The sequence below is a fragment of the Cognatundibacterium aquatile genome, assembly GCF_014699135.1.
GTDB classification, from domain to species: Bacteria; Pseudomonadota; Gammaproteobacteria; order Burkholderiales; family Burkholderiaceae_D; genus Undibacterium; species Undibacterium aquatile.
Genome location: NZ_JACOFT010000002.1, coordinates 403,701 through 519,043 on the forward strand (window position 1 = coordinate 403,701; position 115,343 = coordinate 519,043).

The window sequence follows — 115,343 nt, forward strand, 5'->3', positions numbered from 1 at the left end:
GCACCGTATCCCATACAGTGCGCCGTTGCATGCGGGTTGCCGCTAAAGTGTGCCCGGTCAGATCAGAGTAATGCATGGTAACTCCGGCGGTTACCGCAGCCAGAATTCCTGATGTATTCAGATGTTCGGCTGTCAGGTAAGCAGCGAACGGGATCAGCAAGCTGATCATAATCTGTACGCCCGGTTCTTCTCCGGTTTGTCGTATCAGCCAACGATTTGCCAGATTAATGGTGTAGGTCAGCACAATTCCTATCAAAGCACCGCCACCAGCCACCAGCATGAAAGTCCAGGATGCTTTAGCGAGGGAGAAATTCCCGGTTAACGCTGCCAACACAGCAAAACGAAAACAGACAAGACCAGACGCATCATTTAACAGCGACTCGCCTTCAAGAATGTGCATCAGCCTCGGTGGAATCGGTGTTTTAGACGCTATTGCAGAAACAGCGACCGGATCAGTTGGCGATAAAATCGCTGCCAAGGCAAATGCTACCGGTAAGGGAATCGCAGGAATCAGCCAGTCGATCAGAAATCCCATCCCCACTACGGTGAAAATGACCAGGCCGATGGCAAGCATCAGAATAGGCTTCATGTCCAGAAAAAAAGCTTCTTTCGGTATGCGCCAGCCATCCAGAAATAACAAAGGAGGAATGAATAACAGAAAAAAGATGGACGGATCTAACGAGACATCAAATGGAGAAAAAGAGGCAATGATGGCGCCAGTTGCGATCTGGATCAGTGGCAATGGCAGTGCGACCGGAGACAATCTGACAATAAAGCTGCTCACAGTGACAGCAAGCAGCAGAATCAAAACCATTGTTATTATTTGCATCGTTCAACCGGAAAAATTGCTTTCCAGACCAAGAAAGCATCTCAATTATCATAGCAGAAGAGTTACAGCTATTTACCGCTTATCTCGGTAATTCCTATGATTCACGAGAAATCATCAATGTATTACCTTGTTATCGGGTCAGAACGCCGCTATGGCATCAGCGATTTGCATTGAGTTTATTTCTTTTGACGTAACAGACTATGCATGGCGTTTTCTTTGAATTGATCTGCATCCTCAATATAACCCTGAACAGTCCCGTCGAAACGCCAACCACCTTGGCGCTTGATATCCCGGAAGCTTGCACCGGCACGGTAAGCACTGGTAGCCATGCCGCGCCGCAAGCTATGACTGCTGAATTCCGGGACATAATCCAAACCCGCTGCAGTCGCGCATTCAGTCAGTATTTTATTCACGCTGTTCGCATGCAAAGCCTGTTCGCCGACATGCTTCCACTGATCTATCCGCCTGAAGATTGCGCCGCTATAAACACCAGAAATACTGAGCCATCGTTTCAACGCCGTCGCCGGACAACAACTGCTATCGCCATAAGGAATTGCTTTTACGATTCCCTCCCCCGCCTGATCAGTTTTTGATCGCGGCAGCAACAGGGTAATTCCCTCTGCTTCCCATTTCACATCCTCACATCGCAAACTCACCAATTCAGATCGACGAAAACCTCCGAAAAAGCCTATTTGCAGCAAAGCACTGTTCCTTATTGCTCTTATATCGCTCTGTTCAGAGAGATAAAGCACAATGCGCTCCAGCTCTTCGATAGCTAATGCCCTCGCCTTTTTTTTAGGTTTCGCATGGACTCGCGTAATGCCAGTCAGGATTTTTCGTACGTTAGGATGAATGCAAGGATCAGGAAAACCTTGGTGTTTATGCCATTGAGATAACGCCGTAATTCGTAAAGATAGCGTGCGAGGATTAAGTTTCCCGGCATGTTCTGCCATATAACGAACCAGGCTGGCCTCATCGGTGGGTAACAGTCCGCCCCACTCCAAAAAATGTCTGATGGCCGACCGATACGCTCGGCGGGTGTTCTCAGACGTTGCTGCCGCGAGAAATACAGCCAGTTGCTTTGCAGAGGTAGTCAAAGATCCATTTTGCGAACCAGGCAGCAACACTGCCCGCGTACTCCTGCCTGGCTCAGAAATGTTATCTGTTAGTTGGATTGACTCTGGCAGTGAATTCATATTTCGTAACAGGCAACAGGGAAAACTGGATTAAATTTAAATATAACATTCGATAATATACATTATCAATACTTATATTTCTAAGAAATAAAAAGAACTTTTTTAATTTTTATCTTAATATTACGTATTACGTAATTTAATATCTTATTGAGGTGAGTGATGGCAAGAGCAGGCATTCTTTATTCTGACGTTGCACGAGCCGCCACTGAACTTGCGGCAAAAGGAGAAGCCGCCACCGTAGATAATGTGCGAAAGATGATGGGTGACACAGGGAGCAAAAGCACCATTGCCCCCATGCTTAAACGCTGGAAAGAGGAACATCAGGACGAAGCTCAGGCAGCCAAATCTGGCCTGCCTGAATCCATTCTGAATGCAGTACGTGGAGTTTACGCGCAGCTGCAAAGCGACTGCGAGAACAAGATTATTGCGCTGACCGCAGAGCACGATGCATTGATTCAGGCCGCAAAGACCCAGCAGGCAACGCTTAGCGACCTCATAGAGTCTCTCACTACAAGCAAAATCACTCTTGAGGCACAACTGGCAGCAACACAGGAAAAGCTGGGGTCAATTGAAGAGAAATATTCAGCCCTTCAATTAAAATTCACTGGCATGCAAAGTGAAAAAGAAGGATTAACGCTGCGGCTTGACGACAGAAGTCAGGAAGTCAAAGAGTTAAAACAGAAAAATGAGGCAATGCGTCATCAGTTTGAGCATTTCCAGACCGCAACAGCGAATCAACGCGCCGACGACAGAAGAGCTTACGAAGCTCGCATGACACAAATAGAAAGCGAGCTGCAACTTGCCAGAAAAAATAATCAAACTTTAGAAAGCACTCAGACAAAGCAGGAAGCAGAGATTCAGCAGTTACTATTAATTAACGCTGAAATTGCCAACAATGCGCAAAAGCGTAAAGAAGATCTGGAAGCCCTTCAGATAAAGCATTATCAGACAGACTTTCTCTTGCAAGAAACGAAGCAAGAAAATCTCATTCTCAAAAGGGATCTGTCAGTAGCTCAACTGGAATCGCAACGTTTACAGACATCCGCTGCCGTCTCAGCAAAGTTGCAAGACGTGCTGACTGAGCAACTGAAGCAGTCTGAAATAAAAACAAGACAGGTTGAAGAGGAAAAACAGGCACTGATAATAGAGCTCATCAAAACCAGGGCAAATGATGTTACGTCTAACGAAAATCTTAATGACAACCCGGCACTTGAAAGCCAAAGCAAGCATCTCATACAAGACATCCCGACAACTAAGCCAGATCGCTGAAGCGGCTAATATTATCTGAAATATTTAATTCAATTTAACCAAGTAAAATCAATCGCTTCACTTTCAATAGCAGGAAGAACGCGGAAGAATGATTGAATAGACTGCGATATTGATATATATTCTCATTATCATTTAGAGTTACTTCACATCAATTACCGTCTGGTGCCATGAGCAGTTTGCCTGTATCCCCCTCCCCGATCACCCTGAATCATCTTCGCGTCGGCGATGCCGCCATCGTGACTGATCTGTTCCAGCCAGCCCAAAGCAATCTGATTCAGGCAACAGATATCATCCGACGCTTGAAGGAATTGGGATTTATTCATGGGGAGAAGATCAAAATATTGCACAAAGGTTACTTTGGCGGCGAACCCATTGCGGTCCGGGTCGGAGAGTCGACGTTTGCCCTCCGGAATTTTGAGGCAGCCTTGATAGGCGTCAGCAAAACGGAGGCAGCGTAATGACTGACCATCTTAAGCCACAGCGCATTGCATTAGTCGGCAACCCCAACTGCGGTAAAACTGCCTTATTTAACCGACTGACTGGCGCAAGACAAAAAGTCGCCAATTACGCCGGAGTAACAATAGAACGCAAGGAAGGACACTTCACGGCACCAAATGGCCGTCACTGGAGTGTGCTTGACCTTCCAGGCACATATAGTCTGAATGCGATCACACCCGACGAGAAAATCACAGAAGAAGTCGTCAAAGGTCAGCGCACTAACGAAGCTTTGCCTGATGCCATTCTTTGCGTCGTGGATGCAACCAATCTCAAGCGGGGTCTGCGACTTGCCTTTGAACTTAAAGACCTCGGTTTACCACTGATTCTCGCTGTCAACATGATGGATCTGGCAAAAAAACGCCAGATTAATATAGATATCAATGCATTGGCATCGGCACTGAGTATTCCTGTTGTTGAGACGATTGCCGTTGAAACTGAAGGTGTTGACGCCTTGCTTCGTCAATTGGAAATACTCGCGCAATCATTAGATGGTACTGATAATGTTCCGCCCGTAGCGGCTGCATTAACACGATCACCAGAAGAAATTCAACGTGCCGTGAATGCATTAATTGCCGCATGCGTACAGCAAGTAAAAGATGCAGGCAAAGAAGATGTCCCACTCAGTTACTGCATAGACCGATGGATATTGCATCCGGTATTCGGCCCGCTGATTTTTGCCAGTCTCATGTTTTTGGTATTTCAGGCTGTGTTTGCCTGGGCGCAGTTACCGATGGAATTGATTAAGTCATCCATTGAAGGTTTGGGCAGTCTGGTTGAATCAGCCCTGCCAGCAGGCATGTTGCAAGAATTGCTAGTCAAAGGTGTCATCGGCGGTGCCGGCAGCGTTCTGGTTTTCCTGCCACAGATTGTCATTCTGTTTTTCTTCATTCTCGTGATGGAAGACTCTGGCTATCTTCCCCGGGCAGCATTTTTGCTCGATAGAATTATGGGGAAAGTAGGCTTATCCGGTCGCGCGTTTATTCCTTTGTTGTCCAGTTTTGCTTGCGCCATTCCTGGCATCATGGCGACCCGCACAATTCAAAACCCGCGAGATCGTTTGGTTACCATCATGATCGCCCCTCTGATGACGTGTTCTGCACGACTGCCAGTCTACGCTCTGATTATTGCGGCTTTTATTCCTGAAAAAACAGTACTCGGCATTCTGAGTCTGCAAGGTTTAGTCTTGTTTGCCTTATATATTGCCGGCATTGTTTCTGCGATGCTGGTCGCTCTGTTTTTTAAATATCAATGGGGTAAAGCCGAGCTGCATTCACTCATGTTGGAGTTACCCGATTATCGCTTGCCGAACACGCGCAATTTATTATTAGGTTTGTGGGAACGGGTAAAAATCTTTACCACCCGCGTGGGCACCATCATTCTGGCGTTAATGATTCTGCTGTGGTTTCTCAGTAGCTTCCCTGGCGCACCTGAAAATGCAACGCAACCGCCGATTTATTACAGCATCGCCGGTCATCTCGGGCGCCTGCTTGAATTCGTTTTTGCCCCGATAGGATTTAACTGGCAGATTTGTATTGCACTGGTTCCAGGACTTGCCGCTCGTGAAGTCGCCGTTGCCGCACTTGGCACTGTCTATGCCCTGTCGCAATCCGGCGACGAGCTTAGCAGCATGCTGGAGCCGCTTATTGCGCAATCCTGGAGTCTGCCGACCGCCTTATCTTTATTGGCTTGGTATGTCTTCGCGCCGCAATGTATCGCAACCTTGAGTGTGGTAAAGCGTGAAACGAATACCCTGCGATATCCTGTATTGATGGCAGCGTATTTATTTGGCCTTGCCTATATTGCGTCTTTTATTACGTATCGATTGGCGCTATTCTTTACCGGGGCTTAATCATGTTACAAATGGCAATCACTTTTCTGATTTTATTCGCAGCGTTGATCTATCTCCTGCTGAAATGGATGCCAGCGTCTGTCAGAAAAAAAATACACGTCAAGCTGAGCGGTCGCCATCCCAAGCTCGCCAGTCACTTTGAAGGCGCAGCAAAAAGCTGCGCTAGTTCTTGCTCTTCATCGTGTCATAGTTGCGATGAAACATCGCGCCCCACACAATTGAGCCAACACTCTAAACCTGTCATTCCTATCCATAAAATCTGACATTGTCAGGTGTTTTATCCGTTACACCCTTCAATACCTGTAGCATCGACGGCAAGTGTGTTGTATTCTTTTGCTGAGTTCCAGATACTGATTCTGGTGTAACAATGATTTGGGGCCGATGCTCAATATGTTGAACAGCATTTACGATAAGACAGAAAAAGGGCGCGAGGAAATCGCTACCCGCAAACATCACTTGGCTAACCGTCTTCGCACATTGCTGGTGATGGTGGACGGAAAACAAAGCGCCACAGATTTATTGAAAAAAGTATCCGCATTAGGGTTTGATGAAAATAATGTACAGGAACTTTTAGATCAGGAATTTATCACCGTTGTCAGCAAAGCCGGGGAAGCGCCCGTCGCTGTTGCGCCTGAAATTAATCTCGTCAGCGACTTACCTCCACCCGTCGCTGTTGCGGTTGAAGATATGAGCGAATCTGAACAATTTCGCGAGGTGTATACCTTCTTCAACGAAACAATTAAAAGTGTTCTTGGATTACGCGGGTTCACCTTACAGATGAAGGTCGAGCGTGCAGGTACATTGGATGATTTCAAGAAGTTACGGCAGCCTTATCTGGAAGCGGTGCTGAAATCAAAAGGAAGGGAAATGGCGCGCAGCTTGCGGGACAGACTCGATTACCTGCTATACAAAGGTGAACAAGTGCAGCAGAGCGATACATTATTACGTGATAGTGCAATCAACTTTAGTAACAAGTAATCAGTACATAAAAAAGCCGGGATAGCCCGGCTTTTTTTATTGCACAACGTGCGCTGCCGCAGTAGTTTATTCAATCCCCTGACTGCTCAGATATTCCTCGTAGGTACCTTGGAAATCAATGATTTCATTTTCTTTGATCTCAAGTACGCGGGTTGCCAGCGACGACACAAATTCACGGTCATGCGAGACGAAAATCAGGGTTCCCGCATATTTTTCCAATGCGATATTCAATGACTCGATCGATTCCATATCCATGTGATTCGTCGGCTCATCCATTAACAACACATTGTGACGACCCAACATCAGCTTGCCGTACATCATTCGTCCTTTTTCACCACCGGACAGCACTTTCACTGATTTCTTCACATCGTCGCCGCCAAACAAAAGGCGTCCAAGGATAGAGCGCACGGCCTGATCATCATCGCCCTCTTGCGTCCATTGACCAATCCAGTCCGTCAGATTTTTATCTGATGCGAACTCTTCGGTAGGATCTTGCGGCATATAACCGACGTTCGCATTTTCGGCCCATTTAACAGTGCCGCGATCAGCGTGCAAACCAGCAATATCGTCGCCACCAATGCAGCGCAATAAAGTCGTTTTACCGATACCATTGGCACCGATAATCGCTACCCGCTCACCCGCCTCGATCATCAGATCGACATTCTTAAACAGCGTGCGATCGTAAGCCTTCGTCAGACCTTGCACTTCTACTGCCAGACGATGCAACTTCTTCTCGCCATCAAAACGCACGAAAGGATTCTGGCGGCTCGATGGTTTAAATTCTTCGATTTTAATTTTATCGATTTGCTTGGCGCGGGAAGTTGCCTGACGTGCCTTCGATTTATTGGCAGAGAAGCGACGCACGAAATCTTGCAACTCAGCGACTTTTTCCTTGGCCTTCGCATTGTTTGCCATTTGCTGCGCACGTGCCTGCGATGATGCAAGCATGTAGTCGTCGTAATTGCCAGGATAGATTTTCAGCGTTCCATAGTCCATATCCGCCATGTGGGTACAGACCTGATTCAGGAAATGGCGATCATGCGAAATAATGATCATGGTTGAATTGCGCTGATTCAGAATGTCTTCCAGCCAGCGGATGGTATTGATATCCAGATTATTGGTCGGTTCATCGAGCAACAAAATATCAGGGTTAGAAAACAAGGCTTGCGCGAGCAAAACACGCAACTTCCAGCCCGGTGCGATTGCGCTCATTAAGCCCTGATGCTGATCAGTCGGGATACCAACACCCAACAGCAACTCACCTGCACGTGCTTCCGCGGTGTAACCATCGTATTCGGCAAATTTGGCTTCCAGATCGGCCGCCTTCATGTAGTCTTCGTCGGTTGCTTCAGGGTTTGCATAGATCGCATCGCGCTCAGACATTGCGGCCCACATTTCTGTATGCCCCATCATCACGACATCCAGAACACGCATTTCTTCAAACGCAAACTGATCCTGACGTAATTTACCCAGACGTTCATTCTGATCCAGCATGACTGTGCCGGAAGACTGCTCCAGATCGCCACCGAGGATTTTCATGAACGTCGATTTGCCACAACCGTTGGCACCAATAAGACCGTAACGATTGCCCTCGCCAAATTTGACTGAGATATTTTCAAACAGCGGCTTAGGGCCAAACTGCATGGTGATATTTGCGGTAGATAGCACGGAAAAACCTTTTGCAAAATGATATGAATTAACCTTGCATTATAACATTGCTGAACAGAAGGATTTTCACTACGGCCTTGAAGTCTTTTTTCTTATTCAGGCTTTTGGGGGAGTATCCGCATAAAACCGCTTAATCTCCGCAGAAACAATGGGGGTTAAAACATACTGGGGGGAGTATATTTCGCCCTTTTTTGAGCATTTTTGTCTGCTAAAACAAAAAGCACGATCAACATCGTGCTTTTTGTTCAGGATTTCAAACTGAAATACTTCAGTTTGAAATCAACGGCGGCAGACTTAATTGAACGTCTTCCCTTCCTCTGCCAGTTTTGCCAGCAATGGCGCTGGTTTCCACGCATCACCGTGGCGACCTTTGGCATATTTTTCCATAGCCCGCACCACATTCGGCAAGCCGACTGTATCCGCGTAGAACATAGGGCCGCCGGTGTGTAATGGGAAACCATAACCGGTCAGATACACCATATCGATGTCAGAAGCCCGTGTTGCGATGCCTTCTTCAAGAATGTACGCCGCCTCATTCACCAGCGAATAAATCAGGCGCTCAACGATTTCCTGATCGGAAATTTTGCGACGCTCTATGCCCAGATCGGCAGAATGTTTGACGATCATGTCATTCACCACGGCAGATGGATAAGCCTTGCGATCGCCCGGTTTGTAGTCATACCAACCGGCGCCGGTTTTCTGACCGAAGCGGCCCAACTCACACAACAAATCTGCTGTTTTTGAATAGGTGATGTGTGGTTTTTCCACGTAACGACGCTTGCGGATATACCAGCCGATGTCGTTCCCCGCTAAGTCACCCATGCGGAAAGGTCCCATCGCAAAACCGAGTTTTTCAACGGCTTTATCGACTTGTTCCGGCGTGCAACCTTCTTCCAGTAAGAATCCTGCCTGACGGCTGTATTGCTCGATCATGCGATTACCGATGAAGCCGTCGCACACACCAGAAACCACGCCTGTTTTCTTGATTTTTTTAGAAATCGCCAGTACGGTTGCCAGCACATCTTTCGCCGTTTTTTTACCGCGCACGATTTCCAATAACTTCATGACATTGGCCGGGCTGAAGAAATGCGTGCCCACCACGTCTTGCGGACGTTTGGTGAAGTCAGCAATTTTATCGACATCAAGCGTTGATGTGTTGGACGCCAGAATCGCACCCGGCTTCATAACTTCATCGAGCTTTTTGAATACTTGCTCTTTAACGCCCATATCTTCAAAAACGGCCTCGATGACCATGTCCGCCTGAGCGATCGCTTCATAGGACAAAGTGCCAGTAATTAAAGCGACGCGTTGCTCAAATTTCTCTTGCGTCAGCTTGCCTTTTTTCAGCGTGTTTTCGTAATTTTTGCGTATCGTTGCCAAACCTTTGTCCAGCGCTTCCTGTTTCATTTCGAGAATCTGTACAGGAATGCCGGCATTGGCAAAGTTCATCGCAATACCGCCACCCATGGTGCCGGCACCGATCACTGCGACCGATTTCACCGGACGAGTCGGTGTGTCATCCGGCACATCCGGCAACTTGCTGGCTGCACGTTCACCGAAGAACGCGTGACGCAGCGCTTTAGATTCCGTTGTTTGTACCAGTTCCAGGAACAAATCGCGCTCAAATTTAATACCGTCATCGAACTTTTTCGTTACCGCAGCGGCCACGGCTTCGACGCATTTCAATGGCGCAGGGAATGGGCCTGACATTGCGCGTACGGTATTGCGGGAAAATTGCAGGAAGGCTTCGTAGTTTGGGTAATCGATTTTGATGTCGCGTACTTTAGGCAGCGGACGCACATCCGCCACTTTGTGCGCAAATGCGGTTGCTGCTGCCATCAGATCGCCTTCAGCAAGTTCATTGAACAGCGCTGTTTTCGCGAGTTTTTCTGAAGCGATCGGCGTTCCCGAAACAATCATATTCAACGCCAGTTCCAGCCCGACGACGCGTGGCAAACGTTGTGTACCGCCTGCGCCAGGTAAAATGCCCAGCTTCACTTCTGGCAACGCAATCTGTGCGCCAGGGCTGGCGACACGATAGTGGCAACCCAAAGCCAATTCCAAACCGCCGCCCATGGCGACGCTGTGTATTGCTGCGATCACTGGTTTATCAGACGATTCAATCACGCTGATCACCGTATGCAAGCTGGGCTCAGCAAATGCTTTGGGAGAATTAAATTCTTTGATGTCTGCGCCGCCGGAAAATGCTTTGCCTGCACCTGTGATGATGATGGCTTTGACCGCATCGTTATTCTGCGCCTGCTTCATGCCTTCGACGATCGCGTGGCGGGTCGCATGTCCCAGACCATTGACCGGTGGATTATTCAGGGTAATAACGGCAATGCTGCCGTCAACTTTGTATTCTGCGCTCATGTCTCTTCCTAAGGTTGAAATACGAATGGAATTGGTTTTTCTAAATGAATCAAATCTGGTGGGCGAATTCAAACGAAACACACACAAACTTGACTATAACTTAAAAATAGTACGGTCGTGTTATTTTTATTGATTTTCTTTTTTCGCCATTCAACAGACCGATTACACCTCCAGCCATTCTTGTCTGATTTTGTCGTTGGCAAGCAAATCTTCGGGCGTACCTTCAAACACGATACTGCCATGTCCCATGACATAGACCCGCTGCGAAATCTGTAGTGCAATCGCTAATTTTTGCTCGACCAGCAACACCGAAACTCCCCGGTTTTTCAGCTCTTTCAAATACTCAGCCACCAGTTCAACGATCTTCGGCGCCAGACCTTCAGTTGGTTCATCAATCATGATCAGATCAGGATCCCCCATCAGCGTCCGGCACAAGGTCAGCATTTGTTGTTCGCCACCAGACATCACACCAGCCAGGGTATTGCGCCTTTCGCGCAAGCGGGGAAACATCTGGTACATATCTTCCATTTCCCAGCGCGGTTTCGTCTTGGTGTTCGATTTTTCGCCTAGCAGTAAATTCTGCTCTACCGTCAGCGTCGGGAAAATATCGCGATTTTCCGGCACGTAGCCCAGGCCTTTGTGCGCGATCTGAAAGGCTTTCAGACCTATCATCTGCTCGCCTTTGAATAAGACAGATCCGGTTGCATGAACTTGTCCCATCGTTGCTTTGACCGTGGTTGACCGCCCTACTCCGTTACGTCCGAGCAAACTGACGATCTCGCTATCATTGACATGCAGATCGACGCCGTGCAGTACATGGCTTTTACCATAGAACGCATTTAAATCTTTAATTTCAAGCAGCGCACTCATGCGTGTTCCTCCGTCGGTGCGTGACCACCAAGATAAGCGTCTTTGACTTTTTGATTATTGCGTATATTTTGTGGCGTATCGCAGGCAATCACCTCGCCATAGACGACCACCGCAATTTTATCGGCCAGCCCGAAAACGACGCTCATATCATGCTCGACCATCAATAAAGTTTTACCCTCCGTGACCTTGCGTATCAGTTCAACCGCCGCATCAGATTCAGAGCGGCTCATGCCTGCAGTTGGCTCATCCAGCAAAATCACGTCTGCACCACCAGCAATCGTAATACCGATCTCCAGCGCCCGTTGTTCTGCATAAGTAAGCAAGCCAGCAGTGACATCACGCCGCCGTTTTAAGCCTATCTGTTCCAGCACATGTTCTGCACGTTCCTGAGCATCTTTCAGGCCGTTCAGCCTTTGCCAGAACGAATATTTATAGCCCAGCGACCACAAAACTGCACAGCGTAAATTTTCAAAGACAGTGAGTCGGTGGAAAATATTCGTAATCTGAAAACTACGCGACAAACCACTGCGATTAATCTCGTATGGCTTCAGATTCCGGATGCTGTTGCCGTTCAGGAGAATGTCACCCGAACTGATACCGAATCGTCCTGAAATCAGATTAAATAAGGTTGATTTTCCGGCACCGTTAGGGCCGATAATGGCAAATCGTTCCCCTTTCGGCACCTGCAGATTGGCACCACGGATAATCTCAGCGCTGCCGAAACTTTTCCGAACGTCTTTTAATTCCAGCGAAAAACCACTCATACCTGCGCCCTCCGCATAGCTTCTTCTATTTCGGTATTCACCTCGCCCCATACTTTTTGGAAAGGTGCTTTAAACAGGACAAACCCGGCAACACCTGTCGCCAGCGTCAGTAAAGCAATGGCCCACGAGCCGCCACCAACAGAATTGAATGTCATACCAAAAATGGAAATCACAGGATTTTGTGTTGATTCGAGAGAAAGTTGATACAGCATCTCTATGGCCAGCACCAGACCGACGATACCGATCAAGGATGAAACCAACAGTTTCCACAAGACTGGCCAGACGCGGCCAAATTTTGAAAACTTCACCAGACGCAAATTCATCATCAGGATGCTGGCAATACCACCGGGCGCGTACATCACGATCAATATGAAAAATACCCCCAGATACAATTGCCATGCTTTTGTGAAGTCCGACAGCATCACCGTTAAAAACACACCGAGAATAGCTCCGATCAATGGGCCGAAGAAAAAGCCTATGCCGCCGATGAAGGTGAACAGCAATACCGCACCGGAACGAATGGCACTGACGTTTTCAGCCGTCACAATTTCAAAATTGATCGCAGACAAACCACCAGAGATACCGGCAAAAAATGCTGACAGAATCAGGGTCAGATAGCGTACCCATTGTGTGTCGTAACCGACGAACTCAGCACGTTCAGGATTGTCGCGGACAGCATTAATCATGCGCCCCAGCGGGGTCTGCGTAAAAGCAAACATCGCTACTGCACTGACGAACAACCAGAATGCGATCAGATAATAGACCTGAATTTGCGGCCCGTAAGTGATGCCCATGAAGGCCTGTCCGATAACCCGGTTGGTCGATATTCCGCCCTCACCTCCGAAAAACTTAGGGAACATCAGCGAACATGCAAAGACCAGTTCCACCATCCCCAACGTGATCATGGAAAAAGTAGTGCCGGATTTTTTGGTCGTCACGTAGCCAAATAAAATTCCGAATCCCATTCCTGCAATCCCCCCTACCAGCGGAATCATGGAGACGGGAATCGGCAGACTGCCTTCTGCGATCATATTCATCGCATGGACTGCAAAAAATGCCCCCAGACCGGAATACACTGCATGACCAAATGACAGCATACCGCCCTGTCCCAACAGCATATTGAAAGACAATCCGAAAATCATCAGCGTCCCCATCTGCGACAGCAGAGATAAGGCAGCACCTTCATGAAAAATCAGCGGAGCGACGACCAGAATCAATGCAAAGCTACTCCAGGTCAGCCAGCGGCCCAGATTCAAGGGCTTATATTTTAAAGTTGTAGTCATTTTTATCCCTCACGTGTGCCAAGCAAACCGCGCGGCCTGAAGATCAGAATCAACACCAGTAACAGATACGGCATCACTGGAGCGATCTGCGCAATCGTCAGACTCAGCAAAGAATACAGAGGAGAACTTGCGCTGATCAGCACACCAAACTTAGCCAGTACGGTGGCAAACGAATGGTCAAGTGCAACAGCAAATGTCTGCAACACACCGATCAGTAAAGATGCGACAAACGCCCCCGCCAGCGATCCCATTCCGCCCACGACGACGACAACGAAAATAATGCTGCCGAGCGTCGCGGCCATGCCGGGTTCGGTAACGAATGCGTTACCACCGACAACGCCGGCCAGACCTGCGAGCGCACAACCACCACCAAATACCAGCATGAAAACGCGCGGCACATTATGTCCCAGCGCCTCTACCGCATCAGGATGTGTCAATGCCGCCTGAATCACGAGACCAATCCGGGTTCTGGTGAGTAGCAGATAAATAAACAGCAGCATGAGCAAGGCGACCAGCATCATGAAGCCGCGATAAATCGGGAAAGTTGTGGTGTAGAGAGTAAACAGCGGCCCATCCAGTGAGGCCGGAATCGCATAAGGAACAACGGATCGCCCCCAGATCAGTTGCACGACTTCCACGATCACATACGACAATCCGAACGTAAACAGCAGTTCCGGAATGTGCCCGTATTTATGGACAGAGCGCAAACCGTAACGCTCAACCAAGGCGCCGAGAACGCCGACCAGCAAAGGCGCGATAAAAAAAGCCGTCCAGAATCCAAATTTGGAGCTCAGCATGTAGGCAAAATAGGCACCCAGCATATAAAAACTGGCATGCGCAAAATTGAGCACACCCATCATGCTGAAAATCAGTGTCAGGCCAGATGACAGCATGAACAACAGCAGTCCATAACTGATCCCATTCAACAAAGTAATAAGGGTAAATTCCACAGCAACATCCCTTTCAGCGACATCTTATGAACGATCGTACTATTTTGTGACAAAAAAAGAGAGTCAATTGTGGCATGACTCTCTTTTCAGATTAAAAAATTAACCTGGTCGCTTCATTTGACAAGACGAAGGCTGGGAAGCTACAAACGCATCAATTTTCTGATTTGTTTTCCAGCCCAGTCCTGTATTTTCCTGATCGAACTTCACATCTTTACCATTGGTTTTTACCCAGGTCGCAATGTACAGAGGTTGCTGCAACTGATGGTCAACCTTACGCATCACCGCTTCACCATTGAGGCTCTTAAAGGTCGCACCTTCAAGTGCAGCAGCAATTTTCGCCGGCTCAGCACTCTTTGCTTGTTTTACCGCTTGCGACATTGCCTGAATGATGGAATACGTCGCCATGGAATAGTAGTCGTCTTTATATTTGGCTTTAAATCCCTCGACGATATCTTTACCGGCGTAGGTCTCATTATTCACATTCCAGTAGCCCACATATTTCACGTGATCGATACCGGCCGCCCCCATTGCAGTCGGCACGCCTGTGGTCGAACCGTAGTAGGTATAAAAGTTCGCTTTCAGATCGGCGTCTTTGGCTGCCTTAATCAGCAAGGCCAGATCGGCGCCCCAGTTTCCTGTGATGACGGTATCCGCGCCGGAAGCTTTGATTTTGGCAATGTAAGGGGAAAAATCTTTGACCTGTCCGATAGGATGAAGATCATCACCGACGATTTGTACGTCAGAGCGTTTGCGTGCGAGATACTCTTTCGCAGCCCGCGTTACCTGATGACCGAAAGAATAATTCTGACCGATGATATAGACCTTCTTCACAGTCTTATCTGCTGCCATATAAGTCGTCAGTGCTTCCATCTTCATGTCGGAATTGGCATCGAAACGGAAATGCCAATAGCTACATTTACTGTTCGTCATATCAGGATCGACGGCGGCATGATTCAGGTAAATGATTTCCTTACCCGGATTGCGCTCATTGTATTTATTGACTGCATCCAGTAATGCCAGACCGACGCCAGAACCATTACCTTGCGTGATATAACGGAAACCTTTATCGATCGCTGTTTTCAGTACATTCAGTGACTCTTGTGGGCTGCCTTTATTGTCAAAGCCAACGACTTCAAAAGTATTATTGCCTGCCCATTTTTCAGCGTTTGCCTTATCGGCGATATATTGGAAGGAATTCAGAATGTTCTGGCCAACCGGTGCAAATGGGCCGGATAAAGGATCGATGTAGGCTATTTTAATATTCTCTGCCATCGATACTGGTGAAGTTAAAGCGAATGCAATTGCGACGAAAGATGCGCGTAATGGGAATTTCATTTGTCTCTCTCCGTTTTTTAGGAATGGAAATTTTTTACCCTGCTGACTTGTCTTGCGCTGGCTGCCTCATTGGAATGTTTTATGTAAGAGGCAGCCAAAGTAATGCAATCTGAACTTTTAAGCTGTCGGTAGTTTGTGCTCCTTAAATTGTTCTCTCAGTTTGTTTTTCAAAATTTTACCGGTTGCACCCAATGGCAATGCATCGATAAATGCGACGTCATCCGGCAGCCACCATTTCGCGACCTTACCTTCAAAGAATTGTAAGAGTTCTTCTTTCGTTACTTCTGCCCCTGCCTTTTTTACCACCAGCAGTAAAGGACGTTCATCCCATTTAGGATGAAAAATACCGATACACGCCGCCTGCATCACCGCCGGATGAGAAACTGCAACGTTTTCCAGATCTATCGTACCTATCCATTCGCCACCGGATTTGATCACGTCTTTGCTGCGGTCGGTAATCTGCATAAAGCCATCGGCGTCGATCGTCGCCACGTCGCCAGTCGGGAACCAGCCATCCTCCAGCACTTCGCCACCTTCATTTTTATAATACGAATTAATGATCCACGGGCCTTTGACCAACAGATTGCCGTACGTCTTACCGTCCCAAGGCAACTCTTTGCCATCATCGCCGACGATTTTCATATCAACGCCGTACAACACATGTCCTTGTTTGGTCAGCACAGCTTCTTTTTCCGGCTCACTCAGATCCATATGTTTGGTCAGCAAGGAACAAGCCGTTCCTAGCGGGGACATTTCCGTCATTCCCCAGGCGTGCACGACCTCGACGTGATAGGTGTGGCGGAACGTGTGCATCATCGCCGGAGGACAGGCTGAGCCACCAATAACAGTGCGTCTGAACGTAGAGAACGTCAGTTTATTTTGCTCCACGTAGTTCAGCAAACCTAACCATACCGTCGGAACACCGGCAGAAAAAGTCACTTTTTCCTGCTCAAATAATTCATACAAGGATTTACCGTCAAGGTGCGGACCGGGGAAAACCAGTTTCGCACCGGTTAATGGTGCTGAATACGGCAAGCCCCACGCATTCACATGAAACATCGGAACCACAGGAACGATAGAGTCCCTTGCAGATACATTCAGTCCATCCGGCATTGCCGATGCATACGAATGCAAAATAGTAGAACGATGTGAATACAAAGCACCTTTAGGATGGCCTGTTGTACCCGATGTGTAGCACAGGCTGGAAGCCGAATTTTCGTCAAATAATGGCCAGACAAAATCATCTGTATTCGCGTCAATCAATTCTTCATAGCACAACAGATTCGGAACCCCGTTGTCTTCGGGAATGTGTTCACGCCCGCACATCATGATGAAACCTTTTACCGTAGGACAATGCGGCGCAATCGCTTTGATTATCGGTAAAAACGTGATGTCAAACATCAGATACTGATCTTCGGCATGATTCACGATGTAAGTGATTTGCTCGGGATGCAGACGTGGATTGATGGTATGCAGCACTGCTCCGGAGCCGGATACGGCGTAATACGCTTCGAGATGGCGATAACCATTCCATGCCAGCGTCGCTATTCTGTCACCTATTTTGACGCCAAAATTCGATAAAGCATTCGCCAGCTTTTTCGAGCGGCGATGGCACTCAGTATAGTTGTAGCGATGAATATCACCTTCAACGCGGCGAGAGACGATCTCGCTTTGTCCAAAATACCGATCCGCATGCTCAATAAGGCTTGAGATAAGCAAAGGCTTTTGCATCATTTGGCCCATGACCGGACTCTTAGGGTACGCTGACATTTGTTCTCCTCTGATGAACTACTAAGTTGTTTACTTCGTTTTTAACTGCATTTTCTAAATTTTATTCTTAGCTGATTTTTGTACGACCGTACTAATCCGTCAATCACTATTTTTTTTGCATAGCAACATATGCTCTTAGAGAATTTCCTCTATTTATTACAAACTCTTTTCTGGCAACGCATTCCCGCATATTGCGCTGCGCAAAAACGGAAAAAATAAGCTGCTCCTGATAATGAAAAAAAGGGTAGCAGACACGCAATGTCTGCTACCCTTTTTATTAAACAAGCAAGAATAATTACTGCTATGCAAATAACTACCGTCAAGTTTTCATTATTTCTGTGTTATCCGCGTTGAGGGCGCAATGCTTTTGCGCTCATGCCCGTCAACGGTGCGCCACTTTCCAGTTCAAAACGGGCATCTTTATCACGTCCTAATGCTGCAACCAGATACGGCATCGTTTCTTTCAAGGTTGCCATCAAGGTCCAGGGCGGGTTCAGAATAAACATACCGCTGCTATGCAAGCCAAATCCGTCAGGCGATGGCCCACTGATAGATAAAGTCACATTCAGCCATTCTTTTGACGCCAGTCGCTTCAATTTTTCCGGCAGTTGTCGCGACTCCTGACGTTGTAATGCCGGATACCATACGGCATAAGTTCCTGTCGGAAAGCGTTTCAATGCATCTTCCAGAGCTACTTTAACGCGACGATAATCGTCTTTCACCTCATACGGTGGATCAATCAGCACTAATCCACGACGTGATGGTGGCGGTAATAATGCCTTCATGCTTTCAAAGCCATCGCCATCGGAAATGATGACCCGCTTACCACGTACCGTTGGGCGTCGCCCCTGTTCGGCGGCGTGCGCATCGAGCTTACGGAAGTTCTCACTGAGTATCTTGATTTCACTCGGATGTAACTCGAATAAGCGCAGCCGGTCTTGCTCACGCATGACCTTATCGGCGCAGTATGGTGACCCCGGGTAATAACGCATTTTGCCACTGGGATTCAGATCTTTGATGAGCGCCATATATTCTGCCAGCGCTGGCGGCAGATCCTTTTTATCCCACAAAGGAGCAATACCAGTCTCATATTCAGCATTTTTCATGGCATAACCACTGTCCAGTGCATACAAGCCTGCGCCGGAATGGGTATCGATATATGTATATGCTGCGTCTTTCTGATTCATGTATTGCAGCAACTGAATTAAGACCAGGTGCTTAAGTACGTCGGCATGATTGCCAGCATGAAAGCCGTGACGATAACTGAGCATGAATTGAATTCCTATAAAAAATGAAAGGCAACCTGCCTGCGCAGATTGCCATAATAACCAAGCCGTTGAACAGGGATGTCAGGCTACACGCTTGCCGACAATAATCAGATCGCGCTCTATCCCATCCAGAGTGGCAACACGTGGCATGTGAGCCCAGGTTCCAAATCCGAAATTCTCAAACAATTTCAGACTAGGCGTATTGTGGCCAAAAATAAATCCCAACAAGGTATGGACATTGATTGCCGGCGCGTGCCCGATCGCCAGACTTAAAAAGTGCTTTCCCAGACCTTTGCCGCGCGCATTTTCATGCAGGTAAATCGATAATTCCGCGGTTCCTGCATATGCGGGGCGTCCATAGAAATTGGAAAACGACAACCAACCGGTAATTTGACCATCCTGTTCACTGACCCATAAAGGCCGACGCTCTGGCGCGTGATCGTAAAACCATTGATGCCGCGATTCCACTGTCACAGGTTCCGTATCGGCTGTCACCTGGCGGGAGGCGATCGTCGAATTATAAATAGCGACAATCGCTGGCAAATCGTCAAAATTGGCGATTCTGTATGAAAAATGATCCGGCATGATACTCTAAATTGTGTGTGTAGGCCGATTAGAACGTATAGCGGCACCAAGCGCATCTTCTATACGCAAGCGTATTCTTGTTCCACTTTCGTCGCTGGGAAAGTGAACGCCTATACCCTGAGACTTATTATTGCCGGCACCGGCCGGTGTCACCCACGCCACCTTACCTGCAATCGGGTATTTTGCAGGATCATCGAGCAAAGTCAGGATCAGGTATATTTCATCACCGAGACGGTACGCCTTATTGGTCGGAACAAAAATACCGCCGTTCTTCAGAAACGGCATGTAAGCAGCAAATAACGCGGCTTTTTCCTTAATCGCCAGAGATAATACTGACGGGCGATTCGGTGCATTGTGCATCGGTTCTAATGCTAAATCTGACATAGACATACTTTCGCTGCGGTTATGCGAAGAGTGCAGAATACTCAAGCAACATATCTTCTAAAAATAATTTCGGCGATAAAGGGTGCGTCGCGATTGCCTGACGTTCGTTACTGCTCTTGATCAAGCTCAGTAATGCTTCATTGGATATAGCGGAAGCCAACGCCTTTACCTCTTTTTCATAGCGAGGATAATACCGGATTCTCCCGCTTTGTTTGTAAGAAAATATATCGTAAAGCCAACGCTGCATCCACGCAACCGTCACCGGCATCTCCATTTTTTGCATTTTATCGGCCAACTTCAGGCTGGTATCGACACTGGGGCGCGCTAATTGTCGTAGGAAATCATCCAGCTCTGTACGCGTATCTGACTCGGCCATCGCCAGTGCAGCTAGCGGCGCACCGCCCTGCTGTGCCAACCAGACATCGGCATCACTCACGCCGCGCTGCTTGAGCCACGCGAGCGCAACCGATCGTTCCGGCATCCCCATCGGTAGTTTATGGCAACGCGATAATATCGTCGGCAACAGTTTATCAATGCTATTCGAAACCAGAATAAATACGGTATCCACGCCGGGTTCTTCCAGCGATTTTAATAAGGCATTCGCCGCCGGAATATTCAGCGCCTCGGCCGGATAGAGCACAATCACGCGCCGCCCTTGTCTGTGCGTGGACAAGTTCATGAAATCCGCCAGCGCCCGGATCTGATTGATCACAATTTCTTTCGATGGCGTTTTGCTCGCTTTGCTCGTTTTTGCGGCGGGCTCGCTATCAGCGTCAGCCGAAGATGCTTCTTCCTCATCCAGCAATTCTGGGCGGACGCGCCGGTAATCAGGGTGACTGTATTGGCTGAACCAGCCGCAGGAACCGCAAGCACCACACGCATGTCCGGCAGCATCCGGCTGCTCACACAACAAAGACTTTGCCATGTGCTCAGCAAAGACCGTTTTTCCTATGCCTTCAGGCCCATGCAACAAAAATGCATGCGGCATGCGACCTTGCAATGATTGCAGATAGTCCCACGCAGATGTTTGCCAACTGAAAAGCGGATTGGTCATATCAGGCGTTACCCGTTTTTACTTGATGAATCTGATTTACTTGATTCTGTTCTGTTGCAGACAATAACAGCGCATCAATGATGCCGTCGAGTTCATCACGAATAGCAGCGATACTTTGGGCGGAATCAATAATACGGAAACGCTGCGGAAATTCTGCCGCACGGCGCAAATATTCATTGCGGGTGTCGGCAAAAAAATCCGCTTTTTCCTGTTCAAACTTATCCAGTTCGCGGGTCGCATCCAGACGTGCGCGCGCCACCGCCAGTGGCACATCAAACAACAAGGTCAGATCGGGTTGCAAATCCGGATGCACCCATTGTTCGAGCGCATTCAGCTTATCGAGCGACAAATGACGGCCGCCGCCCTGATACGCAAAACTCGCATCGGTGAAACGGTCTGAAATAACCCAGTCGCCGCGTTCCAGCGCAGGCTGGATGACTTGTGCGATGTGTTCGCGTCGTACTGCAAACATCAGCAGCGCTTCTGTTTCAAGATGCATTTTTTGTTGCAACAATACCTCGCGCAAGGTTTCGCCTAAAGGCGTCCCACCAGGCTCACGTGAGCTGATGACCTCGACACCGCGTGACGACAGTGCCTGTCTGAGTCGCTCGGCGACATACACAATATGCGTCGATTTACCAGCACCATCGATGCCTTCAAACGTTATAAATTTTCCAGTTGCTTTCATTTTTTCTTTTTATTGGTATTTGTAATTACTATCCGCGATGACAGACATTCATTAGCGTCGTTATTTACTGTGCTACTGTCACAGTTCTAGCGTTGATACTTATTCACTGCGCGATTATGTTCACTCAGGTTTTCTGAAAAGTGACTGGTGCCATCACCGCGTGCCACGAAGTATAAAGCATCGCTGCGCGCCGGATTCAAGGCTGCCGTAATCGATGCCAATCCCGGCAAGGCAATCGGCGTCGGCGGCAAACCGGCACGGGTGTAGGTGTTGTACGGCGTATCTGTGAGCAAATCACGCTTATAAATCTTCCCCTGATATTTTTCACCCATCCCGTAAATCACCGTTGGATCGGTCTGCAACAACATGCCGGTTTTCAGGCGATTCACAAATACCGAAGCAATCTGTGCGCGCTCCGACGGCTGACCGGTTTCCTTTTCGATGATAGATGCCATGATCAGCGCTTCATATTTCGATTGATAAGGCAGATTCGCGGCACGCGCTTCCCATGCATCATTCAAACGCTTTAGCTGACTTGCATACGCCTGCTGATAGAGCTGTATATCGCTGCTGCCTTTGGCGAATAAATAAGTATCCGGAAAAAACATGCCCTCGCCTGCATTAAATTCAGCACCGATTTTCTTCATCAACTCTGCATCCGTCAGCCCTTTGGTATCGTGTCTCAATGCCGTGCTCGCATCAATGACCTTGCGCATTTGTGCAAAGGTCCAGCCTTCGATAATCGCGACCGAACCTTGTGAAAAATCACCGTTGACGATTTTATCCAGCAATTCAACCGGGGTTTTCCCTGGCAACAGTTCGTAAGAACCTGCCTTCAGCTTATTCGCCTTATCCGTCACGCGTGCCAGCATTTCAAATGCAAACGGCGGCAATGGAATGCCCGCTTCCTGTATCTGTTTCGTCGCGCTGCGAACGCCGCTACCGGGTTTGATCGTAAATTCGACGGATGCCGACGTCATTGCTATCGGTTGCTCAGTCCAGTAAATAAAGCCTGCAATTGCAGCGGCGCCTGACAATAGACACAACAGAAAAAGAGTTTTGATCAGTCTCATACAAGCGCGTGGGTTGATAGCGGAACGATGGCGAAAAAAAGATGGCGGAAATCATATGCCAATTAAATCTGAGGCGCGTAGTGTAACGCAAGTCGCTACGCTATTCTCTGATCCTGCCGTTGTCGGGCAGCAAAAAACGCGCCTGCTGCACCAAGATTTGCTGAGGCTACTATAATTCATCAAAAATACCGTCAGCAGGCAACGCGCACAGACAGCGCAGATGCCGCCGGTTTTCATTCAGTTCAGCAGAAAGCAAATCTAATCATGTGGCAAGAATTTACAGAGCAACAGCATCTACAGATCAACGATGGCAAACTCAGCGGACAAGTATCGGTCTGGAACAAGGCAGCATTTCAAGAGGGCTTCGTGACACTGCTGCCGGATACCGGCCTGATTCGAGCCGACGGTGACGATGCCGCTAGTTTCTTACACAACCAGCTAAGCAATGACGTAGAACATTTGTCCGCGAGTGAAGTTCGCCGTGCCGCGTATTGCACAGCAAAGGGGCGGATGCTGGCCAGCTTTGTGTATTGGAAGACCGATGCAGCGATCGTTTTACAACTGTCCAAATCTATACAGGCACCGGTACAAAAACGATTGGGCATGTTTGTTCTGCGCGCCAAGGTAAAACTCAACGATGTCAGCGAGCAGTATGTCAGTTTCGCACTCGGTGGCGCGCAGGCCGCATCGGTCTTAACAAACTGGTTTGCCGATTTACCGGCGACCAACGCGCATGTCAGCAATGAATCCGGGACGCTGATCCGTTGTGCCGATGTGCTGAATGTCGCGCGTTATCAATGGCTGTGCCCTGCAGACAAAGCCGCAGCAGCTTGGGTCTCACTCAGCTCACAATTACAGCCGACCAATACGGCCGACTGGAATCTGAGTGAGATTCAGGCAGGCATCGCGCACATAAATCAACTTACGCAGGAAAAATTTGTGCCGCAAATGATTAACTTTGAACTGGTGGGCGGTGTGAATTTCAAAAAAGGCTGCTATCCGGGTCAGGAGATCGTTGCCCGTAGCCAGTACCTGGGCAAACTCAAACGCCGCATGACGCTGGCGCAGATTCCGTCTGGTGGGCTGACCGACGGCATGGATGTTTTTAATGTCAGCGATGGCGACGATACCAATGCTGGCGAAAACAAACAGCCCTGCGGCGTGATCGTGAATGCCGAACAAATCAATGAGAACAACACTCTGGCCTTAATCGAAATGACGCTGGCAGATCAGGAAAGCGGCATGATCCGTTGCGGCAGCATAGACGGCCCGCTGGCACAACTCTTGCCATTACCCTACGAGATTACCGATATCACGCGTTAAATCTACCGTTTATCCAGACCTCGTCCGCACAAAATAAGCGCAAAACAAGCTCAGAAAAGTGATTTCAGGGCAAAAATATACTCCCCGGAGTATTTTTTACAGCCCTTATTCTATGCGGACATTAGCGGTAAATTGGCAGATACTCCCCCTTTTTCCTTAAAACACACGATGGATTGTTATATTTATTTCAAAGCCGGAACCGCGCTGGAGGAAAAAGTGATCGCGGCAGAAAAATCCCTGCAACAACTCGTACTGGCGCGATTGGGAATCAGGGGAAAACTGCAACGACGCCCTGAATCTGCGAATGATCTGCACACCTGGATGGAGGTGTACGCGAATGTGCCCGGTGATTTTTCCGCGCTGCTGGAAAAACTGGTGCAGCAAACGGGCTTAGCTGAATTGCAGTACAGTGAACGTCGTACTGAATATTTTTTGGATGTAGATGTATGTGCCTGATCGTTTTTGCATGGAAGTTACTCCCCGCCACGCCGCTGCTGGTCGCAGCCAATCGCGATGAATTCTATGACCGCCCGGCGGCGCCCGCAGGCTGGTGGCAAGACCATCCGCAGATTTATGCAGGGCGCGATCTGCAATCCGGCGGCACCTGGCTGGGAATACAAAGCCCACAAGCCGATGCGCCAGCCAGAAAATTTGCCGCCATCACCAACGTCCGGGCGCCTTCCGAAAAACGTGACGATGCACCTTCACGTGGCGGTCTGGTTTCTGATTATCTGCAAAATGACATGTCTGCGCAGGACTACGTCGCCCAATTGCGCGGCAAAGTTGATCACTACAATGGCTTTAACCTGCTCGTCGGTGACACGCAAGACCTGATCTGGTTTTCTAACCGCCACACCGATGATCCGCGTAACGGCCTGCCGCTGGCGCCGGGTATTTACGGCATTTCCAATGCGGCGCTGGACACCTGCTGGCACAAAGTGATCAAGACCAAAGCAGAATTCTGCAGCCTGCTTTGCCAGCTTGCCCCCGAAGACGCCTTCTTTGAAATGCTCGCCAATACCAATCCTGCCCCCGATTGCCGCTTGCCGGATACCGGCGTCTCGTTTGAAATGGAACGCCTGCTCTCCGCGCCCTGCATCGTCTCACCCAACTACGGCACCCGCGTCTCGACGCTGGTGAAAATGCATCAGGATTACCCGGCAGAATTCCACGAAAAAATTCTGCGTTGACGTTACCGCAATCGTAAAAAGTAGATGCGTCAAACCTTACGCAACGGCGCTCGCCACAACACTAAAGCAGCCAGACATTTCAGCACGCAGGGTAAGACTGTGTAGGCGAATGACAGCGCCTGCAATCCGCTGCCGGAGCTGATGCCAGGTGTGTAACCCAGATAGTCGAGCAGAGGTAGCGACAAACCTGCGGCGAGTGCGAGGTTCATTTTATTGGCCCAGTTCCACGCGCCGAAATAGCTCCCCTCATAGTGCTCGCTATGCCCTGCCTGGCGTATCACGCCCGACAGCAAGGCGGGCGGCAGAGCGAGGTCAGCACCAAGACACAGACCGGATAACACGCAAATCACCGCGAAGGCAGTCAGATCGCCCGCTTGCAGACTGTAAGCCCAGATAAAACTCAGCACCGATAACAACATCGCCAGCAACCATGCGCGACTCTCGTGGATGCGCTGCGCAATTCTGACCCACAACGGCAGTGACATCGCGGCAGCGACAAAATACAGCAGCAACAACACACCGGAATGCGCTGCCAGTTGCAACCGGTCTTTAGCGAAAAATAAAAACAAGGTGGCTGGGATCGCTGCTGCAATACCATTGAGTACAAAGACCAGAAATAATGAACGGAAATACTGATTCGAGAACAAATGACGCCAACGCAGGCTACTTTGCTGATCCTGATAACGATTGACCATATCAGGGGTAAAACGCAACAACAAAAAGGTGGCGATCAGCAAGCTACAGATCAGCACCGCAGACAGCCACGAAATATCAGCGAATTGCGATAACAACGCAGCAGTGACGACACCGGCGACGCCGCATAATTCACGTGTCGCAGTCAGGCGCAGACGCTCACCGGGCAATTGGGTCAGCGCGGCGCCCCAGCTTTGAAAGGCGATACTGGCGAGACTGAATCCGGCATACACCATCAGCAAGGCACAGAAAAACCAGAGCATTGGCGTCACCATCGTCGCCGCTGGCGGATGAAACAACGCATAAAAACCGGGAATCAGTAGTGGCAGAGAATAAAGAATAAAGCGTCCGTATCCCTGGTTTGCCGGGCGCTTGTCTATCCAGGCGCCAAGCAACGGATCAAAAAAAGCATCGAGCACACGCGAGACCAAGAGTGCAGAGCCAATCAGACTCAGCGACATGCCGAAGCGCTCGGCATAAAACTGTGGCACGTAGACGTAAATCGGCAAAGCCAGCAAGGCCAGTGGAAAGCCAAACAAGCCATACGCCAGCAATCTGGGGAGCGAAAAAGCTTTCACCTGCACGTCTCTTTCTGTTTGAGTTCATCGTCTATGCGTCCGCATCGGATCAAGGATCAGACCGACGAAAAAAAAGCGCGCTCATTATTTCATGAACACGCTTTTTCTGTACGACACTACGACACCTTCGATGACATCTATTTCTTAACGACGATCATCAAGAGTCTGCTGCCGGGTAACTTAACTCAACTCTTCCAGACGCAGCTTAATGACAGAACCTGTCACGGTCGCCAGTGCTTCGATTTTTTCTATCGCGGCGATGATGTTTTTCTCTTTAGTCTGATGCGTCAGGATGATGATGTCGGTGCGGGTTTCACCCTCGCCCGGCTCTTTCTGCAGCATCGCATCGATAGAAATCGACAGATCAGCCAGAATGCGGGTCACATCTGCCAACACACCGGGCTTGTCTTCGACATGCATGCGCAGATAGTAGCTGGTGACGATTTCTGACATCGGCAAAATCGGCAGATCGCTGATCGCGGCCGGTTGGAAAGCCAGATGCGGCACGCGATGTTCAGGGTCTGCGGTAGCAAGACGTGTTATATCGACCAGATCGGCAATCACAGCAGAAGCAGTTGGTTCAGCGCCTGCACCTTTACCATAATACAGCGTCGCACCAACGGCATCGCCTTGCACCAGCACGGCATTCATCGCCCCTTCCACGTTCGCAATCAGACGTTTTTCAGGAATCAGCGTCGGATGCACGCGCAACTCTATACCTTCCGGCGTACGTTTGGTAATGCCCAGCAATTTGATGCGATAGCCAAGGTCTTCGGCATAACGGATGTCGCTGGCTTCCAGCTTGGTGATGCCTTCGACATAGGCTTTATCGAATTGCATAGGAATGCCATACGCAATCGATGCCATGATGGTCGCTTTATGCGCCGCATCCACACCTTCGATATCAAAGGTCGGATCCGCTTCCGCGTAGCCCAATGCCTGTGCCTGCTTCAGCACAGTATTGAAGTCCAGCCCTTTGTCACGCATTTCCGACAAAATGAAATTGGTGGTGCCATTGATGATGCCAGCGATCCATTGAATACGATTGGCCGTCAGGCCTTCACGCAAGGCTTTGATGATAGGAATACCACCGGCGACAGCCGCTTCAAAAGCAACCATCACGCCTTTTTCCTGTGCCGCTTTAAAAATCTCATTGCCATGCGTTGCCAGCAATGCCTTGTTTGCAGTCACAACGTGCTTGCCATTCGCAATCGCTTTCAACACCAGGTCTTTGGCGATGCCGTAACCGCCTATCAGCTCAATCACGATATCGATATCCGGATTATTCACGACCAGATTGGCATCGTTGACGACTTCCACTTCACCATTCGTGAGTTCACGTGCCCGCTCAATGTTCAGATCTGCCACCATCGCAATTTCAATTGAACGGCCAGCGCGACGCGTAATTTCTTCCTGATTACGCTTCAAGACGTTGAAAGTGCCGGAACCGACAGTGCCTATACCTAACAGACCTACTTTGATGGGTTTCATATGATTTTTAAACAGTAAATTGGAATTAATTAGTACCGTGACGCTTACGATATCCCTCAAGGAAATAATCGATACGTCCGAATGCTTCAGTCAGATCATCCGCGTTTGGCAAGAATACCACCCGGAAGTGGTCAGGTTTGATCCAGTTAAAACCTGTTCCCTGCACCAACAATACACGCTGCTCGGTCAGCAGCTCATGTATGAACTCCTGGTCATCCCGGATCGGATAAATCTCGGGGTCCAGTTTCGGAAACATATACAGCGCTGCTTTTGGCTTCACACAGCTGACTCCGGGGATCGCCGTCAGCAACTTGTGCGCAAGATCGCGCTGGCGCAATAAACGACCGCCAGGGCCGACCAGATCTTTAATGCTTTGATAACCACCCAGCGCCGTCTGAATTGCAAACTGTCCCGGCGCATTCGCACACAAGCGCATCGAGGCCAGCATATTCAGGCCTTCAATATAATCCTTAGCATGACGCTTTTCACCGGAAACCACCATCCAGCCAGCACGGTAGCCGCAAGAACGATAGTTTTTAGAGAGGCCGTTGAGCGTCAGGAACAACACGTCATCCGCTAACGAAGCAATCGAAACATGCTCGGCTTCGTCGTATAAAGTCTTGTCGTAAATTTCATCGGCAAACACGATTAACTGATGCTGGCGGGCGACTTCGACGATTTGTTGCAAAATTTCGACCGGATACAAGGCACCGGTAGGATTATTCGGATTGATGACGACGATCGCTTTCGTATTCGGTGTAATCTTGCTCTTGATGTCGTCGATATCCGGCATCCAGTCGGCACTTTCATCGCAGACATAATGCACAGGATTGCCGCCGGATAAACTCACAGCCGCAGTCCATAGAGGATAATCCGGTGCCGGCACCAGCACTTCATCACCGCTATTGAGCAGAGCATTCATGCCCATCACGATCAGTTCGGATGCACCATTGCCGATGTAAACATCCTCTATCGTCACGCCGCGAATAAATTTTTCCTGCGTGTAGTGCATGATGGATTTACGCGGCGCGAACATACCTTTGGAATCGGTATAGCCCGCAGCATTGTGCATATTGCGGATCATATCCTGCACAATTTCATCCGGCGGATCAAAATTAAACACAGCCAGATTGCCAATGTTGAGCTTGATGATCTTGTGCCCTTCGTCTTCCATCTGCTTGGCTTTTTCCAGCACCGGTCCACGGATGTCATAACAAACGTTCGCTAACTTTTGTGATTTCTGTATCGGGCGCACTGAAAAATATCCTTAATCGATAAGCATGCAAGCCAGCAAAGTCAAACGACATTCAAACGGCATCTTTTTTTGCTGCATTGCGAAACGGAACATTTTTGCACAGTGCGTCCTGTTTGATCAATTCGTTTTCGAAAAAACCATCTCACAACCGTGATTTCATGCAAAGAATTGATGTTTTTCACATCAATCCAAGATTAATAACAGTGGAATATTCGAAATTAAATGTGAATTGCCACAGATTGTTAATTATTTATTCCATTTTACAAAAGCGGAGTAGTATCAAAATCGGCAAAGATGTGCTAAAGCAACTAAAACTTTTTGATTGGAGACACAATGTCACTACTATCAGTTATTCAGAGGCTGAGCATTGCCCGACAGCTACGCATCATTATTGTCAGTGCGGTGTTAGGCATTATTGTCTTAACAGGACTGTTTCTTTTTTCCGAAAAAGCCATGCTTCTGCATGAGCGTGAAAGCAATGTCAGGCAAACGGTAGAAACCGTTGAAAAACTCGTCGCGCATTACTACGATCTGTCCAGCAAAAACAAAATGTCGGAAGCCGATGCCAAACAAGCAGCGAAAGATGCTGTACGGGCATTGCGGTATGGGGCGGATGAGTATTTCTGGATCAATGACATGAATACTCACATGGTCATGCATCCGATCAAACCAGCGCTTGACGGTGCAGATTTATCGGAAAATAAAGATCCGACCGGAAAACATCTGTTTGCAGAGATGGTACAAACGGTAAAAGACCATGGAGAAGGATTTGTTTTCTATATGTGGCCGAAACCCGGCAGCGAGGCACCGGTAGAAAAAGTCTCGTTTGTCAAAGGTTTTAAGCCCTGGGGCTGGGTCATAGGCTCGGGTGTTTATATCGATTCCGTTAATGCCACATTTTATGAAAGACTGCTTTCGTCCTCGGTCGGAGCTGCAATACTCACTGGCATCTTATTACTTATTTCATTACTGATCGCAAAAGGATTGTTGTCGCAACTCGGTGGTGAACCAGCTTATGCCGCAGAAATCACCCGACAAATTGCAGAAGGTGATCTGACGGCAGATATACAACTGAAAGCCAACGACCAGTCCAGCCTGCTGTACTCGATACAGGCGATGCGTGACAGTATCGCAAAAATTATCGGTGATGTACGTACCGGGACAGAAGCGATTTCCAGCGCGTCTACCGAGATCGCCTCAGGAAATATGGATTTATCATCCCGAACCGAATCACAAGCCAGCTCGCTCGAAGAAACTGCGTCATCAATGGAGGAACTGACCAGCACCGTCCAGCACAATGCCGATAACGCACGGCAGGCAAATCAACTCGTTCTGAGTGCGTCAGATGTGGCGAAGAAAGGCGGTGTTGTTGTCGCAGAAGTTGTTTCCACGATGGGCGTCATCAATGCCTCATCACAAAAAATTGTTGACATCATCGGCGTGATTGACAGCATTGCATTCCAGACGAACATTCTGGCGTTAAATGCTGCCGTCGAGGCAGCACGCGCCGGTGAGCAAGGACGCGGCTTTGCGGTTGTTGCATCGGAAGTTCGTAACCTCGCACAACGCTCCGCAACAGCAGCAAAAGAAATTAAAGCGCTGATCAATGACTCTGTAGATAGCGTCAATCACGGTAGCCAGCTGGTCGATCAGGCAGGGGAAACGATGAACGATATTCTCGAAAGCGTACGTAAAGTAACCGATGTTATTGCGGAAATTACTGCAGCGACCACCGAGCAAAGTGCAGGCATATCCCAGGTGAATCTGGCGATCGTTGAAATGGACAACGTCACCCAACAAAATGCTGCCTTAGTGGAGCAGGCAGCCGCAGCAGCCGCAGCGATGCAGGAACAGTCGGCGCATTTACTGAGTGCCGTCAGTATCTTTCAATTAAAAAATGAAACTGCCACGCCAATCAGCAGCAGTACAGCCAGACCGAAACCTAAACTGGTACGCCCCGCCAGCAAGGCAAATCCACCGCGTCAGACAGCACGCAACATCGTAAAAACTTCACCGGCAAAGAAAACGCTGACAACGCAGGCACCACCAAAGAAAGGGGATGCCGATCAATGGGAAGAGTTCTGATGAATGACTGAGGTCAATGGGATTGCTGAGTTTTTTCTGAGCGGAATCCCGGCGAAGGAAAACAATGAAAAAAAAACAGACCGGTCAACATAGGATGTCCGGTCTGTTTTTTTAAGTCGATTCAGATAAATTCACGGCATCATTCAGCCGGCGAGTAAAGTAAGCTTCCGGTTCTGCGGAGCGCGCCCGCCAGCCATGCTTGCCTCCTGCTGATACTGCAGTTTGAATACGCTGACGACCCGCTCCAGTTCTTCGGCCTGATCTTGCAGCGATTTGGCCGCGGCCGCAGCCTGCTCCACCAGCGCAGCATTCTGCTGAGTCACGCCATCCATCGTAATTAAGGCCTCGTTAATTTGCTCAATTCCGATTTCCTGCTCACGACTGGCGGCCGTAATCTCACTCATAATGTCCGTTACCCGCCGAACACTGCTGACCACCTCTTGCATGGTATTGCCCGCATCGGCGACCAGTCGGTTACCTTGTTCAACATTACCAACCGAATCGGTAATCAGAGTTTTAATTTCCTTGGCGGCTGCGGCAGATCGCTGCGCCAGATTGCGCACTTCCGATGCCACAACTGCGAATCCCCTGCCCTGCTCACCTGCGCGCGCCGCTTCGACGGCGGCATTCAGCGCAAGGATATTCGTCTGAAAAGCAATACCGTCAATGACACTAATGATATCGACGATCTTCTGCGATGACGCATTGATGAAACCCATGGTATCGACCACGCGGGAAACCACTTCCCCGCCCTTGGTTGCGATGGAGGAGGCAGACGCAGCAAGGGTATTCGCCTGACGCGCATTATCACTGTTTTGTCTGGTTGTAGAGTTGAGTTCCTCCATAGACGAGGACGTTTCCTCTAACGACCCTGCCTGCGCCTCAGTTCGCGCGGAAAGGTCTAAATTACCGTTGGCAATTTCCGTCGAGGCTGTAGTAATCGTTTCGGTTCCGTGCCTGACCTTCCGCACAATTTCCTGGAGGTTATGGCTCATTTTTTGTAATGCGAGCAGCAATCCGCCGATTTCATCGTGCGAATCAATCCGGATCTGACGCGTCAGATCCCCAGCCGCTATCGCATCCGCAAAATCTACAGCGCGGTTCAACGGCTCGGAAATCGAACGCACCAACCAGAAACGCATACCAATGGCGACCAGCAGCCCCAGCGTCACAATACATCCTGCCACCCAGATAAAACGCTGATAATTCGCCTGACTGTCCAGATATTCTTCTTTTCCCACTCTCAGTTGCAATGCCAAAAGCGCATCCATATTTTTTTTGACCGATTCAAATTCAGTCCTTACGGCCCCTTGGAATAATTCGGCTGCAGTTTTCTGATCTTTGTCCTGCAAGGCTTTCACCGTCGGCACCAGTCCCTTTTCCAGAAACCGCGAACGACTTTGCACAAACTGATCAGCCAGCAATTTTTCTTCCGGCGTCAGATACGTCGCCATGTAATCAGCCCACTCTTTGTCCGCTATTGCCTTATTTTTTTTGACTTCATCAAGATAAGATGGGATTGCTTCTGGCGGAACGGATAAGGCGCTGGCCAGTTCGATCTGATTGCGAAGAATGGCTCGGATCACGATATCGAGCTGACCAACTGCCACCAGTCTGTCGTCGTAGACCGTTTGCAATGACTGATTTGACTTCCTCACTCCCATAAATCCGCCAATAGCAATCAGCAGTACAGTAATAAGGTGCCAAGTCCGTACATCGCAAAATTAAGACGCGCGCGTATCGAAATATTCCACATTACTTCCTCCGTGAAAGATGATTCTGATTTCGGATAATATAAAAACAACAAAACTTCAAAATGAGCGTAACAGAAAACAGCAACATCGCATTCATTGGCGTCTGAGATTTTCTTTAAAGATCGTAAAAAATGCGGCTTTACCACAATAGTGATTCATGATGGTGCAAGTTTTCCGCAAGATATTTTCAGACGAGGGATTTTGACGCGCAGGAAGGATGGCGCAAGCGAGGTGAAAGCAAAGAACTCTCTGTTAAAAAAAGTTACAATGCCGCACTCACATGGCTTACCTCAAAGACAGAACGAAAAGATGAAGCTGCATTCCACACCGACACAACAATATCAAACCATCACAGGTTACGAACAAGACAGCGTTGAAATCAACGCGATTCCGTATCGGCATAGCCTGATTGTTTTACCCGAAGCAAAGCCTGTCGTCTGGCCGGTCAGCAGCTTTGATGCCCTGAGCGCTGATGATTTTGCGCAAATCGATGCGACCAAACCCGACGTCGTGATTTTAGGCACGGGCAACAAACAACGCTTCATCCATCCACGCCTGATTGCAGCACTGACAGCAAAACGCATCGGTGTTGAATGTATGGACAATCAGGCGGCCTGCCGCACCTATAACATTCTGATGGCGGAAGGCCGCAAAGTCGCGCTGGCACTGGTGATGGAGAACACATGAATTTGCAAAATCAAGAGCAGAACGCACAATCACCATTCGACTCACCGCGCACGTTGTGGGCATTAGCAATCGGTTTCCTGATTGTCTGGTTTTATATGCTGGGCGCCAGAACTCTGGTGCCCACCGATGAAGGCCGTTACGCCGAAATGGGGCGAGAAATGCTGGCAACCGGTGACTGGATCACTTTGCGCCTGAACGGCATCAAGTATTTCGAGAAGCCACCGCTGCAAAACTGGATGAATGCCCTGACCTTTGCCGTGTTTGGTCTCGGTGACTGGCAGGCACGTTTATGGACCGGGCTGTGCGGTCTGATCGGAGTTGCGTCTGTCGCTTACACGGGAAATAAATTATTCAGCCGTCGTGTCGGCATTATCGCCGCACTGGTACTGGGTTCCAGCTTTTACTGGGCAGGCATGGGTCACGTCAACTCGCTGGACATGGGCTTATCCGGCATGATGGTGCTCTGTATGTGCGGACTATTAGTCGGGCAACGCGATGGCGTCAGCGACACTGAACGCCGCAACGCGATGCTGGTGTGCTGGGCTGGAATGGCATTGGCAACGATGTCGAAAGGCTTGATTGGTTTCGTGTTACCTGGCGCCGTGCTGGTGATCTATACCCTGTTGACCCGCAACTGGGCATTATGGGCACGCCTGCATATGGGCAAAGGTTTGATTCTGTTTTTTGCGATTACTGCGCCCTGGTTCATTTTAATTGCGTTGAAAAATCCAGAACATCCGCACTTCTTTTTCATTCACGAACATTTTCAACGCTTCACCAGTGGCGTGCACAACCGTGGCGGTGCCTGGTATTACTTTTTTCCTTTCCTGTTGCTGGGTATCGTGCCCTGGCTGGGCGTGTTATTGCAGGGATTATGGACAGGCGTGAAAGAGCAATCTCATGGTTTTCAACCGCGTAAATTGCTGTTGGTCTGGGCAGTGTTTTTCTTTTTCTTTTTCAGCATTTCCGGCTCTAAATTGCCAGGCTATATTCTGCCGATTTTCCCGGCGCTGGCCTTGCTGATAGCCTTCTACGTCGATCAATGTCAGGCGCGCGCCTTAAAAATCGCTGCCATCCTGTTCGCGCTGTTAGGGCTGACGGGTCTGCTCTTCGTAAATAAAGCGGCGGGACTTGGCTCGAATGCATTTGAAATTCCTCTGTATCAGGGCTATGCCGCGTGGCTGTACGTGGCTGCGGGCATGACGCTGCTTGGCGGTCTTACAGCATGGTATGTTGCAGGCAAAGGCGCAGCGGGCAAAGACTGGGCGCTTATTCTGCTGGCGAGTGCCGGATTTATCGCCGGGCAAGTCGCCTTCCTCGGTCACGATCCTTGGGGGAAATACATCGCTGGCTCGGCGCATATTCCGGCGATGAAAGCCGAACTAACGAAACTGGATACGCCATTGTATGCAGTTGGGCGTTATGAGCAGGCGCTGCCGTTTTATCTGGAACGCACGCTGACACTGGTAGAATTTCCGGATGAAATGGAATTCGGCCTCAAGCAGCAACCCGAATTATGGATACCTGATCGCGCTGATTTCGTTGCGCGCTGGCGTGCCCATAATCAGCGCGGTGAAGCGGCTGTTGCGATTGTCCGCACGGATATCTACAAGGAATTTCAGCAGCAAAACCTGCCGATGCGCGTGATTGGCGAAGATCCGCGCCGCGTGATTATCGCGACGACTCACCCTTAAAGAATAAAAAACACAAGAACCATAATGAATATCAATACTTTCGGTTTCATCATTACCGGCATCCTGTTGAACGCGTTAGCGCAACTGCTGCTGAAAAAAGGCACGAATGCAATCGGCGAAATCCACGTCAATGCCAGCAACTGGTTTCATATCGGCGTACAGATCGCAACCCAATGGCCGATTATTGGTGGCCTCGCGTGTTATGGCTTGTCTGTCGTTGTGTGGATTATTGGCTTGTCGCGCATTCCGGTAACGATTGCCTACCCCCTGCTGTCAATCGGTTATATCGTCAATGCGATCGGCGCCTGGTATTTCCTGGGCGAAGTCATGAGCTTACAACGCATGCTGGCAATCGGCATCATCATCATTGGCGTTGCTTTATTAATGAAGAGCTGATTTGAAGCGATAATTAATGGAATTTAGGGGGAGTATGCGCAAAAATCGCCTGATTGTCGGCGAAAACAAAGCGGCATCCGGATATACTCCACCCAGTATAATTAGACTGATACAGCATCAATACGCACCAAACATGCAGTACATACGCGTCTCAGACGCAATTAAAGGATCAATATGAGCGACTCTTTAGCATTTTTGCCCTTCACCAAACCCAGCATAGATGAAGAAACCATTGCGGCTGTCACGGAAGTATTGCGCTCCGGCTGGCTCGCCAGCGGGCCTAAAGTGCAGGCCTTGGAAGCACAGTTATCTGAATACTTTGGCGGTCGTCCGGTACGTACTTTTAACTCCGGCACCTGCACCATGGAAATCGCTCTGCGCATCGCCGGTATCGGCGCTGGTGATGAGGTGATCACGACGCCAAATTCATGGGTCGCCACGGCCAGCGTGATTATTGAAACTGGTGCGACGCCAGTGTTTGTCGATATCGATCCGAAAACGCATAACATCGATCTGAACCGGGTTGAGGCTGCGATCACGCCACGCACCAAAGCGATTATTCCCGTGCATATGTGCGGCTTGCCTTGCGACATGGATAAGCTCTATGAACTTGCCGACAAATATCATTTGCGCGTCGTTGAAGACGCGGCGCAGGCCATAGGCTCGACCTGGAAAGGGAAACGCATAGGTTCGTTTGGCGATTTCGTGTCGTTCAGCTTTCAGGTCAACAAGAACATCATGACCGGCGAAGGTGGCTGCCTGGTCTTGAACAACGCAGAAGAAGCACGCCTCGCCGAAAAATATCGTTTGCAAGGCGTGACCCGCAGCGGCATTGATGGGATTGACGTTGATTTGTTGGGCGGAAAATTCAACATGACCGACATCGCTGGAGCCATTGGCCTCGGTCAGATGAAGCATCTGGCGGAATTCAATGCCAAGCGTAAAGAACTCGCGCAATATTATTTTGAACAGTTCGGCCCTGATTTTGAAGCACAAACGGGCGCCGAATTGCCGGTCGCAGATTTCACCAACTCCAACTGGCACATGTTCCATATTGTGCTGCCAGAACGTGTAAACCGCGCGGTCTTCATGCAGCAAATGCTGGATGTGAAGATTGGCCTCGGCTACCACTATCGTCCGATTCATTTATTCACCATGTATCGCGCCCGTGGCTTCAAAGAAGGCATGTTTCCGATTGCAGAACGTATCGGTAGTCAGATCGTGACCTTGCCATTGTTCCCTGCCATGACGAAAGCCGATGTCGAACGCGTTGTGTCTGCGGTAAAATCCCGCCTTCTTTGAATCTGGCACGCCTTATGATGAAACCCGAACTATCAGTGGTCATTCCTGTTTACAACGAGGAAGCAGGCCTCGCCAAGTTGTTCAGCCGCCTTTATCCCGCTCTCGATACGCTGGCGGCGCGCGGCATCAGCTATGAAATTGTCTTCGTCAACGATGGCAGCCGCGACAACACCGCGGCGATGTTATCCGACCAGTTCCGCCTTCGCCCAGATGTCACCCGCGTCGTTCTGTTCAATGGCAATTACGGCCAGCACATGGCGATTCTGGCTGGCTTTGAAGCCACACGTGGCGAGATCGTGGTCACGCTGGATGCCGACCTGCAAAACCCTCCGGAAGAAATCGGCGCGCTGGTCGACAAAATGCGTGAAGGTTATGACTATGTGGGCTCAATACGGCGTAAGCGCCAGGATTCTGCATGGCGCACCTATGCGTCGAAAGCAATGAACCGCTTGCGCGAAAAAATCACCCGCATCAAAATCACCGATCAGGGCAATATGCTGCGCGCCTATGGTCGTAACGTGATTGATCTGATTAATCAATGCAGCGAAGTTAACACCTTCGTACCTGCCCTCGCCTACACCTTCTCACGCAAGCCGACAGAAATCGTGGTTGAACATGAAGAGCGTGCAGCGGGCGAATCCAAGTATTCACTGTACAGTCTGATACGTCTGAATTTCGACTTGATGACCGGTTTTTCCATCATGCCTTTGCAGATATTTTCTGTGCTCGGTATGTTGCTATCGGTGCTTTCGGGTGGTTTGGTGACGTTGCTGCTGATACGCCGTTTCGTTTTTGGCGCGGAAGCCGAAGGTCTGTTCACCTTATTTGCCATTGCTTTTTTCCTGATGGGTGTAATTCTGTTCGGCATAGGCTTGCTCGGCGAATATATCGGCCGTATTTATCAACAAGTGCGCGGTCGTCCCCGCTACGTGGTGCAAACGATTTTGCAAGACCTGCCTGCTGCAGCGAAGGAAAGCTGACATGAGTTCCCAGCCCACTGCCGTCGTCTTTGCCTACCACAACGTCGGCGTACGCAGCATTAAAACCCTGCTCGCCCGTGGCATTCATATCGCCCTGGTCGTGACGCACGAAGACAACCCAACAGAAACGATCTGGTTTGAGTCTGTCGCCGCTTTATGTCAGGAACATGGGATTGAGAGCATCACGCCGGCAGATCCTAAATCCGCCGACCTGGCGCAACGTATTGCCGCGATTGCGCCTGACTTCATTTTCAGCTTTTATTATCGCCACATGTTGCCAGTGGATCTGCTCGCGCTGGCGAAACGCGGCGCCTACAATCTGCACGGTTCTTTATTGCCTAAATACCGTGGCCGCGTGCCGGTTAACTGGGCAGTTCTGCGCGGCGAAACGGAAACGGGCGCCACCTTGCATGAAATGGCGGCCAAACCAGATGCCGGCAAAATTATTGCGCAAACAGCCGTGCCTATTCTGCCGGACGACACTGCCTATGAAGTATTCGGAAAATTAACTGTCGCCGCTGAGCAAACGCTTTGGTACGCGCTGCCCGGCCTGATCAGTGGCGAATACAAAGCATTAGAAAACAAACTCAGCGAAGGCAGTTATTTCGGTGGACGCAAACCTGAAGATGGCCGGATAGACTGGTCGCAGTCAGCTCAACAGGTATATAACCTGCACCGTGCTGTCGCGCCACCTTATCCTGGGGCATTTTTCGAGCAGTCAGGGCATCATTTCATTATTCAAAAAGCACGTTTATCCAATTTACCGACCGGAAATTTGCCGACAGGCTTGCATGTAGTAGATAATGTCGCCCTTGGCGTATGCGGCGATGGTAAAGCATTGCGCATAATTGAATTGCACTGCGATGGAAAACCTATCCCGGTCAACGAATTGAAGCAATTGACAGGGGCGGCCTGATCACAATCAGACTGCATCATACGGCATAGCCCAACATTTACATTTAAGAAGAACTCACCATGAAAAAAGTCCTCATTCTCGGCGTGAACGGTTTTATCGGTCATCATCTGTCCAAACGTATTCTGGAAACGACAGACTGGGAAGTCTACGGCATGGATATGCAAACCGAGCGTCTGGGCGACCTGATCAACCATCCGCGCATGCACTTTTTTGAAGGCGATATCACCATCAATAAAGAATGGGTCGAATATCATGTGAAAAAATGCGACGTCATTCTGCCGCTGGTCGCGATCGCGACGCCATCCACTTACGTGAAACAGCCATTGCGCGTGTTCGAGCTGGACTTTGAAGCCAACCTGCCTATCGTACGTTCGGCTGCGAAATACGGTAAGCACCTGGTCTTCCCTTCGACGTCTGAAGTGTATGGCATGTGTCACGATGAAGAATTCGATCCTGAAGAATCAGAACTGATCTGCGGCCCAATCAACAAGCCACGCTGGATTTACTCTTGCGCGAAACAACTGATGGATCGCGTGATCTGGGGCTATGGCATGGAAGGTCTGAACTTTACCTTATTCCGTCCGTTCAACTGGATCGGTGCCGGTCTGGACAATATTCACACACCAAAAGAAGGCAGCTCACGCGTAGTGACGCAGTTCTTCGGTCACATTGTTCGCGGCGAGAATATTTCGCTGGTGGATGGTGGTGCGCAAAAACGTGCATTCACTTATATCGACGACGGTATCGACGCACTGATGCGCATCATCGATAATAAAAATGGTGTCGCGTCCGGCAAAATTTACAACATCGGTAATCCATCCAACAATTACTCGATTCGCGAACTCGCCCACATGATGCTGACACTCGCTGCCGAGTATCCTGAATACGCAGAAACAGCGAAAAAAGTACAACTGACTGAAACGACATCCGGCGCTTACTACGGTGCAGGTTATCAGGACGTACAAAATCGCGTCCCAAAAATCACCAATACTTGCGAAGAATTGGGCTGGGCGCCAACGACTGACATGAAAGATACGATGCGCAATATTTTTGATGCTTATCGTTCGCAAGTTGCTGAAGCACGTTCGTTGATGGACTGATACGGATCAGCATGCCGAACATCGTTCTGAAAATCGACGTCGACACCTTTCGCGGCACGAAGGAAGGTGTACCGAATCTGGTGCGGATACTTAAGCAACATCAGGCCGGAGCAACTTTTCTGTTTTCACTGGGAAAAGATCATACCGGCTGGGCCTTGCGCCGGGCATTTCGCCCGGGTTTTTTTCAAAAGGTTTCCCGCACTTCAGTTGTAGAACATTACGGCATCAAAACCCTGATGTATGGCGTGCTCTTACCTGCGCCGGACATCGGTAACTGCACGACAGAAATGCGTGCGGTTGCTGATGCCGGTTTTGAGTGTGGCATCCACACCTGGGATCACGTCGTCTGGCACGACAATGTCCGGCAGCGCGGCAAAGACTGGACATGCGGCCAGATGCAACAAGCGCAGCAGAAATTTCAGCAGATTTTTGGCCACACACCAGCAACGCACGGAGCTGCTGGCTGGCAAATGAATGAACACGCATTTGTCCAGCTTGATCAATTTGGAATGCAATACGCTTCTGATGGCCGCGCTATGTTGACTGACGATGGCAGCCTTGCCAATCCAGAAGCAGGCCCTTACCGTTTAAAAGTAGGTAACGAGGTAAAGTCATGCATACAAATGCCGACAACCCTGCCTACGCTGGATGAATTACTGGGACGAACAGTGAACTGTCAGGAGCTGACCAGTTCGACAATTGCAGCACACATACTGGATCTGACAAAAAATCTGCGAGACCATGTATTTACCTTACATGCAGAACTTGAAGGGCAAAAACTCGCCCCCATATTCGAGGAATTGCTGACAGGCTGGCATAAGCAAGGTTATCGTTGCATATCTATGGCTGACTATTTTAACGTTATCAAAGATAAAGAATTGCCGACATATCCCCTTTCATGGGCCAGCTTACCTGGAAGATCCGGAGAACTGGTTGCCCTGATATAGTCTGTCAGCAACACCTTCTCCACCACTAACCAAGGAGATTACAGTGGCTGACACGCTTTCCGCTTTGAATTGCCAGGTTCCAGAATTTTCTGCTGCCATGACAGGCGATAAGGAATTTCACTTAAGTAATTACGCGGGTAAAAATCTGGTGATTTATTTCTACCCCAAAGACAACACCCCGGGTTGCACCACCGAAAGCATTGCTTTCCGTGATTTATATCCACAATTTGAATCAGCAAACACAGAAATTTTTGGCATCAGCCGGGATAGCTTGCGTTCGCACGAAGGATTCAAGAAGAAACTCGATCTGCCATTTGAACTGATATCCGATCCTGACGAAACCTTGTGTTTGCTGTTTAACGTCATGAAAATGAAAAACATGTACGGCAAACAGGCTCGCGGCATAGAGCGCAGCACATTTGTGATTGACGCCACAGGTAAATTAGTGAAAGAATGGAGAGGTGTCAAAGTAGCAGGACACGTTGATGAAGTACTTGAATTCGTGAGCGCAAAAACCTAATTGAACTCTACCAATTTTCTATACTTAGAAGCCGCCAGGGGCAAAACCAGCAATCAGCTGGGGTCGCCACAGCGGCTTTTTGATTTTACAGCTCTCACTTTTTGATTGAGGTATTCATGCCATTACCAAAAATGCCGACCAAACCCGCAGCATTGTTGTCACCAAAAGACTACCCAAAAGCGGAATCAGGTAAGCCAAGCAAAGCGGTAAAAGTCGCCCACACTGAAAAAACCAGAGCCGCGGAAAATCAGGCAGCCACTGCGAAGAAAGCGCAGACACCTGTCGCCACCCAAAAAGCCGGTCCTCGTTCAACGCAAAAAACAGCTCCGGCCAAAGCGACCCGAATACCGGCACCAGCACCGGCAGCAGCGAAGATTGCTACGCCAGCGACTACCGCTGTTACCGAAGCAAAAATTCCTGATATCCGCGTTAAATCGAGTATCAGCCGTGCTGCCGACAAATCAGGAATCATCAAGCTATTTGTACTCGATACCAATGTCCTGATGCATGATCCTACCTCCTTATTCCGCTTTGAGGAACATGACATTTACCTGCCTATGATCACGCTGGAAGAGCTTGATGATCATAAGAAAGGGATGTCGGAAGTTGCGCGCAATGCGCGCCAGATTTCGCGTTCTCTCGATGCGCTGGTTGGTGACATCGACCATCAGGATATAGAAAAAGGGATTCCTTTATCCAAGTTAGGCAATAAAGAAGCAAAGGGTCATCTGTATTTTCAGACCAAGCTGCAAGTCGGAGAGTTGCCGCGCGGCCTGCCGCAAGGAAAAGCGGATAATCAGATTCTTGGCGTCGTACAGGCACTGGAACAGGAATTTCCAGGGCGCCCTATCGTACTGGTGTCAAAAGACATCAACATGCGTATTAAGGCGCGTGCGTTGGGTTTGCCAGCAGAAGACTACTTCAATGACCATGTTCTGGAAGACAGCGATTTACTGTACTCCGGCATCGTACAGCTGCCTGACGATTTCTGGAATAAACATGGCAAAGGTATAGAAACCTGGCAAGAAAACAGAAACGGACTCAGCACCACGTTTTATCGTATCACTGGCCCGGTAATTCCATCATTGCTGGTCAATCAGTTTGTTTATCTTGAGCCGAATAATGGTGAGGCTTCATTTTACGGCCAGGTAAAACAAATTAACGGTAAAACCGCTGTGCTGCAAACTCTGCGCGACTATGGCCATGTGAAGAATAGTGTCTGGGGCATCACTTCCCGCAATCGTGAACAGAATTTTGCTCTGAATCTGCTGATGGATCCGGAATGTGATTTCGTCACCCTGCTGGGTCAGGCTGGTACGGGTAAAACTTTACTCGCGCTCGCTGCAGGTCTGGCGCAAGTACTGGAAACCAAAACCTACAACGAAATTATTGTCACCCGTGTCACCGTGCCTGTTGGTGAAGACATCGGCTTCCTGCCAGGTACCGAGGAAGAAAAAATGTCTCCATGGATGGGCGCATTTGACGACAATCTCGAAGTGCTGAATAAGTCAGACAATGATGCCGGTGATTGGGGACGCGCTGCCACGCAGGATCTGATTCGTTCGAAGATCAAGATCAAATCGCTGAACTTCATGCGCGGTCGTACCTTTGTCAATAAATTTCTGATTATCGACGAGGCGCAAAATCTGACACCGAAGCAGGTAAAAACTCTGGTGACGCGAGCTGGCCCAGGCACTAAGATCATCTGTCTTGGAAATATCGCGCAGATCGATACACCATATCTGACCGAAGGTTCCAGCGGTCTGACCTATGTCGTTGATCGTTTCAAAGGATGGTCACACAGTGGTCACGTGACTTTAGCCCGCGGCGAACGTTCACGTCTGGCAGATCATGCCAGTGAAATCTTGTAAATAATTCGAAGATACTTTTCAAGCGCTGCCACGGCAGCGCTTTTTTTACGCCCAGCAATTATTTTTTACCTGAGATAAACTATTGCCTAAGCAATGATTATTTAATCAAATGACTGACGAAAAATCCTCCTTACAGTTTGATGCAAGCCACGTTGAAGACAGCGTGGGTTACCTGATCGCGAGAACCAGAACGATGTTATCCCGCGCCGCTGATGGCGCTTTGCGCTCGCGTGGTATCACACATTCACAAGCCAGCGTTTTTTTAATGCTGGGTCTCGGTAAATGCCATACTGCGGCGGATCTGTCGCGTGACTTATTCATCGATTCGGCTGCAATGAAAAGAACGCTGGATAAACTGGAGTCCAAGGGTTTTCTGCTCAGAACGCAAGACCCGGCAGATAAACGCCTTTTCAAGCTGGAACTGACCGCGAGTGGCAAAGAAATGGCCGCACAACTGCCGCCTCTTTACAAAGAAGTTCTTAACATCGGTTTTACCGGATTTTCAGAAGAAGAACTCGGCTTTCTGAAGTGTCTGTTGCGCAAGGCACTCGCAAATCGCCCTTTGTTAGAGTCGTCAAAATAATCATTGCACAGGCAATTAAATTCATTAGCAGCGATACCAACTGTGAACATACAAACCAAATGAAACCTCCTGAGATAAACAAGATGAACAGCAAGCATATTGCTTATCATGCGATGGCTGCCGGAGTGCTGGCACTGCTTTCTGCATGTGTCAGCTTTGACGGCATACAAAGTCAGTCACAACTCAAGTCGATAGCTAACGAAGGAAATTCCGGCATATTTGCGCAACAACAAGGCCTGTGGCCGGCCAGTGACTGGGGTGTTGCGATTGGCGGTCAAGAACTGCAGTCCTTGATTGATGCAGGCTTAAACAACAACCCATCTCTGCAGGCGGCGAGCGCGCGTATCAATGCGGCACGGGCAGTCAGTGCTGCGGTCAGTGCCAACACCCTTCCCTCGGTTAACGCAAGTCTGGACAGCACTTACCAACGTTTTACCGAACACGGGCTGATCCCCAAACCGCTGGCCGGTAGTTACGAAAGCAATAATCAGCTGGCACTGAATGCCAGCTATGAACTTGATTTCTGGGGCAAACACAGCGCAGAAATGCGCACTGCCGTCTCGCAGGAAAAAGTCGCTGAAGCAGAGAAACAAAGCGCACGGCTGCTATTGAGTAGTGCGATTGCCCGTAGCTGGTTGCAACTGGCGCGCCAATATCAGCAACTCGCGCTGAGCGAACAACAACTTGCCGTTCGTGAAAAAATCGATCAGCTGACATTACAGAGGCTGAAAGCAGGACTGGAAACTAAATCTGAAATTCAACAAAGTTTGTTGCAAATTTCCAGTATCAAAAACGATATCATCAGCTGGAAAGAAGCCATCGCCTTAACGCGCAACCAACTGGCTGCATTGCTAGGCGCAGGGCCAAAACGCGGGCAGCAAATTCCTGCTCCTCGTTTGCAGACAAATATGGCGATTACAGCTCCCGCCAATCTGCCACTGGAATTAATTTCAAGAAGGCCGGATATCGTTGCAGCGCGCTGGCGTGTCGAAGCTGGTCAGAGCGAGATTGATCTGGCGAAAAATCAGTTTTACCCCAACATCAATATCGTCGGATTTGCCGGCTTATCCAGCCTGGGTCTGGATAATTTTGTCAAGAGTGGCAGCAGTATCGTCGGCGTAGGGCCGACAATACGCCTGCCGATTTTTGAGGGCGGTCGTCTGCGCGCGCAATTGAAGAATAAAGTCGCAGGCTACGATGTCGCTGTTGCCACTTACAATCAGAGTCTGACAGATGCATTGCATGAGGTTGCAGATCAATTGCAGACCTTGCAAACCAGCGAAGCGCAAGCGAAACAGCAGGTCATCGCAGAACAAGCAGCCAAAATCGCCTTGCAACTCGCACAGCAACGACAAAAAGCAGGGACAGCAAACATGCTCCCTGTATTAGCCGCAGAAACGACGCTGCTCGCGCAGCAAAAATTATCACTGGACATCGCTATTCGCCATACGGACAGTCAGGTTAATCTGATCAAAGCACTCGGCGGTGGCTATGGCAGTAAGACCGAAAGCATCGCATCGGCGAATTCAACATCCAACAATTTCACAGTACCTAACAAACCGGAGGCAGCGCAATGAACGCTCCAGCACAAAACACGAATCCCCCTACCGCGCCTGCAATTGAAGCTGCACCGGACAAAAGCAAGCGCCGCGGCCGCCTGCTCGTTGTTACCGCCGTTATTGTGATCGCCGCAATTGCGTACGGAGCATGGTGGGCACTGGTTGCCCGTAATTTTGAACATACTGAAGATGCGTATGCAGCAGGTAACGTCATCCAGGTGACACCGCAGATTGCCGGCACTGTCGTTGCGATTCATGCTGACGATACCGAACTGGTGCAGGCTGGAAAACCTTTGATTGAACTCGACAAGACAGACGCCAAAGTCGCGTTGGAGCAAGCAGAAGCGCAACTGGCACAAACTGTGCGTGAAGTGAAGGTGCTGTTTGCTAACAATGCCAGCCTGCAAGCGAATATCGACGTACGCAGCACGGATGTTGAACGGGCAAAATCCGATCTGGCGCGCCGTCAGACTTTACTCAGCTCCGGTGCAATTTCTACCGAAGAACTGGAACACGCTAAAAATGCGCTGAAAACAGCAGAGGCTGCGTTGCTGGCTACGCGCGAACAGTTAAGCTCTAACCGTGCACTGACCGAAAATACGACCGTCACTCAGCACCCGAATGTGCTGCGTGCTGCCACTAAAGTACGTGAAGCAATGCTGGCATATAACCGTGCCTCTTTACCCGCCCCGGTCAGCGGCTATATTGCGAAGCGCGCAGTACAAATCGGACAGCGTGTCAATGCAGGAGCGCCGTTATTGTCTATCGTTCCTTTGAATTCACTGTGGGTCGATGCCAACTTTAAAGAAGTACAGTTAGCCCATATGCGCATAGGCCAGGATGTAACCTTGCATTCAGATCTGTATGGCAGCGACGTCGAATATCACGGAAAAGTCATTGGGCTGTCTGCGGGTACAGGCTCTGCGTTTGCATTACTGCCGGCACAAAACGCCAGTGGCAACTGGATTAAAGTGGTGCAACGTGTTCCCGTGCGTATCTCTCTTGACCCGAAAGAATTGGAAGCACATCCGTTGCGCATCGGGGTTTCCATGCAGGTACAGGTCAATATCTCTCAGCAACAAGGAGCACCGGTCACGGCAAATGCGGCAGCCCGCACCACACCTGCTTATCAGACCAGCGTATTTAAACAAAACGGCAAAGATGTTGAGCAACGCATCGCTTCGATTATCAACGCTAATTTATCCACAGCAAATACAGCTAACGCCAAGGCAAAGTAATGAGTACTGCATCCCGCGCTGCTCATGCAGCGCATCCGCCGCTGAAAGGTGCACAGTTGGCAATGGGAACACTTGCCCTGTCGCTGGCGGTGTTCATGAATGTACTTGATTCGTCGATTGCTAACGTGTCGATTCCGGCCATTTCAGGCAACCTTGGCGTATCACCGCAACAAGGCACTTGGGTGATCACCTCGTTTGCCGTCGCCAATGCGATCTCGGTTCCGTTAACGGGCTGGCTGACCACACAGTTCGGGCAAGTCAGATTGTTCATGACATCGATATTATTATTCGTGTTATCGTCCTGGCTGTGCGGTATCGCACCGAATATCGAGACACTGATCGCGGCGCGTATTTTGCAGGGTGCGGTTGCTGGTCCGATGATTCCACTGTCCCAATCTTTGCTGTTATCGAGTTACACCCCGGCCAAGAGTTCGATGGCGCTTGCGCTATGGGGCATGACGACGCTGGTTGCACCGATTATGGGGCCTCTGCTTGGTGGCTGGATTTCAGATAATTACACCTGGCCATGGATTTTCTATATCAACATTCCAGTCGGGCTATTTACTGCATGGGCGACATGGTCGATTTACCATAAGAGAGAATCAACCATCAGGGCGTTGCCGATTGATAAGGTCGGTCTGTTTCTGCTGGTGATCTGGGTCGGCGCTTTGCAACTGATGCTGGATAAAGGCAAGGAACTCGACTGGTTCAATTCAGGTGAAATCATTTTACTGACCGTGATTGCCGCCGTTGGACTGATTTACTTCATCATCTGGGAAAAAGGACAAGACCATCCCGTCGTTGATTTATCTTTGTTCAAAGGACGAAATTTTTCCGCGGGTGTCGTTGCTATTTCTGTTGGCTATGGCCTGTTTTTCGGCAGCCTCGTTATTATGCCGCTGTGGTTGCAAACGCAGTTATCGTACACCGCGACTGAAGCAGGAAAAGTCATGGCACCGGTTGGTATTTTTGCGATTTTATTGTCACCTATCATCGGGAAAATTTTACCGAAGGTGGACGCACGCCGGGTTGCATCGCTCGCATTTTTGGGATTTGCATTGGTTTTTTTCCTCAGAGCTCGCTTCAACACGGAAGTCGATACGATGTCGCTGATGATTCCAACGCTGATTCAGGGGGCGGCAATGTCGATGTTCTTTATTCCACTGACATCGATCATCTTATCCGGTCAGCCACCGGAAAAAATTCCCGCTGCATCCGGCCTGTCCAACTTTGTCCGGATTATGTGCGGTGGCATGGGCGCCTCAATTATGACAACGATGTGGGATAGTCGCAGCACGATGCATCACGCGCACATCACTGAAAGCACTGGCTACGCTTCACCGGTATTCGTGCAGAGTATGCAAGGCCTGACGCAGCAAGGAATGTCTGACCACGCTGCGTATGCGGTTCTGGACAGAACCATCAGCGTACAAGCCAGCACCATGGCAGCAACAGATATTTTTTATCTGTCAGCGTTTATGTTTCTCGGCCTGATCGCGCTGGTCTGGTTGACCAAGCCGAAAAAATCGTCGGCACCGGTTGATGCAGGTGGTGCGCATTAACAAAGATGAACGGGTCAACTAGCGTTGGCCCGTTTTTTTATTTGAGACCAGCGTTGCTCCACGCACTTCAAAGCTGACCTGATCCAGCAACAATCCCTGAGGCGTCAGCAAACTCAGCACATGCTTGCCGGGGATGGGGAACCAGTCATACCTTAAAGTTTTCTCTTGCTGCGAACTGATGACAGTCATTGTTTTTAAACGTTGCCCATCCAAAACAAGAACCTGTCCATCGCCGGCAGAGACAAAGCGCATGCGTTGCCGTTCCGGCGGAATATCCGGATCGACAGCCACGATCATTCCTGACTTAGGATAGGTTATTTTTGTCTGTATCTGATCTGAATGCGCACGCACAATCTTGTCCTGCGCTGTTCCTTTTAAAAACAACTCATTTCTGGCGGCTTCAATCTCGTCAGAAAAACTGATGTGACGTTGCTCAACACCGTCGGGCAATAGGCGTTTCCCTGCCCTGACCGGCTGACTATCTTTGTGCAGATAGTGCATGATTTCCTGCCAGACCGGTGCCGCACCGGTGACACCGGAAACATCCCACATAGGCGCGCCGGAAGCATTTCCCACCCAAACCCCCACGGTGTAACGCTCAGAAAATCCTATGCACCAGTTATCACGCATATCTTTCGATGTACCGGTTTTGACGGCACTCCAGACCCGTGTTGCCAATGCGTTTTCTAATCCGAAAGTCATGGCTCGCGCGGCTCTGTCACTCAATATGTCGCTCACAATATAGGATGCAGCTGTATCCATCACTCTCATTGAAGATGGGCGTGGGTCGGTATTTCTGTATCGAGGAGCACTAAAACTTCCCTGATTCGCCAGACTACGATAAGCATTCGTCAAACTCAGCAAACTGACATCCGCGCTGCCTAAGGCGAGGCTGTAGCCGTAATAATCGCCCGATTCACGCAGTTGCAACCCCAGCGCTTGCAAACGTCTGAAAAACACTTCCGGTTGAATGCTGATCAACATCCTGACAGCAGGAATGTTCAGTGAAGACGCCAACGCCGTCCGCGCACTGACCAGTCCTTTAAAATGTTTATCGTAATTCTGCGGAATATATAAGCCGTTGCTTGTCGTCAGATTGACCGGCGTGTCATCAATGACCGAGGCCGCTGTGATCAGACGTTTTTCCAAGCCCAGCTCATACAAAAATGGTTTCAAGGTAGAACCAGCCTGGCGCAGTGCGACTACGCCATCGACATGGGCGGCATCGGATAAGCTACCGCTGGAACCCACCCATGCCAGAACATCGCCACTGGCGTTATCCAGAACAAGAATAGCGCCGTCCTCAACATTGCGATCGACTAAGGCCGATAACTGGCGAGTCAGACTGTCTTTCGCATACGCCTGCAAACGGGTATCCAGCGTCGATGTGACGCGACGTGCATCCGCCGTCAGGACTCTGCGCGCAAAATGCGGCGCGAGATTTAATCCGTTCTGCGTTGTTGTGTACATGCTGTTGGTTGCCACACCTGATTTACTGCTCAGATGAGAAAAAGCCAGCGCAGTCTGCCCTTCCAGATTGACACAGAACTCAGGGTGTTTTTGCTCACGTAGGATATGGCAAGCCCGTTCACTGACCTTGCTGACACTGGCGTTCGGGCCACGTATCAGCGCAACGGCAATGGCTGCTTCAATCTGATCCATGCCACTCGGATGCTTGCCGAACATCACTCTTGCGAGTGCATGCGCACCAACGATTTCACCGCGAAACGGCACCAGATTCAGATAAGCTTCCAGAATCTGATCTTTACGCCACTGACGCTCCAGCCATTGCGCAACAATCGCCTGAGAAATTTTCTGCGAGGTGCTGCGGGCGGATGAGCGACGCCGTAAATCTTCTTCCAGCAAACCAGCCAGTTGCATCGTGATGGTGGACGCGCCGCGTGTTTTCGTATTCCATAAGTTTCCCCAGGCAGATGCCGCTACTGCATTCCAATCAACGCCGGAATGTTGATAAAAGCGTTTGTCTTCGGATGCGATCAGTGCGCTTCTGAGTGCCGGGGAAATATCTTCCAGGCTGACCCATGCCAGTTTGCGCTCTCTGGCATCCACCCGCATCTGCTGAAGAATAACGTCGTGCCTGTCGAGCAACACGGCATCTGAGGATAAATACCGCGCTTTGACATCCTGATAGCTGACCACCGCATAAACATTGCCACTGCATAACAACAGCAATGCACTCAGCCAATAAACGAACTGACGCAAAATATTTCCTACAAAATCAAGCACCTTAACGCTGCCGGAGAACAATTGCGTCAGTCGGGATAAAGATAAAAACCGTTTCACTTCACTATCATCAAGGCATTTGGCGACTCACCAAACATTTCCGGTGCGTACATGGCTTCCACTCGGGTCGATGGCAGATGAAATTCACCTGCATTATTCAGTCTGACCGTGTAAGACATACTGAATTTACCTTTAGGAACAAACTGATAGTAACTTCTGAAACTGTCAAAACTACGCTCTTCATATGCCAGCCATGCCTGTCCAGAGCTGCGCTCGGCAGCAGTCGCAATCGCAGAATCGCGCCCCAGGCCTGAGCCCAACAAGGTCGCGCCAGCGGGGATAGGATCGGTTGCCACCACCCACGTCATATCCGTTTGCGCATCAATATCAATGTTGATGCGCAAAATATCGCCTCGCTGATATTTTCCGGCTTGTTTTTGCTCCACAGGCGTCACCGTTTTCGTGATCCGGTAACCGCTGGAAAACGCTGTTTTCAATGGCACGGCTGCCAGACTTTGCAACTGCAACCACGGCTTGCCCTTGCCATCATGCGTCGCTTTCAGGTTCGTATCAGCAGCAGCTGTCTGCGGCCACGGTAACAACAATTTCCCCCCGCCATTCGCTGGCCAGTTAAAAGTTTGCGAATTCAATGCTGGATTTGCCGCTTGCTGCAAACTGATGCGACTGGTACCACTGACTTTTTCAGCTTCGAATTTTTTCGAAAACTTCTCCAGTGCGAGTAATCCCCAGACATTGGCGGTAGTCGTCATCCAATGCCCACGTACCTGTCTTTGCAATGTACCATTGAGTATCTTAGGCAAATCATCACGCCACGCCGGATTGTCCATCATTGCCAGCAATAAACGATTTGCATTGACGTCGCTATTCCCCATCAGCCACCACCAGTAATCATCGCGCTCGGTAGAAAACCCCATTCGCGTGCCCTGATAGTTGAGCCGGCTGCTCAAGATCTGTTCTGCTTCTTTCATTGCCACAGTCCGTTGTGGCAATGTGCTGCTTCTTTGCAGTATCAGATACCAATCCAACACCGCGCCAGTTGGCCATTGGTTAGGCGTGATTTGCACCGAACCCAGCATTCTTGGTTGGACCAGGTTATAACGGGATAAGGTTTCCAGCGCCGCCAGCTTACGTACATCTAAATCCTTGCGCGGCGACCAGAAATCACGGGTAATCTTACCCTCTACAAAAGCTTGCAAGCCTTGCAGCATCTTATCCCTGAGGGATTCGGGTATCGCATAGCCTGCTTCCTGCGTTGCCGACAAAAGGTAGGCAGTCAGCGTATCGCTGCCCAGCCTTTGTCCACTGTCTGCTGGGGGGTAGTAATACGCCAGACCATCGGCATCCAGATAAGTCGGCAATTCATTGACGACCTTTTGCCACATTCCCGCATCACGCAAACCAATGGCTCTTGATGTTTTTTGCTCCAGGCAGATGTACGGATAGTTTTCAAAATACCGGCGCAAACCATCGCTACCACTAATCAGGCTGGGCAGGAAAGAAACCGCGATACCACCCCGACCGGGCAAACCGTCTGCGGGTTTAACCACCGGTAAAGTCAAAGGCTTATCAAGCTGAATCAGCATCGCTTGTTGTACTGTTACCGGAGTCGCAGGAATCAGTTTTTGTACGAATTTCAGGCTATCTTTCGCGCCCTGATTAGTTGCCCCCTGCTCCAGCGCACTGAATTCCCACTGCAATTGCTGACTTTGCACATCGGCACCGAGCAGCGGCACTTCAACCATCCAATTTGCTTCACGTGCCTCGCCTGCCGGTATCTGTAATTCTTGTGCTGGCAATAATGCTGCGGCAGCATTGGTTTTCGCTTGCAGCATCACTTTCATCGCACGGCTTGTCGTGTTACGCACGGTCAGCATTGCATTGTAATGATCACCTTCACGTACCAGCGGCGGCAATCCTGAGACGATTTGCAGATCCTGCGTTGCCTTGATGCTGGTCGTTCCAGTACCGAACATGCCATCACCACTTTGCGCGACAGCCACAATCCGGAAACTGGTCAGGGCATCGTTGAGTGGCACATCAATCTGGGTACGGCCATTGGCATCAAGCTGTACCGCAGGCTTCCAGAGCAACAGCGTATCAAGCAACTCTCTGGTCGGTGATTTTCCCCCGCCGCCACCGGCAGCAACCGCTTTGCGGCCATAGTGACGTTTCCCTATCACCTGCATTTGTGCAGTGGCTGTTTCTACACCGTAGCTACGGCGTTGCAACAGCGCCGCCAGTACATTCCAGCTGTCGTTCGGCTGCAGTTCCAGCAAGGCTTCATCTACCGCAGCGATGGCGACTTCACCACCGGCAGCAGGCTTACCGTCCGGCAGCCTGACTTGTATACTGACCTTTGACGTGGCGCGGATAGGATACGCTGGCTTGTCGCTGCTGACTGTTACTGCGAGTTGCTGCGCAGCGATACCGACATTGATTTCCGCAATGCCATATTTATACGCGGGTTTCGCCAGGTCAACCGTCGCACCGGGTGCCTGATACTCACGGAATTCACTCCACCAATTGAGAGGTTCTTTCCATCCCCAACTGAAGAAGGAATACCACGGCACTTCACGCATACGCCCCCGCACTGCCAGCACGGACACATACACGTTCGGGCCATAACTGGCTTTGACCGGCACCCGGATAGTCGGATCCCGGCCATTCAATTCAACTACCATGGTGTCGATCACGCCTTCACGCTCAATCGCAACCAATGCGGTCGCTGAACGGAAAGGCATGCGCACCTGAAAGCTAGCAACATCGCCAGCCTTATACTGTTTTTTCTCCGGCAAAACATCCATGCGATCCTGATTCTCACCATCAAACCAGACATCGCCTTTGCCTGTAACCCAGAGCGAGGTTTTTGCATAAGAACTCCGCCCCTGATTATCAGAAGCTTTGACCTGCAATTCGATATTGCCGGATTCTGTCATCTCAACTTCGCAGATCAGTAAGCCGCGTGCGTCAGACTTGCCTTTACAAAGCTGACCTAATTCCTTGCTCGATTCTGCATTTTCATACGCATAAAAACCACCGACAATACGACGCCGATGTGAATCATTGTGTCTCGCAATACCTGTAATGACTAACGGAACGTCAGACATGGGCTTGCCATTGGTATCAAGTGCAATCGCAGTAAAACGGGTTTTGTTTTTTACCGATACCCAGTCTTCATTTTTGATACCGGCGACGACAGCCGCTGGCCACACCGGAATCACGCTACTGATCGTCTGTATTTCGCCATTCGGATCAGCATAGGTCATTTCAGTGAGTAACTCTCGCGGACGCCGTATCTCTGGCAAAGCGCTCAATACTGTTTTGCCGCTACCGTTTTTATCCAGCGTAACCGGAAGCTTATTCGCAACGATTTTTTGTTCATCTTCGTTACTGTCATTGGTGTAAAAAGAGAACTGCTCATAGTCTGGGAAGTGCAGCATACGGTTACGTAACAGGCTGGTCACTTGTACCGATAAGCCTGATGCACCGCCACCGTTCAGATAATTCAATTGCAGACCCAGCGGCAACTCTTTCGGCGTGATGTGCGGGCCTTTTGCCGGAATCACGCGTCCTTGCAACAGTGGCAAGCGGAACTCTTCGACACGGAAACCACCGGTGTAATAAGTCTGATCACTATATCGATAATCCTCGTTACCACCTTCATCATTGGTCGCCGCCAGTTTAACGTTCCCTTTATCAAGGATAATGTCATAGCGACCTAATTTTGCCTGCGCGGGAATTGTGAAGGTATTCTCAGCCGCATTGCGGCCTCTCCAAACCACGGAAAACTGAAATTCCTGATTACTTCCCTGATGCACAATACGCAAACGATTTGGCAATTGCTCTGTTTTGACCAAAGCCAGACCATGCATAGTTTCAGCACGAATCAAATGCTTCATGGACACCGTTTCACCGGCTCGAAATAAACTGCGATCCAACACCGTGTGTGCTTTCACCGAGGCGCTTGTATTAAACTCGGTCGGCAAATTGAAACGATACGATTCGATACCGTTATTCCATGACGATAATGCGAAGGCCATATCAGCACGGCCTTTTTCATCCGTCTTACGCGCGCTCACAAAATAGCCATTAATTTTTGACTCGCCACGCTTACCTTCAACACCGGCCTCATTGCCCAGACATCCGCTGAGTGGCTTTGCCAGCATCGCTATGCCATTGACATCAGATCGTCCTTTCCAGATGGAACGACCAAAGCAATCGGAAATCTGTATATCTGCATTCGCCACTGGCTTGCCGTTATCCAGCCGGGTGACCCAGACCGCAGCATTTTCCCTGCCAGATTTCAGATGTACTGACAGATTCGTGACCAACGCACTGGTGCGCACAAACATCGGTGCGGGCTTGCCGAGCAGAGCAGCACCTAATCTTTGCGACTCGAGTTCAAGTACATAAAAACCCGGCGCTTTAAATGGAATACCAACAATTTCAAATGGCCGGACACTATCTGTATTTGTTGCCGGCAATTCCAACTTGCTTGCTTTTGCTTCTTTACTCAGCAATCCTATGCTGCGGGTTTCTATCAATTGATTGTTCTTACTAATCGTCGACTCATGATAACGATTCAGCTTGCTGAGCCACTCAATAATGGCCACATCCTCATCCACCTTCAGATTAGCCAGTTGACCTGGGGCGACTTTTCCATTCGCCGAACGTGCCACTAATGACGCTTCGACGTTTCTCAGGGTGACGGGCAAGGTTGCGTCGGCATTGAGTTCAACGATGCCGAACGGCGCTGCCGGGAATTTCGCCAGCGGCGGGAAATCGGCGGTCATCAGCTTTAATGGAAACTGTGCCGCATTTGACAAACTGCGACCGCTATCGTCCTTGAGCGCGGAAGGCAACTCTATGCTCAGCTCAGATTTCTCAGCAAAAGATGGTTTAAAACTGAGATAGGTAATCAGATCCTCACCATTCTCTTTAGGCAATTCAGGTTTTACAGATCCTTTGGCACTTTTTAGCAGAATTTTTTCTGCAAACTTGCGCTGTATGCCTGCACTGAAATTCATTCTTATCGGCAAAATCGGTGTGCACGCAGCGTTGGCATTTTCACGTTCACAAGAAACACTCGCGGTGAACGCAGGGCGCACTTTAAACTGGAAGCTTTGTGCACGCGTAGAGACGATGCCGCTGGTGCTGACGATTCCCTTATCCCAGACAATTTTCACTCCGGCTTCAGCGGGAAATTTTTGCTGGCATTGAATAGTCGAAATTTTATTGGCATCCGCTTTCTGGGCAAACTCTTTGAGCAGCAGATGACGTGTCTCGCCAGTCACGAATTTAACCGGAACTCGCTCGTGTATGCCCTCAATTTCGCAGTACACATGCTGGCGCAGGCTAGCCTCAGTGGCCGCGCCAGACTGATGAAGGATGAAAATTTGCTCTTCTTCAATATCCGATTGTGCATAAGGATTGGTGCGTACCACTGCCGGCCCACCGGTATTGAATTGAAAACCGGTTTTACCTGTCAGCACCGCCCCCGACTTCGTTTTAAACTCAGTTTTCAGCGTAAATGAACACTGGCTACCGACCGGCAAATCCTGAGTGAAATCATAAACCCAGTTACGCTCATCAGCCCACCGACCACTGCCGCTGACGGCGTCGCCACTGCATTTGATGTTAAATGGCTCCCCGGCTTTCGGGTCGCCGAATGCTACGGCGGCTTCTGAGAAAGTTGCTCTGACTTGCCGGATCTGAGCAATCTCACCTTGCGGCGTAAAACGCGTTATCGTTGCTGCTTCAGCAACCGGCAGATTGCCGATGGCGAGCAAAGTGGCAAACGCGCATATTGATTTGATCAGGCTAGCCATCTTTTTATCTCCAGTCGCCACGCAATTGTTTTACTTTTGCTTGCAGCACCAACGGTGTTACTTCTGACGCCGTCATTTCTTCACCAACCACTAATTCCAGTTTTGAAAAAGGCCCGCGCCGGAATGCACGCTCAAAGGGGTTGCCTTTGTCGCGCGTGAAAAAGCTCCCCCATAATCCTCGTAACGCCATCGGATAAACAGGTACCGGCGAGCGCTCCAGAATTTTCATAATCCCGCCTTTGAACTCATTCATGTCGCCCGTATGCGTCAGCTTGCCCTCAGGGAAAATACAAACCAACTCCCCTTCATGCAATGCCTGAGCGATATCGATATAGGACTTTTCCATCAGCCACGGGTCTTCTTTGGCCGGCGCAATCGGAATCGCTTTCGCCGTACGGAATATCCAGGACAAAAACGGAATTTTAAAAATCCTGTGATCCATCACAAAGCGAATCGGACGCGGACTGGATGCCCCGATCACAATCGCATCCATATAAGAAACGTGATTACAGACCAGCACCGCGCCACCTTCGAGTGGAATACTATCTGTATTGACGGTTTTGACCCTGTGCACAGTCTGAATCAGCAACCATGCCACAAAACGCATCAGGAACTCAGGCACCAGACTGAATATATAAATGGCGACAATCGCATTCAGAATCGCGGTCGCCATGAAAATCTGTGGAATCGTAAAACCATTCTTCAACATCAGCATGGCCGACAGAGACGCAACGACCATGAACAGCGCATTCAGAATATTCATACCGGCAATAGTCCGCGACAGATGTTTCGGGTCGCAACGTGTCTGAATTAAGGCAAACAAAGGAACGATATAAAAGCCGCCAAAGACACCGATCATGACGATGTCAAACAAGATGCGCAAACTGCCTGTCTGTTCTAAAAACCGCAAAAAATCAACACCGGAAGTATTGATATAGGCGACGCTGGATAAATACAAATCAAAGCCAAACACCGATAAACCGATAGAGCCAAATGGCACCAGACCAATTTCAACTTTATGGCCGGACAGTTTTTCGCATAGCAAGGAACCAGCGCCTATCCCGAACGAAAAAAAGGTCAGTAACAGCACGAAAACACTATGGTCGCCATGCAGATAATTTTTGGCATACGAAGGAAATTGCGCCAGCAATATGGCGCCGTAAAACCAGAACCAGGAATTTCCCAGTAAGGAAAGAAACACAGGCCGGTTCTGTTTACTGAAACTGATATTGCGCACCGTTTCCGTGGCGGCATTCCAGTTAATCTTCAATTCCGGTTCCGGTGCCGGTGAATATGGAATTCTGCGACTCGTCAGGTAACCAATCACCGCAACAATGACCGCACCAGCAGCAACCAGTTCTACTCCCCATGGTTTATGGGTAACCAGCATTGCGCCCAGAATCTCTCCCAGCAAAATACCAACAAACGTTCCCATTTCTATCAGGCCATTACCGCCGACCAACTCATCTGTTTGCAAATGCTGCGGTAAATACGCATATTTCACGGGGCCAAACAAGGTTGAATGTATTCCCATACCAGCCACCGCAGCGATCAGCACCCACAGGTTATGGCTCATCCAGCCGAATGCTGCGACCAGCATAATAATAATTTCCAGCAGCTTAATTTTCCGCGCCATGCCGCCTTTTTCGAATTTATCGGCAAACTGCCCCGATGTCGCAGAAAACAGAACAAACGGCAAAATGAATAAGCCCGGAATGAGATTGTTCAGCAAATCGACATCCATGTTCGCCCAATTCAACGCGTCATAAGTCAATATGGTCAACAGCGCTATTTTGAAAAAATTATCATTAAATGCACCAAAGAATTGCGTCCAGAAAAATGGGGCAAAACGTGGTTGGGTAAGCAGCGCGAACTGACTGTGTTTGCTCATAAAGTTGCTCGTTAAAAAAGGCGAAAAGGAAGTGTGAGATTGTAACTGACAAGATTGCAAAATAAGTAAGCATCTGTAAATTCAGCAACAATGAATAAGCCTGACCAGTTAATCTGTGACTGTGGTCAGAGACAGCGCAGCAGCATGACATGAAGTCAGGAAACCGCAATGGAAATTCAGGATTGGAAAAAAGCGATCGCTTTTTCGACGGTCAGAATGCGGCAAGAGGACTGGCTTGCTATCCGCAATGCCATTTCCAGTTGTTCCGGCGTTGTGCCCCACGGACCAGGCTCATTCCTGACCTCATGAGAATAAAAAATCAGCCAGCCGCCTTCATTTGCAGTTTGCTGAATCAGTTGTAATACCGTATCAGCATCAGTCTTATCCGCATATAAGGCTTGTGCGCGCAAGGCGGATAAATCCGCTTTTCCTATGTGTGTGCCACCACCCGTGATGCGGTTATACAAGAATCGTTTCGAAGCCGCTATTTTGCTGGGCAAATCGTAGGCGCCAAACGGGAATGCAAATCCCCTATTCGGCAAATGATGCGTCTCAAAAAACGCCTGATTGCGCTGCCAATCCTGACGCAGAGCAGAAAGACTATTGTTGGCGCAGTTCATGTGGGAATAAGTGTGGCAGCCAATTTCATGGCCATCTGCAACGAGCTTCTGCAAATCTTTCACGCTGTGGCAGGTCTGCCCCTGCTCTGTACCGTCAGTTAATTTGCCACAAACGTAAAAACTGCCACGTGCCTGATAGCGTTCCAGTATTTCTGCGCCAATATGACAAGCGCTGGCCGGCACATCGTCAAACGAAAAACTGACGACACCTTGTTGCTTGCGCAAATTGATCCACCGCCCTGCGAGATGGCGTGCGGCAAAGCGGCTGGCTTTTTTGTACAAGGACATCATTCGCGTATCGGCTCTGTGGCGCTTAAAGATTGTTGATAACGCTGCAAACCTAATCGTGCAGCGCTGCCGGGTAGATTCTCAAACGTATATTCTATGCCAAGACGGACGACCCCTTGCCTGAGTTTGATATCGTCAGCAGCTCTGTCCGTTTTTTCGTAAAAGCTGTCGAATAAAAGCCGGAAACCACGTTCAAACTGGTAACTCGCACCAATGCCGATTCGTTGTAATTTCTCTTTGCGGGAAAAATTATTGTCGGGTCTGACCAATCTGGGAATCAGCTCCTGATCACTATTCTGCAGTAAGGCTGAAAAATTGACGTTAGTTTTATCCGACCACTTCCACAACGCGTCAACGCGTGCGCCTTTACTGACCACATACAGAATTGAGGGGTCAACGATCGTAAATGGTCTGTCGAATAGCTGCAAATCCAGCCTTAACATTGTTGAGTAATGATAAGTACCACGCCAGATCGCGTTAAATAAACGGGTATCACGTTCGTGCAACACATCATAGCGGCGACGTATCAGCCCCAGATGGGCGCTGGTGATGGTCTTGATGCTATAGCGCCACTCACCATCCAGATACAACTCCGTTTCTTTGTATTTTTTATCCAGATCCCGCACTTGCGCTGGCGTTCTGTCGGCAAAACTGGTCTCAGATAAACGCGTCCCCGCCTCGATACTGGAACCCGTTGGCGACATATAACGCAAACCTAGCTGCTGACCGCGTTCGTCAAAGTTATATAACTGGTTCAGGTCCAGATCGTAGTTCAGCGCATTCCGAAACAGGCTCGCACTAAGCATCCAGTCGTCATCTGGTTTTATTCTGACGTCTGCTCCGGCACGGCGCGAATGCGCGATATCCCGCTCCGTCAGACTGCCATTAATGTACTCAAACAAACGTTTATCTTTACCGGCATATACCCTGCCACTGACAGACTTACCTGCCTGCCAATCAAAAGCAGCGTCCGCCGCGCCTGGTTGATGGTCAAGCTGACGGTATTCCTTGTAATGGCGATTTCCGAGAGAGCCGCTGAGAGTCAGGCGCGTCTGATCAGACAGCAAAGGGATGATAGCGCCGGCGCGGATATCGCTTGCGTTAACAGTCTCGGTCAGTCGCTGTATCTGTTCCTGCTTACGCCCGCCGCCGACCTGATCGTCATAAAAGCGAAATGGATTAGTATCCCGGGACAGTGAAGTTTCTAATTGCAACACCAGTTCCGTGGTCGCGAACGCAGGCCATGAGCTCAGCACAAACAGACAAGCTACACCCGCTTTTTTGTACTTGCTATTGAACTGCGTCGCCGTCCGCTTCATAGACTCAGCAACCTTATTGCTGTAGCAGACCCTGTTCCGATAAACGGAACACGCGATCGCAACGTCCAGCAAGCCCGGCATCATGGGTCACAATCACAAAAGCGGTACCCAATGTTCTGGATAATTCCAGCATCAGTGCAAATACCTGTTGAGCAGTGCCGCTGTCGAGATTGCCCGTTGGTTCATCTGCCAGAACACATGCTGGCTGCGTCACCAAGGCACGTGCCAGAGCAACCCGTTGTCGCTCGCCACCAGATAACTCACCCGGCACATGCGTGACTCTGTGCTCCAACCCGACTTTGGTCAGTATCGCCTGCGCCTGCTGGCGCGCCTCCGCACGCGGAATACGGCGAATCAGCAAGGGCATTGCGACGTTATCAAGCGCAGAAAATTCCGGCAATAAATGATGGAACTGATACACAAAACCCAAAGAACGATTACGCATCACGCCACGCACAGACTCGCTCAGGTTTGCAAGATCTTCACCCAGAAGACGAACCTGACCTGTCGTCGGGGTATCGAGGCTACCTAACAGATGCAACAACGTCGATTTACCTGAGCCAGATGCGCCGATAATTGCGACGCGCTCTCCTGCATTGACTGTCAGATCAATTCCCTGCAACACCTTGACCGCTTCCGCGCCTTCATTGAAGGTTTTGCCAAGCTGGGTACAACTTAAAATTGCTTTCTCTGTGAAATTACTCATAACGCAAGGCCTCCGCCGGTTTAACGCAGGCTGCTCGCCAGCTGGGATAAATAGTTGCGGCAAATGCCAATACAACCGCCATGCTGCTGATTTGCCAAACGTCTGCCCAACGCAGATCAGACGGCAAAGCACTGATGAAATACAGATCTTTCGGCAGGAAATTGACGCCTAACAAATGTTCGATCGCTGGCACAATCACATCAATATTCAACGCCACCAGAACGCCGAGCGCGACGCCTAAACCGGTACCGATCAGACCAACGAGTCCGCCTTGTATCATGAATATTTTCATGATCGAACCTGGAGAAGCGCCAAGTGTACGCAGGATGGCAATATCCGCCTGTTTATCGGTGACAGTCATCACCAGCGTGGAAACCAGATTAAACGCAGCGACAGCAACAATCAGCGCCAGAATGATGAACATCATCGTCTTTTCTGTTTTGACGGCAGAGAAATAGTTACGGTTTTGTTGCGACCAATCGCGGATCAGCAAATCACCGGTCAAGGTTTGCGACAATTCCAGCGCGACCTGCGGCGCTTTTAACATATCCTTGATACGCAGACGCAAACCGGAAGGTGCAGACAGGCGGAAAAATTTCTGCGCATCTTCGATCTGCATAAATCCCATGCCAGAATCGAATTCATAATGCCCGGCATCAAAAATGCCGACCACATTAAATGCTTTCAGACGCGGCACCATTCCCGCTGGCGTCATCTGTCCTTCGGGTGCCGCCAGTGTCACTTTGTCGCCGACTCTGACATGCAAACTGCTCGCCAGCGCCGTACCCAGAATAATATTGAACTCTCCCGGTCTCAGGTCTTCCCATCTTCCGACTTTGATTTTTGTCGCCACTTCCGACACTTTCGGTTCCTGATCAGGCAATACGCCACGCAGAATCACGCCGCGCATCACATCATCGCGGATAATCATCGCCTGCCCATCAACGTAAGGCGCACTGGCGACAACAGAAGAATTTTTCTGCGCCTGCAGTGCCGTATTTTTCCAGTCCGGCATAGAACCGGCTGCGTCAAATACTTCAATATGTGACAGCACCGATAACATACGGTCGCGGACTTCTTTCTGAAATCCGTTCATCACCGACAGCACGATAATCAGCGCGGCAACACCGAGTGCAATGCCGAACATAGAGATCATGGAAATGAAGGAAATGAAGCTATTACGACCACTGCGACGTCCGGCACGCGTGTAACGCAGACCCACTAGCCATTCAAAAGAGAGATTTTTCACTGCAAATGTCGTTTCAAGGAATTAAGGCAGACAGAAGTTTGCCATACAATACGCTCTATGAAAAATTTAGAACTGATATTGCCGTTCAGCATACCCCCGTCCGGACTGGAAAATGATCTGCTCAAAGCGATGCAAACGCCTGCACTGGCTCGCTTGATTGCATCTGCAAAGCGCATGCCACTCAGGAATATTGATCCATTTGCCAAAGCACTGGTACATGAATATTTTCTGGCAAACGAACTACAAGGTGCACACGACTGCGACCCGCCAGTCACGTTAAACCGTATGCAGAACATGGGTTTGCAGCCAGTCGATGGGCGCTGGTTCACACTGCAACCGGTGCATATTCATATCGCCCGTGATCATTTGGTTCTGACTGACCAACGACGACTCGACATCTCAGAACAAGAATCGCGCGTTTTGTTTGAGATTGCAAAAACAGCGACCGACGAAGCAGGGATGACACTACAGTATGGCGACGCATCGACCTGGTTTCTGCGCGCTGATGGCTGGACTGGTTTAAAAACAGCCAGTGCTGATGCGGCCTGCGGCCATAATGTCGATATCTGGATGCCGGATGGCGAACATGCAAGAGCGTGGCGCAAACTGCAAAATGAAATTCAGATGATGTGGTTCGCACATACGCTGAATGATGAGCGTGAAGCGCAAGGAAAAAAAGCCATCAACTCGGTCTGGCTCTCTGGCGGTGCCGATACGCTGATGCAACAAGAAAAGCGAATCGATACAGCACGGTCGTTTGCCGATTTGCTGTCTGCACCGGATTTGCAAAATCTCCAAAACGCACAAAACAATGCAACCACAACAGACACGACCTGCGTCTTACTTGAACATTTAACTGAGTCTGCAATCAATAGCGATTGGGGACAATGGCTGACGCAAATGCAGACATTGGAAAACGACTGGTTTGCGCCTGTATTGGCAGCCTTAAAAAGCCGCCAGCTCAACAGCATCACAATGCACTGCTCTGATGCACATCTGCTTGCCAGCTTTAAGCTGACGCCGTGGTCGCTGCGTCAATTCTGGATCAAACCCAGCCTGCAAGCACTTTTCACACTGAAGCCTACATGACCCGCATTACCACCCGCCCCTATTCCCTGCGTGAATCAGAAATGCTGCGGCAAAACGGCATGCACCCAGTGTTAGCGCGCCTGTATGCAGCACGTGGCGTGCTGAGCGAAACCGAATTGAGCACAGAATTAAGCGCATTGCTGCCGCCATCGGGCTTATTGCAAATAGAAAAAGCGGCCGTCTTTCTGGCGGACGCGATCGCAGCACGTAAGAAATTAGTCATCGTTGCCGACTATGACTGTGACGGCGCCACGGCCTGCGCGGTCGCCATTCGCGGCTTGCGTATGCTGGGTGCGAATGTTGATTACATCGTGCCGAATCGTTTTGAATACGGCTATGGTCTGACACCGGAAATCGTCGCGCTGACCATACGCGAAAAATCACCGGATATCATCGTCACCGTTGACAACGGCATTGCCAGTGTTGACGGCGTTGCGGCAGCGCAAGCGCAGGGCATCGCGGTACTCGTGACCGATCATCATTTACCCGGCGAGCAGTTGCCCGATGCCGAAGTAATCGTCAATCCGAATCAACCTGATTGCACTTTCGGCAGTAAGCATCTGGCGGGCGTCGGCGTGATGTTTTATGTGTTACTCGCGCTGCGGGCAGAATTGCGCAAACGCGGCATGTTTGACCAGCAACAACAGCCCAAGCTCGATACCCTGCTTGATCTGGTCGCCCTCGGCACGGTTGCCGACGTCGTGCGGCTTGACGCCAATAACCGCATCCTCGTTGCACAAGGACTTAAACGCATGCGCGCCGGACGTGTTTGTGCGGGCATTGCAGCGCTATTCAGAGTCGCCGGTCGTGAACCGCGTAATGCCAGCCCGTTTGATCTTGGTTTTGCGCTCGGCCCACGCTTAAATGCCGCTGGCCGGCTTGCTGACATGTCGCTGGGCATAGAATGCCTGACGACCGACGACGAAGGCCGTGCCTGGCAAATCGCACAAGAGCTCAACGGCATCAATGCCGACCGCAAAGATATTGAACGTGACATGCAAGACGTAGCGCTGCTGCATCTGGATCAGTTCGAACCTGCAGCCAGCCACACCATTACCGTGTTTGACGAAAGCTGGCATCAGGGTGTGATCGGCATCGTCGCCTCACGGCTCAAAGATAAGTTTTATCGCCCCACCATTACCTTTGCGCCCGGTGGTGATGGCCTGATCAAGGGCTCTGGCCGCTCTATTCCCGGCTTTCACCTGCGTGACGCACTCGATCTGGTCTCAAAACATGCACCGACACTGATACAGAAATTCGGCGGACATGCGATGGCTGCGGGGCTGACCTTACGCCATGAAGATTTACCCGCATTTCAGCAAGCCTTCGAGGCCGTGGGAAAAAGCTGGTTGCAACAACATCAGTTAGAAAGAATCATCGAAACCGACGGCCCACTCGAAGAAGCCTATTTCACCACCGACTTTATCGCCTTAATGGATAGCCAGGTCTGGGGTCAGGGTTTTCCGCCACCGGTGTTCTGCGATGACTTTAAACTGATCTCACAACGCATCCTGAAAGAACGTCATTTAAAACTGGTGCTGGAAAAAAAAGGCGTTCGTTATGACGCCATCTGGTTCGGCCATACCGACACCCTGAGCGAGCATGTGCATGTGGCATTCCGGCTCGATGCCAACGAATACAACGGCGTCACCAGGGTTCAGTTATTGGTCGAGCATATTGAATGCTGATGCATCAGAAACTGCACGACGGCATCCGCCGCCAGCACCATGTTTTCTGCTGACGCACGTGCAAGTAACTGCGTATCCGGCGTGTGAATTTGCAGCAGATGATCACCGCGCAGCAGTGTTAAGGTGATATTTGCTACAGCGTGATTCGCGACACGATGCACGCTAGCAACCCTGCACTGAGGATCATTGTCACCATTGATGATCTGCAAAGGGCGGGATTCTGCGAGCAGACCCGGGTAATATGTGTCGGTAACATCGCATGGCTGCCCCTCTTGCATTTCATCGAACAAGGGAGTCATCAGCACGCCGCTTTTCAATTCAGCGTCTTCGCGCAGTGCCTGCCAGGCAACGATGCTACCGAATGATTTTCCGACGACATGCACTTGCGCTGGCAATACGCGTGATTTTGTCCGCAACTGTCCTATCACTTCTTTTAGCTGTTCCAGCTCATCCTGTAATGCGGATGATGGCTGGCCGGCGAGCGGATCGCTTTCGTAGAAACGCCAGTTAAAACGACATACCGCAAATCCCGCCGCGACCGCTTTATCCGCCAGCAGACTGAATAACTCCCTGTGCATGGCGTAACGTAAACCTGGGGCAATCACGATTGCGGGAAAAAAGCCGCTACCGGCGGGAAAATCGACAATGTAAGTCATGTTTCTATCGTTTCAGGTTTAATTCAGTTTTGACTAAGTTTTGACTAATTTTCAATTAAATAGTAACTTAGTTTTGGAAACTAATTTTCATTTACGCAGTCCATGTATTGATCGGTAGCCAATATTATCCAAGTCAGAGACCATAAAAAATCCTAAAAGACCTGAGAAACGAAAAGAACCAATTTCATGAGATTGCCCGCCAGTAAACCTTTATCATCAGCGACCGCACTGCCCCCACTCATCGCGCCATTCATTGCACCATTACTCAGCGGTTTCATCATGGCGAGTGGCGCTCTTGCGGCAACGGCGAACGCAGCCGCTGACAATAATCAGGTCAATGCAGGGAAATCTGTCAGTAACATCAACAAAGCCTATCCGGGCGTAGTGCAGTTGATCGTTGATGCCAGCGATCTGGACAGAAAAATTTTTAATATCCGGGCGAGTATTCCGGTCCAAGCTGGCCCGCTGACACTGTATTTTCCCGAATGGTTGCCCGGCAAACATGGCACAAACAGTGCATTAAACCAACTCGCAGGGCTGCGCTTCAGTGGCAACCAGCAAGCCATTGCCTGGAAACGTGACCCATTAAATATGTATGCGTTTCATCTGCAAATTCCTGCAGGTGTCAGCCAGCTCAATGCCGAATATCAGTTTTTATCTCCGACGGAGGATAAATTCGGGCGCGTTACGATGACGCCTGACATCATCGGTGTGCAATGGAATAACATGATTCTGTATCCGGCGGGCGCAGCGTCTGACCAGATCCGGATTCAGCCCACCCTGATTTTGCCGGCCGGATTTCAATTTGGCAGCGCACTGGAACTTGCTGAAAAACGTGAAAATCAGGGGCAACGCCCAAGTCAAAACGAGTTTCAGTTCAAGCCTGTCACCTTGGAAGAACTAGTTGATTCGCCGGTATTTGCAGGGAAATATTTCAAACGTTTTGATCTCAATCCCGGCGCCAAAATACCCGTGCACCTGAATGTGGTGGCGGATAAACCTGAATCGCTGAACGCCACGCCGGAGCAAATCGCCGCGCATCAGGCGCTGGTGCAACAGGCGTCAACACTGTTCGGCTCGCAACATTATCGCCATTACGATTTCTTGCTGTCACTCAGCGACGAATTTTCCGGCATAGGGCTTGAGCATCACCAGTCCAGCGAAAATGGCGTTCGCCCTGGTTACTTCAGCGATTGGGCAAAAAAATCCAGTGGGCGTGATTTACTGGCACATGAATACACCCATTCATGGAACGGAAAATTCCGCCGCCCGGCAGATCTGCTGACACCACATTTCAACACACCGATGCAGGATAGTCTGCTGTGGGTGTATGAAGGCCAGACTCAGTACTGGGGCTATGTATTGGCGGCACGTTCCGGATTGATGAAGCAGGAACACATCCGCGACGTGCTGGCAAACGTGGCCGCTTATTACGATCATCAGAGCGGGCGCAACTGGCGCAATCTGCAGGACACCACCAATAATCCCGTATTTGTGAGCCGCCGCAGTCAAGCCTGGAGCGATTTCCAGCGGGATGAAGATTATTACAGAGAAGGCGCACTACTCTGGCTGGAAGTTGACGCTCAGTTGCGCGCGCTGTCTGCAGAAAAATATTCTCTGAATGATTTTGCCGGCAAGTTTTTTGGTGTCAACAACGGCAGCACCACTCCACTCAGCTACCAGTTGAGTGACATTATCAGCACTCTTAATGAGATACAGCCATTTGACTGGGGGCATTTCCTGCAAGAGCGTCTGGAAGGTTTGCAAAGCAAAACCCCAACTGCGAGCCTGGAACTGGCAGGCTGGAAACTGGTGTACACCGAGAAACCGTCTGAGTATGCGAAAGCAACAGAAGATGCACAGGATGGTGACTTTCTGTATTCACTCGGATTCAGTCTGGATAAAACCGGCAAAATCACTCGCCTGCTGTTAAACAGCCCTGCCGGTAAAGCGAATATCCTGAGCGGCAGTCTGATCATCGCCGTTAATGGCAAAAGCTATAAAGCAGACGCCTTGAAATCGGCGATCACCAATGCCAAAACGCAGAAGCAAGCAATAGAGCTGATCGTCAGACATGGTGAATACTACCGGACGATCAGGCTCGATTATTTTGAAGGATTAAAATACCCGGCATTAGTACGTAATAATCTTGTTCCAGACCGGCTGTCGAAAATACTCACACCGTTAAAATGATCAGTACCTTACGCCAATAATGAGACCGATCACTCAAGCCTCATCTGTTTATTTCTATCGCGCCCAGCCCTTAGGGCGACGATATTTTTATCGTTCCACCCACCGACAGGAGATCACCAAAAGTGAAAACTCAAGCAATTAAAACACCAACATTCAAAGCGCAGGTATTGAGCGCCATTGCATTACTGATCGCTGGGGCTGCCAGTACATCTGCGGCAGAACCTGCCAAAGTCGCGAGCTTGCAGTCAGGTATTGACGTTCAGTACAACGACAAATCTGTCAAACCACAGGAAGACTTTTACCGTCACGTCAATGGCACCTGGCTGAAAAATGCTCAGATCCCATCAGACCGTTCTTCTGCCGGTGCGTTCATGGATTTGCGCGAAGCAGTTGTGCCACGTCTGCATGCCATCATCGACGCCCTGGCAAAAGCCAAGAATGCCAGCGGATCAGATGCGCAGAAAATCAGCGATCTGTACGCCAGCTTCATGGATACGAAAAGTATAGAAGCTGCTGGTCTGAAGCCATTGCAGGCGGATTTTGCCAAAATCGATGCGCTGACCGATAAAAAGCAAATTCCTGTCCTGATGGCGTGGCTCAATCGCATCAGCGTCACCGCGCCTTACGATATTCAGGTGCATCAGGACAATAAAGATTCGACCAAATACGTGCTCGACATCGCTCAGTCCGGTCTGGCCTTACCTGACCGTGACTACTACCTGAAAGACGACGACGCCAAGCTGAAAGATACACGCAGCAAATATCTGAAGCATATCGAAACCATGCTGACGATGTCGGGCGACAAAGAAGCCGCAAAAAATGCGGCGGCGATTCTCGCATTTGAAACAGAACTCGCGAAAGTACAATGGACCAAAGTCGATTTGCGCGATCCGATCAAGGCTTACAATAAAGTCGAGATCAGCAAAATCAATGAACTCACTGCAGGCTACGACTGGAATGCCTATCTGAAAGAACTCGGCGTCACCGGCAAAATTGATTATGTCATCGTCAGCCAGCCCAGCTATCTGGTTGGCATGAACAAGGTATTGCAGGAAACATCGCTCGACACGATCAAGGCGTACTTCAAATGGCATTTGCTGAGCTCGGTCGCCAGCCAGTTGCCTAAGCAATACAGCGACGAGAATTTCGCGTTTTTTTCAAAAACACTGCGCGGTGTTCCTGAACAGGAAATCCGCTGGAAACGCGGTGTTCGCCTGGTCGATTCCGGCATGGGTGAAAGCTTAGGCAAACTGTATGTCGCCAAGTACTTCCCTGCTGACAGCAAAGCGAAAATGGAAAAACTGGTCGCGAATCTGCTGTTAGCTTACAAAGAAAGTATCGATACGCTGGACTGGATGAGCCCGGAAACGAAGAAAGAAGCACAGGCAAAACTGGCGACTTTCACACCGAAAATCGGCTATCCGAATAAGTGGAAAGATTACTCCGCGCTACACATCACCAAAGGCGATGCGGTCGGCAATCTGCGTGCTATCCGTAGTTTCGCTGCACAAACCGAACTCAATAAACTCGGCAAACCGATTGACCGCGACGAATGGGGCATGACACCGCAAACCGTGAATGCGTATTACAACCCGGAGATGAATGAAATCGTCTTCCCGGCTGCGATCCTGCAACCACCGTTCTTCAATCCGAAAGCGGACGATGCCGTGAACTACGGTGGTATCGGTACCGTTATCGGACATGAAATCAGCCACGGCTTCGACGATCAGGGTGCACAATATGACGGCGCGGGTAATCTGCGTGACTGGTGGACAAAAGAAGATCACGTCAAGTTCGCTGCGAAAACAGCCGCACTGGTCAAACAGTACAATGCATTCAGCCCGGTTCCCGGCTACAACGTCAATGGCGAACTGACGCTGGGTGAAAATATTGCCGACAATTCCGGTCTGGCAATTGCCTACAAAGCTTATCAGTTATCGCTTGGCGGCAAACCTGCGCCAGTCATTAACGGCTTAACCGGTAACCAGCGTTTCTTCATGGGTTTTGGTCAGGTCTGGCGCGGCAAATTGCGCGAACAGGAAGCGATCATCCGTATCAAGACCGATCCGCACTCCCCTGGCGAATTCCGCGCCAATGGTTCACTGCGTAATATGACCCCGTTCTACCAGTCGTTCGGCGTCAAAGAAGGCGACAAGATGTATCTGCCGCCAGCAGAACGCGTGTCGATCTGGTAATCAGTCAGCTGATTGTCACACTGCCGTATGACAGCGGCAGCGACAGTTCAATATGAAAAGCCGGGTATAAAAATATGCCCGGCTTTTTTTGTCTGAAGTACTGAATTTGCCTGTCAGCAGACATAGCGTGCGAAGTGTCGGAATTGTCCAACGTCTGCCTGACACACGCCAGCGGCTCGGTAAAGACTAAATGCGAGCCAAATCATACTAGGGGGGAGTATATTTTAAAGCCCTTTATTTATCAGGACATAAAGGCTAAAAACGCAGATACTCCCCTGAAAATGCATTTTTTCCGGAATATTCAGGGTGGTTTCAGCTTGACGCTTGATTGATTCAGGCTGGCGCAGAAGCGCCCAACAAGATAATTCCCGGAATCAGATTGCGCCCATCGGCACCAAGGTATTCGCGGGTTTCGGCTGGAAAGCTCCACGCCATCATGCCTGCCTCCGATGTGCGCAAAGCGGCGATCAGGGCAAAAATATCCGCCTCAAGTCGCTCAGCTGTCGGCGCACAGCTTGCCCGCAAATAGACCGGTAAAAATGCGACGCCGCAGGCCGCTGAGTCTATGCCGTTAAGAGTATGACTTGCATCTTTGACTGCTGACGCCAGAACTTTATTCGCCAGAAAAACAGCCTGCCGTGAACGCAGCGCCAGATATTCCTGTTTCGCCTCGATCAGCTCGCCGCCCTGCGCATCCGAAATCCACAAATCACAGCGCCCCAGCCACTCTTTGGTTGCATGACCGTGCTGGCGGGATTTTCTGGCCTGATATTCTTCCAGTGCCACTCGCCCTGAACGCCAGGCTGCCTGCGCCAGTATGCCGACATTGCTGCGCTCGGTGTACCAGTAGGCCGCATCATCGACTTGCTGCGCAAATTCAACGTGACAGGCAGCCCACGCCTGCAATACTGGCAGCCATGCGGCAAACCTGTCCTGATCCAGAATTTCTGCCCCGACTATCGCCTTCATCTCACCCTGCCAATATCTGTTTATCTCTCGTCATCTTCCATGCAGCTAGCTCCAGCGCAGACAACGTCACTCCGTCATACGGCCGGATTTACTTTGATTCACCGTCAATCTGACGACGCTTCATTTCAGCGACACGAACAATCACATAGGCGACCAGTGCGCAGACAAAAAACAGCAACAGCATCCACGCAATGCCTTGCAAGGTCGCGATGATGGTGCGATAGATTTCGAGTATCCAGCGCTCGAAAGTCAGTTCCAGCAGTTTGTTTTCCTTATCAAATCTCGCTGGCACGATGTATTTTTCAAGCTCGTAAATACGCACGCCCGAAGAAATGCCAACAACCAGAATTGCAAACTTCATGTATTTCAGCCAGGCCGCGCTGATCGCATCCGCGATGATGCGCTTCAGTATCATGTCTATCGGCTGCGTGAACATACGGGAAACGAGTAAAGCAACAGCAATGGCAACGGCAAAAGTCACCAGCAACAGAGTCAGAAACATTACTTATCCTTTTTTATAGGACTTACGCAAAACCGCCCCAGCGGTGTTATGGCTCCTGGCCGTACTATTCGTACTGTCTTCGTCGCCATCCCTCGCCGGGGCAATTTTGCGTCAGTCCTGTTTTTAAAAAAACGTTCAAAAATTTCAGATGTATCAGCGAGGAACACTTTATTCCGGCGTGACTGTGGTCGTTCTGGCTACATGCAGTTTCTCAAAAAAACTGACCACATCGGCCTCTGCACGGGTACGTGCAAACGAAGGCAGACTTTGCCAGATGCGTTTGCCATACGGTTTGGAAATCAGACGCGGGTCGCAAATCATCAGCACACCACGATCCGTTTCATCACGAATCAAACGCCCTGCCCCCTGTTTCAGATTAATAATCGCTTCGGGTAACTGGTGATGAACAAAGCCATTCAGCCCTTTTTTTTCCATCGCAGTGATCCGGGCAGCAAGCACGGGATCGTCCGGCGGCGAAAAGGGCAATTTATCGATAATCACCAATGACAGCGCTTCACCGCGTACATCCACGCCTTCCCAAAAACTCTGGCTGCCAATCAACACGCCATTCCCTGCCGCCCGGAAGCGATCGAGTAACTCTGTCCGTCCGGCATCCCCCTGAACAAACAAGGGAAAATTCAAGCCGCGTTTTTCAAATTCCTCTTTAAATCGCTCGGCGCTGAATTTCACCGCTTTGAGTGTGGTGCATAACAAAAACGTGCGCCCGCCTGCCGCCGCGATCACCGGCAATGCAGCTTCCACTACGGCTTCTGCATAATCACGCGAATTCGGCTCAGGCATGCCGTTTGGTACATATAAAAAACCTTGTTCCTGATAATTAAACGGGCTCGGCCAGGTATGTGCGGGTTCATTCCACAAACCCATTTGCGAGACAAAATGGCTGAAATCATTTTTCACCGCCATCGTCGCCGACGTGAATATCCAGGCGCGGGGCACGCCTTCACGCTGCTTATTGAATATCGGCGCAATCGACAGCGGAGTACGATGCAGTTGTAGCGAAACAGAAAAAGCTTCGACCCATAAGACGTAATCGCCTTCTTTTTCTTTGCCTTTGGGTTCGGCATTCCAGTCGTCAATCTGATCTTGCAGCATGATCGCGCGGGCGCGGCATTGCTCTATCGTTTCAGCACGTTCCGCCTGTTTTTCCAACACGGCAATCATGTCGCTCATGCTGGATTTGAGCGTATCGAGCGCTTCAAAAAACGGGCTGGAAGGTGCAATCTGATCGATAGAAAGACGCACAATATCCTGCGGAAATGCCAGGCGTAAATCACGGGCGGCTCGTTCAACAGGTGCCACCAACTTCGCCCATTCCGCACCATCGCGGGCATGTGATAAGCCTTCCGCAAGAACATCGCGGCAAAGCTCCAGCACTTGCGAGGTCGATACCGTTTCGCCAAAAAAGAGGGTCGCAGTTTCCGGTAACTGATGCGCCTCATCGAAAATCACGGTATTGGCCGACGGCAGCAATTCAGCGATACCAGTGTCTTTCAGCGCAACGTCGGCGAAAAACAAATGGTGATTCACCACCACCACATCTGCCTGCTGCGCTTCCTTACGTGCTTTCATGACGAAGCAATCCTGGTAGTACTGACATTCCGATCCCATGCAGGTATCTTTAGTCGATGTCACCAGACTCCAGACGCTGGCATTTTCAGGTACGCGCGACAGTTCAGATTTATCGCCGCTGCTGGTCGTCTTGATGAAGCGCGCGATGTCGCGCAGATAGCCCACATCTTCACGTGAACTCAGGCGACCGTTCTGCAACGTACGCTCCAAATGATAATGGCACAGATAGTTGGCCCGGCCTTTGAGCAAAGCGACCGAAACCGGCGCCCGCAAGACCTTCTTGATCATGGGAATGTCACGTAAAAACAACTGATCTTGTAAGTTTTTTGTACCAGTTGAAACAATTACTTTCCCCCCCCACAGCAAAGCCGGCGTCAGATAGGCATAGGTTTTACCCGTTCCCGTTCCTGCCTCAGCGAGCAAGGTCTTCTGACCGGCGATCGCAGCCGCCACGGATTTCGCCATTTCTGTTTGCGCCTGACGCGGGCGATAGCCAGCAATGCTGTTACTGAGCGGCCCTGTGGAGCCGAAAATCTGCTCGACTTCGGCATCATGCGATACGTTGGTATTTATCGTACTGGTGGGAGTATTTTCAATCAAAATGCGGCAATCAGAAGCTAAAACAGTAATATTATTGGTAAAAATAACTCAGGCAGGCACATCGGGCATCATTTGCATTTTAAGCAGAGTAATATGATCTTTGAGTTGCAATTTACGTTTTTTCAGGCGACGCAATTGCAATTCGTCGTGTGCAGGATCTGTGGTCAACGTGTTAATTACCATGTCGAGATCGCGATGTTCAACCTCTAACTCAATTATTCGTTGTCGCACTTGTTCAGGATGGCTCATAGCCTTCAGCTTAAAGTAAAATAGGATGAATTCTTGGAAATCAGCACAGGCTGAATTCCGTTAGTGTAATCTACCGAGACGTATGAGCCAATATAAGATCGAAGCTGGCACCGGACAACATATCGGTGACCGCCAGGAACAACAAGACCGTGTCGGCTTATTTGCCGCCACCAATGCACCAGGCTACATGATGGCCGTGGTCGCTGACGGCATGGGCGGAAAAAGCGGCGGCGCACTCGCAGCAGAGCAAGTTGTCCGTACGGCCAAACAATTATTTGATGATTTTTATCCGGGCAATGATGTCCGAGCATTACTCGAAAACATTCTGAACGAAGCACACACCGTCATCAAATTATCTGCTGTATCTTCAGAAAAAGAACCGCACAGCACCTTCGTTGCCATGGTCATCACGCCACAGCAACAAGCGATTTGGGCACATGCCGGCGACTCACGTTTATATCGTTTCAGTGGCCCTAATTTTGTCGAAAAGACCCGTGATCACTCTTATGTAGAACAACTCGTCGAAGAAGGAAAAATTCTTCCCGAGGAAGCCAAGACTCATAAACTATCGAACATACTGACGAATGTGCTTGGTTCAACCACCACGCCGCCTTACATCACTTTCGGTCAATACGATGGCTTAAAAGCGCACGACAGCTTTTTACTCTGCTCCGACGGCCTCTGGCATTACTTCGATGATGCAGAACTGTCTGCCGCCGTTGCCGCAAATTCACCAAGACAGGCTTCTGAATTACTGATCAGGAAAGCCCGAGATCGTGGTACGCCACGCGGCGACAACTGCACATTTGCCATTGTCAAATTAGTTGTGCCGCCTGCAGAGGTCAAAAACTATACCGTGCAGAAAATGCGCAGAGCGATATAAGCTTGAAAATTACAAATAAAAAAGGAAGCAATGTTGCTTCCTTTTTTATCGCCATAGTCTGGCCAACTTCTATTTTTTCTTACTCGCAAATAAAGCCTGATTGACTTTACGATCAGCGTTCACGGTTTGCATGTGCGGTCTTGCATTCATTCTTGCCAGATATTCCTTTACGGGTAAATCGGTCAAAAAATCACGTCCGTAAATCGCTTTCGTCGCCAAGGAAATTAATGGCAAATGGCACACCGCAACGCAATCCGCCATGGTGAATTGCTCTCCCGCGATGAAATGCTCAAATTTCGCCAATTGGGCAAATGCAGAAACGTGTCGTGTCAGCTGTTTCTCCACGCGAGTCTTCACTTCATCAGAAACCTGTCCGCCAAAAAACGCCTGTGGATACAATTCGCGTGCGAGCAACTCCAGATGCAGCTCCATAAACACGATCAGCTCCCTGACTTTTGCCGCTGCAAACGAATCTGCTGGTAACAAAGGTTTTTCTGGATACGCTTGTTCTAAATAATCAAGGATGACCTGAGATTCGCACAGCGCACCCTGCTCAGTTTCGATGTAAGGAACTTTGCCGAGTGGCGATTTTCGCAGCAAGTCCGGGGAGCGATCAGTCCAGACAAGAACTTCCTCGAACGGGATATCTTTTTCAAGTAAAGCCAGTTTCACTTTATTGTAATAATTACTGACTGCAAAACCACAGAGCTTAATCATTTTCTGACCTCGTAACTGATACGGATTAATACGTTTTGATAGCGTTGACGGCGAAGCTAAGACAGTTTCGCCAAATAGATTTTATGGATTTATTTTGAAATCGATATTCTCAAAATTAATCACATTCGTGTCAGCATCCGGTTCCGCTTTAACAGCATCCGCATGCAATTCGACATTCGTTACTTTTTGCCAGCCTGACGTGTCTTTGTCGGGTCTCATCCGGTCCAACTCATTGGCAACGGATATCAACAACAAAATATCGCGGTACACGGGCAACTCAAATCCCATACGCTTACCATCGCGATCATCAACCAGCAAACTTTCGAGGAACGGCAATATGTTACTAGTATTCCAAAGGGTGCATATTTTATTCATCAGATGTTCAAAGTCATCCAGATGACGGGTTGGCAAACTCAGCGGATCAACTTCAAACTCAGGGACATTCGCGTTAAAGAAAACAATAAAGCGATCGCGCAACGTGTCGTATTTTTCCTTATTTTTCGTGACGCGGTAAAGATCCAGCAAATATAACCAGGGCACAGGGGAATCAGGACGTTCCTGCTCAGCTTGCGGCTCCAGAATTTCAATCGCACGTTCAGGGTCGTTCACCGACATCCAGAACTCCGCTTCCTGCGTCACATCCGAAATTTCTTCGACTTTCAACGAGCTGGCACGTGAAGAGAAGAAGTTAAAGGTGCTGCTATTGGTATCTTCAAGAGAAGGTGTAAAAGCGCGGGCAGTTCCCGACACGGCATCGAGCGCCGCGGCATGGTCAGCCGGTCCTGTTTTGACTGATGCCGGAACCGACGCAACTCCAGCTTGCTCAGATAAGTTTTTTAACAGAACCGAGCTATTCATACCATTGACCGTTGTTGGCCCATAACTCGCCTGAACGTCATTCACCAGCTCTTCTATATTTTTCTTCTGATCCTGACCAAGTTTAGGTTCGTCCTGCTCCCACCATGTTGATGCATAACGTTTATGTAAGCGTTGAATATATACAAAAAGCAAACCAATAATCGTCAGCCCGGCAAGTATCAACGCGCCGAAAACGTAGAACCAGGGTTTGGCAACTGCCGCATCTTCTATTTTTTCGAGCGCAGCTTTGTCTTGTTGAATCGTGTGCTTTAACTGAATTGCTTCCTGCTGAAGAATTTGTATTTTCTTCTGATCCGCGGTATTTTTTTCTACTGAGGCAGGCGGATTTTCTCCGCGCAACATCGCGGCAAATTGTGCCTGCGCGAGGCGTAGTTCCGCGATATTTGGAGCATCAGCCTTGCGCTGCTCATCAGATACAACAGACAAGCTGTCCGCCATTTTCAGGCCGGCAGGAAGCAGTTGAACATCAGCTTCATCAGACAGTTTTAAAGCATCCCGCGTGGCACTGGATGCGCGTACTGAACGGTCTTTCTGCGCAGCCTGAGGGGGGCTCTTTTTTGTTTCAGGTGCAGGATTTGCCGCAACTGAGGGGCGCAGTGGTTCTTTTCTGATTCGTCTGGACTCTTTAGCAGTCGGGACGTCAGCGCCGGGTGCCATGCCATCATTCTGACTTAGCAGAGGCAAATTGAGGTTTTTGCCAACAGAACTAAATTCCGGCGGATCAAGCAATATCAGATAATCGCGGTGCAACTGAACTTCGCAGCCTACACTTAAGACCACCTTCAGCGCAGGCTCTAAGAGATTTTTTCGTGTCGATAAACTGAGAATGCGCTTATTTCCCTGGGTTGACATTCCCAGGTTAACTACGGACAGTAAGTCGCCGTCAGTGGTCTCAACCAGCGCTTTAAAACAATGGATATCTGCATCTTGCGCATCGGCACCAGTCACATCTAACTGCGCCTTCAGCGGTTGTCCTAAACCCGATTGAACCCGCAAGCCACCAACACCAAGAGCATGAGCCGACCCTGCCGAACTGGCCGCAATGACGCTGGCACATATCAAGGAAAGGGACGACCTTGGAAAGGGAGCAAAAATAATAATTTCCTCAACGAAAATGGAACAGCATTCTGACGATATGTTTAAATCACAATCTTACTGTCGTTATAACAAAACTAGTTACAACTGAAAATACTAAACAGGAAACAAACTAGCTTTAAAGCAAGTGATTTCATGATATTTATCAATTCAGACAACAAATTAAATAACAAATGATCTGAAAGCATCCCCTATTCCATTAATCACCTTACTTTTGCTGCTGATCCAGAATTTTCTTGGCGATCCCGCGCAAAATATTCACTTCCTCCAACTCTAAACGAGCGCGGGAAAAAAGCCGCTTCAAACGTGGCATCAGTTTTTTAGGGTGTGCTGGATCTATAAAATCAATCGCAACCAATGCCTGTTCAAGATGGGAATACATGCCCTCAACCGCTTCATTGCTCGCTGTTTGCCCTTGAAATCCGATTTGGGGGTCGGTCACAGTCAATTGCATCGCGACTCTGGATTCGTACGCCAGCAACTGTATTGCCTGCGCCAGATTTAAAGACGAGTAAGCGGGATTCGCAGGTATATTTATTAACGCCTGACAATTCATGACAACTTCATTTGGCAAGCCATAACGCTCGCTGCCGAAAATAAAGGCCACATCACCACCTTGACGGTGAGCGACACTCTCCGCCAATTCCCTTGGTGTAACGACAGGCGGGGAAAACTCACGCAAACGGGCGCTGACGGCCGCAACAAGATCGCAACCGGCAAGTGCTGCCTCAACAGTCTCAACGATACGGGCAGATTCAAGAATATCCTGCGCCCCACTGGCAAAAGCAATTGCCTCAGGATGACTCAGCACGTCCGGATATCGTGGCCTTACCAGCACCAGATTGGTAAAACCCATGGTTTTCAGCGCCCTTGCCGCGGCACCGACATTGCCCGGATGACTGGTTTCCACCAGTACAAAACGCAGGCGTTGAAAAAGAGATGTGTCAGTTTCAGTCAAGTTCATTTAAAATAGCATCATTCAGCGTTGATTATTTTTTGGTTACGTGCTTTCGCCGGGCAAAAGACAATTGCGCACGCTCTTTATCATTTTTGTGTAGCAAACCAGTTTCTCTCATATTGAGATGAGAGTTCTCGTTTGCCGTCATTTTATCGGAAACTATATGCACCCAATGCTCAATACGGCGATTAAAGCCGCTCGTCGCGGCGCGACATTAATCAACCGCGCTTCATTTGACCTCGACCGCGTCAGTGTCACTGAAAAACATTTCAATGATTTTGTCACAGAAGTCGACCAGGCCGCAGAAGCTGCCATCATTGAGGTGTTGAAGACAGCCTACCCTGATCACGCAATACTCGCAGAAGAATCAGGTGCCTCCGCTAATTTGCACGACGAAAATGATTATGTCTGGATCATTGATCCTCTGGATGGAACGACCAATTTCATCCACGGCTTTCCACAATACTGCGTTTCGATTGCCTTGCAACATCGTGGCATCATTACGCAAGCAGTCGTCTACGACCCTACCCGCAACGAATTATTCACCGCCAGCAAAGGCGCTGGTGCTTTCCTGAATGAAAAACGTATCCGTGTCACCCGCTGCGACAAGATCGCAGACGCGCTGATCGGCACTGGTTTTCCTTCACGTGATTTGTCAGGCCTGGATCAGTACATGGAGATGTTCAAAGTAATGACAGGTAAATGCCAGGGACTGAGAAGACCAGGCTCTGCTGCACTGGATCTCGCCTATGTTGCGATGGGTCGCCTTGATGGCTTCTTTGAAAAGGGACTGGCACCGTGGGACGTTGCTGCCGGCTCTTTGCTGATTACCGAAGCCGGTGGTATTGTCGGCACATTCTCTGGCGAATCAGATTATCTATACAAAGGTGATGTACTTGCCGGCACACCTAAAGTTTTCGGACAGATGGTTAATTTATTGCAGCCATTTGCAGCATCGGCAACAAAATAATATCTCTTACGCTCCGGATGCCGGAGTGCCATCGTCACCAGACTGGCAATAACCAGTCTGGGTTTTAAAGAAAATCTACAGAAACACATGCCCTCATTCAACGAACTCGGATTATCCGAGGACATTCTTCGCGCTGTCAGCGAACAAGGTTACACATCCCCCACGCCGATTCAACAACAAGCAATTCCAGCGGTCATTCAAGGCGGGGATCTGCTGGCTGGTGCGCAGACCGGCACTGGTAAAACAGCTGGTTTTACGCTGCCGATTTTGCAGCGTCTGTCGACCTCAGCCAATGCACCTAAGGACAAGACAAGCCGTCGCCCTATTCGTGCATTGGTGCTGACACCAACGCGGGAACTGGCAGCCCAGGTGCAGGAAAGCGTGGAGCTTTATGGGAAATTTTTGCCGCTGACGTCAGCGGTGATCTTCGGTGGCGTAGGGATTAACCCGCAAATCAAGGTATTAAAACATGGCGTCGATATTCTGGTAGCGACACCGGGGCGACTTCTGGATCATCATCAGCAAGGAACGATCGATCTGCGTAGCATCGAAATCCTGGTACTGGATGAAGCGGATCGTATGCTGGATATGGGTTTCATCCACGACATTAAAAAAGTGTTGGCGATCCTGCCGCCAAAACGCCAGAACCTGTTGTTCTCTGCGACTTTTTCTGATGACATCAAAGCACTTGCTGACCGGCTGTTAAACAATCCAGCCATGATAGAAGTTGCCCGTCGTAATTCGACGGTTGAAGTGATTGCGCAAAAAGTGCATCCGGTTGACAGAGATAAGAAACATCCACTGTTAGCACACCTCATCAAGACACATGCATGGTCGCAGGTGCTCGTATTTACACGCACTAAACATGGCGCAAATAAGCTGGTAGAGCAATTAGCCAAAGACGGTATCGCTGCGATGGCAATTCATGGCAACAAAAGTCAGTCTGCACGCACCAAAGCTTTGTCTGAATTCAAAGATGGCAGCCTGCCAGTGTTAGTTGCTACCGATATTGCTGCGCGCGGTATTGATATCGACCAATTGCCGCATGTCGTCAACTACGATCTGCCGAATGTACCCGAAGATTACGTACACCGCATTGGGCGTACTGGCCGTGCCGGTGCGAGTGGTGAAGCAGTATCGCTGGTTTGCGTGGACGAGTTCAAATTACTTGCTGATATTGAAAAGTTCATCAAGCGTCAGATTCCGCAAGAAATTATTGATGGCTTCATTCCTGATCCACACGCAAAAGCACAGCCAATTCAATTGCGTAGTTTTGAGGGACGCGGAAATGCGCCCGCAAACAGGGGGGCGCGTTCGCCAGCAGGCAACAAACCGGCGCAGGCACGCACACCAGGCAAAACATCCGGTGCGGCACCGGTCCGTGACGGCGCGGGAAAGCCTCGCCCACAAGGAAACCGTCCGGCAGTAAAACAATCTACACCTCGCCGCTCTGGCGGTCGCGGTAACGGTTAATTATTTAACTCATATCGCAAAACGAAGGGAGCAGGAAGATTAGGTACATTTTCCTGCTCCCTTCGTCGCTGTTGAACTCCGCATCCCGATACATTTCACTCGCGTCTTACCTGCTGCACTTATGCCAGCCAATGCAATCTTTCCATTCCAACTTGCAACACGTATTCTGCACAGCGAAGTCAATAACATCCTGGCTCACCTGCACACAACTCCGGCGCAAACATGCACGACTCACGAAAAAATTTTTCGTATTCCGAACCGGATCAAGCGCATACAGGCACAAGCATAGACCACTGTCATCGTCTATGATAAGGTGCGCAACGAATTTGATCTGACAAATCCGGGAAATCCGGACAGACGAAACTAAAAAAATAAATCGAATAAAAATAAGCAATATGACCGCAAAAGAAACGCAACATACTCCCATGATGCAGCAATATCTTGGCATCAAAGCTGATCACCCAGACACGCTGGTGTTCTATCGCATGGGCGATTTTTATGAACTTTTTTTTGACGATGCTGAAAAAGTCTCACGCCTGCTTGGCATCACGCTGACCCAGCGCGGCAGCTCCGGAGGCAATCCTATCAAAATGGCAGGCGTGCCATTTCACTCATTAGAACCCTATCTCGCCAAACTGGTGAAAATGGGCGAATCTGCGGCAATTTGCGAACAAATTGGTGACCCCGCCACCAGCAAAGGGCCAGTTGAACGCAAAGTCATGCGCATCATCACACCGGGCACACTGACCGATACGGATTTGTTGCCTGAAAAATCAGAACGACCGCTGCTTTCGCTCTGCCTGTTGCAACACCGGAAAACCGTCACTGCGGGGCTGGCATGGCTATCCTTAGCGAGTGGTTCGCTGAAACTCATGGAATTTTCAACTGATGAAAAATCACTGTTTCAGCGCCTGCAACAAGAATTAGAACGCATCTCTCCGGCTGAGATTTTGCTCTCTGCGGGCACCCTTTTACTGGATGAACACTACGAACAGTTACCGGGCAAATTCTCTGAAGTGCCCGACTGGCACTTTGATCTCAAGCAAGGGCAAAAAGCCTTACAAGATCAAATGGGCACCACAACGCTGACAGGTTTCGGTGCAGACAATCTGAGCGCGTCCTTAGGTGCATCCGGGGCATTATTGCGATACGCTGAAAACACACAAGGCCGAGGCTTGAAACATGTCAACAGCCTAAGCGTCGAAAGTGAACATGAGTTTATAGGTCTCGATACGGCAACCCGGCGCAATCTTGAACTGACAGAAACACTGCGCGGTCAAGAATCGCCAACCCTGTTTTCACTGTTAGATCATTGCCGTACCGCGATGGGTTCCCGTTTACTCAGGCATTGGCTGCATCACGCTAAACGCGACCAGACTATTGCAGCGGGACGACACAGTTCTATCAAAGCCTTAATTCAGGCTGACTCTACCGATGGGCTGGCGACAACCCTGAATGCGATACCGGATATAGAACGGATCACGACCAGGATTGCGCTGCAGTCGGCACGTCCGCGCGATTTATCCGCACTCAGGGATGGCCTGCAACATCTGCCTAACCTGCGCAATTACGTCAGCATGTGCATTGCCGATAATCAGACCAGTGTATTGACAAAGATATTGTCAGATTTAGCAACGCCTGCAGATTGTCTTGATTTATTGGAACGAGGGCTGATGCCTTTGCCATCCACCATGGTCAGGGATGGCGGCGTCATCGCGAATGGCTTTGACACCGAATTAGATGAGTTACGCGCCTTATCGGAAAATGCAGGTCAGTTTCTGGTACAGCTGGAAGCTTCAGAAAGAGAACGCACTGGCATCGCCAATCTGCGCGTCGAATATAACCGTGTACATGGCTTCTACATTGAAGTGACGAATGGTCAGAGCGATAAAGTGCCGGAGAACTATCGCCGTCGTCAGACGCTGAAAAATGCCGAGCGCTACATCACGCCAGAACTCAAAGCATTCGAAGACAAGGCGCTGTCAGCCCAGGAGCGAGCCTTAGTGCGCGAAAAAATGTTGTATGAAAAATTGTTGCAAGAGCTATTGCCACACATCAGCTCTCTCCAGGCAATCGCACATGCCATCGCTCAACTCGATACTCTGGTCAGTCTCGCTGGACACGCAAGCAAAAACAACTGGTGCGCGCCTCAACTCGTTAATGAGCCTATTCTACAAATCAAGCAAGGTCGCCATCCTGTTGTAGAGAATCAGATAGAGCGCTTTATCGCGAATGACTGCGACCTTTCCGAACAACGAAAACTGTTGCTGATTACCGGCCCTAATATGGGCGGTAAATCGACTTTCATGCGGCAGGTTGCGCTGATCACCCTGCTCGCTTATATCGGTAGCTATGTACCTGCGAGCTCTGCTGTTATCGGTCCAATTGACCGCATCTTCACTCGCATAGGCGCGGCGGATGATCTCGCTGGCGGACGCTCGACGTTCATGGTGGAAATGACGGAATCTGCCGCGATTCTAAACGGTGCGACGGAAAATTCTCTGGTGCTGATGGATGAAGTCGGACGCGGTACATCGACGTTCGACGGACTGGCGCTCGCCTGGGCAATCTCGAAACATTTAATCCAGGTATCGAAAAGCCACACCTTATTTGCGACACATTATTTCGAGTTAACGCAATTGCCGGAACTTCACCCAAGTGCTGAGAATGTTCACTTATCTGCAGTAGAGCATAAGGAGAACATCGTCTTTCTGCATGCGGTACAGCCGGGGCCTGCATCACAAAGCTATGGCTTACAAGTCGCTCAGTTAGCGGGAATTCCACAAAGCGTTATACGCTCTGCCCGCAAACACCTGACCGAACTGGAAGCGCACTCGATACAATCGACATCACAATTTGATTTATTTTCCTCATCATCCGTTTCAGTCGAAACGGCGACAGAGGTCGCGGTGATTCCTGCAGAGCTACAAGAATTACAGAACACGATAGAATCAATCGACCCTGACAGAATGACGCCAAGAGAAGCGCTCGATGCACTTTACGAACTCAAATCACTGATCAGACAAGCCAAGTAAAAAAAACCGCACTCAGGTGCGGTTTTTTTATGCGCCAACAGAAAAAATCTGTGCCAGCGGGATGCAATGATTAATGTATCTGATGACTACGGTATTCATCACCCATACCATCATCCTCGTCGTCATGATGCCCATGAGCGCCATGAACGTGACCATGCGCGACCTCTTCATCCGATGCCTCACGCACAGATTCAACTGTCAGCGAAAATCGCAACGCAATCCCTGCAAGCGGATGATTGCCATCCAGAACAACCTTATCTTCAGCAATATCAGTCACGGTAAAAATAAGCGCCTCGTCTTCTTCGGTTTCTTCCGGCATACCTTCAAACTGCATACCGACCTCTATAGGTGATGGAAACCGGTTACGCGGCTCTACTTTGACCAGTGCCGCATCATAGTCACCAAACGCATCTTCGGGATTTAATTGAATGACGGTGCTGAAACCAGCTTCTTTACCTTCTAAAGCTTCTTCGATTTTCGGGAAAATATTATCGTAGCCGCCGTGCAGGTAAACCATAGGTTCCTGACCTTCCTCGATCAGATTGTCTTGTGCGTCTTTTAATGTATAGCGCGCAGTAACAACCGAATTTTTGACAATCTTCATACGATATCCTTAAAAAATATATTCATGCACGATTATACCTGTCTGGAACAGCGGCGCAGGCAAGCCTATAATGCCGGAATGAAAAAAACCACCTCCCCCCTCGCCCTGCTGGGCAACATCAGTCCGGAACAATTCCTGCGTGACTACTGGCATAAAAAGCCATTACTTATCCGCCAGGCGATCCCCGGATTTAAAGCTCTGCTGACCCCGGAAGAATTATTTGAACTCGCATCGCAAGAAGATACCGAGTCAAGATTAATTACCTTCTTTAAGAAACACTGGGAAATGAAATCCGGCCCGATAAAACAGGTTCCGATCAAAGAAAAGAAAGACTGGACGCTATTAGTTCAGGGTGTCAATCTGCACAATCAACAAGCCGATGAACTGTTGCGACAATTCCGTTTCATACCAGATGCGCGCCTTGATGATCTGATGATCAGCTATGCAGCAGATGGTGGCGGCGTCGGCCCGCACTACGATTCCTACGATGTCTTTTTATTACAAGCGCATGGTCAGCGGCGCTGGAAAATCGGTGCGCAGCAAGATTTATCTCTTGTCGAAGGAATGCCGCTCAAAATTCTTAGCAACTTTAAACCTGAAGAAGAATTTGTTCTCGAACCAGGAGATATGTTGTACTTGCCGCCGCAATATGCGCACGACGGCGTTGCCATCGGCGAGTGCATGACATATTCGGTTGGTTTCCGTGCTCCGGCGTTTCAGGAGTTGGGTGAAGCTTTCCTTCACTTCATGTCTGAATCGATAGACTTACCCGGTCGTTATAGCGACCCAGATTTGAAAGCAACAACAAAACCTGCCGAAATCGGTAATGAATTACTGGGAACAGTGGCAGAACAAATCGCCAAAGTTCAGTTTACCGCTGACGATATCACTATTTTTCTGGGTGAATATTTATCAGAACCAAAGCCTTCGGTATTTTTCACATCCCCGGAAAAGCCTTTATCTCCTAAGCGCTTTGAGCAGGCAGCGCAAAAAAAGGGAATTAAATTATCGTTAAAGTCATCGATGTTATACAAAGGTAAGCATGTTTTTATAAACGGCGAGTCATTTGCAGTCAGCAAAGATGACAAAATCCTTTTAAATAAACTGGCGAATCAGCGCTTCCTTGACGGCGACGAGTTATCTTCCGCTTCGGCAGACGTCATGGAAGCATTTTGCTTGTGGTACGAAGACGGATGGTTAGAATTACGATAACTGATCTTTTTCGGCGTTGACTAAAGTCAGAGAATTGAAAATTTCGTCAAAAAATATCGCTGAATTTAGTTCTTTATTGCAAATATTCAGGAAATTAAGTGCAATTCGACAGCAAGACCTATTCCATTGCCTGAAAAATCATTATAATCATGGGTTAGGAAACTTTCGAAGGTAACGAGTAGTATTTCGGAGCCTTCGGGTAAGCCTATAGAGCGATAATTACCGGTAATTATTCATCGCAAAATTTTGATCTCATTTTTGATCTACTTATTTGAAAGTAAAACATGAAAAAATCACTCTTGCTCGTATCCCTGTTAGCAATCGCTTTGGCTGCTTGCGGCAAAAAAGAAGAAGCAGCTCCAGCTCCAGCAGCAACTGAAGCAGCAGCTCCAGCATCTGCACCAGCAGTAGAAGCACCAGCAGCAGCTCCAGCTCCAGCAGCAGCATCTGATGCAGCAGCAGCTCCAGCAGCTTCCGCTACAGCAGCTCCAGCATCTAAGTAATTTTTAATTACTTATAAAGCCGACCTTCGGGTCGGCTTTTTTTTGCCTAAAATGTTTTCGCAGGCATAAAAAAAGCACAGGGTTTCCTGTGCTTTTTTTATTAAATAAAGAACAGAATTATTTTAACTGGTCGTTTAACAACTGCAATATTTTGGTTGCGACGGGCGACGAATCAACTTTACCTTCGTTGTTATGCACGGAAATATGGCTGACAGCTCCGTTCGATGCGTTCTTCACCAAGATGCGATATTTTTTAGCATCGTTTGATTTATCGCTGGAACCAAAAGAGAATAATTTCGAGAAGAACCCTTCGCTTGCGCCCTTGGTTTTTGCATCAATATCCTGATCGATATAGCGAACAAAATACAATCCCTGCGAACGATCACGATCTTCCACAGTGAAGCCGACGCGATCCAGTGCCAGTCCGACACGACGCCAGGAGCGATCAAACCCTTCATCAACCTCAACATAACTTGATTCACCAGCCTTCAACAGCTGAGCACGCGGTTTAACATTCGCAGCCGGTGCCTTGACAGCGGCCTTGACAACTTCAGCGTCAGTACCCAGACGCGCCATCAGCCTGGATAAGAACTCCGCTTCCAGATCAGGATCAGCAGGACGGGATGTCCAGGTAGCGCTGTCTTTTTGCGCCCCAGTCAACACTTCCTGCGCACCGCGGTGACTGATGTAAATCTCTACCTCGCCATTAGATCCGCGCTCCAGTCTGGTACGGAATTTATCGCGCTCACCAGTCGAATACAAGGAGTCAATCACCTTACCTAAAGTACTGCGGATAATATCCTGAGGAATTTTGGCGCGATTTTCAGCCCAATCAGTTTCCATCACACCAGCTTCCTGATTTTCGACATTAATCAAAAATCCAGATTCTTGCCAGAAATCTTTAATTTGTGGCCACAGTACTTCAGGGGTCTGGCCAACAACCAACCAGCGCTGCGAGCCGTCGCGGACGATTCGCATACCTTTAATCTGCGTTGGCGCAATCGTCGCGGCAACAGAGGAGGCTTTTACACCTTTTTCAAGATTGTAGCCCGATGCAGTCGCGCTGCTTTTATTGGCATCAGGAATGGCAAAGCGGTTATCGCGGCGTATCTGAGTCAGATCAGGAGGGACTTCCAGGGACGCGGTTGTTACCTTACCTGCACTTTTGTAATCAATCTTGTTCGGCTCAATCATATTGCTAATAGAGCTGCAACCAGTCAATCCAACTAACGCTACTGCGCCAATGATCCCATTTTTAGCAACAAAGCTTTTTGCCATGTGAAAGTCCCTACTCATTATCGTCAATCAAAAACTACGTGGAGCAAGCGGGTCTGTCACTGACCCGCTCAGAATGGTGCTTATTGTAATACACCTGACTCGCGCAAAGCTGCCCGAACCACTTCATGATATGGGGCGGCCATCGGTACCAGAGGCAATCTGATGCCGGCAGGAATCAATCCCATTTCAACCATCGCCCACTTTACTGGCAGTGGATTCGGTTCAACAAATAACTTATTATGCAACGGCAGCATACGATTGTTAATCGCAATCGCTCCTTGAATGTCGCCCCGCATCGCAGCAGCACACAACTCGCTCATTGCTTTCGGCGCGACGTTGGCAGTCACAGAAATATTGCCTTTACCACCGCAGAACATCAACGCCATTGCTGTCGGATCATCGCCTGAATACACAGCAAAATCAGACGGTGCGAGACGAATCAGATCCGTTCCACGACCAATATTACCAGTAGCATCTTTGACGCCGATAATGCCTGGAATTTGTGCCAGTCGCAAAATCGTGTCATTCGACATATCGGCAACCGTACGGCCCGGAACGTTATACAAAATCACCGGAATATCAACCGACTCGGCAATTTTCTTAAAATGCTGATACATGCCTTCTTGCGTTGGGCGGTTGTAGTACGGCACCACCTGCAACGAGGCGTCAGCACCGATGTCTTTCGCGAATCGGGTCAACTCTATCGCTTCTGCGGTCGAATTACCGCCAGAACCGGCAATGATAGGAATACGTTTATTCGTGTGCTCTACAGCGACACGGATCAGTTCGCAATGCTCTTCAACAGAGACAGTCGGCGACTCACCGGTCGTACCGACGATGACGATACCATCGGTGCCTTCAGCAATATGCCAGTCAATCAATTTGCGCAGGCATGGCAAATCAAGACTGCCATCCTCATGCATAGGGGTCACAATCGCGACCAGACTACCCTGTATCTTTGTCATGTTAGTGCAAGAAAAAAGTAAAACCCTGATTGTAGCGGATAGACCGACAGTCGGGGCGCAAATAGATGGAATTAGATTTCATCCTCATTCAACTAAAACGGGAGCTTATCTTCCGGTGCAGATCCAACTGCTTTTCTGGCGCATATACGCTGCACCATCGCAGGCTTTGGTTCGGCAATAAAACCTTCTTCATACGCGATCACATGCATACACGATTCTGGGTTTGCATGTACTTGCCGCAGCAGTTCTCCGGCTTGCAAAAGAAAACGCGGGCTAGATGGTTTTCCAAATTGCTCATTCCCCATTGCAAAGGTTTCATAGATCAGCAATCCGCCTTGCTGCAAGCTCTCCAGCAAGCGAGGAAACAAGGGGCGGTGCAGATAATTGCAGACGACTATTGCCGCAAAACACGCTGGAGGAAACGGCCAGTCGCATTCTTCGGCATCAGGCTCCAGATCATGCCAAATAGTTTTAGCTCCGCGTGACGCCAGATCAGCAAAAGAGCTGTCGTCCCTGTCGAGGCAGGTAACGGTAAAGCCATCAGCCAGTAAAAACCGGGAATTTCTGCCGCCGCCGCAGGCCAGATCAAGCACCTCACCTGCAGGAATCAGCGATGCAAATCTTTTGACCCAGTGTGATGGCTCTGCGAGCATGGAATTCGACATAGGCACGGCTTCGATCAACTCACAAACCCAATAGGAAAGAAAACGGCGTAAGTAATATCGACAAGAAGCTGCTTGTCAACACCATCACCGGCAACATCCAGAATTGCAGCACATGTAAAACGACCAGTCCCATGACGATAAAAAAGCCATAGGGTTCAATCTGAGCAAATTTATAGGCAAGTTTGTAAGGCAATAAACTGACCAAAATCCGGCCACCATCCAAAGGTGGAACAGGAAACAGATTGAACGCCATCATCACAAGATTCGTCAGCAAACCCGCTTTAGCCATGCTATTGAAATAGGCTTCATCGATATCTGCCGCCTGCAATACCGCACCGAACAACATCCAGGCAAATGCCATCGCAAAGTTGGCTGCCGGACCTGCCAAAGCCACCCAAGCCATATCCCGCTTAGGATTTTTCAGACGCGAAAAATTTACAGGCACCGGTTTGGCGTAACCAAACAAAAATGATCCGCCGGTCGCAAAATACAAAACAACCGGGATCAGGATGGTGCCGATGGGATCGATATGCACCAGGGGATTCAGACTCAGACGCCCTTGACTAAAAGCAGTCGTATCACCAAAATATTTGGCGGCATAGCCGTGCGCGGCCTCATGCAAGGTGATCGCGAAGATCACGGGCAAAGCGTAAATCAGTACCGTCTGTATTAATTCATTCATGGAAGTCTTTTAAATATTCTGTCACTCAGCTTACATCTGCGTTCGCGTGAATGAAAATTACAAACCAAACAGGCTGGCATCGCCTCTGCCCTGTCTGACCAATTCCGGCATCTCGCCTGTCATATCAATCACCGTGGTTGGCGACAGACTACATGCACCGCCGTCAATCACAAGATCAACCATTTTATCCAGCTTTTCACGGATCAGCTCAGGATCAGTCAATGGTTCGTCCTCGTCTGGCAAAATCAGCGTCGTTGCCAGCAAAGGTTGTCCCAACTCTTTCAGCAAAGCCTGCGTGATATTGTTTTCCGGCACACGCAAACCTATGGTTTTACGGGACGGGTGACTCAGACGCCGCGGCACTTCTTTAGTCGCCTCCAATATCATCGTGTACGGCCCCGGGGTAGCCGCTTTTAGCAAGCGGTATTGCTGGTTATCGACTTTTGCATACAAGGCGATTTCAGACAAATCACGGCATAACAAGGTCAGGTGATGCTTTTCGTCGACACCACGGATGCGCCGCAAACGCGTCACCGCGTCTTTATCGTCAAGGCGACATACCAGCGCATAACATGAATCGGTAGGAATAGCGACAATGCCGCCCTTCTCCACCACTTCCACCGATTGTTTAATCAAACGCAATTGCGGGTTTTCTGGATGAATCTGGAAAAATTGGGTCATAAAAAAGAAGAAAGCGGTAGCAACCGCTACCGCTATATAAATAAGTGCAACATTATTTCAGATTTTGCAACGCAGCGATACGTTGTTCCATCGGAGGATGTGAGGAAAATAAAGCACCCCATCCCGGTTTATCACTGATACCCGCAGCAGCAATCGACTTTGGCAACTCGCCCGGCTCCATACCTCCGAGGCGCGCTAAGGCATGAATCATAGGCTGGCGATTTCCTAACAATTGCGCTGAGCCTGCATCTGCACGGAATTCACGCTGACGCGAGAACCAGGCCACAATCATGGATGCGGCGATACCGAAAATAATTTCGCAAACAAAGACGGTAATCATATAACCAATACCTGGCCTGTCGTCATCGCTGTTGCGGAACACGGCTTTGTCAATCGCGTAACCGACCACGCGCGCCAAAAAGACCACAAAGGTATTCACCACGCCTTGTATCAACGTCATCGTCACCATGTCGCCATTGGCAACGTGGGCGATTTCATGACCAAGAACAGCCTCAACCTCTTCTTTTGTCATTCCTTCCAACAAGCCTGTCGACACCGCAACCAAAGCCGAGTTTTTAAATGCGCCAGTTGCAAACGCATTGGGCTCGCCGTCGTAAATAGCAACTTCAGGCATCGCAATACCAGCTCTGTCAGCCAGCGCTTTCACGGTATTCACCAGCCACAATTCAGTTGAAGAAGACGGCGCATCAATGACGCGGGCACCAGTTGACCACTTTGCCATCGGCTTACTGATCAACAGCGAGAAAATCGCACCGGTGAAACCAACCACTAGAGAAAACACCATCAGCATGCCCATATTCAGGCCGTTTGCCGTCAGATAGCGATTGACGCCCAATGCAGACAACACGACCGACATCACGGCCATCACCGCCAGATTAGTCAGCAAAAATAAGACGATACGTTTCATACAGAATCTCCAGCCAGGGGAAAGAAGTTAATCTTTTTGGAAGATATAGGCAATATTGTCAATTTCAAGCGCTCAGCCAGTTTTCCCATACCGGTTTGGAAAATTTCGGCAGCAAAGGCAGTTTACCGATATCCACTTCCGCATCTTCCGGAGAATGGAAGTCTGAACCGCGCGATACCAGAAAGCCATATTGATTTGCAATTTTGGTGTATTCATCATACTGATCTACGGTATGACTGCCAGTCACCGTTTCAATCGCAATGCCGCCATATTCCTTAAATTCGCGGAAAAAACTATCGAATGCAAGCGGGCTCAGATCATAACGCCCCGGATGTGCGACGACTGCAGCACCGCCCGCGCCGCGTATCCAGCTGACGGCTTCTGCCAGCGTCGCCCAGCGATGTGGCACATAACCCGGCTTGCCTTCAGCCAGATAGAGCTTAAACACATCAGAAACCGAAGGCGCAGCACCAATTTCCACCAGATAACGGGCAAAATGCGAACGGGAAATCAGATCCGGATTACCAACATATTTCAGCGCCCCTTCAAAGCTACCAGTAATGCCGACTTTACTCGCCAGATCGGCGGCCATATCCTGCGCCCGGCGCTCACGTCCTGAACGCGTCTTTGCCAGCCCGGCAATTAAATCCGGGTTATTTTCGTCGATATTCAAGCCAACGATATGGATGGTCTTGCCAGCCCAGGTGATGGAAATTTCAACGCCCGAAATAAAGCCCATATCAAGCTCGTGTGCCGCTGCACGAGCAGCAGCCACGCCGCTGACTTCATCGTGATCCGTCAGCGCCCAGACATCAACGCCATTCGCTTTCGCTCTTTCGGCCAAGGCGGCAGGCGTCAGCACGCCGTCCGATATTGTGGAGTGACTGTGTAAATCAGCATTGAGAGTAAGAATGGACATAATATTCAGCCAGCGTAACAAGAAGCATCCGATGTAATCATCGTCTTATTGTACTCTCAGCTTACGCAAACTGCTGCAATGCAAAATATATGCGCATTCCCGCCTGATGACGCAAATACCCGGGCAAATTAAATCTTCATCTCGACGCGCAAAGTCAGGGTTTTATAGGTCTTGGCATCATTGTAATCAATATGATTAATGCCACCGGTTGTCACCAGACTATTACTGATGGAATCGTTCGCCGTCAGATTATTCGCTGACAAACGTATTTGCAGGTTCGGATTGAACTTCCACAGCGCATACAAATCCAGCTGGCGTTTGATGCCGGTGTAATTTAACTGCGCATTCGTGGTCTGGGTGTAATACGCTGGCGTCCAGTTAACATTACCGCCCAGCGTCAGCGGCACGCCACTAAGACGATAATCGACGCCAAAATTCGCGGTCTGGGTCGGCTGTTGATCGAGGCGGTTATTGGAACCCAGAATATCATCGACTTTAGACCAGAAACGGCTGTAATTACTGCGGAAATCGACCGACGGTGCGTCCGGGAAAAATTCCTGCAACTGGAATTTCGCTTCGAGTTCTATTCCCTTGGTGACAGCATGCCCGATATTTTTCGGTGACGACACCCAGCGCGTTTCCTGTGCTGTCACCACTTGTTCGGTGGTGCGGCGAATCAGATCATCAATATTCCGCACAAACAGATTGGCACTGACGATACCGGCGCGGCTCAGATAATGTTCGAAAGCCAGATCGATGCCTTTCGATAATTCAGGCTTCAGATTCGGGTTACCGGTGCGATCAGGGCGTGTCGGCGTATTCAGATTTGAGATGCTGGGCAAGGCAATCAGATCATTCAATGCCGGTGCGCGATAGGTGCTGCTGAAACCGAGACGGATCTGATCTTTTGAATCCGGAATGCGCCAGACGCCTTGTAAAATCGGGCTCACCACGGTGCTGTCATTCGTCACTACGCCTTTGGCGGTCGTGCTTGATGTGTGGATGCCTTCCCAACGCAAACCGGCATACGCAGCAAACTGCGGATTGATATCAAATTCATCCTGAACAAAAGCAGCAAGACGGCGGGTGCGCGCATCGAGATTGTCGCCAGACTCAGCAAATTGCGGCAGGCCATTATCCAAAGACACGCGCGTCTGTTCGCGTCTGCCGAATTCCATATCCCAACCGGCTGCCAGCGTATGCCCTTCACCGTATGGCAGCATGTATTTGCCGCCGGTATTGAGGCTGCTATCGCGGGTATTGTTGACATCGGTAATCAGATCAATTTGCTTACCCATGGTGTCAAACTGCGTGCGGGTGGAAGAATTATCCATTTTTCCCAAGCCGCCACCAAAACGCACAGTGAGCTTGGCATTATTTTCAAAGCGATGCTGCCAGTTACCGAATCCACGTAAAAAAGAGGTTTCCGCGTGCGCATTTGCATTTGCCAGCACGTACGGCGTCGTTCCTCTGTAGGTATCAGAACGGAATAGCTGATCAACTTCACTGCGACTATCAGAATCGCTGCGTGAGTGCATTAAAAACGGTTGCAACATCAGCGTGTCGCCATTCTCAAAACGGTAGTTTAAGCGCGGCGCCAGATTGATACCGGTGGTTTGCCGGTTGGTCTGATCAGCTTGATTCTGCATTAAAGCATCTTGCCCGTTCACGTCTTTTTCAGTGGTGTAGGTTGTGCTCTCATCATGCTGACGATTCTGGAAAACTGAGCCGCTGAAAGCGTAACTGAGATTCCCGATTTCACCCGGCATGGTGATCGAGAGATTCGGTGCCAGCCGCCCCTGCTCTGAACCGAGCGAAAATTTCAGATCGGTTGTTTTCTGCTTATATTCTTCACGCAAAACGATGTTAATCGTGCCAGCAATCGCCTGCGTACTGAATTCAGCCACCGCACCACGAACGATCTCGATCCGCTCCACCTGATCCGGCGTCAATGAATCCATGGAAAAACCGCGCGGCGCACGTTCACCGTTGATCAGTATCTGCGTATAGCCATTGCCCATGCCGCGCATGCGGATATCGCCACCACGCCCGGGACGTCCGCCTATCGTGACGCCGGGCAAACGTTTCAGGACGTCGCCGATATTGGTGTCGCCATTCCTGTCGAGCTCTTCACGGCCAAAAATCAGCTTTGCCGCCGTGGATTGGCGACGCTCATCGATATCAGAGCGTCCACCGCTGATCGTCACTTTCTGCACATTCTCTTTGGACGGCGCATCCGCTTTTCTGGACGGTGGCACGCTTGGTATTTTTGCCGCTTCCTCAGCACTGGCGGGCTTGACTACCTCTGTTTGCGCATAAGCCGAAGGAACAGATGCAACCGATGCGATAGACGCAACAGCAGCAGCGACCGCGATTGCAACAGGAGAAAAACGGAAAGGTATCAGCATGATGTCAAAAATGGGCGTGAATGAGCGTAAATGGGCGCAAAACGGGATATACGAGGTCGGCAACAAAATAGGCAACAAGGTCAGCAAAAAAATCAGGACACAACGCTGCGCAAGACACTGACCAGATGGGATCATTGTATTTTTATACCGCCTCGCACGCCACCCGCAGCCGGGCCAGTTTTGTATGGAATTGAAACACCAACGCCGACACTGATACTTTGCGATACGTAAGCAATGTGCCGGAGCGAATTTCACACCCCGCCCCGCCTCCGCCAACAGCAACTGACAAACGCACGGCAAGCATACAGAAGCACATTTTTTAGCGTTTTCCGGCAAAAATATACTCCCCCCAGTATATTTACACGCCCTTTATTTATAAGGAGATAAAGGCATTTTTGACACATACTCCCCTGAAAAGCCGATAAATCCCATTAAAAAAGCCCGCCGGAAACACCCGGGCGGGCTTTTTTGAAACGGCACAACGATGAAAACAGATGATCAGTCTGCGCGCGCCGCCAGATTCAGATTGAGTTGCGAACGCAGCAAATCTTCCGTGTCCGGACGCGGGCTGTTGCGTGCCGCTTCCAGTTTATCGAGATAAGCCGGTGTCACGTCGCCCGTGATATAAAAACCGTCAAAACAAGATGCTTCAATGTTTTTCAGCAAAGGATTCACGTCAGAGATAGAACGTTTCATCGCATCCACATCCTGATACACCAGCGCATCCGCCGTAATTTCACGGCAGACTTCTTCTTCGGAACGACCAAAGGCAATCAGTTCGCTGCGGGTCGGCATATCGATACCATAGACGTTAGGGAATTGCACCGGTGGCGCAGCGGATGCAAAGATCACGCGCTTCGCGCCGGATTCACGCGCCATCTGCACGATCTCACGGCTGGTCGTGCCGCGCACGATGGAATCATCCACCAGCAACACGCTCTTGCCTTTGAATTCGGAACTGATCGCATTGAGTTTCTGACGCACAGATTTACGGCGCACCGCCTGCCCCGGCATCATGAAAGTACGGCCGATGTAGCGATTTTTGATGAAGCCTTCGCGATAATCGAGATTCAGTTTTTCCGCCAGCTCCATCGCCGATGGACGCGAAGAATCGGGAATCGGCATCACAACATCAATGTCGCCGAGGTTGAATTGCTTGCGGACTTTTTCCGCCAGATATTCACCCATTTTCAGGCGGGTCAGATAAACCGACGCACCGTCAATGATGGAGTCCGGACGCGCCAGATACACGTATTCGAACGCGCATGGATTGAGGCTGGGATTATCCGCACATTGCTGCTGATACAGCTTGCCATCGAGGTCGATGAACAAGGCTTCGCCAGGCTCGACATCGCGCACAAACTTAAAGCCCAAGCCTTCGAGCGCCACCGATTCGCTGGCGATCATGTATTCGGTGCCACCGGCATTTTCAGAAATACCGAGGCACAAAGGACGGATGCCGTGCGGGTCGCGGAAAGCCAGCAAGCCGTAGCCGGAAATTTGCGCCACGACAGCATACGAACCACGCACCCGGCGATGCAACATGGACACCGCGCGGAACAAACCTTCAGGGTCGAGTGAATAACCGCTGGTCACTTCCTGAATCTGATGCGCAAGAATGTTGAGTAACACTTCCGAATCGGAATCGGTATTCAGATGACGGCGGTCATTTTTGAATAATTCGATTTTCAGTTCAACCGCATTCGTCAGATTGCCGTTATGTGCCAGCACGATACCAAACGGCGCGTTGACATAAAACGGTTGCGCCTCTTCTTCACTGGTCGAACCAGCGGTCGGATAACGCACCTGACCAATACCGACATTCCCCGGCAAAGACCGCATGTTGCGGGTACGGAAAACGTCGCGCACCAGGCCATTCGCTTTGTGCATGGCAAATTTATTGCCGTGGTTGGTGGCAATACCAGCCGCATCCTGACCGCGATGCTGGAGTAACAGCAATGCGTCATAAATGAGCTGATTGACAGGACTATTTGAAACTACACCTACGATGCCACACATGGTGGACTCCTAAAAAGACAAATTAAAACCGGACATGGTCTGAAACCGACGCAGGCAGAAACGGGATCACCGTACGAGCCGCAGTTTCTGCCAGTGGGCTGAACAAGGCATCTTTCCAGAATGCCTGCTGCGGCATACTTGTCATCCCGCACACCAGCACTGCCGCCAACACCAGCACACAACCGCGTGCCAGACCAAATAAACCACCGAGTCCACGGTCCGCCAGCGATAAGCCGCTGGCTTTAATGACCGCGTCCACCGCCATCATCACCAGCGCCATCAGCAGGCGCACGCCGATGAACAAAACCAGAAAAGCCACGATCAGCCGAATAATCTGACCCGGAAACACTGCGGGCAACCACCCTGCCAGCGTTTCACTGTATGCATTGGCGACCACAAAAGCGACGACCCAGCTGACCAATGACAAAATTTCCTTGATTAATCCACGCATCGTGCTGATCACAATCGAGGAAATCAATATCACCAGCACGACGTAGTCAAACAGAGTCAAGATCCTCGCCCCGCTTAGTTCGGCACCAGCGAACCACTTAAACCTAATTTCGTCAGCTTGGCGCGCACTTTTTCTGCTTCGTCTCTGGATTCAAACGGACCTATGCGAATACGGGTTTTATCGCCAGAGGCGGTTGGTACCTTTTGTGTATAAGATTTGATGCCACCGCTCTTGAGCTTGGCCTGCAATTCATCCACTTTTTCCTGGGTGGACAAGACCGCGACCTGCACGACGAAGGAGGATTTATCAGCGGCTTCAGGTTTCGCTACTTTGGGTGGTGCCTTGCCTTCGAGTATCGCTAATGCACGTGCGGCATCATCATCATTGCCATTCGTTTTCACGAGTTTGGTTTCAGCTTTTGGTTCCGGTTTGGTATCGGCTTTACGTTCAGGCTTAGGCTCTGCTTTATGTTCAGCTTTCGCCACATCTTTGTCTGCCGGTTTCGCTACGGGCTTAGATTCTGGCTTAGATTCTGGCTTAGATTCTGGCTTACTTTCCAGCTTGGATTCTGACTTGGTTTCTGACTTCGTTTCTGGCTTAACTTCCGTTTTTGCTTCGACTTTGCGCTCGGGCCGTGGCTCTGCACCGGCTGGCTTGTCGGATTTGGCAATTACCGTCGCCACATCGGTTTTCGCTGGCGCGACCTTGCTGACGACATCTGCCGCAGGCTTGCTTTTCGCATTGCTGACAGGTTCAATGATTTCTTCTACAGCATCACTGTTGGTGACAGCCGATTTACGCGGCGCCACTGGCTCAGCGACCTGATTCGCAGCGATATCTGTCACTTTATCTTTTGCAGGAATACGGATGTTAACGTCGTCGGCCAGCGGTTTAGGCTCGGAATCCAGAATCATAGGCAAACCGATAATCGCCGCCAGCGCCAATGCCATCGCGCCGATCAGACGGCGACGTGCACGTTTTTTTTCCGGAAGTATCGGGTCGTTGATCTTATTTTTACGGGCACTCTCTGTCTTTTTACTGCGAGCCCGGGACTGAACACTGTCCTCCTCAGAACGGGAACGGAATTCACCGCTGTCCTGACTGTCGGAAGTTTCTTGCTTCTGTTTAAAGCGCGAGAGCAAACCCATGTGCAAATAATCTGGTTAGTTAGTGTTGTTTGCCCGGAAAATCCGGAGCAAACCGACAAAATCACATCAATGCAGTGCAGTCCTTCTGGCGCGCATTGCACCGGCGACCGTCAGGAAAGAACCGAAGACCACTATTCTATCATTTTCACCCGCCTTGCTGATGGCTTCTGCATAGGCAGCTTCCGGCGATTCAAAAGCGACGATGGTTTTTTCAGGGTCACTTAACACACCGGCGGCATCCAGCAATTTTTGTTTCAATTGTGCAGCAGTCGCAGCGCGCGGCAAAGGTAAGCCAGTCACGTACCAGTGATCGACTTTATCTTTCAATTGCGCGATCACACCGTCGATATCCTTATCCAGCATGGAGCCGAACACGGCATAGGTGTAGGCGTGAAAGCCCATGTTATCGAGATTTTGCGACAGCGTTGCCGCTGCGTGCGGATTATGCGCCACATCCAGCACCACCGCCGGACGCCCCGGCATCACCTGGAAACGACCGGGCAATTCCACCATCACCAACCCGGTACGCACTTCCTGCGCCCCGACCGGCAATTCATTGCGCAACACCTCTAACGCCGCGAGCACACCGGATGCGTTCAACAACTGATTCGCGCCACGCAAGCTGGGATAACCAAGAGAGTTGCGACGCTGGGTACGACCGCCAAAATTCCATTGTTGCTTATCGCCAGCGTAATTAAAGTCACGACCGAACAGCCACAAATCAGCGCCAATCGCATTCGCATGATCGATTAAGGACTGCGGCGGTACCGGATCGCTGCAAATCGCTGCTTTACCGGGACGGAAAATACCCGCTTTTTCAAAGCCGATTTTTTCCCGCGTATCGCCCAGATAATCGGTGTGATCAATATCAACACTGGTAACAATCGCGACATCGGCATCGATCACATTCACCGCGTCCAGACGTCCGCCCAGACCGACTTCCAGTATCACCACATCCAGCGGCGCTTCGGCGAGTAACTGGCAAATCGCCAGCGTGGTAAATTCAAAATAGGTCAGCGAGGTCGATTCGCGGGCGTTTTCAACGGCGGTGAAAGCCTTAATCAGACTGGCGTCATCGACGTTTTCACCATTGATCCGGGCGCGCTCGTTGAAATCCAGAAAATGTGGCTTACTGTATAAACCGACGCGATAACCCGCCTGCAGATACACCGCTTCCAGCATCGCGCAAGTGGAGCCTTTACCGTTGGTACCGCCGACCATAATGACCGGGCAGGAAAACTGCAAACCCAGACGTTTTTTAACGGACGCAACGCGCTCCAACCCCATATCGATTTCTTTGGAGTGGCGCGTTTCGAGTAAAGCCAGCCATTCAGGCAAGCTCGCAGGCAAATTGGACATAGGATAAAAAAAGCCCGAACAACATGATGTCGGGCTTATAGAGAAAATTTAAATTAATTAAGCAACAGCATCGGCCGACTGATTTTGCAGCAACGCGAGCAAACGAGCGATTTCCTCGCGCATTTTACGGCGGTCAACGATCATATCGATCGCGCCTTTTTGCAGCAGGAATTCCGCACGCTGGAAACCTTCAGGCAATTTTTCGCGCACGGTATTTTCAATCACACGCGGGCCAGCAAAACCGATCAGCGCTTTTGGCTCAGCGATCACGACGTCACCGAGGAAGGCAAACGAAGCGGAAACGCCGCCCATCGTCGGGTCAGTCAGCACAGAAATGAAAGGCAAACGCTTTTCAGATAATTTTGTCAGCATCGAAGTTGTTTTCGCCATCTGCATCAGCGACAGCAAACCTTCCTGCATACGCGCGCCACCAGTGGCTGTCACGCAGATAAATGGCACTTTTTGCTCTAAGGCTGCCTGCGCACCACGCACAAAGCGCTCGCCGACAACGGAGCCCATAGAGCCGCCCATGAACTGGAATTCAAAACAAGCGGTGACAACGGGAATCGACATAATCGAACCACCCATAACGACCATCGCATCGGTTTCACCCGTCGTTTCGAGCGCGTCTTTCAGACGATCCGGGTATTTCTTACTATCTTTGAATTTCAGAGTATCGACAGGCAAGACTTCCTGACCGATTTCGTAACGACCGCCGGCATCCAGCAGGGAATCGAGACGTTCACGTGCGCCGATACGCATGTGATGGCTACATTTAGGACAGACATGAACATTGGCTTCCAGATCTGATCTGTACAGCACTGCCTCGCAGGAAGGGCATTTCACCCACAGACCTTCGGGGATAGATTTGCGATTTGCAGATTCCGAGCGCTGTATGCGCGGTGGTAACAATTTTTCTAACCAACTCATGTTTTCTCCTCGTAACAGCCAGTCTGCAATCGCTGCAAACCGGCATCTGGTTCATTCTGATACAGGAACCATGGTGTACTTTCAGGTACGTTCGGCGCGTATTTTACTCGTCCAAGGCCTGTCTGACACCAGAAATAAAACTTTTTACTGCGGCAACACCGTTTTCATGCGGCGTATTCTCTAATTCCTGGATGATACGCGAACCGATCACCACGGCATCCGAGACCGAGGCAATCGCTCTGGCGGTCGCTCCATCACGGATACCGAAACCAACGCCCACCGGTACTTTGACGTGTTTCTTGATGCGCGGAATCATCTCTGCCACCGCATCCAGATCCAGATTGCCGGAACCAGTCACCCCTTTCAGGGACACATAATACACATAGCCACTGGCAATTTTACCCACCAGCGCGATGCGTTCATCGGTTGACGTCGGTGCCAGCAGGAAAATCGTATCCATGCCTTGTTGCTGCATTCTGGCGGCAAAGTCTTCACATTCTTCGGGCGGATAATCCACCACCAGCACGCCATCGACACCGGCTTCGGCAGCCTGCGCAATGAAGGCATCCTGCCCCATACGTTCGATAGGATTGGCATATCCCATCAGCACCACCGGGGTTGTCTGATTGCTCAGGCGAAATTCGCGGACGAATTGTAATACATCACGCAAGCCAATTCCAAATTGCAGCGCCCGCTCAGAAGCACGCTGAATCACCGGGCCATCTGCCATAGGATCAGAAAACGGCACACCCAGCTCGATGATGTCGGCACCGCCCTCGACCAGCGCATGCATCAGCGGCACGGTCATAGCAGGCGCCGGATCACCGGCAGTAATAAATGGAATCAGACCTTTTTTTTGCTGCGCCGCGAGCGCGGCGAGAGTAGCTTGAATTTTTGACATAGTATTAAGTAAGAAAGTGAACGGCAACACCACGTGATGACAATACTGACCAGCAATGCCGCCCGGACAAAAGATCAGGTACTCCGGGCACTCAAATCAGGCATCCAGATACTCCCCCGGGTATATCCTGAAGCCCTTTATTTATGCTGACTTCAAGCGGGAAAACCAAAATTCATGGGGGAGTATCTGATTTCAACCTTGTTTATGGCCTTATTTCAGCCTTTTTTGCACCCGGTTTGCACCCTGATGACAAAGACAATCTGTTAAAACTTCAGCCCCGCACGTTCAGCCACGGTATGCATGTCTTTATCGCCGCGTCCTGACAAATTCACCAGCACGATCTGATCTTTCGGCAACGTTGCCGCCAGTTTCGCGCCATACGCCAGCGCATGACTCGATTCCAGCGCCGGAATGATGCCCTCGATGCGGCAACAATCGTGGAACGCTTTTAATGCTTCGTCGTCCGTAATCGTCACATACTCAGCGCGACCGCTATCTTTTAACCATGCGTGTTCAGGGCCGACGCCCGGATAATCCAATCCAGCGGAAACCGAATGGGTTTCGATGACCTGACCATTCTCATCCTGCAACAAATACGTGCGGTTGCCATGCAATACGCCAGGCGAACCTGCCGTCAGCGAAGCGGAATGCTTACCGGTGTCAACGCCCTCGCCCGCCGCTTCAACACCGATCAGCTTTGTGCCTTTCTGATCAATGTAAGGATAAAAAATCCCCATCGCATTCGAGCCGCCACCGACGCATGCCACCACATAATCAGGCTGACGCCCGGTTTGCTCCGGCATTTGCCACAGGCATTCTTCACCAATCACCGATTGGAAATCGCGCACCATCATAGGATAAGGATGCGGGCCAGCCACCGTGCCGATGATGTAAAACGTGTTATCGACATTCGCAACCCAGTCGCGCATCGCTTCATTCAGCGCATCTTTCAGGGTTTTGGAACCGGATTCCACCGGCACCACCGTTGCCCCCAGCAACTTCATGCGATAGACATTCTGCGCCTGCCGCTTCACATCTTCCGAGCCCATATACACCACACATTCGAGGCCAAAGCGGGCGCAGATCGTGGCAGTCGCCACACCATGCTGGCCGGCACCGGTTTCGGCGATCACGCGCGGTTTTCCCATACGCTTGGCAAGCAAGGCCTGGCCAATCACGTTATTGATTTTATGCGCGCCGGTATGGTTCAGGTCTTCGCGTTTGAAGTAAATCTGCGCGCCACCCATCAGATCAGACCAGCGTTTGGCGTGATACACAGGCGATGGACGACCGACAAAATATTTCAGCTCTTTGCGGAATTCTTCAATGAAATCCGGGTCGTTATGGTATTTGGCGTAAGCATCCTTGAGCTCATTCAAGGCATGCGTCAGCGTTTCGGAAACGAAAGTACCGCCATACGGGCCGAAATGACCGCGCTGATCGGGTAAATGGTAATCGGAAGATTGGTAAATCGCCTGATGGGCGACGTCTGGATATTCGGCACTAGCAGAACCGGGGACTTTATGTGTCATATCATTCCTTTGCTGAGGCCGGCGCTGTTTCTGCGTTAACACGTCGTATTAACGGAAGCGCCGGACTCTTTAGTAGTTTTGCCACATTGCTGCATCAGCAATGCGCTTACAGATTATTGATCAGCCATTTTTCGGGCTTATTGTCAGTCGCATATCAGCCGTATATCAGGCTGCGTTTTCAAACTGACTTATCAGCTTGATTTGTCAGCTCGATACACAGCCGCGATAAACGCCTGCACCTTGACTTCATCCTTGCGCCCTTTCGATAACTCGACACCACTGCTGATATCGACCGCGAACGGACGCACCTGACTAACTGCGCCAGTCACATTTTGAACGCTCAAGCCACCACTTAAAACGACCCGAGGCGCGAGCTCTTTTGGGATGAGAGACCAATCAAAAACCTTTCCACTACCACCGTAACTTTCGACGAAAGTATCCAGCAGCAAACCGTTAAATAAAGGACTTGCGTCACGATATGAACGCTCACATTCTAACAAATCATCTGCGCTCGTGTCAGGTCTGACGCGAAAAGCTTTGATAAACGGACGCTGCACACTGGCCGCCAGCGCAGCGCACTGCTGCGGTGTTTCGTCGCCATGAAATTGCAACAGCTGCAGCGGCACTTTTTTTACCGTGGCCTGCAAATCCTGTTCAGTCACATTCACAAACAAACCCACCGAAACCACAAACGGCGGCAACGCCTGCAACAAAGTCGCCGCCACATCAGGCTCAACATAGCGCGGACTGGGCGGGTAAAACACAAATCCCAGCGCATCGGCACCGCTGGCAACGACCGTGTTTACGTCGGCAAGATTAGTCAGCCCGCAAATTTTTATTCTGGTTCTGTGTTGCATCATCTGTCCGCAAAATGGAGGAAAACTTATTTTACCCTTTCGCTCATGTTTTTCACCCGCGATAACGCGGCAAAACACCAGAGTTCTGAGATAATCAGGCCATCTTTTCAGGCTCAGCACTATGACAAACACCGCATCGCAATCCCACATCGGCAATTCCTGCACACGCCTGTTCGGGCTCAACATCCACAATATGTCTTTTGCAGAGGCAAATCAGCATTTGTTAGACGTTGCCGCCGATCGCCAGCATCCAGCGCGGGTGGTGGTCACACCGAATGTTGATCACGTGGTACGGCTCGACAGTCAGCCTGAATTTAAACAGGTGTATTCAACCTCCGATTATATTTTTGCCGATGGTATGCCTGTCGTCTGGGCCAGCAAAATGTCGGCAAACCCGCTGCCAGAGCGCGTGACCGGCGCTGATTTGTTTGTCTCTTTATGCAAGGGCTGCGTTGAAAAAAACATGTCCATCTTTGTCGTCGGCGGCATGCCGGGTCAGGAAGATATGCTGCTGCAGGCATTCGCGCAAACCTACCCGAGATTACAAGTCTCGATCTTCTGCCCATCGATGCAATTCACACCGGATGGTAGCGAAGCTGATACCGCGATTGACCTGATACAGCAGGCGCAACCGAATATCGTATTCATCTGCCTTGGTATGCCGAAACAGGAATACTTCGCCTTCCGCTATCGCCGCGAGCAAACCAGCCGCAACGCCCCGCTGTTGCTGTGCGTCGGTGCGGCGATGGAGTTTGCGCTCGGCCAGAAAAAACGTGCGCCCTTGTGGATGCAAAAAATTGGCATGGAATGGTTCTGGCGTCTCGCCAGCGAACCGCGCCGCTTGTGGCAGCGCTACACAACACAGGGCTCAAAATATATCGGCATCCTGTTACGCGAACGCCGCGCACAGCAAGCGCTGCGACGCCAGTCCTGATCAAACATCACAAAGAAAAAGACCGCGCATCACAAGCAGCGCGGTCTTTTTTCATGCAAGCCTGAGATTTTCCGGATTTTATCGCCCTCAGCTTTTATCGTAATGAATCAGGCGATCTGTTTCAGCGGCTCCAAAAACTGCTCATTTTCAGTCGAGCCATGCAAAGCGGTGGTTGACGACTGCCCTTGTTGTATCGCCTGCGTCACTGCATCGAAATAACCCGTTCCCACTTCGCGCTGGTGTTTCACCGCAGTAAAACCTCTGGCGGCGGCAGCAAATTCCTGCTCCTGCAATTCAACAAAGGCAGACATGTGGCGGCGCGCATAACCATGCGCCAGATGGAACATGCCGTAATTCAGCGCATGGAATCCGGCCAGCGTGATGAACTGAAATTTATAACCCATCGCACCCAGTTCTTTTTGAAACTTGGCAATCGTGATGTCGTCCAGATTTTTCTTCCAGTTAAACGAAGGCGAGCAGTTATACGCGAGTAATTTGCCGGGGAATTTCGCGTGTATCGCCTCGGCAAACGCCCGCGCAAAAGCCAGATCGGGTTTGCCGGTTTCGCACCAGATCAAATCAGCATATTCTGCATACGCCAGACCACGGGAAATCGCCTGTTGCAGTCCAGGCCGGGTCTTGTAGAAACCTTCCACCGTGCGCTCGCCGGTGCAAAAGGTTTGGTCGTTGGGGTCGATATCCGATGTCAATAAATCGGCAGCTTCTGCATCGGTGCGCGCCAGTATCAGCGTCGGTACGCCCATCACATCCGCTGCCAGACGCGCTGCATTCAGCTTTTCAAGCGCTTCGCGCGTCGGCACCAGGACTTTGCCACCCATGTGACCGCATTTTTTCACCGACGCCAGCTGATCTTCAAAATGCACCCCAGCCGCGCCAGCATCGATCATCGCCTTCATCAATTCAAACGCATTCAGCACGCCGCCAAAACCGGCTTCCGCATCGGCAACGATGGGCGCGAAATAATCAATTTCGTCTTTCCCTTCCGCCCACTGAATCTGGTCGGCGCGCGTCAGGGTGTTATTGATGCGCTTCACCACCAGCGGCACAGAATTGGCCGGATACAGCGATTGATCCGGATACATTTCGCCAGCGACATTCGCGTCGCCCGCCACCTGCCAGCCAGACAGATAAATCGCTTTCAGACCCGCCTTTACCTGCTGCATCGCCTGATTGCCTGTCATCGCGCCGAGTGCATGAATAAACGGCTCACGGTGCAGCAGATCCCACAATTTGAGCGCGCCGTTTTTCGCCAGCGTGTGCTCCACCTGCACCGACCCGCGCAGCCGCACCACATCCGCTGCCGTGTAATTGCGTTTAATGCCTTGCCAACGTGGATTGGCATCCCAGTCTGCCTGTAAAGCATCGATTTGCTGTTCGCGTGTACTCATACTATCCCCTGCTGATCAATTAAATTCGATTTCTATTGATATAAATCATAGGAGTTTTTTTGCGCAGCAACAATGTCTTATATAAGACAGAAAACAGATATTTAACTGTTTAAAATCAATAGCTTAACTTTTTAATTTCGCGATGCGGAAGTGTTTTTCTTAAAATGAGAAAGCAGATTGATGCGCCGAAACAGGATTTCTCATAATGCGGCAAGCTGATTTCATATCACGGTATTTTTAGGGCTGAAGATCGTGCGGTCAACGAAATAACAGCAAGTAATGCATGTCAGTCTTTTGAATCGGCGCGGGCTGCGTTGTCAATTTCACATAAGCATGTTAACGTCGATCTATTCACGGTTATCCCGGCCAGCCAAACACACGCAGAAATATTGAGCACATGAGAGACACACTGAAAAGAAAGATCATCAAAGTCTGTGATGAAAAGATCGAGAGTAAAGGCGACAATGTTGGCCTGTCTTTTTATGCTTTCTTTGCCAACAAAAACGACGACCCCGAACTGCTCATGGAGGCAGCAAGGTGGTGGATACTGGAAAACAAACTAGATCACTTTGAAAAAGCAACAAAGATCAGGCGCATGGTCGAGGCAACACTCTGAGTACGCCTGCGCTTGTCAATCCACTGTCCGCGCACCTGCCCGAAAAGCCGCGCAGTTTGGCAATAGCACCGGTTTCATCCGTTTTTTGCCTGTTAATGGCCAAAATATACTGGGGGGAGTATTTTTAAAAGCCCAATGAATACGCTGAGAATATAGCAAAAACTGCATATACTCCCCTTTTTTTATCAACATGATGGTTTTTAAAGGCGGTAGCCGTGCTTAAACAGACAGGCCGAATACAGGAATGTTGCCGTCGCCGGAGGAGCGATGTTTTTCTCCGTTTAATCAGGTTGGAGATATATTCGATATAAACCAATACAGCAAAGCTCCATGGAGCTTTCACGAAATTTGACGAAAATTATCTTTTTTGACATTCAGAGTTAATCTTCACTTTTGCAAATTAAATCATTCATTAGGCCACAACTCGTATGCAGAATTACTCATGGAAGTGCGCGATATGTGACGAAACTAATCACGAGAATGCAGACAGATGCTCTCGCTGCCAATTTCCTGCACTAGCAACAGCTAAACAATTTTCGAGAGCTCGTGTTGAGTGGAAAGATAAAGCAAAAAGCCTTGCAAATTCGCAAGAACATTGGCAATTCAAGGTTACGACTATCACTGAGCCCCCCAATCCAGCCAAGAAAGCCGTGCAGTATGTACTCAGATTTGTATTGATCTGGCTTATTTGTGCTGCGCTTATCGTAGCCTATGCAACGATCATCAACCCTAGCGGTGATAACTCATTTGCAGGAATGTATCTAATGCTCTTTGAACTACCGTGGGTTTTTATGATTCCAATTTTCCCGGTTGGCACACTTATCAATGTCATTATTGTGGCTTTTATTGGATATACAGCGGGGTCAACCAGCAAAGACACCGTCACCATTGAGCTTGTAAAGCAAACACAATGAATTGTGGTGCAACGGGACGATTTAGCTTCGCTTTAATCGTCTGCCAAAGAGTACGACATCACCGCCCCTCAATCAACACCTCATACCAAACCGTCGGTTTATCCAGCGTGATCTGAAAGCCACCAGCGACACGGCTGATGTCGCTTGCCGCAATCGCGCTCAGGCGCTGGCTCTGACCGTCGAGTGGGTAAATCTGAATTTTATGTGCTTTGGTCGGATAGAAAATGGTCGCTGCAATCTTTTCCTGCCAGACCGGGCCGATTGCGTCGCGCGGGCCTGAGGGTTTGCCTGCATTGCGGCTGTCCGGCTCCAGCGTCCACCATTGATGATCACCAGCATACGGCACCAGTTTCTTGGGTCGGGTGGGAGTCTCGTCCGGCTGGCTGCCCATCGTTGCTCCGCTCAGACTCAGCAAGACACGGCGCGATGTACTTAAAGGCTTGCCATCTCTGCTCATCGCCAGCATCACACCAAACTGCCGCGTATTTTTGGCAAACACGGGCGACATCCATTGTTCTGCGACAGGCTTATCCGTTGCCACACCAAACCCGGCAAACAGGCCGCTATAGGGCGTCGTGACGCGCAAATTCGGGCCATCAGGATGGAACTGCATAGCGCCACCAGCGGCAGACCAAACGGCTGAATTATCCGTTGACGATGCTTGCGTTTCTTCTTTTGACAACGATGCTTGCTCATTGTTATCCGGCGCATCGCTGACGGTAATGCGTTTGGAAAAAGCGTCTTTGATATCGATGTTGCGCTTGCTTTTCAAATAATCGGTGTACGCCGCAGACGAGACGCCATCGCCCAGTGCCCCAAACAGTTGCCGCTGTTCTGCACTGATGGGAATGCGTAACTGTTCGCGCAACACCGGAATCTGAAAATAGCGAAACATGGCGGCAGACATGCCCACGGTGGCGAGTTGCCCGCTCTGCCCGCTGAGGCCAAAGCTGTCCGGCAAGGCTTGCCAGCTATTGCCGTCGGCGTAGTGAAAGAAAAATAATCCGTCCCAATCCTGCGCACTGGCGATCGCGGTCATGACGGGAATAATTTCTGCGCTTTGGCGATTCGGATACGCCTGATTAAATTCGCTGACCACAAATGGTTTTCTGGCATCGCGATAAAACGCCCTTTTCAACAAGGGTTCCCAGCCTTCACGCAAGGCGGAATGATCGCGGATGCGCCAGTCATTTCTGTCCCAGGCCTGATGCGGAAAATCGTAATGATCGACATAAAAATGTTCATCGACGTAATCCATCTCTTGCTGAGCATCGGTATTGAGCAAGCCGCCAAAGTACACTTGCGTGCCGGTCAGCGGCAGATTCGGGCCCACTTCTGCGCGTATCGCTTTGCGCATCGTCGCCAGATATTGCTTGTCCATTTCGACCAGAAAGCGGGTGAAATCCAGAACGCGACGACCGGCACCCTGCTCATGAATTTCATACTCTTGCTCAAAGAACGCAGACGAAGACCAGCCTAATTTGCTGGCAACACGTTGTAAAAAATATTTAAACCGCGCAAACCAGCCTTCGCCATGCGCCAGAACACGCGCCTCATCACTTTTGACGAGTAAGGCACCTTGTTTGGTGAGACCGCAACTGCGCCAGAGTTCGCATGCCTGCTTCAGACTGCCATGCTGGCGCGTAATCCAGTGCTGCCATTGTTGCTGCAACAAACGTTCGTATTCGCCGGATAAACCATCGAGTTCCTTGCGCTGCCAGGCGCCTGCCAGCGAGGATTCGTTATTAATTTCTATCATGGCCAGCGCGGGGTCATCATTGAGCTGCAAACGCCGGATCAACTGCTGCGCATATTCGACTTGCAACGCGATCATGCGCGGTTCGAATACGTGCAGCGGGTGGCTCGCGTAAGGCATGGTTTCACCCGGCAACATCGGCGTCAGCCGGTCAACTGCATAACGAAAGGTATAGCCGACATGCAGATTCAGATTAACGTATATGCCTTCTTGCCTGAGCGCTTCGATCAGGGTGTGCAAGCGCTGCAAAGCAACCGGATTAAAGCTGGGAAACGCACCGCTGTTTAATATGCCCTGCGGCTGTACGTCGCTATCGCTCAGCACAGAATCGAGATGATGTAGTCTGACTGCGTTAAAACCCAGACGCCGCAAACGCCTTGCGATTTTCGGGGCATCTTCTTCCGGTGGAAAATTCGCAGCACCGCTGAGGCTGATACCGAACAGGCGTATGCGCTGATCATCTGCGGTATTGATTTTGTTGTCGGCACCGATGCGATAAAAGTGCGCCTGTTTCACAAACAAACGATCGCTGTGCGTCAGCGGATTATTCATCGCACTGAAATCCGTCACCGCAGAGAGCTGATCTTCATTCACGCTGAACGGAAACCACTCTGCATCTGCGGCAAAGACAGGACTTGCCTGAATAGAAAATACGGCAAGCGCCAGTGTTAACTGAAAAGTCAGTGAGCGCCAGGCGTGTTTGGCCAAATGCAGAAAATAGTTCATGAAATAAATCGCGACAACAGAGCAAGACATTAGAATATCGCACAAACAAATGACAAAGATATGAGTCAATGACAATTCCGCCGGTTTCAGAACAATTTAAGCTCATGCAAGACTATGAAATCCTGCTCATCAGAGCAATGGTGGTCTTATTTGCGGTCTTTTCTTTGCTGCCTTACGGTATTTCCTGGGATTATGTTGGCACATCTTCCTTGACGATGGAAGGCTCGCTGACGACAAAATTAGAATGGGGCAGTCTGTTTCTGGTTGCCTTGTTCGTCATATCAAAACATCTGCCGGAGGTGTTGAAAGACCTGCGTGCTTTGAATCCTTTTCTGGTGCTGGTACTGATCTGGTGCGTGCTGTCGAGTATCTGGTCGCCCTTACCAGCCGTCACATTCAAACGGGCAATACAACTTTACGGCATTGTCCTGATCGGTCTCAGCATACAGCTTGCACCGCGCCCTTTGCATCTGATTGTGAACTGTTTAATTTATACCCTGATGAGCATGCTGGCGCTCTCGCTGGTGATGGCGGTGGCCGTGCCGAGCATAGGTATCGATTATGAGTTGGGCGGTGCGTGGCGTGGCGCACTCTCGCAAAAAAATGAATTGGGCCAGGTCGCCGCAATGGCGATCTTGTTATGGCAAGTAAAAGCCTGCCTGGAAAAAGTGGATTTCAAGCTGCTGTTATTCGTGATTATGTTCAGCTTTTTTATGCTGGTGATGAGTAAAAGTTCGACCAGCATGATCATCACACTTTCGACCAGCGGTATTTTTCATTTACTGAGAAAGCGCCGTTTAAGTTCTGATTATTCGATTACGCGCGTGCTGCTGAGCTTGCTGTGTGTGATTCTGGTTGGGATCTATATTTTTTATATGCAGGAATCACGCTTTCCGACCTGGCCCGAAGTCTCTGCGCCGATTGCAGGTATTTTCGGCAAAGGCTCGGATCTGACTGGCCGCACTGATATCTGGGACTTGGTCTGGCTGGAAATTGAGCGACACTGGGTGCTTGGCCTGGGCTATGGCGCTTTCTGGTTGGGGCCAGACAGTCTCTCGCAATTCGTGATTGATGCGCTGAACTGGATTCCGCTGCAATCGCACAACGGCTATCTCGATATATTGAATGAACAAGGGCTGATAGGACTGGCGCTCTGCATATTAACCTTGCTGGTGCAGGTCAGAATGCTGGTTCTTCTGTCACATAAAGACAGAATACAGGCAGCATTCTGGAGCGCGATGCTGCTCGTTGTGGTGGTCACGAATTTTACGGAAAGCAGCTTGTTCCGCGGGTTTGGTTTTCAGAACGTTTTCTTTATCTTTGCGCTGGTTGCCGTTACCTCGGCCACGCGCAGACTGAATCAGGACAAAGAGAATCCTGATTCAGAATCAAATCAGGATTCCGTTTCTTAATGTGCAAACCGGCGCCCCAAACGTAGAAAAGGAGTTTCCACCCAGCGGCACGACAAGTCTGCAAGAATGAACGAGAGCACGATCATCAAAGGAAATTTCACTGCAAAACTGAGATTGGGCAGCCACATGGTAATGATGCCGAAGACCAGCCAGTGATACAGGTAAAGCGAATAACTGACGCGCCCGATGTACACAAATACCGGCGTGCTCAGGATGCGGCTGGCAATGGTGGTATTCAACACCAGCGCCGGGAATAGGCACATCAAAGCGATACCCTGTATCGAATAACGAAAGCTTTCGCGGAAGTTTTCATCGCGGAACAGCAACGAAAACAGCATCAACATTGCACCAGCCAGAATCACTTTTTTTTGACTGAAAAATTCTAAGGCCCACTCTGTCCGTGCGAGTAAAAACGCAAAACAGGTGCCGTACACAATTGAATCTGCGCGGGTATCGGTGGCTTTGTAAATGCGGTAATGCGGCAGATTGTCGAGCCCGACACCATAGACCAGATAGATGCGCCAGAGCAGCACGCCAATCAACAAACAAATCGCGATACGATAAAACCGCTTGGGCACAGCAATCACAGCGAGAAAAAATACCGGGAAGATCATATAGAAATGTTCTTCGACCGCCAGTGACCATGTGATCGATAAAGGCGGCGGCAATACTTCACCACTGAAGCCGATAAAGATGCCGAAATAATTCGCAAAATAAAAAAATACCGAACTCAGCTCTGTCCATGTCCAGTTAACATGAGCTAACTGCATCGTGATGAGTGAGAGAACAACAAATACAATCAATGCCGGCATCAGCCGGAAAAAGCGCCGTATATAAAACTTTTTAATGCTGATCGTGCCCGTCTTATCCCACTCTGAAATCATCAGGCGGGTAATGATAAAACCACTGATAAAGAAAAAAATCGTGACGCCTAAACCGCCGGGGACGATGTGCCCCAGCCATGCGTGTGATACCAGCACCAGCAAGATCGACACTGCCCGCAGGCCGTCTAATGCCAAAAGTCGCTGTTGATGCAAAGAACTCATAAGAAACCCGCTACTTTATTTTATTTATTAATCACCGTAAGCCTCAGACGCCTTGCCACGGAAATGGCTCAGCTTACCTAATTGAGAGGCTGCAACACGCGCCCAATGAAACGCTTTCAGGGGAGCGAAAAGCATCAGCGCGATAACAAAAACAGAGGCAATACCCATCTGCACAACTGCGCGGAAAGACAACCAGAGCGCATGCCCTGAACGCGCCGATGGCGGACACATTGCCAACTCTGTACGCATAAACAATTGCCCGGTGCGAAACGATCTTTGCAACAACCATGCTGCCCTGGCACGATCCAACGGAACAAATTCAAGCGCAGGAGCATCGTCACACCAGACCATACGACTACCGGACTCGTCGAGACGACGGAACAACATGGAATCCTCACCGCCAGTGCGGCCAAACGCCGGATCAAACGGCCCCTCTGTGCCGCCTTGCACTTGAGTAATCTGCGCAAGCGCGGTGCGACGAACCAGCACATTGCCACTACGGGCATCACGATGATCGATCACGGTTCCTGTCGCTAAACGACGCCGGTCAAAGTAGCCACCTTTTTTTATCCACTCAGGCACGCCATCCTGATATTCGGGCAACACCGGTGCAAACACGACGTCTGCCGAGTATTTTTTTTGCGTACTGAACAAATTCAGTAACCAGTCACGCCGGGGAATCTCGTCATCATCGATCATGCATATCCATTCGCTACCTGCGGCGCGGATCGCGGCATTTCTCGCGAGGGAAATATTCGGCTGACTTAAATTAAGAACGATTAATCGATCGTGATGCTCTGCTTTGAATTCCGCCAGCACAGTTGCAGCCGACTGTTGCGGGTCATTATCGACGACGACGACCTCAATCTGGCAATCCGGTATGTTTTGCGAAAAAACAGCGAGTAATAAACGGCGCAATAACTGAGGGCGACGAAAAGTACAAATACAGACACTGACATCGATCATCTGGTGTATCCGTCCGTCATCTTAAACAGCGCGTCGGAAGAAGGGCAAGCGACGCAGAACTGCTGATATTCTTGCGCGCAACCCTGTGCTGTCGCCCTGCGGCGCGTATTGATTGTATATCGTCCCAATCACATTGACCCCTGCCGCTTGCATATCGCTTCTGGTCTGACGTAAATCGCTTAATACCGTCAGGTCTTTCTGCGCGACCAGTAAAGCAACGCCGATCTGATGTGCAACCATCTGCGCGTCCGAACTTTCAGACGCCGCGCAGGTATCGAATACAAAAGCATCGAACTGGTCGTGGCATGAATCCAGCAATTCCCGCAGTCTTGGTGCCCGCAAAATTTCCAGCGGATTCGGCGCACGTGGGCCGGCAGGCAGAATATGCAAATTGGGCATCAGCGGAATTAAGGCGTCACTCATTGCCAGGCGACCTATCAAGACGGATGATAAGCCGTCGCGAACCCCCAACGAAAACAATTCATGCAAATTACCGGTACGCAAATCCGCGTCAATCAGCAGTGTTTTTCGTCCGACTTGTGACAACGCGATTGCAAGACTGGCGGCCATATATGTCTTACCTTCGGCAGCACCCGGACTGATCAACGCAAATTTGATTTTTTCCTGCGCCCCATACTTCAATAGCAATTCACTACGTAAGCCGCGAATTTCTTCCGCTTCTTTGGAAAAAGGCGCGTGAAAAAAACGCAGCTTCTTATCTGCACTGCCGTTATAAAGGTCCTTGCTGCCAACACCAAACTGCTCACCCAGGGCGGAATCAATTTCTGCCTGGCTAAGTAAACCTAATGCAAGCGCAGCATCACCAAAACGCAATTTTTTTTCTCGCTGTTCGACAGATATATGTTCAACCTGCGCTTCGGTCAGCAAGCCTTTTTGTAAAAACAATTCACCAAGACGCCCAATTTTTGTTGCGCCCGATTGCGCCTCATTCAATTCAGGCATGCGTCTTCCTCTCAGCAATACGACCGATATTTACGTCTTTATCCAGCAGCCTTTCATGAAAGCCGACCTGCGCCATCACGGGAACATCAAATTCCCGCTCCAGATCCTCCAGACAACGAACTTTTCTATGCATCAGCTCAAGTAAAAAAGCCAGACTCAGACCCAGCATCAGACCTGCAATCAGACCAAACACCAGATTATTTTTCAGTAAAGGTTTCGCATGTTTCTCTGGCAGCTCCGCCCA

Annotated in this window: 94 protein-coding genes (2 of these 94 cut by a window edge); 36 read left to right on the forward strand and 58 right to left on the reverse strand. The window is 49.9% G+C overall.

What is annotated here, in order from left to right; translation table 11 throughout:
- Both H8K26_RS06170 and H8K26_RS06175 read right to left on the reverse strand, forming a co-directional pair.
- A protein-coding gene (locus tag H8K26_RS06170; RefSeq protein ID WP_190478142.1) for a Na+/H+ antiporter crosses the window boundary here: on the reverse strand, window positions 1-829 show its 5' portion. It extends 815 nt beyond the left edge of the window; only the first 829 of its 1,644 coding nucleotides appear in the window; it begins with the start codon at window positions 827-829; its stop codon lies beyond the left edge, outside the window.
- 176 nt (window positions 830-1,005) lie between these two features.
- Entirely contained in the window at window positions 1,006-1,956 is a 951-nt protein-coding gene (locus H8K26_RS06175) for a tyrosine-type recombinase/integrase (RefSeq protein WP_317889254.1), read from the reverse strand.
- A gap of 228 nt (window positions 1,957-2,184) precedes the next feature.
- On the opposite strand from H8K26_RS06175, the gene H8K26_RS06180 reads away from it, so the two are divergent.
- From H8K26_RS06180 to H8K26_RS06195, 4 genes are all read left to right on the forward strand, one after another.
- Entirely contained in the window at window positions 2,185-3,294 is a 1,110-nt protein-coding gene (locus H8K26_RS06180; RefSeq protein ID WP_190478146.1) for a DNA-binding protein, read from the forward strand.
- Window positions 3,295-3,461: 167 nt separating this feature from the next.
- Window positions 3,462-3,752 (forward strand): FeoA family protein, encoded by a 291-nt coding sequence (locus H8K26_RS06185; RefSeq protein ID WP_186883387.1) that lies wholly within the window; start codon window positions 3,462-3,464, stop codon window positions 3,750-3,752.
- Window positions 3,752-5,641, forward strand: coding sequence for a ferrous iron transporter B (gene feoB, locus H8K26_RS06190; protein WP_190478148.1), 1,890 nt, complete (start codon window positions 3,752-3,754; stop codon window positions 5,639-5,641). Before H8K26_RS06185 ends, feoB begins: the two co-directional genes overlap by 1 nt.
- A gap of 390 nt (window positions 5,642-6,031) precedes the next feature.
- Window positions 6,032-6,619 (forward strand): hypothetical protein, encoded by a 588-nt coding sequence (locus H8K26_RS06195; RefSeq protein WP_190478150.1) that lies wholly within the window; start codon window positions 6,032-6,034, stop codon window positions 6,617-6,619.
- 66 nt (window positions 6,620-6,685) lie between these two features.
- Here H8K26_RS06195 and H8K26_RS06200 read toward each other — a convergent pair whose 3' ends face one another.
- The 14 genes from H8K26_RS06200 to mltG all read right to left on the reverse strand — a co-directional run bounded on the left by H8K26_RS06200 (window position 6,686) and on the right by mltG (window position 22,684).
- Window positions 6,686-8,287 carry an ABC-F family ATPase gene (locus tag H8K26_RS06200; protein WP_186883390.1) on the reverse strand — a complete coding sequence of 534 codons (1,602 nt, stop codon included), beginning with the start codon at window positions 8,285-8,287 and terminating at the stop codon, window positions 6,686-6,688.
- Window positions 8,288-8,581: 294 nt separating this feature from the next.
- Window positions 8,582-10,660: a 3-hydroxyacyl-CoA dehydrogenase NAD-binding domain-containing protein gene (locus H8K26_RS06205; protein WP_190478152.1), complete on the reverse strand. Its 2,079-nt coding sequence runs from the start codon at window positions 10,658-10,660 to the stop codon at window positions 8,582-8,584.
- A 162-nt stretch (window positions 10,661-10,822) separates the two neighbouring features.
- Complete coding sequence (locus H8K26_RS06210; protein WP_186883392.1) at window positions 10,823-11,530, reverse strand: ABC transporter ATP-binding protein; 708 nt, start codon at window positions 11,528-11,530, stop codon at window positions 10,823-10,825.
- The gene (locus H8K26_RS06215) at window positions 11,527-12,294 is read right to left on the reverse strand and encodes an ABC transporter ATP-binding protein (protein ID WP_186883393.1); all 768 of its coding nucleotides are present in this window, start codon (window positions 12,292-12,294) and stop codon (window positions 11,527-11,529) included. Before H8K26_RS06215 ends, H8K26_RS06210 begins: the two co-directional genes overlap by 4 nt.
- Window positions 12,291-13,577, reverse strand: a complete 1,287-nt coding sequence (locus H8K26_RS06220) for a branched-chain amino acid ABC transporter permease (RefSeq protein ID WP_190478154.1) — start codon at window positions 13,575-13,577, stop codon at window positions 12,291-12,293. Before H8K26_RS06220 ends, H8K26_RS06215 begins: the two co-directional genes overlap by 4 nt.
- Before the next feature lie 2 nt (window positions 13,578-13,579).
- Window positions 13,580-14,527, reverse strand: coding sequence for a branched-chain amino acid ABC transporter permease (locus tag H8K26_RS06225; protein WP_186883395.1), 948 nt, complete (start codon window positions 14,525-14,527; stop codon window positions 13,580-13,582).
- A 99-nt stretch (window positions 14,528-14,626) separates the two neighbouring features.
- A complete protein-coding gene (locus H8K26_RS06230; protein ID WP_186883396.1) occupies window positions 14,627-15,862 on the reverse strand; it encodes a branched-chain amino acid ABC transporter substrate-binding protein in 1,236 nt (411 codons plus the stop codon).
- Between the two features lie 117 nt (window positions 15,863-15,979).
- Window positions 15,980-17,632, reverse strand: coding sequence for a 3-(methylthio)propionyl-CoA ligase (locus H8K26_RS06235; protein WP_190478156.1), 1,653 nt, complete (start codon window positions 17,630-17,632; stop codon window positions 15,980-15,982).
- A gap of 341 nt (window positions 17,633-17,973) precedes the next feature.
- Window positions 17,974-18,903: a 23S rRNA (adenine(2030)-N(6))-methyltransferase RlmJ gene (locus tag H8K26_RS06240; protein ID WP_186883398.1), complete on the reverse strand. Its 930-nt coding sequence runs from the start codon at window positions 18,901-18,903 to the stop codon at window positions 17,974-17,976.
- Between the two features lie 78 nt (window positions 18,904-18,981).
- Window positions 18,982-19,485, reverse strand: a complete 504-nt coding sequence (locus tag H8K26_RS06245; RefSeq protein WP_186883399.1) for a GNAT family N-acetyltransferase — start codon at window positions 19,483-19,485, stop codon at window positions 18,982-18,984.
- Between the two features lie 6 nt (window positions 19,486-19,491).
- Complete coding sequence (locus H8K26_RS06250) at window positions 19,492-19,869, reverse strand: PilZ domain-containing protein (RefSeq protein WP_186883761.1); 378 nt, start codon at window positions 19,867-19,869, stop codon at window positions 19,492-19,494.
- Window positions 19,870-19,888: 19 nt separating this feature from the next.
- The gene (holB, locus tag H8K26_RS06255; RefSeq protein ID WP_190478158.1) at window positions 19,889-20,923 is read right to left on the reverse strand and encodes a DNA polymerase III subunit delta'; all 1,035 of its coding nucleotides are present in this window, start codon (window positions 20,921-20,923) and stop codon (window positions 19,889-19,891) included.
- 1 nt (window position 20,924) lies between these two features.
- Window positions 20,925-21,611: a dTMP kinase gene (gene tmk / locus H8K26_RS06260; RefSeq protein WP_190478160.1), complete on the reverse strand. Its 687-nt coding sequence runs from the start codon at window positions 21,609-21,611 to the stop codon at window positions 20,925-20,927.
- Window positions 21,612-21,697: 86 nt separating this feature from the next.
- Window positions 21,698-22,684, reverse strand: a complete 987-nt coding sequence (mltG, locus tag H8K26_RS06265) for an endolytic transglycosylase MltG (RefSeq protein ID WP_190478162.1) — start codon at window positions 22,682-22,684, stop codon at window positions 21,698-21,700.
- Between the two features lie 264 nt (window positions 22,685-22,948).
- On the opposite strand from mltG, the gene ygfZ reads away from it, so the two are divergent.
- From ygfZ to H8K26_RS06280, 3 genes are all read left to right on the forward strand, one after another.
- The gene (gene ygfZ / locus H8K26_RS06270) at window positions 22,949-24,007 is read left to right on the forward strand and encodes a CAF17-like 4Fe-4S cluster assembly/insertion protein YgfZ (RefSeq protein ID WP_190478164.1); all 1,059 of its coding nucleotides are present in this window, start codon (window positions 22,949-22,951) and stop codon (window positions 24,005-24,007) included.
- A 168-nt stretch (window positions 24,008-24,175) separates the two neighbouring features.
- Entirely contained in the window at window positions 24,176-24,463 is a 288-nt protein-coding gene (locus tag H8K26_RS06275; protein WP_190478166.1) for a DUF4936 family protein, read from the forward strand.
- Window positions 24,454-25,197 carry an NRDE family protein gene (locus H8K26_RS06280; protein ID WP_190478168.1) on the forward strand — a complete coding sequence of 248 codons (744 nt, stop codon included), beginning with the start codon at window positions 24,454-24,456 and terminating at the stop codon, window positions 25,195-25,197. The genes H8K26_RS06275 and H8K26_RS06280 overlap by 10 nt, the downstream gene beginning before the upstream one ends.
- A gap of 29 nt (window positions 25,198-25,226) precedes the next feature.
- On the opposite strand, the gene H8K26_RS06285 is transcribed toward H8K26_RS06280, so the two are convergent.
- From H8K26_RS06285 to H8K26_RS06295, 3 genes are all read right to left on the reverse strand, one after another.
- The gene (locus H8K26_RS06285; RefSeq protein ID WP_190478170.1) at window positions 25,227-26,468 is read right to left on the reverse strand and encodes an MFS transporter; all 1,242 of its coding nucleotides are present in this window, start codon (window positions 26,466-26,468) and stop codon (window positions 25,227-25,229) included.
- A gap of 180 nt (window positions 26,469-26,648) precedes the next feature.
- Window positions 26,649-27,959 (reverse strand): homoserine dehydrogenase, encoded by a 1,311-nt coding sequence (locus H8K26_RS06290; protein WP_186897429.1) that lies wholly within the window; start codon window positions 27,957-27,959, stop codon window positions 26,649-26,651.
- A 25-nt stretch (window positions 27,960-27,984) separates the two neighbouring features.
- Window positions 27,985-29,214, reverse strand: a complete 1,230-nt coding sequence (locus H8K26_RS06295; protein ID WP_190478171.1) for a pyridoxal phosphate-dependent aminotransferase — start codon at window positions 29,212-29,214, stop codon at window positions 27,985-27,987.
- Between the two features lie 333 nt (window positions 29,215-29,547).
- Here H8K26_RS06295 and H8K26_RS06300 point away from each other — a divergent pair, with 333 nt between their 5' ends.
- Window positions 29,548-31,299 carry a methyl-accepting chemotaxis protein gene (locus H8K26_RS06300; protein ID WP_190478173.1) on the forward strand — a complete coding sequence of 584 codons (1,752 nt, stop codon included), beginning with the start codon at window positions 29,548-29,550 and terminating at the stop codon, window positions 31,297-31,299.
- 143 nt (window positions 31,300-31,442) lie between these two features.
- Here the strand turns inward: H8K26_RS06300 and H8K26_RS06305 are convergent, their stop codons facing one another.
- Window positions 31,443-32,996, reverse strand: coding sequence for a methyl-accepting chemotaxis protein (locus H8K26_RS06305; RefSeq protein ID WP_390366419.1), 1,554 nt, complete (start codon window positions 32,994-32,996; stop codon window positions 31,443-31,445).
- A gap of 366 nt (window positions 32,997-33,362) precedes the next feature.
- On the opposite strand from H8K26_RS06305, the gene H8K26_RS06310 reads away from it, so the two are divergent.
- The 14 genes from H8K26_RS06310 to H8K26_RS06375 all read left to right on the forward strand — a co-directional run bounded on the left by H8K26_RS06310 (window position 33,363) and on the right by H8K26_RS06375 (window position 48,408).
- Window positions 33,363-33,740, forward strand: a complete 378-nt coding sequence (locus H8K26_RS06310; RefSeq protein WP_190478177.1) for an Mth938-like domain-containing protein — start codon at window positions 33,363-33,365, stop codon at window positions 33,738-33,740.
- Window positions 33,737-35,434 carry a glycosyltransferase family 39 protein gene (locus H8K26_RS06315; protein WP_190478179.1) on the forward strand — a complete coding sequence of 566 codons (1,698 nt, stop codon included), beginning with the start codon at window positions 33,737-33,739 and terminating at the stop codon, window positions 35,432-35,434. The genes H8K26_RS06310 and H8K26_RS06315 overlap by 4 nt, the downstream gene beginning before the upstream one ends.
- A 24-nt stretch (window positions 35,435-35,458) precedes the next feature.
- The gene (locus H8K26_RS06320; RefSeq protein ID WP_186883414.1) at window positions 35,459-35,830 is read left to right on the forward strand and encodes an SMR family transporter; all 372 of its coding nucleotides are present in this window, start codon (window positions 35,459-35,461) and stop codon (window positions 35,828-35,830) included.
- A 174-nt stretch (window positions 35,831-36,004) separates the two neighbouring features.
- Window positions 36,005-37,132, forward strand: a complete 1,128-nt coding sequence (locus H8K26_RS06325) for a DegT/DnrJ/EryC1/StrS family aminotransferase (RefSeq protein ID WP_190478181.1) — start codon at window positions 36,005-36,007, stop codon at window positions 37,130-37,132.
- Window positions 37,133-37,149: 17 nt separating this feature from the next.
- Window positions 37,150-38,112: a glycosyltransferase gene (locus tag H8K26_RS06330; protein ID WP_190478807.1), complete on the forward strand. Its 963-nt coding sequence runs from the start codon at window positions 37,150-37,152 to the stop codon at window positions 38,110-38,112.
- 1 nt (window position 38,113) lies between these two features.
- Window positions 38,114-39,028 (forward strand): formyltransferase, encoded by a 915-nt coding sequence (locus H8K26_RS06335; protein ID WP_190478183.1) that lies wholly within the window; start codon window positions 38,114-38,116, stop codon window positions 39,026-39,028.
- 59 nt (window positions 39,029-39,087) lie between these two features.
- Complete coding sequence (locus H8K26_RS06340; RefSeq protein ID WP_186883417.1) at window positions 39,088-40,128, forward strand: bifunctional UDP-4-keto-pentose/UDP-xylose synthase; 1,041 nt, start codon at window positions 39,088-39,090, stop codon at window positions 40,126-40,128.
- 11 nt (window positions 40,129-40,139) lie between these two features.
- A complete protein-coding gene (locus tag H8K26_RS06345) occupies window positions 40,140-41,075 on the forward strand; it encodes a polysaccharide deacetylase family protein (protein WP_190478185.1) in 936 nt (311 codons plus the stop codon).
- A 43-nt stretch (window positions 41,076-41,118) separates the two neighbouring features.
- The gene (locus H8K26_RS06350; protein WP_186883419.1) at window positions 41,119-41,595 is read left to right on the forward strand and encodes a peroxiredoxin; all 477 of its coding nucleotides are present in this window, start codon (window positions 41,119-41,121) and stop codon (window positions 41,593-41,595) included.
- A gap of 116 nt (window positions 41,596-41,711) precedes the next feature.
- The gene (locus tag H8K26_RS06355; RefSeq protein WP_190478187.1) at window positions 41,712-43,466 is read left to right on the forward strand and encodes a PhoH family protein; all 1,755 of its coding nucleotides are present in this window, start codon (window positions 41,712-41,714) and stop codon (window positions 43,464-43,466) included.
- 109 nt (window positions 43,467-43,575) lie between these two features.
- Window positions 43,576-44,049, forward strand: a complete 474-nt coding sequence (locus H8K26_RS06360) for a MarR family winged helix-turn-helix transcriptional regulator (protein ID WP_190478189.1) — start codon at window positions 43,576-43,578, stop codon at window positions 44,047-44,049.
- A gap of 83 nt (window positions 44,050-44,132) precedes the next feature.
- Complete coding sequence (locus H8K26_RS06365) at window positions 44,133-45,626, forward strand: efflux transporter outer membrane subunit (protein ID WP_223826875.1); 1,494 nt, start codon at window positions 44,133-44,135, stop codon at window positions 45,624-45,626.
- The gene (locus H8K26_RS06370; RefSeq protein WP_190478191.1) at window positions 45,623-46,846 is read left to right on the forward strand and encodes an HlyD family secretion protein; all 1,224 of its coding nucleotides are present in this window, start codon (window positions 45,623-45,625) and stop codon (window positions 46,844-46,846) included. Before H8K26_RS06365 ends, H8K26_RS06370 begins: the two co-directional genes overlap by 4 nt.
- Window positions 46,846-48,408, forward strand: coding sequence for a DHA2 family efflux MFS transporter permease subunit (locus tag H8K26_RS06375; protein WP_186883424.1), 1,563 nt, complete (start codon window positions 46,846-46,848; stop codon window positions 48,406-48,408). The genes H8K26_RS06370 and H8K26_RS06375 overlap by 1 nt, the downstream gene beginning before the upstream one ends.
- Before the next feature lie 18 nt (window positions 48,409-48,426).
- On the opposite strand, the gene pbpC is transcribed toward H8K26_RS06375, so the two are convergent.
- The 7 genes from pbpC to H8K26_RS06410 all read right to left on the reverse strand — a co-directional run bounded on the left by pbpC (window position 48,427) and on the right by H8K26_RS06410 (window position 62,574).
- A complete protein-coding gene (gene pbpC, locus H8K26_RS06380; protein ID WP_449662277.1) occupies window positions 48,427-50,634 on the reverse strand; it encodes a penicillin-binding protein 1C in 2,208 nt (735 codons plus the stop codon).
- 74 nt (window positions 50,635-50,708) lie between these two features.
- Window positions 50,709-56,501: an alpha-2-macroglobulin family protein gene (locus H8K26_RS06385; protein WP_190478193.1), complete on the reverse strand. Its 5,793-nt coding sequence runs from the start codon at window positions 56,499-56,501 to the stop codon at window positions 50,709-50,711.
- A 4-nt stretch (window positions 56,502-56,505) separates the two neighbouring features.
- Window positions 56,506-58,392 (reverse strand): MFS transporter, encoded by a 1,887-nt coding sequence (locus H8K26_RS06390; protein WP_190478195.1) that lies wholly within the window; start codon window positions 58,390-58,392, stop codon window positions 56,506-56,508.
- Between the two features lie 176 nt (window positions 58,393-58,568).
- Window positions 58,569-59,303: a polysaccharide deacetylase family protein gene (locus H8K26_RS06395; RefSeq protein WP_190478197.1), complete on the reverse strand. Its 735-nt coding sequence runs from the start codon at window positions 59,301-59,303 to the stop codon at window positions 58,569-58,571.
- Window positions 59,300-60,619, reverse strand: a complete 1,320-nt coding sequence (locus tag H8K26_RS06400) for a hypothetical protein (RefSeq protein WP_190478199.1) — start codon at window positions 60,617-60,619, stop codon at window positions 59,300-59,302. Before H8K26_RS06400 ends, H8K26_RS06395 begins: the two co-directional genes overlap by 4 nt.
- Before the next feature lie 13 nt (window positions 60,620-60,632).
- Window positions 60,633-61,325: a lipoprotein-releasing ABC transporter ATP-binding protein LolD gene (gene lolD, locus H8K26_RS06405; protein ID WP_190478201.1), complete on the reverse strand. Its 693-nt coding sequence runs from the start codon at window positions 61,323-61,325 to the stop codon at window positions 60,633-60,635.
- On the reverse strand, window positions 61,318-62,574 hold the full coding sequence (locus H8K26_RS06410) for a lipoprotein-releasing ABC transporter permease subunit (RefSeq protein ID WP_190478203.1): 1,257 nt from the start codon (window positions 62,572-62,574) through the stop codon (window positions 61,318-61,320). The genes lolD and H8K26_RS06410 overlap by 8 nt, the downstream gene beginning before the upstream one ends.
- 57 nt (window positions 62,575-62,631) lie before the next feature.
- Between H8K26_RS06410 and H8K26_RS06415 the strand changes: the two genes are divergently transcribed.
- Window positions 62,632-63,663, forward strand: coding sequence for a hypothetical protein (locus H8K26_RS06415; protein ID WP_190478205.1), 1,032 nt, complete (start codon window positions 62,632-62,634; stop codon window positions 63,661-63,663).
- The gene (gene recJ, locus H8K26_RS06420) at window positions 63,660-65,351 is read left to right on the forward strand and encodes a single-stranded-DNA-specific exonuclease RecJ (protein WP_190478207.1); all 1,692 of its coding nucleotides are present in this window, start codon (window positions 63,660-63,662) and stop codon (window positions 65,349-65,351) included. The genes H8K26_RS06415 and recJ overlap by 4 nt, the downstream gene beginning before the upstream one ends.
- Here recJ and H8K26_RS06425 read toward each other — a convergent pair.
- Complete coding sequence (locus H8K26_RS06425) at window positions 65,321-66,007, reverse strand: alpha/beta hydrolase (protein WP_190478209.1); 687 nt, start codon at window positions 66,005-66,007, stop codon at window positions 65,321-65,323. The two genes, recJ and H8K26_RS06425, sit on opposite strands and share 31 nt — an antisense overlap.
- 186 nt (window positions 66,008-66,193) lie before the next feature.
- Between H8K26_RS06425 and H8K26_RS06430 the strand changes: the two genes are divergently transcribed.
- Complete coding sequence (locus tag H8K26_RS06430) at window positions 66,194-68,200, forward strand: M61 family metallopeptidase (RefSeq protein WP_190478211.1); 2,007 nt, start codon at window positions 66,194-66,196, stop codon at window positions 68,198-68,200.
- Window positions 68,201-68,322: 122 nt separating this feature from the next.
- Window positions 68,323-70,395, forward strand: coding sequence for a M13 family metallopeptidase (locus H8K26_RS06435; RefSeq protein WP_390366271.1), 2,073 nt, complete (start codon window positions 68,323-68,325; stop codon window positions 70,393-70,395).
- Between the two features lie 333 nt (window positions 70,396-70,728).
- Here H8K26_RS06435 and H8K26_RS06440 read toward each other — a convergent pair whose 3' ends face one another.
- The 4 genes from H8K26_RS06440 to H8K26_RS06455 form a co-directional block, all read right to left on the reverse strand.
- Window positions 70,729-71,364, reverse strand: coding sequence for a hypothetical protein (locus tag H8K26_RS06440; protein WP_190478213.1), 636 nt, complete (start codon window positions 71,362-71,364; stop codon window positions 70,729-70,731).
- Between the two features lie 88 nt (window positions 71,365-71,452).
- Complete coding sequence (locus tag H8K26_RS06445; protein ID WP_190478215.1) at window positions 71,453-71,866, reverse strand: hypothetical protein; 414 nt, start codon at window positions 71,864-71,866, stop codon at window positions 71,453-71,455.
- A gap of 168 nt (window positions 71,867-72,034) precedes the next feature.
- Complete coding sequence (locus H8K26_RS06450; RefSeq protein ID WP_190478217.1) at window positions 72,035-74,056, reverse strand: ATP-dependent DNA helicase; 2,022 nt, start codon at window positions 74,054-74,056, stop codon at window positions 72,035-72,037.
- 48 nt (window positions 74,057-74,104) lie between these two features.
- Window positions 74,105-74,305 (reverse strand): YdcH family protein, encoded by a 201-nt coding sequence (locus H8K26_RS06455; protein WP_186883437.1) that lies wholly within the window; start codon window positions 74,303-74,305, stop codon window positions 74,105-74,107.
- Window positions 74,306-74,387: 82 nt separating this feature from the next.
- On the opposite strand from H8K26_RS06455, the gene H8K26_RS06460 reads away from it, so the two are divergent.
- The gene (locus H8K26_RS06460; protein WP_186883438.1) at window positions 74,388-75,188 is read left to right on the forward strand and encodes a PP2C family protein-serine/threonine phosphatase; all 801 of its coding nucleotides are present in this window, start codon (window positions 74,388-74,390) and stop codon (window positions 75,186-75,188) included.
- Window positions 75,189-75,257: 69 nt separating this feature from the next.
- Here the strand turns inward: H8K26_RS06460 and H8K26_RS06465 are convergent, their stop codons facing one another.
- The 3 genes from H8K26_RS06465 to H8K26_RS06475 form a co-directional block, all read right to left on the reverse strand.
- The gene (locus tag H8K26_RS06465; protein ID WP_190478219.1) at window positions 75,258-75,905 is read right to left on the reverse strand and encodes a glutathione S-transferase family protein; all 648 of its coding nucleotides are present in this window, start codon (window positions 75,903-75,905) and stop codon (window positions 75,258-75,260) included.
- 81 nt (window positions 75,906-75,986) lie between these two features.
- Window positions 75,987-77,846, reverse strand: coding sequence for a type IV pilus assembly protein FimV (locus H8K26_RS06470; protein WP_190478221.1), 1,860 nt, complete (start codon window positions 77,844-77,846; stop codon window positions 75,987-75,989).
- A gap of 241 nt (window positions 77,847-78,087) precedes the next feature.
- Window positions 78,088-78,843, reverse strand: coding sequence for an RNA methyltransferase (locus tag H8K26_RS06475; protein ID WP_190478223.1), 756 nt, complete (start codon window positions 78,841-78,843; stop codon window positions 78,088-78,090).
- 157 nt (window positions 78,844-79,000) lie between these two features.
- Here H8K26_RS06475 and H8K26_RS06480 point away from each other — a divergent pair, with 157 nt between their 5' ends.
- From H8K26_RS06480 to mutS, 3 genes are all read left to right on the forward strand, one after another.
- Window positions 79,001-79,807 carry an inositol monophosphatase family protein gene (locus H8K26_RS06480; RefSeq protein WP_222611449.1) on the forward strand — a complete coding sequence of 269 codons (807 nt, stop codon included), beginning with the start codon at window positions 79,001-79,003 and terminating at the stop codon, window positions 79,805-79,807.
- Between the two features lie 87 nt (window positions 79,808-79,894).
- Window positions 79,895-81,280, forward strand: coding sequence for a DEAD/DEAH box helicase (locus tag H8K26_RS06485; RefSeq protein ID WP_190478224.1), 1,386 nt, complete (start codon window positions 79,895-79,897; stop codon window positions 81,278-81,280).
- Window positions 81,281-81,675: 395 nt separating this feature from the next.
- Window positions 81,676-84,315 carry a DNA mismatch repair protein MutS gene (gene mutS, locus H8K26_RS06490; protein WP_190478226.1) on the forward strand — a complete coding sequence of 880 codons (2,640 nt, stop codon included), beginning with the start codon at window positions 81,676-81,678 and terminating at the stop codon, window positions 84,313-84,315.
- 70 nt (window positions 84,316-84,385) lie between these two features.
- Here the strand turns inward: mutS and H8K26_RS06495 are convergent, their stop codons facing one another.
- Complete coding sequence (locus tag H8K26_RS06495; protein WP_190478228.1) at window positions 84,386-84,919, reverse strand: FKBP-type peptidyl-prolyl cis-trans isomerase; 534 nt, start codon at window positions 84,917-84,919, stop codon at window positions 84,386-84,388.
- 78 nt (window positions 84,920-84,997) lie between these two features.
- Here H8K26_RS06495 and H8K26_RS06500 point away from each other — a divergent pair, with 78 nt between their 5' ends.
- Window positions 84,998-86,131: a cupin domain-containing protein gene (locus H8K26_RS06500; RefSeq protein WP_190478815.1), complete on the forward strand. Its 1,134-nt coding sequence runs from the start codon at window positions 84,998-85,000 to the stop codon at window positions 86,129-86,131.
- Window positions 86,132-86,415: 284 nt separating this feature from the next.
- Window positions 86,416-86,634: a hypothetical protein gene (locus H8K26_RS18025; protein ID WP_370527162.1), complete on the forward strand. Its 219-nt coding sequence runs from the start codon at window positions 86,416-86,418 to the stop codon at window positions 86,632-86,634.
- Window positions 86,635-86,751: 117 nt separating this feature from the next.
- Here the strand turns inward: H8K26_RS18025 and bamC are convergent, their stop codons facing one another.
- The 16 genes from bamC to H8K26_RS06585 all read right to left on the reverse strand — a co-directional run bounded on the left by bamC (window position 86,752) and on the right by H8K26_RS06585 (window position 104,357).
- Window positions 86,752-87,912: an outer membrane protein assembly factor BamC gene (gene bamC / locus H8K26_RS06510; protein WP_190478230.1), complete on the reverse strand. Its 1,161-nt coding sequence runs from the start codon at window positions 87,910-87,912 to the stop codon at window positions 86,752-86,754.
- Between the two features lie 80 nt (window positions 87,913-87,992).
- Window positions 87,993-88,877 (reverse strand): 4-hydroxy-tetrahydrodipicolinate synthase, encoded by an 885-nt coding sequence (dapA, locus tag H8K26_RS06515; protein WP_186883446.1) that lies wholly within the window; start codon window positions 88,875-88,877, stop codon window positions 87,993-87,995.
- Window positions 88,878-88,969: 92 nt separating this feature from the next.
- A complete protein-coding gene (locus H8K26_RS06520) occupies window positions 88,970-89,542 on the reverse strand; it encodes a class I SAM-dependent methyltransferase (protein WP_190478232.1) in 573 nt (190 codons plus the stop codon).
- A gap of 19 nt (window positions 89,543-89,561) precedes the next feature.
- A complete protein-coding gene (locus H8K26_RS06525) occupies window positions 89,562-90,224 on the reverse strand; it encodes a site-2 protease family protein (RefSeq protein ID WP_190478234.1) in 663 nt (220 codons plus the stop codon).
- Window positions 90,225-90,281: 57 nt separating this feature from the next.
- Window positions 90,282-90,905 (reverse strand): L-threonylcarbamoyladenylate synthase, encoded by a 624-nt coding sequence (locus tag H8K26_RS06530; RefSeq protein ID WP_190478236.1) that lies wholly within the window; start codon window positions 90,903-90,905, stop codon window positions 90,282-90,284.
- A 52-nt stretch (window positions 90,906-90,957) separates the two neighbouring features.
- Window positions 90,958-91,833, reverse strand: coding sequence for a protease HtpX (gene htpX / locus H8K26_RS06535; protein WP_190478238.1), 876 nt, complete (start codon window positions 91,831-91,833; stop codon window positions 90,958-90,960).
- Window positions 91,834-91,897: 64 nt separating this feature from the next.
- Complete coding sequence (locus H8K26_RS06540) at window positions 91,898-92,752, reverse strand: 3',5'-nucleoside bisphosphate phosphatase (RefSeq protein WP_186883451.1); 855 nt, start codon at window positions 92,750-92,752, stop codon at window positions 91,898-91,900.
- A gap of 128 nt (window positions 92,753-92,880) precedes the next feature.
- On the reverse strand, window positions 92,881-95,295 hold the full coding sequence (locus H8K26_RS06545) for a TonB-dependent receptor plug domain-containing protein (protein WP_223826876.1): 2,415 nt from the start codon (window positions 95,293-95,295) through the stop codon (window positions 92,881-92,883).
- 363 nt (window positions 95,296-95,658) lie between these two features.
- The gene (gene purF, locus H8K26_RS06550) at window positions 95,659-97,179 is read right to left on the reverse strand and encodes an amidophosphoribosyltransferase (protein WP_186883453.1); all 1,521 of its coding nucleotides are present in this window, start codon (window positions 97,177-97,179) and stop codon (window positions 95,659-95,661) included.
- 22 nt (window positions 97,180-97,201) lie between these two features.
- Window positions 97,202-97,690 carry a CvpA family protein gene (locus H8K26_RS06555; protein WP_186883454.1) on the reverse strand — a complete coding sequence of 163 codons (489 nt, stop codon included), beginning with the start codon at window positions 97,688-97,690 and terminating at the stop codon, window positions 97,202-97,204.
- Between the two features lie 14 nt (window positions 97,691-97,704).
- Window positions 97,705-98,778 carry an SPOR domain-containing protein gene (locus H8K26_RS06560; protein WP_190478240.1) on the reverse strand — a complete coding sequence of 358 codons (1,074 nt, stop codon included), beginning with the start codon at window positions 98,776-98,778 and terminating at the stop codon, window positions 97,705-97,707.
- A gap of 66 nt (window positions 98,779-98,844) precedes the next feature.
- Window positions 98,845-100,137 carry a bifunctional tetrahydrofolate synthase/dihydrofolate synthase gene (gene folC / locus H8K26_RS06565; RefSeq protein ID WP_190478242.1) on the reverse strand — a complete coding sequence of 431 codons (1,293 nt, stop codon included), beginning with the start codon at window positions 100,135-100,137 and terminating at the stop codon, window positions 98,845-98,847.
- A gap of 57 nt (window positions 100,138-100,194) precedes the next feature.
- Window positions 100,195-101,067, reverse strand: coding sequence for an acetyl-CoA carboxylase, carboxyltransferase subunit beta (gene accD / locus H8K26_RS06570; RefSeq protein ID WP_186897470.1), 873 nt, complete (start codon window positions 101,065-101,067; stop codon window positions 100,195-100,197).
- Window positions 101,068-101,170: 103 nt separating this feature from the next.
- A complete protein-coding gene (gene trpA / locus H8K26_RS06575; protein WP_190478244.1) occupies window positions 101,171-101,968 on the reverse strand; it encodes a tryptophan synthase subunit alpha in 798 nt (265 codons plus the stop codon).
- A gap of 263 nt (window positions 101,969-102,231) precedes the next feature.
- Complete coding sequence (gene trpB / locus H8K26_RS06580; RefSeq protein WP_190478246.1) at window positions 102,232-103,500, reverse strand: tryptophan synthase subunit beta; 1,269 nt, start codon at window positions 103,498-103,500, stop codon at window positions 102,232-102,234.
- Window positions 103,501-103,691: 191 nt separating this feature from the next.
- A complete protein-coding gene (locus tag H8K26_RS06585) occupies window positions 103,692-104,357 on the reverse strand; it encodes a phosphoribosylanthranilate isomerase (protein ID WP_190478820.1) in 666 nt (221 codons plus the stop codon).
- Between the two features lie 121 nt (window positions 104,358-104,478).
- Between H8K26_RS06585 and H8K26_RS06590 the strand changes: the two genes are divergently transcribed.
- A complete protein-coding gene (locus H8K26_RS06590; protein WP_223826877.1) occupies window positions 104,479-105,291 on the forward strand; it encodes a WecB/TagA/CpsF family glycosyltransferase in 813 nt (270 codons plus the stop codon).
- Between the two features lie 107 nt (window positions 105,292-105,398).
- On the opposite strand, the gene aceA is transcribed toward H8K26_RS06590, so the two are convergent.
- Window positions 105,399-106,700 (reverse strand): isocitrate lyase, encoded by a 1,302-nt coding sequence (gene aceA / locus H8K26_RS06595; protein ID WP_190478248.1) that lies wholly within the window; start codon window positions 106,698-106,700, stop codon window positions 105,399-105,401.
- Window positions 106,701-107,097: 397 nt separating this feature from the next.
- Here aceA and H8K26_RS06600 point away from each other — a divergent pair, with 397 nt between their 5' ends.
- Together H8K26_RS06600 and H8K26_RS06605 are read left to right on the forward strand one after the other, a co-directional pair.
- Entirely contained in the window at window positions 107,098-107,316 is a 219-nt protein-coding gene (locus H8K26_RS06600; protein WP_186897474.1) for a DUF6500 family protein, read from the forward strand.
- Between the two features lie 428 nt (window positions 107,317-107,744).
- Window positions 107,745-108,230, forward strand: coding sequence for a hypothetical protein (locus tag H8K26_RS06605; protein WP_190478250.1), 486 nt, complete (start codon window positions 107,745-107,747; stop codon window positions 108,228-108,230).
- A 58-nt stretch (window positions 108,231-108,288) separates the two neighbouring features.
- On the opposite strand, the gene H8K26_RS06610 is transcribed toward H8K26_RS06605, so the two are convergent.
- Entirely contained in the window at window positions 108,289-110,712 is a 2,424-nt protein-coding gene (locus tag H8K26_RS06610; protein ID WP_190478252.1) for a cellulase family glycosylhydrolase, read from the reverse strand.
- 68 nt (window positions 110,713-110,780) lie between these two features.
- Between H8K26_RS06610 and H8K26_RS06615 the strand changes: the two genes are divergently transcribed.
- Window positions 110,781-112,124 (forward strand): O-antigen ligase family protein, encoded by a 1,344-nt coding sequence (locus H8K26_RS06615; protein ID WP_190478254.1) that lies wholly within the window; start codon window positions 110,781-110,783, stop codon window positions 112,122-112,124.
- Here H8K26_RS06615 and H8K26_RS06620 read toward each other — a convergent pair.
- The 4 genes in view from H8K26_RS06620 to H8K26_RS06635 are tightly spaced (at most 27 nt apart) and all read right to left on the reverse strand, a layout consistent with a single transcriptional unit that may run on beyond the window.
- Window positions 112,121-113,170 carry an acyltransferase family protein gene (locus tag H8K26_RS06620; RefSeq protein WP_190478256.1) on the reverse strand — a complete coding sequence of 350 codons (1,050 nt, stop codon included), beginning with the start codon at window positions 113,168-113,170 and terminating at the stop codon, window positions 112,121-112,123. The two genes, H8K26_RS06615 and H8K26_RS06620, sit on opposite strands and share 4 nt — an antisense overlap.
- 27 nt (window positions 113,171-113,197) lie before the next feature.
- On the reverse strand, window positions 113,198-114,136 hold the full coding sequence (locus H8K26_RS06625) for a glycosyltransferase family 2 protein (RefSeq protein WP_190478258.1): 939 nt from the start codon (window positions 114,134-114,136) through the stop codon (window positions 113,198-113,200).
- Window positions 114,137-114,157: 21 nt separating this feature from the next.
- The gene (locus H8K26_RS06630) at window positions 114,158-115,099 is read right to left on the reverse strand and encodes a polysaccharide biosynthesis tyrosine autokinase (protein ID WP_190478260.1); all 942 of its coding nucleotides are present in this window, start codon (window positions 115,097-115,099) and stop codon (window positions 114,158-114,160) included.
- Window positions 115,092-115,343: the final stretch of a Wzz/FepE/Etk N-terminal domain-containing protein gene (locus H8K26_RS06635; RefSeq protein WP_190478262.1), read on the reverse strand. 1,200 nt of this gene lie beyond the right edge of the window; the window shows 252 of its 1,452 coding nt (coding positions 1,201-1,452); the start codon falls outside the window, past its right edge; the stop codon is at window positions 115,092-115,094. The genes H8K26_RS06630 and H8K26_RS06635 overlap by 8 nt, the downstream gene beginning before the upstream one ends.

Bases quoted from the DNA above. Each gene is read 5' to 3' on its own strand.
- H8K26_RS06180 (WP_190478146.1), top strand. From the start codon at position 2,185: ATGGCAAGAGCAGGCATTCTTTATTCTGACGTTGCACGAGCCGCCACT.
- H8K26_RS06185 (WP_186883387.1), top strand. From the start codon at position 3,462: ATGAGCAGTTTGCCTGTATCCCCCTCCCCGATCACCCTGAATCATCTT.
- feoB (WP_190478148.1), top strand. From the start codon at position 3,752: ATGACTGACCATCTTAAGCCACAGCGCATTGCATTAGTCGGCAACCCC.
- H8K26_RS06195 (WP_190478150.1), top strand. From the start codon at position 6,032: ATGTTGAACAGCATTTACGATAAGACAGAAAAAGGGCGCGAGGAAATC.
- H8K26_RS06205 (WP_190478152.1), bottom strand. From the start codon at position 10,660: ATGAGCGCAGAATACAAAGTTGACGGCAGCATTGCCGTTATTACCCTG.
- H8K26_RS06210 (WP_186883392.1), bottom strand. From the start codon at position 11,530: ATGAGTGCGCTGCTTGAAATTAAAGATTTAAATGCGTTCTATGGTAAA.
- H8K26_RS06215 (WP_186883393.1), bottom strand. From the start codon at position 12,294: ATGAGTGGTTTTTCGCTGGAATTAAAAGACGTTCGGAAAAGTTTCGGC.
- H8K26_RS06220 (WP_190478154.1), bottom strand. From the start codon at position 13,577: ATGACTACAACTTTAAAATATAAGCCCTTGAATCTGGGCCGCTGGCTG.
- H8K26_RS06230 (WP_186883396.1), bottom strand. From the start codon at position 15,862: ATGAAATTCCCATTACGCGCATCTTTCGTCGCAATTGCATTCGCTTTA.
- H8K26_RS06235 (WP_190478156.1), bottom strand. From the start codon at position 17,632: ATGTCAGCGTACCCTAAGAGTCCGGTCATGGGCCAAATGATGCAAAAG.
- H8K26_RS06240 (WP_186883398.1), bottom strand. From the start codon at position 18,903: ATGCTCAGTTATCGTCACGGCTTTCATGCTGGCAATCATGCCGACGTA.
- H8K26_RS06245 (WP_186883399.1), bottom strand. From the start codon at position 19,485: ATGCCGGATCATTTTTCATACAGAATCGCCAATTTTGACGATTTGCCA.
- H8K26_RS06250 (WP_186883761.1), bottom strand. From the start codon at position 19,869: ATGTCAGATTTAGCATTAGAACCGATGCACAATGCACCGAATCGCCCG.
- holB (WP_190478158.1), bottom strand. From the start codon at position 20,923: ATGACCAATCCGCTTTTCAGTTGGCAAACATCTGCGTGGGACTATCTG.
- tmk (WP_190478160.1), bottom strand. From the start codon at position 21,611: ATGAAAGCAACTGGAAAATTTATAACGTTTGAAGGCATCGATGGTGCT.
- mltG (WP_190478162.1), bottom strand. From the start codon at position 22,684: ATGAGACTGATCAAAACTCTTTTTCTGTTGTGTCTATTGTCAGGCGCC.
- ygfZ (WP_190478164.1), top strand. From the start codon at position 22,949: ATGTGGCAAGAATTTACAGAGCAACAGCATCTACAGATCAACGATGGC.
- H8K26_RS06275 (WP_190478166.1), top strand. From the start codon at position 24,176: ATGGATTGTTATATTTATTTCAAAGCCGGAACCGCGCTGGAGGAAAAA.
- H8K26_RS06280 (WP_190478168.1), top strand. From the start codon at position 24,454: ATGTGCCTGATCGTTTTTGCATGGAAGTTACTCCCCGCCACGCCGCTG.
- H8K26_RS06290 (WP_186897429.1), bottom strand. From the start codon at position 27,959: ATGAAACCCATCAAAGTAGGTCTGTTAGGTATAGGCACTGTCGGTTCC.
- H8K26_RS06300 (WP_190478173.1), top strand. From the start codon at position 29,548: ATGTCACTACTATCAGTTATTCAGAGGCTGAGCATTGCCCGACAGCTA.
- H8K26_RS06310 (WP_190478177.1), top strand. From the start codon at position 33,363: ATGAAGCTGCATTCCACACCGACACAACAATATCAAACCATCACAGGT.
- H8K26_RS06315 (WP_190478179.1), top strand. From the start codon at position 33,737: ATGAATTTGCAAAATCAAGAGCAGAACGCACAATCACCATTCGACTCA.
- H8K26_RS06320 (WP_186883414.1), top strand. From the start codon at position 35,459: ATGAATATCAATACTTTCGGTTTCATCATTACCGGCATCCTGTTGAAC.
- H8K26_RS06325 (WP_190478181.1), top strand. From the start codon at position 36,005: ATGAGCGACTCTTTAGCATTTTTGCCCTTCACCAAACCCAGCATAGAT.
- H8K26_RS06330 (WP_190478807.1), top strand. From the start codon at position 37,150: ATGAAACCCGAACTATCAGTGGTCATTCCTGTTTACAACGAGGAAGCA.
- H8K26_RS06335 (WP_190478183.1), top strand. From the start codon at position 38,114: ATGAGTTCCCAGCCCACTGCCGTCGTCTTTGCCTACCACAACGTCGGC.
- H8K26_RS06340 (WP_186883417.1), top strand. From the start codon at position 39,088: ATGAAAAAAGTCCTCATTCTCGGCGTGAACGGTTTTATCGGTCATCAT.
- H8K26_RS06345 (WP_190478185.1), top strand. From the start codon at position 40,140: ATGCCGAACATCGTTCTGAAAATCGACGTCGACACCTTTCGCGGCACG.
- H8K26_RS06355 (WP_190478187.1), top strand. From the start codon at position 41,712: ATGCCATTACCAAAAATGCCGACCAAACCCGCAGCATTGTTGTCACCA.
- H8K26_RS06360 (WP_190478189.1), top strand. From the start codon at position 43,576: ATGACTGACGAAAAATCCTCCTTACAGTTTGATGCAAGCCACGTTGAA.
- H8K26_RS06365 (WP_223826875.1), top strand. From the start codon at position 44,133: ATGAACAGCAAGCATATTGCTTATCATGCGATGGCTGCCGGAGTGCTG.
- H8K26_RS06370 (WP_190478191.1), top strand. From the start codon at position 45,623: ATGAACGCTCCAGCACAAAACACGAATCCCCCTACCGCGCCTGCAATT.
- H8K26_RS06375 (WP_186883424.1), top strand. From the start codon at position 46,846: ATGAGTACTGCATCCCGCGCTGCTCATGCAGCGCATCCGCCGCTGAAA.
- H8K26_RS06385 (WP_190478193.1), bottom strand. From the start codon at position 56,501: ATGGCTAGCCTGATCAAATCAATATGCGCGTTTGCCACTTTGCTCGCC.
- H8K26_RS06390 (WP_190478195.1), bottom strand. From the start codon at position 58,392: ATGAGCAAACACAGTCAGTTCGCGCTGCTTACCCAACCACGTTTTGCC.
- H8K26_RS06395 (WP_190478197.1), bottom strand. From the start codon at position 59,303: ATGATGTCCTTGTACAAAAAAGCCAGCCGCTTTGCCGCACGCCATCTC.
- H8K26_RS06400 (WP_190478199.1), bottom strand. From the start codon at position 60,619: ATGAAGCGGACGGCGACGCAGTTCAATAGCAAGTACAAAAAAGCGGGT.
- lolD (WP_190478201.1), bottom strand. From the start codon at position 61,325: ATGAGTAATTTCACAGAGAAAGCAATTTTAAGTTGTACCCAGCTTGGC.
- H8K26_RS06415 (WP_190478205.1), top strand. From the start codon at position 62,632: ATGAAAAATTTAGAACTGATATTGCCGTTCAGCATACCCCCGTCCGGA.
- recJ (WP_190478207.1), top strand. From the start codon at position 63,660: ATGACCCGCATTACCACCCGCCCCTATTCCCTGCGTGAATCAGAAATG.
- H8K26_RS06425 (WP_190478209.1), bottom strand. From the start codon at position 66,007: ATGACTTACATTGTCGATTTTCCCGCCGGTAGCGGCTTTTTTCCCGCA.
- H8K26_RS06430 (WP_190478211.1), top strand. From the start codon at position 66,194: ATGAGATTGCCCGCCAGTAAACCTTTATCATCAGCGACCGCACTGCCC.
- H8K26_RS06440 (WP_190478213.1), bottom strand. From the start codon at position 71,364: ATGAAGGCGATAGTCGGGGCAGAAATTCTGGATCAGGACAGGTTTGCC.
- H8K26_RS06445 (WP_190478215.1), bottom strand. From the start codon at position 71,866: ATGTTTCTGACTCTGTTGCTGGTGACTTTTGCCGTTGCCATTGCTGTT.
- H8K26_RS06455 (WP_186883437.1), bottom strand. From the start codon at position 74,305: ATGAGCCATCCTGAACAAGTGCGACAACGAATAATTGAGTTAGAGGTT.
- H8K26_RS06460 (WP_186883438.1), top strand. From the start codon at position 74,388: ATGAGCCAATATAAGATCGAAGCTGGCACCGGACAACATATCGGTGAC.
- H8K26_RS06465 (WP_190478219.1), bottom strand. From the start codon at position 75,905: ATGATTAAGCTCTGTGGTTTTGCAGTCAGTAATTATTACAATAAAGTG.
- H8K26_RS06475 (WP_190478223.1), bottom strand. From the start codon at position 78,843: ATGAACTTGACTGAAACTGACACATCTCTTTTTCAACGCCTGCGTTTT.
- H8K26_RS06480 (WP_222611449.1), top strand. From the start codon at position 79,001: ATGCACCCAATGCTCAATACGGCGATTAAAGCCGCTCGTCGCGGCGCG.
- H8K26_RS06485 (WP_190478224.1), top strand. From the start codon at position 79,895: ATGCCCTCATTCAACGAACTCGGATTATCCGAGGACATTCTTCGCGCT.
- mutS (WP_190478226.1), top strand. From the start codon at position 81,676: ATGACCGCAAAAGAAACGCAACATACTCCCATGATGCAGCAATATCTT.
- H8K26_RS06495 (WP_190478228.1), bottom strand. From the start codon at position 84,919: ATGAAGATTGTCAAAAATTCGGTTGTTACTGCGCGCTATACATTAAAA.
- H8K26_RS06500 (WP_190478815.1), top strand. From the start codon at position 84,998: ATGAAAAAAACCACCTCCCCCCTCGCCCTGCTGGGCAACATCAGTCCG.
- H8K26_RS18025 (WP_370527162.1), top strand. From the start codon at position 86,416: ATGAAAAAATCACTCTTGCTCGTATCCCTGTTAGCAATCGCTTTGGCT.
- bamC (WP_190478230.1), bottom strand. From the start codon at position 87,912: ATGGCAAAAAGCTTTGTTGCTAAAAATGGGATCATTGGCGCAGTAGCG.
- dapA (WP_186883446.1), bottom strand. From the start codon at position 88,877: ATGACAAAGATACAGGGTAGTCTGGTCGCGATTGTGACCCCTATGCAT.
- H8K26_RS06520 (WP_190478232.1), bottom strand. From the start codon at position 89,542: ATGTCGAATTCCATGCTCGCAGAGCCATCACACTGGGTCAAAAGATTT.
- H8K26_RS06525 (WP_190478234.1), bottom strand. From the start codon at position 90,224: ATGAATGAATTAATACAGACGGTACTGATTTACGCTTTGCCCGTGATC.
- H8K26_RS06530 (WP_190478236.1), bottom strand. From the start codon at position 90,905: ATGACCCAATTTTTCCAGATTCATCCAGAAAACCCGCAATTGCGTTTG.
- htpX (WP_190478238.1), bottom strand. From the start codon at position 91,833: ATGAAACGTATCGTCTTATTTTTGCTGACTAATCTGGCGGTGATGGCC.
- H8K26_RS06540 (WP_186883451.1), bottom strand. From the start codon at position 92,752: ATGTCCATTCTTACTCTCAATGCTGATTTACACAGTCACTCCACAATA.
- H8K26_RS06545 (WP_223826876.1), bottom strand. From the start codon at position 95,295: ATGATCCCATCTGGTCAGTGTCTTGCGCAGCGTTGTGTCCTGATTTTT.
- purF (WP_186883453.1), bottom strand. From the start codon at position 97,179: ATGTGTGGCATCGTAGGTGTAGTTTCAAATAGTCCTGTCAATCAGCTC.
- H8K26_RS06560 (WP_190478240.1), bottom strand. From the start codon at position 98,778: ATGGGTTTGCTCTCGCGCTTTAAACAGAAGCAAGAAACTTCCGACAGT.
- folC (WP_190478242.1), bottom strand. From the start codon at position 100,137: ATGTCCAATTTGCCTGCGAGCTTGCCTGAATGGCTGGCTTTACTCGAA.
- accD (WP_186897470.1), bottom strand. From the start codon at position 101,067: ATGAGTTGGTTAGAAAAATTGTTACCACCGCGCATACAGCGCTCGGAA.
- trpA (WP_190478244.1), bottom strand. From the start codon at position 101,968: ATGTCAAAAATTCAAGCTACTCTCGCCGCGCTCGCGGCGCAGCAAAAA.
- trpB (WP_190478246.1), bottom strand. From the start codon at position 103,500: ATGACACATAAAGTCCCCGGTTCTGCTAGTGCCGAATATCCAGACGTC.
- H8K26_RS06585 (WP_190478820.1), bottom strand. From the start codon at position 104,357: ATGCAACACAGAACCAGAATAAAAATTTGCGGGCTGACTAATCTTGCC.
- H8K26_RS06590 (WP_223826877.1), top strand. From the start codon at position 104,479: ATGACAAACACCGCATCGCAATCCCACATCGGCAATTCCTGCACACGC.
- aceA (WP_190478248.1), bottom strand. From the start codon at position 106,700: ATGAGTACACGCGAACAGCAAATCGATGCTTTACAGGCAGACTGGGAT.
- H8K26_RS06600 (WP_186897474.1), top strand. From the start codon at position 107,098: ATGAGAGACACACTGAAAAGAAAGATCATCAAAGTCTGTGATGAAAAG.
- H8K26_RS06605 (WP_190478250.1), top strand. From the start codon at position 107,745: ATGCAGAATTACTCATGGAAGTGCGCGATATGTGACGAAACTAATCAC.
- H8K26_RS06610 (WP_190478252.1), bottom strand. From the start codon at position 110,712: ATGAACTATTTTCTGCATTTGGCCAAACACGCCTGGCGCTCACTGACT.
- H8K26_RS06615 (WP_190478254.1), top strand. From the start codon at position 110,781: ATGACAATTCCGCCGGTTTCAGAACAATTTAAGCTCATGCAAGACTAT.
- H8K26_RS06620 (WP_190478256.1), bottom strand. From the start codon at position 113,170: ATGAGTTCTTTGCATCAACAGCGACTTTTGGCATTAGACGGCCTGCGG.
- H8K26_RS06625 (WP_190478258.1), bottom strand. From the start codon at position 114,136: ATGATCGATGTCAGTGTCTGTATTTGTACTTTTCGTCGCCCTCAGTTA.
- H8K26_RS06630 (WP_190478260.1), bottom strand. From the start codon at position 115,099: ATGCCTGAATTGAATGAGGCGCAATCGGGCGCAACAAAAATTGGGCGT.